This window comes from Actinomadura scrupuli, assembly GCF_050971785.1.
GTDB lineage: Bacteria > Actinomycetota > Actinomycetes > Streptosporangiales > Streptosporangiaceae > Actinomadura_E > Actinomadura_E scrupuli.
Genome location: NZ_JBPCCU010000004.1, coordinates 564,296 through 676,349, shown reverse-complemented (window position 1 = coordinate 676,349; position 112,054 = coordinate 564,296). Strand labels below are relative to the sequence as shown.

The 112,054-nt window shown below is 72.0% G+C and carries 102 protein-coding genes and 1 pseudogene (2 of these 103 cut by a window edge); 40 read left to right on the top strand and 63 right to left on the bottom strand.

Translation table 11 applies throughout. The annotated features are described in order from the left end of the window. The 9 genes from ACRYCC_RS22385 to ACRYCC_RS22345 all read right to left on the bottom strand — a co-directional run. Positions 1–1,483, bottom strand: the 5' portion of a protein-coding gene (locus tag ACRYCC_RS22385; protein ID WP_433814948.1) for a hypothetical protein. 1,244 nt of this gene lie to the left of the window's left edge; only the first 1,483 of its 2,727 coding nucleotides appear in the window; it begins with the start codon at positions 1,481–1,483; the stop codon falls past the left edge of the window. Next, positions 1,480–4,938 carry a DUF6603 domain-containing protein gene (locus ACRYCC_RS22380; RefSeq protein WP_433814947.1) on the bottom strand — a complete coding sequence of 1,153 codons (3,459 nt, stop codon included), beginning with the start codon at positions 4,936–4,938 and terminating at the stop codon, positions 1,480–1,482. The genes ACRYCC_RS22385 and ACRYCC_RS22380 overlap by 4 nt, the downstream gene beginning before the upstream one ends. Further along, positions 4,935–8,087, bottom strand: coding sequence for a hypothetical protein (locus ACRYCC_RS22375; RefSeq protein ID WP_433814945.1), 3,153 nt, complete (start codon positions 8,085–8,087; stop codon positions 4,935–4,937). The genes ACRYCC_RS22380 and ACRYCC_RS22375 overlap by 4 nt, the downstream gene beginning before the upstream one ends. 255 nt (positions 8,088–8,342) lie before the next feature. Then, positions 8,343–10,601 (bottom strand): Orn/Lys/Arg family decarboxylase, encoded by a 2,259-nt coding sequence (locus ACRYCC_RS22370; RefSeq protein ID WP_433814943.1) that lies wholly within the window; start codon positions 10,599–10,601, stop codon positions 8,343–8,345. A 264-nt stretch (positions 10,602–10,865) separates the two neighbouring features. After that, entirely contained in the window at positions 10,866–11,717 is an 852-nt protein-coding gene (locus ACRYCC_RS22365; protein WP_433814941.1) for a hypothetical protein, read from the bottom strand. Positions 11,718–11,813: 96 nt separating this feature from the next. Next, a complete protein-coding gene (locus ACRYCC_RS22360) occupies positions 11,814–13,607 on the bottom strand; it encodes a glycoside hydrolase family 127 protein (protein WP_433814940.1) in 1,794 nt (597 codons plus the stop codon). Next, positions 13,600–14,376: a carbohydrate ABC transporter permease gene (locus ACRYCC_RS22355; RefSeq protein ID WP_433814938.1), complete on the bottom strand. Its 777-nt coding sequence runs from the start codon at positions 14,374–14,376 to the stop codon at positions 13,600–13,602. Before ACRYCC_RS22355 ends, ACRYCC_RS22360 begins: the two co-directional genes overlap by 8 nt. After that, positions 14,373–15,305 carry a carbohydrate ABC transporter permease gene (locus ACRYCC_RS22350; protein WP_433814936.1) on the bottom strand — a complete coding sequence of 311 codons (933 nt, stop codon included), beginning with the start codon at positions 15,303–15,305 and terminating at the stop codon, positions 14,373–14,375. The genes ACRYCC_RS22355 and ACRYCC_RS22350 overlap by 4 nt, the downstream gene beginning before the upstream one ends. A gap of 58 nt (positions 15,306–15,363) precedes the next feature. Beyond that, a complete protein-coding gene (locus ACRYCC_RS22345) occupies positions 15,364–16,635 on the bottom strand; it encodes an ABC transporter substrate-binding protein (RefSeq protein WP_433814935.1) in 1,272 nt (423 codons plus the stop codon). A gap of 202 nt (positions 16,636–16,837) precedes the next feature. Between ACRYCC_RS22345 and ACRYCC_RS22340 the strand changes: the two genes are divergently transcribed. Then, on the top strand, positions 16,838–17,851 hold the full coding sequence (locus ACRYCC_RS22340) for a LacI family DNA-binding transcriptional regulator (protein ID WP_433814933.1): 1,014 nt from the start codon (positions 16,838–16,840) through the stop codon (positions 17,849–17,851). Positions 17,852–17,926: 75 nt separating this feature from the next. On the opposite strand, the gene ACRYCC_RS22335 is transcribed toward ACRYCC_RS22340, so the two are convergent. Then, positions 17,927–18,493, bottom strand: coding sequence for a TetR family transcriptional regulator (locus tag ACRYCC_RS22335; RefSeq protein ID WP_433814931.1), 567 nt, complete (start codon positions 18,491–18,493; stop codon positions 17,927–17,929). A gap of 124 nt (positions 18,494–18,617) precedes the next feature. On the opposite strand from ACRYCC_RS22335, the gene ACRYCC_RS22330 reads away from it, so the two are divergent. Next, positions 18,618–19,550: an SDR family oxidoreductase gene (locus ACRYCC_RS22330; protein WP_433814929.1), complete on the top strand. Its 933-nt coding sequence runs from the start codon at positions 18,618–18,620 to the stop codon at positions 19,548–19,550. A 66-nt stretch (positions 19,551–19,616) separates the two neighbouring features. On the opposite strand, the gene ACRYCC_RS22325 is transcribed toward ACRYCC_RS22330, so the two are convergent. The 5 genes from ACRYCC_RS22325 to ACRYCC_RS22305 all read right to left on the bottom strand — a co-directional run bounded on the left by ACRYCC_RS22325 (position 19,617) and on the right by ACRYCC_RS22305 (position 27,536). Then, on the bottom strand, positions 19,617–20,393 hold the full coding sequence (locus ACRYCC_RS22325; RefSeq protein WP_433814928.1) for an aldo/keto reductase: 777 nt from the start codon (positions 20,391–20,393) through the stop codon (positions 19,617–19,619). Between the two features lie 100 nt (positions 20,394–20,493). Next, a complete protein-coding gene (locus ACRYCC_RS22320) occupies positions 20,494–21,867 on the bottom strand; it encodes a sensor histidine kinase (RefSeq protein ID WP_433814926.1) in 1,374 nt (457 codons plus the stop codon). A gap of 145 nt (positions 21,868–22,012) precedes the next feature. Then, on the bottom strand, positions 22,013–26,329 hold the full coding sequence (locus tag ACRYCC_RS22315) for an nSTAND1 domain-containing NTPase (protein ID WP_433814924.1): 4,317 nt from the start codon (positions 26,327–26,329) through the stop codon (positions 22,013–22,015). Continuing rightward, positions 26,329–26,649, bottom strand: a complete 321-nt coding sequence (locus ACRYCC_RS22310) for a CU044_2847 family protein (RefSeq protein WP_433814922.1) — start codon at positions 26,647–26,649, stop codon at positions 26,329–26,331. Before ACRYCC_RS22310 ends, ACRYCC_RS22315 begins: the two co-directional genes overlap by 1 nt. 137 nt (positions 26,650–26,786) lie before the next feature. Then, the gene (locus tag ACRYCC_RS22305; RefSeq protein ID WP_433814920.1) at positions 26,787–27,536 is read right to left on the bottom strand and encodes a maleylpyruvate isomerase N-terminal domain-containing protein; all 750 of its coding nucleotides are present in this window, start codon (positions 27,534–27,536) and stop codon (positions 26,787–26,789) included. A gap of 548 nt (positions 27,537–28,084) precedes the next feature. On the opposite strand from ACRYCC_RS22305, the gene ACRYCC_RS22300 reads away from it, so the two are divergent. Next, entirely contained in the window at positions 28,085–28,297 is a 213-nt protein-coding gene (locus ACRYCC_RS22300) for a hypothetical protein (RefSeq protein ID WP_433814918.1), read from the top strand. 153 nt (positions 28,298–28,450) lie between these two features. Here ACRYCC_RS22300 and ACRYCC_RS22295 read toward each other — a convergent pair whose 3' ends face one another. Then, on the bottom strand, positions 28,451–29,389 hold the full coding sequence (locus ACRYCC_RS22295; RefSeq protein ID WP_433814916.1) for an aldo/keto reductase: 939 nt from the start codon (positions 29,387–29,389) through the stop codon (positions 28,451–28,453). A 223-nt stretch (positions 29,390–29,612) separates the two neighbouring features. Between ACRYCC_RS22295 and ACRYCC_RS22290 the strand changes: the two genes are divergently transcribed. Beyond that, complete coding sequence (locus ACRYCC_RS22290) at positions 29,613–30,026, top strand: hypothetical protein (RefSeq protein ID WP_433814914.1); 414 nt, start codon at positions 29,613–29,615, stop codon at positions 30,024–30,026. A 16-nt stretch (positions 30,027–30,042) separates the two neighbouring features. Here the strand turns inward: ACRYCC_RS22290 and ACRYCC_RS22285 are convergent, their stop codons facing one another. Further along, on the bottom strand, positions 30,043–30,864 hold the full coding sequence (locus ACRYCC_RS22285) for a GntR family transcriptional regulator (protein WP_433814912.1): 822 nt from the start codon (positions 30,862–30,864) through the stop codon (positions 30,043–30,045). A 149-nt stretch (positions 30,865–31,013) separates the two neighbouring features. Between ACRYCC_RS22285 and ACRYCC_RS22280 the strand changes: the two genes are divergently transcribed. Further along, entirely contained in the window at positions 31,014–31,208 is a 195-nt protein-coding gene (locus ACRYCC_RS22280) for a hypothetical protein (RefSeq protein WP_433814910.1), read from the top strand. Between the two features lie 25 nt (positions 31,209–31,233). Here the strand turns inward: ACRYCC_RS22280 and ACRYCC_RS22275 are convergent, their stop codons facing one another. Beyond that, positions 31,234–31,998 carry an ABC transporter permease gene (locus ACRYCC_RS22275; RefSeq protein ID WP_433814908.1) on the bottom strand — a complete coding sequence of 255 codons (765 nt, stop codon included), beginning with the start codon at positions 31,996–31,998 and terminating at the stop codon, positions 31,234–31,236. Then, on the bottom strand, positions 31,995–32,900 hold the full coding sequence (locus ACRYCC_RS22270; RefSeq protein ID WP_433814906.1) for an ABC transporter ATP-binding protein: 906 nt from the start codon (positions 32,898–32,900) through the stop codon (positions 31,995–31,997). The genes ACRYCC_RS22275 and ACRYCC_RS22270 overlap by 4 nt, the downstream gene beginning before the upstream one ends. 283 nt (positions 32,901–33,183) lie before the next feature. Between ACRYCC_RS22270 and ACRYCC_RS22265 the strand changes: the two genes are divergently transcribed. Continuing rightward, positions 33,184–33,771, top strand: coding sequence for an ArsR/SmtB family transcription factor (locus tag ACRYCC_RS22265; protein WP_433814904.1), 588 nt, complete (start codon positions 33,184–33,186; stop codon positions 33,769–33,771). Further along, positions 33,768–34,499: an SRPBCC family protein gene (locus ACRYCC_RS22260; protein ID WP_433814902.1), complete on the top strand. Its 732-nt coding sequence runs from the start codon at positions 33,768–33,770 to the stop codon at positions 34,497–34,499. Before ACRYCC_RS22265 ends, ACRYCC_RS22260 begins: the two co-directional genes overlap by 4 nt. A gap of 139 nt (positions 34,500–34,638) precedes the next feature. Here the strand turns inward: ACRYCC_RS22260 and ACRYCC_RS22255 are convergent, their stop codons facing one another. Then, on the bottom strand, positions 34,639–34,854 hold the full coding sequence (locus ACRYCC_RS22255) for a hypothetical protein (RefSeq protein WP_433814900.1): 216 nt from the start codon (positions 34,852–34,854) through the stop codon (positions 34,639–34,641). 219 nt (positions 34,855–35,073) lie between these two features. Next, positions 35,074–35,709, bottom strand: a complete 636-nt coding sequence (locus ACRYCC_RS22250; protein WP_433814899.1) for a DUF998 domain-containing protein — start codon at positions 35,707–35,709, stop codon at positions 35,074–35,076. A gap of 425 nt (positions 35,710–36,134) precedes the next feature. Between ACRYCC_RS22250 and ACRYCC_RS22245 the strand changes: the two genes are divergently transcribed. Beyond that, positions 36,135–37,415 (top strand): beta-ketoacyl-[acyl-carrier-protein] synthase family protein, encoded by a 1,281-nt coding sequence (locus ACRYCC_RS22245; RefSeq protein WP_433814898.1) that lies wholly within the window; start codon positions 36,135–36,137, stop codon positions 37,413–37,415. Positions 37,416–37,515: 100 nt separating this feature from the next. Here ACRYCC_RS22245 and ACRYCC_RS22240 read toward each other — a convergent pair whose 3' ends face one another. Both ACRYCC_RS22240 and ACRYCC_RS22235 read right to left on the bottom strand, forming a co-directional pair. Next, positions 37,516–38,205, bottom strand: a complete 690-nt coding sequence (locus tag ACRYCC_RS22240) for a permease-like cell division protein FtsX (RefSeq protein WP_433814896.1) — start codon at positions 38,203–38,205, stop codon at positions 37,516–37,518. Further along, on the bottom strand, positions 38,202–38,723 hold the full coding sequence (locus tag ACRYCC_RS22235; RefSeq protein WP_433814895.1) for a SigE family RNA polymerase sigma factor: 522 nt from the start codon (positions 38,721–38,723) through the stop codon (positions 38,202–38,204). Before ACRYCC_RS22235 ends, ACRYCC_RS22240 begins: the two co-directional genes overlap by 4 nt. A gap of 172 nt (positions 38,724–38,895) precedes the next feature. Here ACRYCC_RS22235 and ACRYCC_RS22230 point away from each other — a divergent pair, with 172 nt between their 5' ends. Further along, positions 38,896–39,948: a sigma-70 family RNA polymerase sigma factor gene (locus tag ACRYCC_RS22230; RefSeq protein ID WP_433814893.1), complete on the top strand. Its 1,053-nt coding sequence runs from the start codon at positions 38,896–38,898 to the stop codon at positions 39,946–39,948. 18 nt (positions 39,949–39,966) lie between these two features. Here ACRYCC_RS22230 and ACRYCC_RS22225 read toward each other — a convergent pair whose 3' ends face one another. Further along, the gene (locus ACRYCC_RS22225; RefSeq protein WP_433814891.1) at positions 39,967–40,554 is read right to left on the bottom strand and encodes a TetR/AcrR family transcriptional regulator; all 588 of its coding nucleotides are present in this window, start codon (positions 40,552–40,554) and stop codon (positions 39,967–39,969) included. 180 nt (positions 40,555–40,734) lie between these two features. Here ACRYCC_RS22225 and ACRYCC_RS22220 point away from each other — a divergent pair, with 180 nt between their 5' ends. After that, entirely contained in the window at positions 40,735–41,994 is a 1,260-nt protein-coding gene (locus ACRYCC_RS22220) for a cytochrome P450 (RefSeq protein ID WP_433814889.1), read from the top strand. Here ACRYCC_RS22220 and ACRYCC_RS22215 read toward each other — a convergent pair. From ACRYCC_RS22215 to ACRYCC_RS22205, 3 genes are read right to left on the bottom strand one after another with little or no spacing between them, the layout of a single operon-like run. Further along, positions 41,991–42,392: a RidA family protein gene (locus ACRYCC_RS22215; RefSeq protein WP_433814888.1), complete on the bottom strand. Its 402-nt coding sequence runs from the start codon at positions 42,390–42,392 to the stop codon at positions 41,991–41,993. The genes ACRYCC_RS22220 and ACRYCC_RS22215 overlap by 4 nt on opposite strands. Continuing rightward, entirely contained in the window at positions 42,385–43,143 is a 759-nt protein-coding gene (locus tag ACRYCC_RS22210) for an IclR family transcriptional regulator (RefSeq protein ID WP_433814886.1), read from the bottom strand. The genes ACRYCC_RS22215 and ACRYCC_RS22210 overlap by 8 nt, the downstream gene beginning before the upstream one ends. Beyond that, complete coding sequence (locus ACRYCC_RS22205; protein ID WP_433814885.1) at positions 43,140–44,120, bottom strand: sugar kinase; 981 nt, start codon at positions 44,118–44,120, stop codon at positions 43,140–43,142. Before ACRYCC_RS22205 ends, ACRYCC_RS22210 begins: the two co-directional genes overlap by 4 nt. Before the next feature lie 131 nt (positions 44,121–44,251). Here ACRYCC_RS22205 and ACRYCC_RS22200 point away from each other — a divergent pair, with 131 nt between their 5' ends. From ACRYCC_RS22200 to ACRYCC_RS22185, 4 genes are all read left to right on the top strand, one after another. Beyond that, on the top strand, positions 44,252–45,505 hold the full coding sequence (locus ACRYCC_RS22200; RefSeq protein ID WP_433814883.1) for an amino acid deaminase: 1,254 nt from the start codon (positions 44,252–44,254) through the stop codon (positions 45,503–45,505). After that, positions 45,505–47,103 (top strand): N-acyl-D-amino-acid deacylase family protein, encoded by a 1,599-nt coding sequence (locus tag ACRYCC_RS22195; protein ID WP_433815046.1) that lies wholly within the window; start codon positions 45,505–45,507, stop codon positions 47,101–47,103. Before ACRYCC_RS22200 ends, ACRYCC_RS22195 begins: the two co-directional genes overlap by 1 nt. A gap of 93 nt (positions 47,104–47,196) precedes the next feature. Further along, positions 47,197–48,579 (top strand): GntP family permease, encoded by a 1,383-nt coding sequence (locus ACRYCC_RS22190; RefSeq protein ID WP_433814881.1) that lies wholly within the window; start codon positions 47,197–47,199, stop codon positions 48,577–48,579. 239 nt (positions 48,580–48,818) lie between these two features. Beyond that, a complete protein-coding gene (locus ACRYCC_RS22185; RefSeq protein WP_433814879.1) occupies positions 48,819–49,925 on the top strand; it encodes a lysylphosphatidylglycerol synthase transmembrane domain-containing protein in 1,107 nt (368 codons plus the stop codon). A gap of 46 nt (positions 49,926–49,971) precedes the next feature. On the opposite strand, the gene ACRYCC_RS22180 is transcribed toward ACRYCC_RS22185, so the two are convergent. Beyond that, positions 49,972–50,418, bottom strand: a complete 447-nt coding sequence (locus ACRYCC_RS22180) for a hypothetical protein (RefSeq protein WP_433814878.1) — start codon at positions 50,416–50,418, stop codon at positions 49,972–49,974. A 146-nt stretch (positions 50,419–50,564) separates the two neighbouring features. Between ACRYCC_RS22180 and ACRYCC_RS22175 the strand changes: the two genes are divergently transcribed. Then, the gene (locus ACRYCC_RS22175) at positions 50,565–51,764 is read left to right on the top strand and encodes a hypothetical protein (RefSeq protein ID WP_433814876.1); all 1,200 of its coding nucleotides are present in this window, start codon (positions 50,565–50,567) and stop codon (positions 51,762–51,764) included. A 20-nt stretch (positions 51,765–51,784) separates the two neighbouring features. Here the strand turns inward: ACRYCC_RS22175 and ACRYCC_RS22170 are convergent, their stop codons facing one another. Continuing rightward, positions 51,785–52,822 carry a cytochrome d ubiquinol oxidase subunit II gene (locus tag ACRYCC_RS22170; protein ID WP_433814874.1) on the bottom strand — a complete coding sequence of 346 codons (1,038 nt, stop codon included), beginning with the start codon at positions 52,820–52,822 and terminating at the stop codon, positions 51,785–51,787. After that, positions 52,819–54,183: a cytochrome ubiquinol oxidase subunit I gene (locus tag ACRYCC_RS22165; protein WP_433814873.1), complete on the bottom strand. Its 1,365-nt coding sequence runs from the start codon at positions 54,181–54,183 to the stop codon at positions 52,819–52,821. The genes ACRYCC_RS22170 and ACRYCC_RS22165 overlap by 4 nt, the downstream gene beginning before the upstream one ends. Before the next feature lie 534 nt (positions 54,184–54,717). On the opposite strand from ACRYCC_RS22165, the gene ACRYCC_RS22160 reads away from it, so the two are divergent. After that, complete coding sequence (locus ACRYCC_RS22160; protein WP_433814871.1) at positions 54,718–55,986, top strand: HEXXH motif domain-containing protein; 1,269 nt, start codon at positions 54,718–54,720, stop codon at positions 55,984–55,986. A gap of 9 nt (positions 55,987–55,995) precedes the next feature. Here the strand turns inward: ACRYCC_RS22160 and fxsT are convergent, their stop codons facing one another. Then, the gene (gene fxsT, locus ACRYCC_RS22155; RefSeq protein ID WP_433814869.1) at positions 55,996–58,500 is read right to left on the bottom strand and encodes an FxSxx-COOH system tetratricopeptide repeat protein; all 2,505 of its coding nucleotides are present in this window, start codon (positions 58,498–58,500) and stop codon (positions 55,996–55,998) included. A 122-nt stretch (positions 58,501–58,622) separates the two neighbouring features. On the opposite strand from fxsT, the gene ACRYCC_RS43990 reads away from it, so the two are divergent. Next, positions 58,623–58,796 carry a hypothetical protein gene (locus ACRYCC_RS43990; protein WP_490885254.1) on the top strand — a complete coding sequence of 58 codons (174 nt, stop codon included), beginning with the start codon at positions 58,623–58,625 and terminating at the stop codon, positions 58,794–58,796. A gap of 151 nt (positions 58,797–58,947) precedes the next feature. After that, positions 58,948–60,549, top strand: a complete 1,602-nt coding sequence (locus ACRYCC_RS22150; protein ID WP_433814867.1) for an nSTAND1 domain-containing NTPase — start codon at positions 58,948–58,950, stop codon at positions 60,547–60,549. 3 nt (positions 60,550–60,552) lie between these two features. Here the strand turns inward: ACRYCC_RS22150 and ACRYCC_RS22145 are convergent, their stop codons facing one another. The 5 genes from ACRYCC_RS22145 to ACRYCC_RS22125 form a co-directional block, all read right to left on the bottom strand. Then, positions 60,553–61,929, bottom strand: coding sequence for a pentapeptide repeat-containing protein (locus tag ACRYCC_RS22145; protein ID WP_433814866.1), 1,377 nt, complete (start codon positions 61,927–61,929; stop codon positions 60,553–60,555). Between the two features lie 145 nt (positions 61,930–62,074). After that, entirely contained in the window at positions 62,075–62,512 is a 438-nt protein-coding gene (locus tag ACRYCC_RS22140; protein WP_433814864.1) for a hypothetical protein, read from the bottom strand. Between the two features lie 212 nt (positions 62,513–62,724). Next, entirely contained in the window at positions 62,725–63,417 is a 693-nt protein-coding gene (locus ACRYCC_RS22135; RefSeq protein WP_433814862.1) for a hypothetical protein, read from the bottom strand. Beyond that, positions 63,414–63,935 (bottom strand): SigE family RNA polymerase sigma factor, encoded by a 522-nt coding sequence (locus ACRYCC_RS22130; RefSeq protein ID WP_433814860.1) that lies wholly within the window; start codon positions 63,933–63,935, stop codon positions 63,414–63,416. Before ACRYCC_RS22130 ends, ACRYCC_RS22135 begins: the two co-directional genes overlap by 4 nt. A 115-nt stretch (positions 63,936–64,050) precedes the next feature. Then, on the bottom strand, positions 64,051–64,506 hold the full coding sequence (locus tag ACRYCC_RS22125) for a PPOX class F420-dependent oxidoreductase (protein ID WP_433814859.1): 456 nt from the start codon (positions 64,504–64,506) through the stop codon (positions 64,051–64,053). 534 nt (positions 64,507–65,040) lie between these two features. Between ACRYCC_RS22125 and ACRYCC_RS22120 the strand changes: the two genes are divergently transcribed. The 7 genes from ACRYCC_RS22120 to ACRYCC_RS22090 are packed head-to-tail and all read left to right on the top strand — an operon-like array spanning position 65,041 to position 73,171. Beyond that, positions 65,041–66,414 carry a M20/M25/M40 family metallo-hydrolase gene (locus ACRYCC_RS22120; RefSeq protein WP_433814857.1) on the top strand — a complete coding sequence of 458 codons (1,374 nt, stop codon included), beginning with the start codon at positions 65,041–65,043 and terminating at the stop codon, positions 66,412–66,414. Beyond that, on the top strand, positions 66,411–68,264 hold the full coding sequence (locus ACRYCC_RS22115; RefSeq protein WP_433814855.1) for an ABC transporter substrate-binding protein: 1,854 nt from the start codon (positions 66,411–66,413) through the stop codon (positions 68,262–68,264). Before ACRYCC_RS22120 ends, ACRYCC_RS22115 begins: the two co-directional genes overlap by 4 nt. Next, positions 68,257–69,315, top strand: coding sequence for an ABC transporter permease (locus ACRYCC_RS22110; protein ID WP_433814853.1), 1,059 nt, complete (start codon positions 68,257–68,259; stop codon positions 69,313–69,315). The genes ACRYCC_RS22115 and ACRYCC_RS22110 overlap by 8 nt, the downstream gene beginning before the upstream one ends. Then, a complete protein-coding gene (locus tag ACRYCC_RS22105; protein ID WP_433814852.1) occupies positions 69,312–70,202 on the top strand; it encodes an ABC transporter permease in 891 nt (296 codons plus the stop codon). The genes ACRYCC_RS22110 and ACRYCC_RS22105 overlap by 4 nt, the downstream gene beginning before the upstream one ends. After that, positions 70,199–71,194, top strand: a complete 996-nt coding sequence (locus tag ACRYCC_RS22100; protein WP_433814850.1) for an ABC transporter ATP-binding protein — start codon at positions 70,199–70,201, stop codon at positions 71,192–71,194. Before ACRYCC_RS22105 ends, ACRYCC_RS22100 begins: the two co-directional genes overlap by 4 nt. Then, positions 71,181–72,230 carry an ABC transporter ATP-binding protein gene (locus ACRYCC_RS22095; RefSeq protein ID WP_433814848.1) on the top strand — a complete coding sequence of 350 codons (1,050 nt, stop codon included), beginning with the start codon at positions 71,181–71,183 and terminating at the stop codon, positions 72,228–72,230. The genes ACRYCC_RS22100 and ACRYCC_RS22095 overlap by 14 nt, the downstream gene beginning before the upstream one ends. 11 nt (positions 72,231–72,241) lie before the next feature. Further along, a complete protein-coding gene (locus tag ACRYCC_RS22090; RefSeq protein ID WP_433814846.1) occupies positions 72,242–73,171 on the top strand; it encodes a S66 peptidase family protein in 930 nt (309 codons plus the stop codon). Positions 73,172–73,230: 59 nt separating this feature from the next. Here ACRYCC_RS22090 and ACRYCC_RS22085 read toward each other — a convergent pair whose 3' ends face one another. Next, on the bottom strand, positions 73,231–74,271 hold the full coding sequence (locus tag ACRYCC_RS22085; protein WP_433814844.1) for a dipeptidase: 1,041 nt from the start codon (positions 74,269–74,271) through the stop codon (positions 73,231–73,233). A gap of 272 nt (positions 74,272–74,543) precedes the next feature. On the opposite strand from ACRYCC_RS22085, the gene ACRYCC_RS22080 reads away from it, so the two are divergent. Continuing rightward, the gene (locus tag ACRYCC_RS22080; protein WP_433814841.1) at positions 74,544–76,127 is read left to right on the top strand and encodes an N-acyl-D-amino-acid deacylase family protein; all 1,584 of its coding nucleotides are present in this window, start codon (positions 74,544–74,546) and stop codon (positions 76,125–76,127) included. Between the two features lie 122 nt (positions 76,128–76,249). Here the strand turns inward: ACRYCC_RS22080 and ACRYCC_RS22075 are convergent, their stop codons facing one another. The 4 genes from ACRYCC_RS22075 to ACRYCC_RS22060 all read right to left on the bottom strand — a co-directional run bounded on the left by ACRYCC_RS22075 (position 76,250) and on the right by ACRYCC_RS22060 (position 79,105). Continuing rightward, entirely contained in the window at positions 76,250–77,005 is a 756-nt protein-coding gene (locus ACRYCC_RS22075) for a hypothetical protein (RefSeq protein ID WP_433814840.1), read from the bottom strand. A 245-nt stretch (positions 77,006–77,250) separates the two neighbouring features. Next, positions 77,251–78,255, bottom strand: a complete 1,005-nt coding sequence (locus ACRYCC_RS22070; RefSeq protein WP_433814838.1) for a hypothetical protein — start codon at positions 78,253–78,255, stop codon at positions 77,251–77,253. Then, positions 78,252–78,614 carry a roadblock/LC7 domain-containing protein gene (locus tag ACRYCC_RS22065; protein ID WP_433814837.1) on the bottom strand — a complete coding sequence of 121 codons (363 nt, stop codon included), beginning with the start codon at positions 78,612–78,614 and terminating at the stop codon, positions 78,252–78,254. The genes ACRYCC_RS22070 and ACRYCC_RS22065 overlap by 4 nt, the downstream gene beginning before the upstream one ends. Positions 78,615–78,739: 125 nt before the next feature. Then, positions 78,740–79,105, bottom strand: coding sequence for a hypothetical protein (locus tag ACRYCC_RS22060; protein WP_433814836.1), 366 nt, complete (start codon positions 79,103–79,105; stop codon positions 78,740–78,742). Between the two features lie 286 nt (positions 79,106–79,391). Between ACRYCC_RS22060 and ACRYCC_RS22055 the strand changes: the two genes are divergently transcribed. Next, the gene (locus ACRYCC_RS22055) at positions 79,392–80,231 is read left to right on the top strand and encodes a hypothetical protein (RefSeq protein WP_433814834.1); all 840 of its coding nucleotides are present in this window, start codon (positions 79,392–79,394) and stop codon (positions 80,229–80,231) included. 13 nt (positions 80,232–80,244) lie between these two features. Here the strand turns inward: ACRYCC_RS22055 and ACRYCC_RS22050 are convergent, their stop codons facing one another. Beyond that, positions 80,245–81,801: a serine/threonine protein kinase gene (locus ACRYCC_RS22050; RefSeq protein WP_433814833.1), complete on the bottom strand. Its 1,557-nt coding sequence runs from the start codon at positions 81,799–81,801 to the stop codon at positions 80,245–80,247. 255 nt (positions 81,802–82,056) lie between these two features. Here ACRYCC_RS22050 and ACRYCC_RS22045 point away from each other — a divergent pair. Further along, a pseudogene (locus ACRYCC_RS22045) lies at positions 82,057–82,303 on the top strand (GTP-binding protein); the annotation flags it as partial. A gap of 23 nt (positions 82,304–82,326) precedes the next feature. Beyond that, positions 82,327–82,914, top strand: coding sequence for a hypothetical protein (locus ACRYCC_RS22040; RefSeq protein WP_433814831.1), 588 nt, complete (start codon positions 82,327–82,329; stop codon positions 82,912–82,914). Positions 82,915–83,040: 126 nt separating this feature from the next. On the opposite strand, the gene ACRYCC_RS22035 is transcribed toward ACRYCC_RS22040, so the two are convergent. Both ACRYCC_RS22035 and ACRYCC_RS22030 read right to left on the bottom strand, forming a co-directional pair. Continuing rightward, on the bottom strand, positions 83,041–84,162 hold the full coding sequence (locus ACRYCC_RS22035; RefSeq protein WP_433814829.1) for a hypothetical protein: 1,122 nt from the start codon (positions 84,160–84,162) through the stop codon (positions 83,041–83,043). Between the two features lie 187 nt (positions 84,163–84,349). Continuing rightward, on the bottom strand, positions 84,350–85,330 hold the full coding sequence (locus ACRYCC_RS22030) for a DUF5954 family protein (RefSeq protein WP_433814828.1): 981 nt from the start codon (positions 85,328–85,330) through the stop codon (positions 84,350–84,352). A gap of 189 nt (positions 85,331–85,519) precedes the next feature. Here ACRYCC_RS22030 and ACRYCC_RS22025 point away from each other — a divergent pair, with 189 nt between their 5' ends. From ACRYCC_RS22025 to ACRYCC_RS22015, 3 genes are read left to right on the top strand one after another with little or no spacing between them, the layout of a single operon-like run. Next, the gene (locus ACRYCC_RS22025; RefSeq protein ID WP_433814827.1) at positions 85,520–85,948 is read left to right on the top strand and encodes a hypothetical protein; all 429 of its coding nucleotides are present in this window, start codon (positions 85,520–85,522) and stop codon (positions 85,946–85,948) included. 20 nt (positions 85,949–85,968) lie between these two features. Next, a complete protein-coding gene (locus ACRYCC_RS22020; RefSeq protein WP_433814825.1) occupies positions 85,969–86,175 on the top strand; it encodes a helix-turn-helix transcriptional regulator in 207 nt (68 codons plus the stop codon). Then, a complete protein-coding gene (locus ACRYCC_RS22015; RefSeq protein ID WP_433814823.1) occupies positions 86,172–87,143 on the top strand; it encodes an NAD(P)-dependent alcohol dehydrogenase in 972 nt (323 codons plus the stop codon). The genes ACRYCC_RS22020 and ACRYCC_RS22015 overlap by 4 nt, the downstream gene beginning before the upstream one ends. 19 nt (positions 87,144–87,162) lie before the next feature. On the opposite strand, the gene ACRYCC_RS22010 is transcribed toward ACRYCC_RS22015, so the two are convergent. Both ACRYCC_RS22010 and ACRYCC_RS22005 read right to left on the bottom strand, forming a co-directional pair. Further along, the gene (locus tag ACRYCC_RS22010) at positions 87,163–87,762 is read right to left on the bottom strand and encodes a cysteine hydrolase family protein (RefSeq protein WP_433814821.1); all 600 of its coding nucleotides are present in this window, start codon (positions 87,760–87,762) and stop codon (positions 87,163–87,165) included. 37 nt (positions 87,763–87,799) lie between these two features. Then, positions 87,800–88,210, bottom strand: coding sequence for an ArsI/CadI family heavy metal resistance metalloenzyme (locus ACRYCC_RS22005; RefSeq protein ID WP_433814819.1), 411 nt, complete (start codon positions 88,208–88,210; stop codon positions 87,800–87,802). 92 nt (positions 88,211–88,302) lie between these two features. On the opposite strand from ACRYCC_RS22005, the gene ACRYCC_RS22000 reads away from it, so the two are divergent. Beyond that, a complete protein-coding gene (locus tag ACRYCC_RS22000; RefSeq protein WP_433814817.1) occupies positions 88,303–88,683 on the top strand; it encodes a metalloregulator ArsR/SmtB family transcription factor in 381 nt (126 codons plus the stop codon). Between the two features lie 18 nt (positions 88,684–88,701). Here ACRYCC_RS22000 and ACRYCC_RS21995 read toward each other — a convergent pair whose 3' ends face one another. From ACRYCC_RS21995 to ACRYCC_RS21985, 3 genes are all read right to left on the bottom strand, one after another. Then, a complete protein-coding gene (locus ACRYCC_RS21995; protein WP_433814816.1) occupies positions 88,702–89,142 on the bottom strand; it encodes an arsenate reductase ArsC in 441 nt (146 codons plus the stop codon). Then, on the bottom strand, positions 89,142–89,981 hold the full coding sequence (locus ACRYCC_RS21990; RefSeq protein ID WP_433814814.1) for an aquaporin: 840 nt from the start codon (positions 89,979–89,981) through the stop codon (positions 89,142–89,144). The genes ACRYCC_RS21995 and ACRYCC_RS21990 overlap by 1 nt, the downstream gene beginning before the upstream one ends. Before the next feature lie 147 nt (positions 89,982–90,128). Next, on the bottom strand, positions 90,129–90,848 hold the full coding sequence (locus ACRYCC_RS21985) for an arsenate reductase/protein-tyrosine-phosphatase family protein (RefSeq protein WP_433814812.1): 720 nt from the start codon (positions 90,846–90,848) through the stop codon (positions 90,129–90,131). Between the two features lie 136 nt (positions 90,849–90,984). Between ACRYCC_RS21985 and chrA the strand changes: the two genes are divergently transcribed. Beyond that, positions 90,985–92,172: a chromate efflux transporter gene (gene chrA, locus ACRYCC_RS21980; RefSeq protein ID WP_433814811.1), complete on the top strand. Its 1,188-nt coding sequence runs from the start codon at positions 90,985–90,987 to the stop codon at positions 92,170–92,172. 106 nt (positions 92,173–92,278) lie between these two features. Here the strand turns inward: chrA and ACRYCC_RS21975 are convergent, their stop codons facing one another. From ACRYCC_RS21975 to ACRYCC_RS21965, 3 genes are all read right to left on the bottom strand, one after another. Then, positions 92,279–93,391 (bottom strand): glycerophosphodiester phosphodiesterase, encoded by a 1,113-nt coding sequence (locus ACRYCC_RS21975; protein WP_433814809.1) that lies wholly within the window; start codon positions 93,389–93,391, stop codon positions 92,279–92,281. A gap of 180 nt (positions 93,392–93,571) precedes the next feature. Then, on the bottom strand, positions 93,572–94,999 hold the full coding sequence (locus ACRYCC_RS21970; protein ID WP_433814807.1) for a hypothetical protein: 1,428 nt from the start codon (positions 94,997–94,999) through the stop codon (positions 93,572–93,574). A gap of 175 nt (positions 95,000–95,174) precedes the next feature. Further along, on the bottom strand, positions 95,175–96,173 hold the full coding sequence (locus ACRYCC_RS21965) for a cation diffusion facilitator family transporter (RefSeq protein ID WP_433814805.1): 999 nt from the start codon (positions 96,171–96,173) through the stop codon (positions 95,175–95,177). Positions 96,174–96,472: 299 nt separating this feature from the next. Here ACRYCC_RS21965 and ACRYCC_RS21960 point away from each other — a divergent pair, with 299 nt between their 5' ends. Further along, the gene (locus ACRYCC_RS21960) at positions 96,473–97,009 is read left to right on the top strand and encodes a DUF4396 domain-containing protein (RefSeq protein ID WP_433814804.1); all 537 of its coding nucleotides are present in this window, start codon (positions 96,473–96,475) and stop codon (positions 97,007–97,009) included. A 98-nt stretch (positions 97,010–97,107) separates the two neighbouring features. On the opposite strand, the gene ACRYCC_RS21955 is transcribed toward ACRYCC_RS21960, so the two are convergent. From ACRYCC_RS21955 to ribA, 3 genes are all read right to left on the bottom strand, one after another. Further along, the gene (locus tag ACRYCC_RS21955; RefSeq protein WP_433814802.1) at positions 97,108–98,064 is read right to left on the bottom strand and encodes a TIGR03885 family FMN-dependent LLM class oxidoreductase; all 957 of its coding nucleotides are present in this window, start codon (positions 98,062–98,064) and stop codon (positions 97,108–97,110) included. A 67-nt stretch (positions 98,065–98,131) separates the two neighbouring features. After that, positions 98,132–99,367 (bottom strand): PucR-like N-terminal domain-containing protein, encoded by a 1,236-nt coding sequence (locus ACRYCC_RS21950; protein ID WP_433814800.1) that lies wholly within the window; start codon positions 99,365–99,367, stop codon positions 98,132–98,134. Positions 99,368–99,715: 348 nt separating this feature from the next. Beyond that, positions 99,716–100,363 carry a GTP cyclohydrolase II gene (gene ribA / locus ACRYCC_RS21945; RefSeq protein ID WP_433815044.1) on the bottom strand — a complete coding sequence of 216 codons (648 nt, stop codon included), beginning with the start codon at positions 100,361–100,363 and terminating at the stop codon, positions 99,716–99,718. Positions 100,364–100,522: 159 nt separating this feature from the next. Here ribA and ACRYCC_RS21940 point away from each other — a divergent pair, with 159 nt between their 5' ends. Continuing rightward, positions 100,523–101,269: a creatininase family protein gene (locus ACRYCC_RS21940; RefSeq protein ID WP_433814798.1), complete on the top strand. Its 747-nt coding sequence runs from the start codon at positions 100,523–100,525 to the stop codon at positions 101,267–101,269. Here ACRYCC_RS21940 and ACRYCC_RS21935 read toward each other — a convergent pair. Genes ACRYCC_RS21935 through ACRYCC_RS21915 form a run of 5 tightly spaced genes read right to left on the bottom strand, consistent with a single transcriptional unit; the run spans position 101,266 to position 105,672 of the window. Next, the gene (locus tag ACRYCC_RS21935) at positions 101,266–102,294 is read right to left on the bottom strand and encodes a lysylphosphatidylglycerol synthase transmembrane domain-containing protein (RefSeq protein WP_433814797.1); all 1,029 of its coding nucleotides are present in this window, start codon (positions 102,292–102,294) and stop codon (positions 101,266–101,268) included. The genes ACRYCC_RS21940 and ACRYCC_RS21935 overlap by 4 nt on opposite strands. Next, complete coding sequence (locus tag ACRYCC_RS21930) at positions 102,291–103,148, bottom strand: SAM-dependent methyltransferase (RefSeq protein ID WP_433814795.1); 858 nt, start codon at positions 103,146–103,148, stop codon at positions 102,291–102,293. The genes ACRYCC_RS21935 and ACRYCC_RS21930 overlap by 4 nt, the downstream gene beginning before the upstream one ends. Next, complete coding sequence (locus ACRYCC_RS21925) at positions 103,145–104,239, bottom strand: glycosyltransferase family 4 protein (RefSeq protein ID WP_433814793.1); 1,095 nt, start codon at positions 104,237–104,239, stop codon at positions 103,145–103,147. Before ACRYCC_RS21925 ends, ACRYCC_RS21930 begins: the two co-directional genes overlap by 4 nt. Before the next feature lie 14 nt (positions 104,240–104,253). Continuing rightward, entirely contained in the window at positions 104,254–104,652 is a 399-nt protein-coding gene (locus ACRYCC_RS21920) for a 6-pyruvoyl trahydropterin synthase family protein (protein ID WP_433814791.1), read from the bottom strand. A 39-nt stretch (positions 104,653–104,691) separates the two neighbouring features. Beyond that, the gene (locus ACRYCC_RS21915) at positions 104,692–105,672 is read right to left on the bottom strand and encodes a zinc-dependent alcohol dehydrogenase (RefSeq protein ID WP_433814790.1); all 981 of its coding nucleotides are present in this window, start codon (positions 105,670–105,672) and stop codon (positions 104,692–104,694) included. Between the two features lie 100 nt (positions 105,673–105,772). On the opposite strand from ACRYCC_RS21915, the gene ACRYCC_RS21910 reads away from it, so the two are divergent. Further along, positions 105,773–106,540 carry a CDP-alcohol phosphatidyltransferase family protein gene (locus tag ACRYCC_RS21910; RefSeq protein WP_433814789.1) on the top strand — a complete coding sequence of 256 codons (768 nt, stop codon included), beginning with the start codon at positions 105,773–105,775 and terminating at the stop codon, positions 106,538–106,540. A gap of 275 nt (positions 106,541–106,815) precedes the next feature. On the opposite strand, the gene ACRYCC_RS21905 is transcribed toward ACRYCC_RS21910, so the two are convergent. The 3 genes from ACRYCC_RS21905 to ACRYCC_RS21895 all read right to left on the bottom strand — a co-directional run bounded on the left by ACRYCC_RS21905 (position 106,816) and on the right by ACRYCC_RS21895 (position 109,694). Beyond that, positions 106,816–107,457, bottom strand: coding sequence for a hypothetical protein (locus ACRYCC_RS21905; protein ID WP_433814787.1), 642 nt, complete (start codon positions 107,455–107,457; stop codon positions 106,816–106,818). A 330-nt stretch (positions 107,458–107,787) separates the two neighbouring features. After that, positions 107,788–108,669, bottom strand: coding sequence for a universal stress protein (locus tag ACRYCC_RS21900; RefSeq protein ID WP_433814786.1), 882 nt, complete (start codon positions 108,667–108,669; stop codon positions 107,788–107,790). Beyond that, complete coding sequence (locus ACRYCC_RS21895) at positions 108,666–109,694, bottom strand: Acg family FMN-binding oxidoreductase (RefSeq protein WP_433814784.1); 1,029 nt, start codon at positions 109,692–109,694, stop codon at positions 108,666–108,668. Before ACRYCC_RS21895 ends, ACRYCC_RS21900 begins: the two co-directional genes overlap by 4 nt. A 189-nt stretch (positions 109,695–109,883) precedes the next feature. Here ACRYCC_RS21895 and ACRYCC_RS21890 point away from each other — a divergent pair, with 189 nt between their 5' ends. From ACRYCC_RS21890 to ACRYCC_RS21880, 3 genes are all read left to right on the top strand, one after another. Then, positions 109,884–110,435: a hypothetical protein gene (locus ACRYCC_RS21890; protein ID WP_433814782.1), complete on the top strand. Its 552-nt coding sequence runs from the start codon at positions 109,884–109,886 to the stop codon at positions 110,433–110,435. A gap of 147 nt (positions 110,436–110,582) precedes the next feature. Continuing rightward, positions 110,583–111,731 carry a site-2 protease family protein gene (locus tag ACRYCC_RS21885; RefSeq protein ID WP_433814780.1) on the top strand — a complete coding sequence of 383 codons (1,149 nt, stop codon included), beginning with the start codon at positions 110,583–110,585 and terminating at the stop codon, positions 111,729–111,731. 112 nt (positions 111,732–111,843) lie between these two features. Continuing rightward, positions 111,844–112,054, top strand: partial view of a hypothetical protein gene (locus tag ACRYCC_RS21880; RefSeq protein WP_433814778.1) — the beginning only. Its footprint extends 233 nt past the window's final position; 211 of the gene's 444 nt are visible here — the first part of the coding sequence; it begins with the start codon at positions 111,844–111,846; the stop codon falls past the right edge of the window.

Genomic DNA, 112,054 nt, shown 5'->3' with positions numbered 1-112,054 from the left:
GCGTGATCGCCGCATGGTCGGCCGCGAGCCGGCCACTGCCGGTGGCGCCCGGGGCGCTCCAGCGGCGCGCCAGCGGGGTGCCCGGCCTGGTCTGGCGCAGGTAGGCCGCGGAGAAGAGGCCGCCCGGCACGGCGCTCGCGGCGAGGGTCGCCCGGACGGTCGTCGATCCGGTGGGCAGGAAGGCGTGCATCGGGGCGGAGAGCTGGAGCAGATCGGGGTCGTCCAGGCGGGCGGCCCGGCGCAGCCAGCTCTCCGCCACCTCGGCACCGAGCCGGGCCTGGTTGAGCGCGGTCGCCGTGGCCCGCAGCTGGCCGGCCTGATCCCAGGCCGCCGCGACCAGCGCCTCCTGGCCGGCCCGCACGACCGCCACCCCCAGCCCCGCCGCGGCGCGCGCGACCGGCCCGTCGTTGACCTCCCGCAGCCATCCGGCGGCCGGCACCTCCATGGCGCCGGTCGGCCCGGAGCCGTAGAACGGCGGCGCGACCACCGGATCCGGGTCGTCGGGATCGTCGGTGGGGCGCGCGGCGGCGGCGTTCAGGAGCACGGTGATCTCTCTCGCGAAGGTCGCGCGGTAGGTCGCGTCCCAGGGGCGCGACCCGGCGCCGGGGGTCTCGAGCGCCCCTGGCATGTCGACCAGCACGTCGCCCGCCGCGGGCGAGATCAGGCCGGGGTCGCCGACCTCCATCGGGTGCCGTCCGACCTCGGCGGCGTCGCCGTCGCGCTTCAGGCGGCGGCACAGTGCCTCGAAGTCGCCCGCGGGCCCGGTGCTGAAGCGCCACGAGTAGTAGACCGGGAGGTCGATCTCCCCCTCGCCGCCCCGCACCCAGGCCGGCTCGAGGACCGTGCCGCGCGCCACCGCCCGGCCGAGGCCGCGCAGCCGTCCGGCGGCGAAGGCCGGCACCACGCACGCCAGCCAGCCGCAGCCGGGCGCCAGCCGGCGCGGGCAGACCAGCCGGGCCACGACCTCGCCCGTACGGTCGCGCAGAGCGGCCTCGATCTCGTCCGGCGGCACGAGCGACTGGACATGCGCCCAGGCCCATGACTCGGCCAGGTCCGGCAGCTCGGCGATCGGGGTGCGCAACACCGGCAGCCCGGCGCCGGGCGGTGTGGAGAGCGACACCGCTTCCTGCTCGCGGACGACCACGAGCACCAGCCACGGGCGGAGCCTGCCCGCGGAGGCACGGGCCGGCGTCAGCATCCACGGCAGGTCCGGGGTGGCGAGCTCGACGAACGGGAAGTAGTTCGGCTCCACACCGGTGCTGTCGGGGCGTGGCTCGGCCCGCAGGATCTGGGACGCGGCAACGGCGGTGACGGACTCGGGCCCCAGCAGCCGGACGGTCATGTCCGCGGTGCGCCCCTCCACGCCGACCGACGCCGTGAGGCCGGGGCCACCGGCCAGCGATCCCGCGGTGTCGTCGAGCGCGCCGATCGCCTGGACGAGGCCGCGCCGCAGGAACGGCAGGAAGGTCAGCGCCTCGCTCATGCCACGGCCTCGGCGGCGTGGGTCGGGGCCAGGCACAACCCGCTGCCGGGATCGGCGCCGCGGGCGGCGCGCAGCGCCAGTTGCGCGGCCCGGTAGGTCTGCGCGGAACCGGCCGTCGCGCCGGCGGCCGGGTCGAAGATCTGCCAGGTGGGCGCCCCCACGGCGAAGGTCGCCGAGGTCACCGTGGGCGCCGCCCGCGGCCGCGCCGGATCGAGCCCGAGCGCGGCGGTCGCGACCGCGAGCGGTGCGCCGGCGGGCGGATCGGCGACCTTCTGCGTCCCGGCGTCGTCGAGGATGCGCACCTCGTAGTCGGGCACGACGGTCGTCGCCTCGGTGGCGTCGAAGCCCAGGCCCCCGGCGCCGAAGCGCACGCCCGTGGTCATCTCCTCGTACGAGGGCGCCGCCAGCTTCTCCGCGCGGGTCAGGTCGTCGTACTGCGCGGGCGCGAACCAGTCGGAGAGCGCCAGCCAGTCGCCCTCCTCGGTGACGCCCTCGATCCCGGCACCGGTCACCGTCAGCGTCGTGGGCCCCTCGATGTCGAACGACCCGTAGTGGTCGAGACCGCGGTCGAGCGGCGCCACCGTCTGCCGGGCCTCGAGCTCGGCGTCGGGCCGTACCCACAGCTGCGCGGGATCCTCGGCCTGGTCGGCCGCGAACACCAGCAGGGTGGTGTCGGCCCACGCAGGCTGGGCGGCGTGCCAGGCGGCGGGCGCGTCCAGCGCGGCGACGACGAGGCCGCACACGTCCTCGCGGGCGGGCGTCTCGGGCTGGGCGGGCCCGCCGAACTCGAAGTCGAACCGGACGTCGATGCCGAGGAACTCGAAGCGCGCGTGGCCGCCGGCGTACCACGGGTCCGGTCCGTCCAGCCGGGCGGCGAGGTCGACCGCCAGCAGCTCCTTGTCGCCGGCCGTGACGCTGACGCCGAGCTGGAAGGCGGCCGAGAACGAGAACGGCGAGAAGACCAGCAGCACGTCGAAGCCGACGCTGCCCCGCGCCGTGTAGGTGGTCAGGAGGTACTCGGCGCTCGCCTCGAGCGCCGCCAGCGCCCCGAACTGCAGCGTGTTGGCCGTGACCGCCACGTAGGCCTCGAGGGTGAAGGACACCTCGTCGCTGATGGCGATCTCGGCCCGCATCCGGTCGAGCGCGAGCACGGCGGCGGGGAGGCCGCAGGGCGGATCGAAGGCCGGGTGGTGGCCGCCGACGGCGAGCAGGAAGTACGGGCCGGCGCCGAGGCTGAGGTAGAACGCCATGTCTCCCGAGAGGTGGATCGTGCTCAGCAGCGCCGAGTCGTACAGGCTCGCCTCCACCATCGCCGTCCGGCCGGGTAGGTCGATGACACCGAGCGAGTCCATGTGCAGCTCGAGCAGGACCTCCTCCTCGGAGGGGAGCAGCATCACGACGCCGCCCATCACCGCGATCTCCAGGTCGGGCAGGACCAGCGCGACGCCGAGCAGGCCCGTGACGATCGGCACGGGCGCGCCCCAGGTGATCTTGGCCGCGACGCCGAACACCGAGCCGCCCTCGGCGGGCGGGAACCACGCGTCGAGCTGCGAGATGATCAACGGCGCGTCGGCGAGCGGGTCGTCGGGAAACAGGATCGCGTCGATGGCGCCGCTCTTGAGACCCGAGGCCAGCGCGTCCGCGTCCAGGGTGCGGTTCAGGCACACCAGCCCGCCGACGCCGGAGAGGAAGAACCCGAAGCCCAGCGGCAGCGAGGGGAAGGTGGCGAAGATGCTCCCGAACAGCGCCCAGCCGGCGGGGTCGCCGGGGAGCCGCGTGTCGATCACGACGATCGCGCCGAGCCCGACGGTCACGAGCTCCAGCGCCAGCGCGCCGGAGTAGCGGCGCAGAACGGGGTCGTACGCGACGAACCCGCCGCCATGGCCGGCGTCCCCGAGGTCGAGCTCGAAGCCCACCCCGGTCGGCGGCTTGAAGGCGATGTCCAGGCCGAGACCGGGGACGCGGGCGTCGTCGGCGCCCGGAACGGCCTTGAGGCTCAGGCCGACGTCCTCCACCCGCACCGAGAACGGGCCGAGTGCGAGCCCGAGCGAGGCCCCGACGGGGACCGTCACCGCGCCGTCCGCCGTGGTGACACCGATGCCGAGCGAGTAGACGGTCAGTGGTCCGATGGTCTTGTCCAGGGGCACGGTGACGTACAGGCCGCCTCCGCTCAGGCTCACCCCGGTGCGCGAGGACCAGCGGAGGGTGAGATCGGCGTCCACCGGCAGCGGTGAGCCGAGGAGCGCGCCCAGGAACGAGTCGGCGTCCCCCGGCTGGACGGTGAGGGTGAGGCCGCCGCGCCCGGGTCCCGGCAGCGAACCGACCTCGACGACGACCTCCGGCTCGTCGGTCACCTCGAAGGCCAGTACGAGCCGGAGCCCGTTGGCGTCGAGCCGGGTCGCTCCGGCCGTGCCGATCAGGTGCCAGGGCTCGGCGGGGGTGCCCTCGACCGCGATCTCGTAGCGCTGGTCGACGCCCTCGGCGACGAGTGCGGCCGATCCCGGTGACAGCCGCATCCCGACGGTGCCGGTGGCGTCCGCCGTGCCGGTCACGGTGACCGTCCATCCCGGCCGGAGCGGGGCGCTCGCGGTGACGGTGCCCCAGGTGAGGTTGCCGACGAAGAGGCTGTCGACGGCGCCGCCGGGGGTCCGCGGCACCGGGGCGAGCACCACGCCCAGCTCGGCGAAGCCCGTCTCGGTGACGCCCTTGAGCACCGGCAGTGCGAGCTCCCGGGCGCCGGCCGGTGTGCCGCCGTAGTGGTCGTCGACCAGCTTGGGACGCACCGCGAGACGCTCGTAGCCCACCCCCAGGGCCGCGCCGATCCGGGCCAGGGCGTCCAGCGCGGCGGCGTGCGCGAACGGCTCGCCGTCGTCCCAGTGGTACAGGCCGGCGACGTGACCGGCCGGGTCGGCGACGAGGGAGCCCAGCCGGTCCCAGACCAGCCTCCGCCGCAGGCTGGGGATCCGGCCGGGCTCGGGGACCGGAGACCCGGCCAGGTCCTCCTCGATCACGCCGGCCGCGAGCAGCAGGGCGAACAGCACACCGTGGTGACGTTCCAGGTAGCGGACGAACAGGTACTCCGGCAGGTCGAGGGCCAGCGCCGCCCAGAACCGCGGGTCGGCCAGCGCGTCCGGCAGGCCGGCGAGCTCCAGGTCGCGCAGCCCGTCGACCAGGTCACGGGTGTCGGCCAGCACGTCCAGGAGCCGCAGGAGCACGGTGCCGTCCTGGTCGTCGCCGAGCTCGCCGAGCAGCCTGCGGCCGGAGGCGAGCAGCGCCGATGCCGCCTCGCCCACCTCGCCGAGCGAGCCCTGGGTGAGCACGGCGTCCTCGATCGTCTTGTCCCAGCCGACGCCACGCGCCAGCAGGCCGAACGCGACGCCGTCGTGCAGGGCGCGCTCCAGCGGCTCGAACGCGTCGAGCAGGCCGGCGAGGATCGGCTGCAGCGGCGAGGTCATGGCAGGTCCTCGTAGTCGAGCAGCAGGCTGTGCCGGCGCCGGCTCAGCCCTTCGGTGGCGGTGCCGGCAGGGGCCGGGTCGGGCTGCGCCGGCGCCGGTCCCACCCGCAGAGTGAACTCGGTGGTGGCGGTGTGTGCGCCGTTGTCGGCGGTGACCGAGATCCGCGTCGCGCCCACCGCGCGGGCGACCGGGGTCGCGGTCAGCCGCCACCCGCCGCCATCGGGGGTGATCCGCAGGTCGGCGCCGCGCACCACGTTCTGGTCGCTGGACGCCGCGGTGGGGGTACGGGGAGCGCCGACGACGTCCTTGGCGTCGACGGTGAAGGGGATCACCGCCGCGGTGTCGACGCCGGTCCGGGTGTTCACCAGGCCGGCCGGGGAGGGTGCGCCCGAGACCAGGCCGGGGTCGAGCGTCCACCCGTTGAGACGTCGCGCCACGTCCCAGGTCGTGGTGGTCGTCCCGCCGCCCCTGGCGGGCACCGTCCAGGCGGTCGTCGTGGTCCAGTGGTAGGCGTGGTCGAGGGATTGGCGCAGCCAGTTCGCCGGATCGGTGGGGCGCCGTTGGTACAACGCCTCGGTCAGCGCGGCCTCCTCGGTGTCGTCCCACCCCACCGGGTCTCCCCAGCCGGCCGCTCCGGCGTCAGCGAAGGCGAGGGTGAGCCGGGAATCGGCGTCGATGGGCAGCAGCTGCCCGGGAGCGTTCACGTGCCAGCGCAGCAGCAGGGCCGCGGCCCGCTCGGAGGTGAAGAGGTCGCCGACCGTGGCCCTCCTCGGTGCGCCGACCTGCGGGTCCATCGTCAGCATCTCCGGCACCCACGGCGTGGCCAGCAGGTCACGCAGCCGGAACCGGGCGTAGTCCCACATCCGGCGCCGGTAGACCGCGTTGGTCCGGGACGCCATCGCGAACCGGTAGCACCAGTGCCACTGCCGGAACCACTCGGCGCGCGTGGCCTGTGCGCCTTCCAGCACCAGCGGCGGGTCGTTCTCCCGGTCGAGGGTGACCCGCGCGACGTATTTCCGCCCGGTCGGGTCCCAGCAGGTGCCGGCGTCCTCGCGTGAGGTGCCGCCCGGCCACTCCCGGTCGATGCCGCAGCCGTACCGGCCGAACACGTCCACGGCGGCCTGGGTCTCCGGGCCGCCCAGCCCGTACAGGTAGGCGAAGTAGGCCGGCAGCTCCGCGAGCTCGTCCAGCCGCTGGTTCCTGACCAGGGCGATCGTCCAGTGGCACGGTCCGAGCGACATCACGCCCCGGTCGTAGGCGTTGAACGAGTCGAAGAAGCCGAGACACTCCACCTCGGCGACCGCTCGCACGGGCCGGAAGGTGGAACGTTGCGCGGCCGTGAGGCGCGCGAACGGCGCACCGAGCAGTGATTCGGGCAGGATCTCGCGCTCGTTCCACACGTGCGTGGGTGGTTTAGCCCACGGTCCGGTCCCGAAACTCGAGCTGGTCCAGGCTCCGAGCACGAACGCGTTCAGGTCGCGGCCGGCTCGGACGCTGTCCGGCTCCAGCGGGTACTGCCCGCTGAGATCCCGTACGTACATCCGCGGGCCCGCGTCGGCCACCTGCTCGCCCCGCCACAGGTTGTCGCTGTCCGGGGCATCGAAGGGGAGGGTGTAGGCACCGGTGGCGTCCTTGCGGCGGGCCTCGATGACGACCGGGCAGCGCAGCCTGCGGTCCAGCCAGGTCCTGATCAGCGCACGGGTCTCGGCGTTGACGACACCGGAGATGCTCCCCGTGTACGGCCACTCGTTGGGCACCTGGGCCAGGTGGTCCGCGTAGAACACCGGCTGGCCCTGCAGGACGTCGGCGGCGACGTTCGGCAGGGTCGCGGCGATCTGGAACTCACGCACCGCGAGCTCCACCTCGATCGGGAACCTCTGCGCCGTGCCCTCGTTCGCGGCGTACGAGAAGGCCGGGCCGAATCCCAGCGCGGCCAGGTCGGCTCGCAGTTGCGCGACGTAGCCCCGTCCGCCCTCCGGAGGGAGGGGGTCGCCGGCCTGGGCGCTGCGGGCCAGGCCGCCGTACACCGGCACGGCCCCGCCGCCGGCCGCCCCGGCGTCGGCATCGTCGACCTGCAGGTCGTAGCCGCCGTACAGGTCCTCGCCGGGTGCGATCAGGCTCAGCACGTCGAGGACACCGCGCTCCTGCCAGCGCATCAGCAGGCGGGTCAAGGAGAGGTTCCCGACGTCGGTGAAGGCGTTCGCCGCGAGGGCCAGGTCGGGTGGAACCGCCTCGAGTGCCCTGGCCGCGATCTCGTCGGCGCAGTCGGAGAGCGCCTGCGCCGCCCCGTCGTCGGTGGCGAACCGCTCGCTCGCCGACGGCGGCCGCACCCCGCCGAGCACCACCGGCCGGCCGTCGTCCGGCACCGGCAGCTCCTCGGCGAGGAAGGCCGCCAGGCTCTCCTCGTCGGCCAGTGCCAGAGCGCGTACGTACTCCCCGAACCGGGCGACGGCGGGCGGCAGCCGAAGCTCGCCTGCCATGGTCCACGTGGCCGGGTCATGGATCGACAGCAGGCCGGCCACGGCCACTGTGGCACCACTCTCCGCGGCCGCTGCGGCGGCGGAGGCGTAGAGCTCGGCCAGCAGCGCTCGGACGACGGCGACGAACCGGTCCGCCCTCGACGCGAGCTCCTCCGCCCAGCCGGCCGCGCCGGCCGTCCACGAGAACACCAGCCATCCCGTGCCGTCGTCCCAGAACAGCAGGTCGATGCCCTGCCCGTCGAGCGGGGTCTGCAGTGTCGACAGGTCCAGGGTGACCCCGTCGGCGGAGGGGCGCTGCGCGGGGTGACGCGGCTCCACCCACAGGGCGAACACGGCGTCGGCCCGTGCCGGGTCGGGGTCGATCCAGTCGAGGGAGGTACCCCGCTGGACCTGCATCGTGTCCAGGTCCACGGACACGAGATCGGCGACCGGCGTCTGCACGGCACCCGCGGGCAGCCCCGTGACCACGCTGCGCACCTGGTAGCCGGCGAGGTTCAGCACCAGGACGGCCGGGTCCACGGTGAGCAGTGCCGCCCGGACGGCGTCGGCGTCCCGGAGCTGCCCGCCCCACCGATCGAGAGCGGGAACGCCCGTGGCCAGAGCCGGGCCGGCCAGCTCGGGGTCGAGGCCGTACCAGACCAGCGAGGGGACGAGGAAGCGCGACATCATGCCGCCCGTGCCCGGGGACGGCGGCGACCGGAGAGTCCATGGTCCGGCTGCGCATCACCCTGGCACGGTGCATATCGCAGCCTTCGACTCACTTTCGCCATTTTGCCGGGCAGAGACACGCGCGCCCGGAACTCGGCTGTCCACAACCGGACGGCTCCGGCACGGCCTACTCCACGCGTGCCGGAGAGCGCCGCAGGGGCGTGATCGCGCCGGCACGTCGGGCGCACGGACGGCGAAGGCCCGGGCCAGAGGCCGCTACGTGGTGACGCATTCGATCCAGTAGCGGCCGGTGTGGTCGCGGTGCGCCCCATGGATGTCGGTGGCCAGGTAGGGGAAGGCGCGGTCGAAGTCCTCCAGGGCACGCAGGTAGCCCATGAGCGGCCCGTCGTCGGGGCCGGTGGACTCACCGGGCATCAGCATCGGGATGCCGGGCGGGGTGACGACGACGGTCCCGGCGGCGGTCCGGCCCGCCAGTTCGCTCAGCGGCACCCGCTCGGTGTTCGAACGGATCAGGGCCTGGTAGCAGTCCGCCGGGGTCAGCACGGGTTCGGGCAGGTCGGTGAAGACCTGGTCGAGCAGAACACCGAGTGCGGAGTCGCGAAGCCTGCCGTGCACCTGCGTACAGAGCGCGCGCAGCGTCACCCCGGCGGGGCCGAACCCCGGCAGGACCTCCGCCAGGGGCAGGTCGCCGTCGTAGGCGTTCTTGAAGTCGATGAGCGCGTCGATCAGGGTGCCCCATTTCCCCTTGGTGATGCCGATCGAGAACAGCACCAGCAGGGTGTGATCGCCGGTCTTCTCCACCACGATCCCCCGTCGCTCCAGGTAGGCGGCCACGATCCGGGCGGGTATCCCCCACTCCGCGGTCCCGCTGCCGGCGCCGGCGCCCGGACAGGTGATCGTCACCTTGATCGGGTCCAGCATGCAGTGGTCGTCGTCCAGGCCGTCGAACCCGTGCCAGGCGGCGCCGGGCTCCAGCGTCCAGCAGCGGGGCTCGGTGGCCAGCAGGTCCAGGCCGGCGTCCTCGAACGGCACCGTGGCACCGGTGCGCGGATCGGTCACGTGCGGGGGCTGCCAGACGCCGAAGAACCAGTCCGGGCGGGTGCCCTCCGCCCGGATGGAGCCGGCCAGCCGCACCAGCGCCTGCCGGAAGCGGACCGCCTCGACGATCGCCTCTCCGGTCAGGAACGGCCCGGACGGCCCGTCCATCATCGCCGCGGCCACGTCCAGTGAGGCGATCATCGGGTAGAGCGGGGAGGTGCTGGCGTGCATCAGGAACGTCTCGTTGAGCCGGTCGTGGTCCACCGGCGCCCGCGGCGACTGGCGTACGTGCAGCATCGAGGACTGCGACAGCGCCGCGAGCAGCTTGTGCGTGGACTGCGTGGCGAACACCGTCGGGCGTGCCGGGCCGGGCAGGGCCCGTTCGTCGACGGCCATGCCGTACCGGCGCGCGTACAGCGGGTTGAACCGGCCGTAGGCGAACCACGCCTCGTCGAAGTGCACTCTCGGGACCGAGGCGCCCAGCAGCTCCGCGACCCGCACCGCGTCGTAGCACAGGCCGTCGTAGGTCGAGTTGGTGATCACGGCGTACGTGGGCTCGGGCGAGGCCGCGCCGGTGGTGAACCGATGGCCCGCCAGCCGGTCGCGTACGGCTCGGCCCGACAGCGACCCGGCCGGGATCGGCCCGGCCAGCCCGAGCCCGTTGCGTTCGGGCACGAGGTAGACCGGGCGAGCGCCGCTGATGACGAGGGCGTGCTGGATGGACTTGTGGCAGTTGCGATCGACCAGCGCCAGCTCGTCGCGGGCGACCGCGTGGTGGCCGACGATGCGGTTGGCGGTCGAGTTGCCGTTGACCACGAAGAAGGTCCGCTCGGCCCCGAAGATGCGGGCGGCGTTGCCTTCGGCGTCGCCGATCGGGCCGGTGTGCTCCAGTGGCGAGCCCAGCTCGGGAACCGAGATGGACAGGTCGGTGCGGAGCAGCCGCTCGCCGTAGTAGTCGAAGAAGGCGCGGCCCACCGGCGACTTCAGGAACGCCACGCCACCGGCGTGGGCGGGGGTGTGCCATGAGTACCGGTGGCTGTCCTCCAGACGCCGCAGTGCCGCGAAGAACGGCGGGAGGATCCGCTCGGCGTACTGCGCGGCCGCGTGCGCGATGCGCCCGGCGATGAAGTCGGGGGTGTCCTCCAGCGGGAAGACGTAGCCCTGGATCACCTCGTACACCCACAGCGGAACGTCGCGTGGCTCATGCTCGGCGGTCAGCAGGAAGACCGGCAGGCGGTGGAACCGTTTGGTCACCGCGCCCATGATCTCCTCGGCGCCGGGAGCGCCCCAATCGGCCAGCACCGCCGTCAGCATCGCGTCGGAGCGGATCACCGCCAGCGCGTCAGCGCTCCGGTGCGTCCAGCGGACCTGCAGCCCATGCGCATCCATCGCGGTGCACAGGCGGCGCAGCTGTTCGGCGATCGCCGAATCCGCGTCGGGCCGCTCGTTCACGGCCAGGAGGGTCATTCGTTCCATGGCAGGACCTCCGCGTCGCCGGGGGGAAGCCGACCGGTGCCGCCGCCCACCGGCCCGCGGGCACTTTGTGTAGTCAAGACAATGCGAACGGTAACAGCAACCGACGGAGGACGTACAGGTCCGGCCAGGAGACCAGGACGAGTTGATGGGAGGCCCAGTGTGGGTGGGGCAGGGCGGTACCCCCAGGGCGGTCGATCACCAGGGCCGGTTCTCTCACCGCGACCTGACGCGGTGAGAGAACCCCTGGGTCATCTCACGGTGACGTCAGTCGGCGCAGACCGCGGTGCTCTTACTCGCCCACGTGTAGCTGTAGTCGTAGTCGACCGGGTCCGGGTACCCCAGGGCGTTCATGCCCTTGAGATCGTCGAAGGAATAGAAGTCGAAGCGGATACGGCCATGGCCGCCCAGGACGGCGCCACCGGCCCCGAAGAGCCGGGTGCCCGCCGGGCAGAAGACCGGGACGCCGTTGTCGCCCCACGTGTCGTACGCCGTGGTCTCGTTGATGACCTTCCAGCCCTTCGGGGCCTTGGCGCAGACGGCATAGGCGGTCACCTGGTAGGAGCCGAGGGAGCGCAGGTGGACATTCGTCCCCGTGGCGTATCCGGCGGTGCCGTGATGGCTCTCGGCCAGGCCGTCCAGCTGGGCTCCGTCGTATCCGCTGATCCGGCCGCCGAAGCCGAGCACCCGCGTCCCGGCGGCGCAGGCCGCGGTCGCGGTTCCGGCGGACGTGACGGAGCTCTTGGTGGCGGTGGCGATCCCGACCCCCGACAGCCCCTTGGCGCAGATCGCGTCCGCGCCGACCGACCACTTGCCCGAGAATCCCTTCACCCGGGCCGTGACGGTGTACCCGTCGCCGCTCTTGGAGTGGTACGGCTGCGCCCGGGTGATGTAGGCGTGGCCCCATGCGTCCCAGGTCAGCGCGGAACCACTGATCACGCGATAGCCCGGCCGGCACTTGGCCGTGATGGTCTTGACGGGCCCGGCGGTCTCGACGTGCGTGTAGTTGCGGACACGTACCAGGGTCGGTTTGCCCGCGGCATCGGCGGGGGCGACCAGGCCGGCCAGCGCCACCCCCGTCACCAGTACAACCGTCGCAGCCGACATGAAGCTCTTCATCGCTCTCCTCAGCCGCAGTTGATCTCGTACGCCTCTCTGATGCGGCAAAGGCTCCGATAGTTGGCGAAAGACTCGGTGGAGAAATGGGCGCGGGGTTCAGGTGTGCCGGGCGGGCAGCCAGACGCGCATGGTGACGGGGCCCCGGTTGCCCCAGCGGTGGTACGGCACGAGCCGCACGGTCAGGCTCTCGCCCGGCCGGTCCTGCCGCTCGCCATAGGGCCAGCCGGTCGGCGGAGGCGGTACGGCGGTCGCCGGGACCTCCAGTTCGACCAGGCCGTCGGTGTCGTGTTCGGCGGGAAGGGCGGCGGTGTCCACCTCGACGAGCTGCTCCTCGGCGGTCTCCGCGCAGTAGACGATCGGCCCGCGCTCGATGGCGGCGCATCCGCGCACGGCGTCGATGCGGGGATCGGGAAACACCCACCGGGGCTCCAGCGGAAGCCCGACCCGGATCCGGTCGCCCGGCTCCCAGGCCTTCTCCACGTGCAGGAGCGCGGGGTCGCGCCGTACCGCCGCCCCGGGGGCGATGACGTCCACCTCCGAGGCCCACGGTGGAAGCCGGACGGAGATCGTACGGGCCGCGGACGGCGCGTGGAGGATCTGGACGCAGACCTCGCCCGACCAGGGATAGCCGGTCTCCACCCGGAGCGCGAGGCCGTCGTGGCGGATCTCGGCGGGGGTGAGGTGATGGATCTGGACGCCCGCCGAGGAGGCGGTGGCGAGGTAGGCGGGAAGGGAGGCGAAGGTGCGGGCGAGGTTGTTGGGGCAGCAGGAGACGGAGAACCAGGGGGCGCGGAGCGCGGATTCCGCTCGCAGGCTGACGCCGTCGGAGAGCCGGCCGGGGACCCGGACCTGGAGGGGGTTGGCGTAGAAGAACGAGCGCCCGTCCAGGGCGGGCGAGGTGGCGATGACGTTGTAGAGGGTGCGTTCGGCGAGGTCGGCATAGCGAGGATCGCCGGTGGCGAGCAGCAGCCGGTGGGACAGCATGAGTGATCCGATGGCCGCGCACGTCTCGGAATAGGCCCGGTCCGGGGGCAGTTCGTGGTCGTCGCCGATCGCCTCCCCCGCGTGCCGGGACCCCATGCCCCCGGTCAGGTAGACGCGCCCCGCGACGGTCCGCTCCCACTGCGCCCGCACCGCCGACAGCAACGCCTCGTCCCCGGTCTCGACGGCCACGTCCACCGCGCCGCAGGCCAGGTACATGGCCCGTACGGCATGGCCCCGGAACACCCGCGCGTCCCGTACGGGCATGTCGTCCTGGAAGTAGGCGCGCCCGAACTCGATGTCGGCGAGCGCGGGCGTTCCGCGCCGCTCGACGAAGCGCCTGGCCATCTCCAGGTAACGCTCGGTCCCGGTGATCCGGTAGAGCTCGACCAGGGCCATCTCCACCTCCGGGTGACCGCAGACCTCGCCGGAGTCCATGAAGCGACGGCAGATGTGGTCGGCCGCTCGGCGGGCGGTGTCGGTCAGCGGCCCCTCCCCCGACCTGCGCCAGCGGGCCACGCCCGCCTGGATGAGATGGCCGAAGCAGTAGAGCTCGTGCCCCCACTCGAAGTCGGTGTAACGGGCGCCCTTCCAGCGGGTGTTGAGGTAGCCGTCGGCCTCCTGCGCCTGGGTGACGATCGACTCGAGGTCCGCGAACCGCGGGTCGTCCGCCCAGGCCATGGCCTCCAGCAGCTTGTACACCTCCGAATCGGCGAACTCCCTGCCGCGGCTGGGCTCACCGCGGAAGTTGCCGATCCAGCCGAGCTTGTCCATCCAGTCGAGGCAGTGACCGATGATCACCTCCTGGTTGAGGGCCCGCCGGTCGCCCCAGAAGCCGGGCGCCAGCTGTACGGCGTCCAGGCCGAGCGGGATCAGCGCTCCTGAGGAAGGGACGACGGGGTCAGCCACGCAGCGCTCCTGACATGAATCCGCGCACGTAGAAGCGCTGGAGGGCGAGGAAGAGGATCAGGCAGGGCACGGCCATGAACACCACGCCGGCCTGCATGGTCGGGTAGTCGACGGCGCCGAAGCTGTGCACCCGCATGTTCACGACCGCGACGGGGAGCGGGAGTTTGTCGCCGGAGCTGATCAGGATCAGGGGGGCGACGTAGTCGTTCCAGGAGGCGAGGAAGGCGAACAAGCCGACCGTGACCAGCCCGGGGGCCACCAGCGGCAGCAGCACCCTGACCAGCGCGCGGAAGCGCCCGCAGCCGTCGATCAGCGCGGCCTCGTCCAGGGTGCGGGGCACCGCCTCGAAGGCGTTGCGCATCATGAACACCGCGAAGGGCAGCTGGAACATGATCATCACCAGGGCGAGGCCGACCAGCGAGTCCTGCAGTCCCAGCTTGCCGAGCAGCACGTACAGCGGAATCAGGATGGTCGGATAGGGCACCATCAAAATGGCCAGGATCAGCACGAACAGCAGCCCGCGCCCGGGGAAGGCGAACCGCGAGAAGGCGTAGCCGGCGAGGGTCGCGACGACGAGCGTTCCCGCGACGGTGAGCACCACGAGCACCACCGTGTTGGCCAGATAGGTGCCCACGCCCTCGCCGTAGGAGGCCAGCTTCCGGTAGTTGTCGAAGGTGAAGGAGTCGCCGAGACGGACCGACGACCACCCGCTCCAGGCGATCGGGTAGACGAAGATCACGGCCAGGACCGCCATGGCGAGCCGTCTCATGGGGTCCTCTTCCTGATGAAGACGAGCTGGAGGGCGTTGAGGGCGACCAGGGCGACCAGGACGAGGACGGACATCGCGGCGGCCGAGCCCAGGTCGAACCGGACGAAGGCCTCGCGGACGATGACCATGACCACCGAGGTCGTGCTGTTGCCGGGCCCGCCCCTGGTGAGGATGTAGAACTGCTCGAACCCCAGCAGCGAACCGGTGATCATCAGGCAGAGCACCAGGGCGATGGTCGGCCGCATGAGCGGGAGCGTGATCCGCCGGAACGCCTGCACCGGCGACGCGCCGTCCATGCGCGCCGCCTCGTACACCTCGGTCGGGATCGCCTGCAGCCCGGTGAGCAGGATCAGCATGTTGAACCCCGCCCACCGCCAGATGACGAGCGTCACCGTGGAGCCGAACGCGACGTTGGGGTCGCCCGCGGTCCACGACACGGGCTCGTCGATCAGGCCGATCGTCTGGAGCATCCCGTTCAGCGGGCCGATCTGGTCGCTGAGCAGGCCGAAGAACAGCAGCGTCGCGGTGGCCCAGCCGACGGCGGCCGGGAGGAAGAACGCGCCCCGGAAGAAGCCCACCCCCCGGCCGCTGTTCTGGATCAGCAGGGCGAGCCCGAAGGAGATCGCGAACAGCAGGACGGTGACGATCGCGGTGTACTTGAGGGTGAACACCACCGCGTCCACCACCAGGGAGTTGTCGGCGATCTTCTGGTAGTTCTCCGGTGCGTTGAACGTCGGGGAGGCCAGCAGCGGCCAGTCGTTCAGCGACATCCAGACGACGAGCCCGAGCGGCAGCAGGAAGAACAGGCCCACCACGGCGGCGGCCGGAGCCGCGTAGGCGAGCCCGGTCAGACCGGCGGAGTGCCTTCGATGACGGGTGCGGGCGACGGCCCTGCGCGCGACCGCGCGGGCTCCGAGCAGATCTGTCATGTTCTCTCCAGCCGGAGCCCGGCCCACTGTCGGCGGGACGGATCCCGGACCCGTTCGTCTACTGCCGGCTGAGCGATGCGGAGATGGCGCCGGCGCCGTCCCTGAGCGCCTTGGCCGGATCGGACCCGAACAACGCGTCCCGCAGCGTCTTCACCCACGGGCTCTGCGAGTCGTTGTAGGACTCGTTGAACTTCAGCGCGTACGGCGTCTTGCCGACGGCCATGATCTCGTTCATCGCCTGGACCCTCGGGTCCGTCGCGGCGATGTCCGTGCGGGCCACCGTGGACTTGCCCTTGGCCTGCAGGTCCGCCTGGACCTTGTCCGAGAGGGTGTAGGCCAGGAAGTCCCAGGCCGCGTCGGCCTTCTTGCTGGTGGCGCTGACACCGATGACGTCGCCGCCGACGAAGGTCGTCTTGCCTCCGTTCACGCCGGGGATCGGCGCCACGCCCACGTCGATGCCCTTGTCCTCCAGCAGCCCGAGCCAGGTCGACGGCCCGGGGGCGATGCCGATGTTTCCGGCCTGCAGCGCGCCGAGCCAGGTCGTGCCGTTCTCATCTTTGGAGCCGGGCGCGGCCACGCCGTCGGCGTAGAGCTTGCGGTAGGTGTCGAACACCGCCGCCATCTGCGGGGCGTCGACGGTGCTCTTGGTCCCGTCGGCGCTCATGACCTCACCGCCGTCGGCCCAGACCGACGGCCACAGCGTGAACACGTTGCAGCCACCGCAGTTGCCGCCGAAGTAGGTGCCGTAGGTCTTGCCGCCGAGCTTCCTGCGGATCGTGGTGGCCTGGTCGGCGAACTCCCTGAGCGTCACCGGGACCTTGTCCGGGTCGAGCCCGGCCTTCTTGTACAGGCCCTTGTTGATGAACATCACGGAGATGTCGACGGTGTGCGGGACCGCGTAGAGCTTGCCGTCCTTGGTCGCCTCCTTGATGTGCGCCGGAGCCACCTTGTCCTTGAACGGCAGCGCGGCGAACCTGCCGGTCACGTCCCGCCACAGCCCCTGGGAGATGTAGTTGGGCGCGAACACCACGTCCGAGGCGAACAGGTCGGGCAGGTTCCTGCCCCCCGCCGCTGTGGCGATCTTCGCGGGGTACTCCTCGTTGGGGAACGCGGTGACCTGCACCTTGTTGGCGTGGGTGGCGTTGTAGGACTGCGCCAGAGCCTTGGTCTGGGACTCCGTCGCGGCCCTGGTCCACACGGTGATGGTGGAGGGGGTCTGTGCCGTCTGCTTCGCCGGCTCCCCGGAACCGCTGCACGAGGCGGCCAGCAGCGCCGCCACCGCCAGAGCCAGAGTCCCCGTGACCCGGCGTCGGGGTGATCGAATTTCCATGACTTCTCCTCTGCATCCCCGAGACGCACTGAAACTGACCTAAAAGGTTTTCGTAACGTAGATGCGGGCCTGGGGGCTGTCAAGGGTCGCGAGTGACCTGCATCACTTGCCGACCGGGCCCTGCCGCGGCTATGTTCAGGAAAAATAGAGCGACGTACGACCACGTAGCGGTTACGTTGAACAGAAAAGGTTTTCTGAAACGATGAGTTCTCAGCGGCGCCGGACCACCACGATCACCGATGTGGCCGAGCTCGCGGGAGTGTCGATCGCGACCGCGTCCAAGGCGCTCAACGGCCGGACCCAGGTCCGGCCCGAGACCATGCAGCGCGTCCTCCAGGCGGCCAAGGAGCTCTCCTACCAGCCGAACGCGCTCGCCCAGAGCCTGATCTCCGGCCAGACCCGCACCGTCGGGCTGCTCACCAGCGACAGCGTCGGCCGGTTCGGCATCCCGGTGCTCCTCGGCGCGGAGGACGCCTTCGGCGCGGGAGAGATGGCGGTGCTGCTCTGCGACGCCCGCGGCGACGCCATCCGCGAGCAGCACTACGTGCGCACCCTGCTGGCCCGCCGGGTCGACGGGATCATCGTGGTCGGCGAGAGCACCAACCCGCGCCCCTCCATCAGCCGCGAGCTGCCGGTGCCCGTCGTCTACGCCTACGCCCCCTCCGACGACCCCGACGACGTGTCGTTCGTGCCCGACGACGTGGCCGGGGCCCGTACCGCCGTCCAGCACCTGCTGACCATCGGCAGGCGGCGCATCGCCCACATCACCGGGCCCACCCACTACCAGGCCGCCCAGGACCGTGCCGCCGGCACCCTCGCGGCCCTGGAGGAGGCCGGTCACGCCCTCTCCGGCGGCCAGGTCCTCTTCGGCGCCTGGTCGCAGCGCTGGGGACGGCAGGCGGCGGAGATCGCGCTCACCGCCGACCCCGAACTCGACGCCGTGGTCTGCGGGAGCGACCAGATCGCCGCCGGGTTCGTCGAGGCGGCCCGCGAGCGGGGCCACCAGGTGCCCGCCGACATCGCCGTCGTCGGATACGACAACTGGGAGGTCCTGTCCACCGAGACCAGGCCCCCGCTGACCACCATCGACATGAACCTGGAGCTCCTGGGCCGCACCGCCGCCCAGCACCTGTTCGCCGCCATCGACGGCCGGGCCACCCGGGGCGTGCACCGCATGCCCTGCCGCCTGACGATCCGCGACTCGACGATGGCCTGATGGTCACGGGTACGGAGAGCCCGACTCGGGAGACCGGCGGCCGGAGCGAGTCCGCGCCCTATCCGCCGCCTGTGATCATTTGCCCGCGGTCACGGCCTTGAGCTCGTCGAGCGAATCCCGGATGAGCTGCGGCAGGTCTCGCTGGTCGGGTGCGTCGATCCAGAGCTCGAACGCGATCTTGAAGACGGCGATCCCCGCCTCGGCGGTCAGACTCGCGGCCGGTTCTGTGACGCCGCGCCCGCGCAACGTGTCGGCGAGCGCCGCGGACAACGAAGCCAGCTTGATCAGCTCGCGTTCTCGCAGCTCCGTGTTGGCGGCGATGACGGCCTGGCGCTGCCGGGCGTAGTCGCGGCGCTCCTGGAGCAGGGCACCGGCGGCCTCGAGGGCCGCGGCCACCGCGTCGATCGGCGCCGCGGAATCAGGCGTGCCGGCGAGGGTGCTCACGAGGAGGTCCTGCAGTGAGCCCGCGCCCGGGAAAAGAACCTCGCGTTTGTCGGCGAAGTGCCGGAAGAACGTCCGCTCCGTCAACCCCGCCCGCGCGGCGATCTCCGCCACGGTGGTCTGCTCGAACCCGCGCTCGCCGTAGAGGGCGAGGGCCGCCTGCTCGAGCCGTCCTCGCGCGTCCGGTTCCCATCGGCCCATGCCCCGATCATAGTCTGATGACAGCTCCTGACATCGCATGCTAGGTTGATGACAGTAACTGACATCGGCCTGTTCCCGGCGCGAGACCCGTGGCGAGGACGGCCGGCCGACCTGGAGGTCTCTCATGCGTGTTTTCGTCACCGGCGCGTCCGGCTGGATCGGCTCGGCCGTCGTTCCCGAGCTCATCGGCGCGGGCCACCAGGTCACCGGGCTCGCCCGGTCGGATGCCTCGGCCGCCGCGCTCACCGCGGCCGGGGCACAGGTGCGTCGCGGCACTCTCGACGACCTCGGCGGCCTGCGGAGTGCGGCTGCCGCCTCGGACGGCGTGATCCACCTCGCGTTCAAGCACGACATCGCCTTCTCGGGGGGCTTCCAGGACGCCGCCGATGCCGATCGCCGCGCCATCGAGACGTTCGGCGAGGCGCTCGCGGGTTCCGGCCGGCCGTTCGTCATCGCCTCCGGGACGCTCGGGCTCGCACCGGGCCGGGTGGGGACCGAGCGGGACGGGCTTGCTCCCGGCTCGGCGGCGCACCTGAGCGGCGGTGCGCAGACCCGGATGGCCAATGCGCAGACGACGCTCGCCCTCGCCTCCCGCGGCGTCCGCTCGTCCGTCGTGCGGCTCCCCCCGACGGTGCACGGCGACGGAGACAACGGCTTCATGGCGGCCCTGGTCGGCATCGCCCGCGACAAGGGCGTCTCCGGCTACGTCGGCGACGGGTCCAGCCGCTGGCCCGCCGCGCACCGGTTCGACGCCGCGCCCCTGTTCCGCCTGGCGCTGGAGCAGGCCCCGGCGGGATCGGTGCTGCACGCGATCGCCGACGAGGGCGTGCCGATCCGCGCCATCGCCGAAGTGATCGGACGGCATCTCGGCCTCCCGGTGGCCGCCGTCCCTCCCGAGGACGCGGGCGAGCACTTCGGCTGGCTGGCCGGCTACCTCGGCATGGACAGCCCGGCCTCGAGCGCGCTGACCCGCGAGCTACTGGGATGGCACCCGACCCACCCCGGGCTCATCGACGACCTCGACAAGGGCCACTACTTCCACGACCCCTCCGCGTGACGGGCCGCGTGACCGGCCGCGCCGCAGGGATCGCCGTCCACCCCTCGAACCGTGGCGAAGAGGCGGTCAGCCGGTTCGGGTGAGGGCGTCGATCGCGATGACGTCTTCGGTCGTGAGGTCGAAGCCCTCCAGGTCGAAGTTGGCGGCGATCCGCTCACGGCGTGCGGACCTGGGAAGGATCACGATGTCGTGTTCCAGGTGCCAGCGGAGCACGACCTGGGCGGGGGTGACTCCGTGCCTTTCGGCGAGCTCGGTGAGGACGGGATCGTGCAGGTCGGTGTTCTTGAGGCCGCTGTAGCCCTCGACGACCACCCCCCGGTCACGGTGCTCCTTCAGCAGGGCCGGGTCGTGCTGCGCCGGGCTCCACGGAATCTGGTTGACCGCCGGCCGCTGTCCGGTGGCCTCGGTCAGCAGATCGATCTGAGCCGGGCTGTAATTGCTGACCCCGACGTTGCGCACCAGTCCCGCCTCCTTGGCGGACAGGAGTTCCTGCCACGTCGAGACGAGCTCGTTCCGGCCGGTCGGCCAGTGGATCAGCCAGAGATCCACGTAGCCGGTGCCGAGCAGCCTAAGACTCGACTCCAGGGTGCGACGAGCATGCCGCGCGTCCTGCGGGCGAAGCTTGGTGGTGACGAAGACCTGCTCCCGGTCCAGGCCGCTGTCCTTCACGGCTCTGCCGACGTCCGACTCGTTCTGGTACAGCGTCGCGGTGTCGACATGCCGATAACCGATCTCAAGCGCCGCACGCACCGATTCGTACGCCGTCTCGGGCCCCAGTTGCCAGGTCCCAAAACCGATCAACGGCAGCGGGGTACCACCGGGCAGGTTCACAGTCTTAGACATGCGTAACATTCTGCCCCCAAAACGGACCGTGCCTTGAAGGAGAGGCACGCCGACGCGCCGGGTGAGGCCAGCCATCCCACGGCCGCGGCCGCCGGGAACGTCACAGGGGCTTGCCCGCAAGAGGCCGCGTGCTCCGGTCGGGGTCACCGGCCGGGACTCTCATGACGAAGCGGGCGCCTTGTTTCGACTCTTCGATGGTCAGCGTTCCGCCGTGCTGTGCGGCGATCTCTCTGGCGATGGGCAGGCCGAGCCCGGTGCCGCCGGTGTCCTTGTTGCGTGCGGTGTCCAGCCGGGTGAAGCGGTCGAACACCGCCTCCCTCTGGTCGGGCGGGATTCCGGGACCATCGTCTGCGACTTCGAGTGCCGCCTGATCACCTTCACGGTGGGCCGAGATCGTCACCGTGGAGGCGGCGTGCCGCTCGGCGTTGTCCAGGAGGTTGGTCAGCAGGCGGCTCAGCTGGAGCCGGTTCCCGTTGATCTTCAGCCCTGGACCGAGATCGGTGACGATCCGCCGCCTGACGGCGCGGCATCGGAGCTCGTCAGTGACCAGCTCCCCCAGATCCACCTGCTCCTTGGCGGCGGTGCGGCAGGAGTCCAGGCGGGCCAGGGTGAGCAGGTCGATGACGATCGCCTCGAGCCGGTCGAGGCTGGTCTCCTGGGCTTTCATCAGTGCGAGGCAGTCGGTCTCGCCGGGGTGCAGTTGCGCCTCCTCGAGCTGGAGACGCATGGCGGTGATCGGACTGCGCAGGTCGTGTGAGGCGTCGGAGGCGAAGCGCCGCTGCTTCTCGACCGCCGCCTCCAGCCGGTCCAGCGTCTGGTTGACGGTCTCTGCCAGTCCCCGCATCTCATAGTGCTGTTCCGGTACGGGCACCCGGCGGCCCAGATCGGTCGCCGTGATCTCGGCGAGTTCGTGCACGACGCCGTCGACGGGCTTGAGGGCCTTGCCGACGGTGCGGTACGCGCCGATCGCCGCGGCCGCGGCCAGCAAGGCCGACCCGCCCAGGAACGTGCTCAGCAGCGAAGGGCTGACATACCAGGGCACCACGGGCTGGGCACCATAGACGATCTCCGGCCGCATCACGAAGCTCATGGCCACAACGATCATGCAGTCGTGCGGGAACGCGGGCGAGGAACAGGTGACGCGGACCGCCCGCATGCTCTGCCCGGCAGGGCCGAAGGAGGCCATCCGCGGCTTCCCGACCAGCTGCTCGCTCGCCGCCACCACCCGGCCTTTGCCGTCGATCACCTCGATGGCCGTTCCCGGCTCGCGGATCACGGGGGGAAGCTTGTCGCGCGCGAGGAGATGGGCCACCCGCATCTCCGTCAGCAGGATCTGGTCGGCCCGGCTGTTCGTGGTGTGGCGGTGCACCCCCAGCAGGATCAGCCAGCAGAAGCCCAGGCTCAACAGGCCGATCGCGACTCCGGACAACAGTGCCATCCGGGCCCGTAGCGACCAGTCGCGCCTCAGCCTCACCGTGCCTCTCCGTCCGCGCGGCGAACGCCCCCACGATCGACCATACCCGCTTCCACCAGGTGGAATGCGGCCGGTCGTGCTTGATCACGAGGTATGCCTCGGCCCGGACGCCGCGGCCGGCCGGCGGGGCGTCACCGGACCCGTCTCACCGGCAGGTCTTCGGCGGCTTGATCCCTTGCGGCAGGGTCGCCTGTTCCTGCCGGGTGAGGGTGGAGTGCCCGGAGATCCGGCACAGGTGCGCGCGCCAGGTCCGTGGATCGAGCGGCAGTACGGCGAGTCCGGCGTACCTGCCCTGTTCGTACAGACGCTGCTCGCCGAAGCCGGTGGAGACGACGAGGGCGCTGCGGTCGGGGAAGACCCCGCTGACGGACGCTTCGGTAGGGATGCTCTGCTCCCGGGTGCGTCGGATGACGTCCCAGAAGTCGATGCGCGAGCCGGTGCTGTGGACGAGGTACCGGCCGGTGAGCACTCCCGCCGAGTCCACGCGGAACTCGGCCGGCCGGCGGGAGGTCTCCGCCAGATCCCACGTGACGACCCCTCCCGAGTCGTCGGCCGCGGTGAGGAAGCGTCCGGTCCGGTCGAACGCCAGCTGGGCCATCGCGCCGGAGGTCGCCGGTGGGGTGAGTCTCCTGGCAACCTGCCAGGTCGCCGTGTCGCGAAGGTCGATCCCGGCGCCGGCCCGGACGGCTGCCTGGCCGTGGCCCGGGCGAGCGGCCACGAGCACGTTCGCGGGCGTTCCACCGCCGGCGCCCACCGCGCTCTCCTTGCCGGAGAGGCTCAGGTCAGGGGATGCCCGGGTGCCGGTGAGCAGGTCCCAGCTGCTCAGCACTCCTCCGAGCGCCGTGAGCAGGTGCCCGTGCTCGTCCACGCTGACGGCCACGGGGTCGGCGGTCCCACGCGCCTGCGCGGCTCCCGGGAGCGTCAGGGTCCGCTCCGGGGTCAGTCCGGGAAGGGCCCACACCGTGGCGCGGCCTCCCTCGACCGTGACGAGTCTTCGCTCGTCCGGGGTGAAGACCATGCTCTCGGGGGCGGTGGACTCGCCCTGCCGGGGAGGCAGCCGGCGGCCGTTGATGATCTGCCTTCCGGTCCGGTCCCAAAGCCGCAGCGCGGTGCGGGCCTCCCCTTCCAGCGGTACGGATGCCGAGGCGAGGAACCCGCTCTTCGGGCTCACGACGACCCGGGTGAGCCGGTGCGGCATGGATTCCAGGGTGTCGAGCCGGATGTCCAGCAGCGCGAGGGAACCTCCGACGGCGACGGCCACCAGCAGTTCACCGTCCCGTACGACGGCGGACTCCGCCGGCCAGAACCCTCGCGGAGGCATGACGTGCACGGCGGCGATCCGTCCGCCGGCAAGGTCCCACACGGTCAGATTCGTGCGCGCCCGCGAGCCGACGATCCTGCCCACGGAGGGCGTGCCGACGAGCAGGTACCGTCCCTCGGCGTCGAGCAGCGCGCCGTGCCGTTCGGTGCAGTCGAAGTCACTGGCGATGGTCCGGAGCCGGCGGCCGCCGGTGACGTCCCAGACCACGGCGTGCAGTCCAGGTGGCCTGGCCGAGCGGTCGTGACAGCTCACGTCGACGAGAACGCGACCGTCACGGCTGAACAGCTGCTCGTCGCCCGTCATGGGCAGCCGGTGGCGGGCCCGGCCGGTGCCCACCACGCTGATCGTGGGATCGCGCGTCTCCGGTGCCCTGAGCAGGTGCACCGCCGTTCCCGCCCGGATCCCGGACTGCCAGTCTCCCGCCTGTTTCATCGGGGTCGTCAGAAGCGCTCCCTCGGCGCTGACGCCCACCACATCGGGCCCGATCTCGGCCGGCCGCGGCGTGGTGGACCGCAGCCGGGAGAGCTGGTCGGAGGTCACCAGGATCTGATGGCCGGGCAGGAGCGGGCCGCCGAGACGGATCAGCAGCCCGCCGTCCGGGGTGAACTGCAGCCCGATGATCCGCGGCGACCGCGGGCCGAGCGGGACGGTGAAGGTGCCGACGCCGGTGCGCCGGGGCAGGTCCCACAGCGTCACCTGCCCCTGGGGGCCCGCTGCCGCCAGCCGGTCGCCACCGAGGTTCCACGCGGCCATGAGCGGCTGGTATCCCAGGTTCACCGTCTGCCGGGCGACCGGGCGGGTGGACATGTCCCAGATCTCGATGCCCTGGCCGCCTAGCGTCATCGCCCGTCGCCCATCGCCGCTGAGCACGGCGGGTTCGTCGCGGTCGATGCCGAGGTTCGCCTCCAGGATCAGGTCGAGGCCCCGGGTCTCGAGATAGCGGCCGGCGAGGTTTCCGTAGGTCTCCGTTGTCGGCTTCGCCGCGTAGGCGGCCGCACTGAGCAGGTTCGCGGCGGTCGGCTGCGACCAGCCCCGCCGCTCGGCATCGGCGGCGAGCGCCTCGGCCTGCGCTGCGGCCCGCTGCTCGGCGGCCACCTCCCGCTGGTAGACGAAGAGCAGGCTGAGCGCGAGCGCGCCGGCGAGCAGTACGGCGAGCGAGGAGATCGTCATGCGTCGGATCCGCAGGGCCCGGTGCTGCCGATCGGCGCCGGCGCGGATGAAGCCCTGCTCGTCGCCGGTCAGATCCCCGGCCCGGGCGGCCAGCCACTGCAGTGCCTCCCGCAGTGGCGTTCCCCGCAGGAGGGCACCGGTGTCCTCGCCCGACCGCCTCCACTGGTTGAGGGCCTCGCGCAGCCGCTCGCGCCAGATGAGAAAGTCGAGATCGTCGGAGACCCACGTGCGTAACCGTTTCCACTGAGTGATCAGTGCCTCATGAGTGAGCTCGGCGGTCTCCTCACCCTCCGCGGTACGTCCCGACACGACCAGGCGGGTCATCGCCAGCTGCTGGGCGACGGCCCACTGCTCGTCCGGCAGATCCCGGCGCCGGACGATCTGCCGGGTGTGCCGGCCGTCCGGGCCGGGGCGCACCAGGCGCCCGAACAGACGCCGGGCGGCCTCGTGCCGGCCGGGGGCCAGGTTCTCGATCCACACCCGCTCGGCGTAGGTGGCCAGCGCACCCGCGACACCACCCAGCGCGTCATAGGCCCGATGGGAGAGCTGCCCCTCGGACTGGGTCTCCCACAACAGCGTGAGGGCGAACTCCAGGAGCGGCAGGGCTCCCGGCTCCGTGCCGACGTCGGCCAGGATGCGATCGACCAGACCGGGCTGGTAGGTCACGCTCGCGATGTCCTCCATCGGGCCCTCCACGGCCCGGCGCAGATCCTCCGCCCGCATCGGCCCGAGCGGCACGAGACCGTCCTGGAGCAGTTCCCCGACGCCCAGCCGGCGGAGGACCTGGTCCAGGAAGTCGGAGCGGAGGGTGAGCAGGATCCGGATCTGCGCGCGCGACGGCCGTGACGGCGTCGCCAGGGCGTGCAAACCGGTCACGAAATCCGCGGCCGCGCCCGGCTCCTCGGCCAGCAGCTCCTCGAACTGATCCACCACCAGCATCAGCCGCCGCGCATCGGTGCGGGCCAGGACACGCTCGACGACGTCGACGAGCCCTCCGCCGGCGAGGACGCCGGCGAGTTTGGGAACCTCGGCGAGCCGCTCCGACTCGGTCATGTCCGGCTCGAGCAGGGGCAGGAACGCCGAGGCGCAGGCCGCCGCCGGAGTGGACCCCGCCGCCGGCCTCACCCACACGATCTCCTGCCCGGGCTCCCGCCTGACCCGGGGTAGCAGACCGGCCGCGACCAGGGACGACTTCCCGCTGCCGGAGGGCCCCAGCACCGTCGTGAGCGGGCTCCTCGCCACCGTCGCGGCCAGCCGGTCGACCGCGTCCTCTCGCCCGAAGAAGTACGGGGCATCCTCCTCGCGGAAGGCCGACAACCCGCGGTACGGACACGGGGGCAACGCGTGCCGCTCGAGCGCCGGCCAGGAGCCGACCAGAGTGGTGCTCGGAATGACGTAGGCGGTGCCGAGCGCGGCCCTCTTCTCCGCGGCGACGACGATGCCGACCACGCCCTGCAGCTCGTCGTCCCAGACGGGGGTGCCGCTGAACCCGGGCTGGATGACGAAGCCGGTGCTCTCCACGTGCTGGACCTGCAGCCAGCCGGCGGCGGTGCGCTCGCGCAGCAGACCCGCTGCCCACACTCCGTCGTCACGCCGTGCCGGAAACCCGAACGCCCGGAAGGAGTGGTTCCACAGCTCCCTTCCCATCACCAGCCTGGCCATACGGGCGCCTGCCGGCGGTGGGGCCAGCAGCCGCAGGCCGGCGATGTCGCCCGCCCCGCCGGGCCCCGGCGGCTCCCACACCAGGACCTCGGCCTCCCGGCGGTCGCCCCCGGGCACGAGCGGGAAGTCCACCGTCACCGGTCGGCGCGGAAGCTCACGGCTCCCGGCGTCCACGCCCAGCGCCTGGGCCACGACATGAGCACAGGTCACGATCAGATCAGGACCGACGAGCACACCCGCCCCGACCGGCAGGCCGTCGCCACGGCGGATGCAGCTGATCGCCGCACCCAGGGCGGCGCCCGCCAACATCAGGAGCGGTTCCAGGTGAAGCTCACCTTGAAATTCGCCTCACTGGTCGCCTTCGCCACCACGAAGCCCGCCTCTCCGGCGAGCTTGAATCCGAACTCCACGGAAACCTGATCGGGACTACCGGGCAGCTCGTCGTCGATTTGCTCGGCGAAGGACCGCGCCATCGGACCGATCCGCGCCCAGGCGGACTGCAGGGTCTCCGTGGCCTTTCCCACCACCTCTCCCGGCCGAGCGGCCCGGACGATCCCGTCGTCTTCCTCGTCGACCTCGACGATCACCGGGTTGGCGCCCTCGACCGGCACCTCGAACAAGTACGACACTTAATCCCCTTAGTGGTCCACCACAATCAATATCGAGACCGGCCTCCCCGTGCATCCGAACAATACTAAGAGGATTTCTTGATCAGGGAAACAATTGCCTCCGGCTACGGAATTCCGGCATGGTGTGCGACCTGCGTTCAGAGCGGAGTGCGGTTCAGCCAGTTCGCCCAGACCTCCTGAGCGCCGATTATCTGCACGCCGGCGTCTGCGGCCGGGCGCCGGCGGACCAGGGCCAGCAGCAGATCCACCGCGCGTCCGCGGACCGCCGCCGTGCCCTTCCCGTGCCCGTGTTCCCACGACACACCGTCATGGCCACCTCGGATCATCCATTCACCGGCCGAGTCCAGGTCATCGGTGGCGTGCACATGCAGGGTGACTCCGGAGTCAAGCGGGGCCGGGCTCCCGTTCCACTGCTCCGCGGCGAGCCTGTCGAGCCATTCCGAGATGGCGTCCGCGGCCAGCGGGGCCGCCAGGTCGTACCCCACCCCCAGAGCCAGTGCGGCGTCCGCCCGGTGCACCGTCGCCTCGTGCAGTCTTCGCCGCACCCACCAGGCCGCCGGTCGCGGACCCAGGAAGGTCCACACCGGGGTGTCCTCGCCGACGTGCGCCACCGCCTCGACGACGGCGCGAGCGCTACCGTGCAGCCACTCGATGGCACCGTCCGGATCGGCGGGCGGCTTGCCGTCACGAACCGTGCGTGGATCAAGATAATCCTCGACCCGGTCGCTCACGATCTGGGCCGCCCAGCGGTCGCCCCGGCCGACGTGCCGGAACAGCTGCTGGATCGTCCACCCCGGACAGGTCGGCACCGGGGTCGACGGGTCGGCGTCACGGATGAGCTCACCGAACAACTCGTTCTGCTCGAGCAGGGCTGCGACATAGTCCATAACGGGATCATCGCCTCCCCCATCGATCTGCTCAAGGCGGGTGGCGTGCCCACGTCCTCACGGCGCGTGGCGCCGGGCGGATCAGCGCAGGGCTCCGTGGGGCCGGCCTTCCACCGGATTCCGCACGAGGAACGCGTCTTCCAAGGCGCCGATTCGACAGGCCGATACCTCTGCCAGGCGGCCCCGGGGCGCCGGCGGCGCTCGCGAGCGGAAATCCCGCACCGTCCTCCTCACTCCGAAAGGCTCACCGTCCGCGCGTCCCCGCGGCGACCGCACCGCGTTCCTTCGCGGTCGGCGAGTCGCTACCCCCTCCGGGTAACGGTCGAGCTCGGACACGGCGCAAGCCCCAGGAAAGGTGGCTCGGGAAATGTCAAGACACAGCAAAACCGAACATTTTCCGGTTTCCGGAGGTCACCTCAGGGCACTAAGCTTTGAAGTACGGATACGTACTGACAAATCGCAAAAATGGCTGCATCTATCGTCTCGCCCAAAAATAGCGTGCACAAATTGTGCGCATCTTCACGGCTATTTCACAAGGAGGTAGATCAATGCATATCCCGACTCCTCTCGCACTGACCGTGACCGGCCTGGCCTTCGCGGCCGGGAACGTCTTCGCCGTGGGCGCGGCCATCACCCAGGCCAACGCGGCCACCGGGACCACCGCACCTCAGACTCAGACGACGGCGGTGGCCGGCCACAGCTGCGACGACTTCTGGGGCGACTGCGATGGCTGGGGCGACTGGGACGACTGGGACGACTGATCTCCCACGGTGCGGAGTCCTGAGTGAGCAGGTGCTCGCGGCTGCGCACCCGTCCGATCCGGTCCCGTAGGAACGGAGGCGACGCCGGTCACAGTGAGTCGTGACCGACCACAGCGGGTGATACCTGACCCTGGAGCCACCAGGGCCAGGTGATCACCTCCAGGGAAGCGCCGCCCTCCGGTTCCAGTACACCCTGGGCGGCATCGCGAGATCCTCGAACTCGGCGAGTTCGTGCTCGCCGAGGACGACGGCCGAGGCCGCGAGATTGCCGTGCAGCTGCGTGCTGCTCACCGCGCCGGAGAGCACGGTGTCCGCCCATGGCTGCGCGAGTACGGCCGCCAGCGCGATCGCGTCCGGACCGACCCCGTGCCTTTCCGCGGCGCGGCGTACGGACGGCGGCGGATCGACCGCGAGACCGCCGTTGGCCAGCGCCTCCTTGACCAGGACATGGGCGCCTGAGGCCTGCGCCGCACGGAGCGCGTCGCCGGCGGACCGCTCGAGCAGGTTCCAGGTCGACTGCACCGCGGTGAAAAGCCTCTGGCCGTCGATCTCCAGGTCCAGTGCCCGGCGTACCGTCTCGGCCTGGGAGGGGCCGGAGGTCGAGAACCCGACGCGTACTCCCCCGGCGGCCAGCCCGGCGAGAGCGCGCAAGAGGGCCGCGTCGCCGAAGAGCGGACTGTCCGCGGTCAGGGAGTGCACCTGGTACACCGCGACGCGCTCGCCGAGCAGCTGCCCGGTCTGCGCCAGCTGCTCCTGGAACCGGGACAGGGAGTGTTCCTTGAGCTCGTGCACCTCCGCGTCGAGACGCCAGCCGCCGACATAGGAGTATCCCCACTTGCTGGACACGGTGAGCTCGGGATGCCCGCGCGCCTCCAGCCAGCTCGCGAGGAACTCCTCGGCCAGCCCGTACGAGCGCGCCACGTCCACCCAGCGGATTCCCGCCGCGTACGCGGCGTCCAGGACCCGCCAGGTCGCGGCACGCATCGCCTCGACCGTCCGCTCGGCGGGCAGCTCACCGTCCCGTCCGAGGTTGATGTACGCCGGCCGCCCCAGCGCCGCCAGGCCCAGGCCCATTCGCCGGATCGGCGTCATGCTCCCCACTCGTGCACCCGCACCCCCCGAAGACCACTCACCCGCACCACACGTCAACCGTACGCTCGCAGGACCGGAGACTCCGCGACCGCTCACCGGCCGCCGCGGGTAGCGCAGTGCGCCGGTCCGCGACGCGCCATCACCCGGCGGAACGTGCGGTGCGGCGGCCCGGCTGAGACAGTGCACTCGACCTTTCACTTCAGGTGATATCCGGGGGGATCACATGAAGCACGTTCGGGCGACCTGCGTCGCGGTCCTGATGGCCACGATGACGTTGACCGGCTGCGGCGGTAAGTCCGCCAAGGTGTCCGGCTCGCAGACCGGCCTGTCGGCCTCGGCGAGCAGGCCCGGCGCCGCCGCTTCGGGGGCGACCACCGTGCCGGGCACGGTCCGGACCGGCGCGTACTGCTCGGTGCCGAACGCGGTGGGGAGGACCACCGACGGCACGATGGCGCGGTGCGTCGCCAAGCGCGGGCAGACCCGCAGGCACTGGGTCGTGGTGCCGGGTTCGGCCACCGGCGCCAGGGCGGGGGAATTCTGCAAGCCGCAGGGCGGCACCGCCAAGGCACCGGACGGCCGCACCCTCACCTGCACGAAGAAGCACGGCGAACACCAGGCCCGCTGGAGGAGGAAGTAGGGCCGGAGCCCGTTCGTCAACTCTCCGGGCCGCGCGGTGCCAGGTCGATGGCGTAGTCGAGGATCACTCGATCGGCCGGGATGACGATGTCACGGCATACCTCCATGACGGTGGCGGCCGAGAGCATCCGCCGGGTGATGGTCAGGACGGGGACGCCGGTCGGCATCCTCAGGATCCTGGCCTCTTCGGAGGTCGGCATGCGGGACCGGACCGATTCCTCGACGCGGGTCAGCGGGTGCCCCAGGAAGGCGCATTGAGCGGCGGTGCCGCCGGGCCAGGGTTCCCTGGCGGGATCGGCCACCGGCGTTCCTCCGACGATGTCCCAGGGCAGGTAGTTGACGGAGATCTGCGACGGCACGTCGGCGGCGTAGAAGATGAAGTGACGTCGTAGCAGTTCGGTGCCGGGTTCCCGGCCGAGCAGCCCGGCGATCTCGGGGCTCGCGGTCACCCTGCTGAACTCCTTGTCCAGCCGGTACTGCGACCAGGTGATCTGGTGGTCGCGGGTGAAGGCGGTCGCCTGCTCGGCGGGTTCGGGAGCGGTCGCGCTCACCGGGTTGGTGTAGCGGCTCATCGCCACACGTCGTGCCCTGGGCGCCTCCCGAACCCGGATGCCGCCGCGGCCGTGCGTCTCGACCAGGCCTTCGGACTTCAGCGTCGCTATCGACCGGCGGATCACGATGTCCGACACCTCGTACTCCGCCGCCAGCCGCGCCATCGTGGGCAGCCGGGCATCGGCCGGGTAGACGCCTTCGCGGATCTGGGTTCGCAGGTCGTCGGCGATGAGCTCATAGGCCGGCCGTCGCCGTGCAGCCGGTTCCGGCACGCCCTTATCGCTCAAGGTCGATTCTCACCCGTACCTTTCACATCCCGCGTCACCATCCGCCCGGATCCCCTTGACAGTGAACCCAATGCAGAAGAACTTGTATACATCAATCTTCGCGTATACGTTAAATGCGGAGTGATCAGCGGCTGAGTTCGGGAGCTGAAGTGCCCAGGAACACACAGCGTGGAGTCCTCATCACCTGGAACGCCCTGGCGGTCGCCGGCATCATCCTCGCCGGAGTCACCGTCGGCGTCCTGGTCTTCCTCGCCCCGGCGATCGGGGTTCCGCTGGGAGCGGGCGTCGCGGTGAGCGGCCTGCTCTACACCTTGTTCGTCACCTGGCCGGACCGCGACGCCTGAACGCCCCCCTCGGGCGGCGCGGACCTCAGTCGTAGTCGCGGATGAGCTTCACGTTGAGGACGACCATCAGCACTCCGAGCACCGCAACCACTCCGAATCCGCGCGCCAGCGCGGCCCACGCGAAGTCCTGCAGGATGAGTGCGCGCAGCGCCTCCATCACGTACGTGACCGGGTTGAGGGTTGCCGCGATCTCCATGGGCCGGGTCAGCAGGTCGCGGGGCACGAAGTTCGGGGTGAGGAACAGCAGCGGGAAGAACACGAGCCCCCCGGAGTTGGTGGCCGCCGCGCTGCGCGTCTTGAGCGCGATGAGCTGCATGAACCCGGCGTAGACCACGGCCCACATCGAGGCCAGCACGAGCAGCAGCAAGAATCCGAGCGGCCCGCTCGCGACCGAGATGCCGAACGGCAGTGCCAGGAGCACCAGGACCGCGGTGATGACCGCGCTCTTCGCCGCCTCGGCGAGCAGGCGCCCGGTCACGAGGGCGCTGCGCGAGATGGGAGCAGCGCGCAGCTTGTCGAAGTATCCGCCCTCGATGTCCTCGACGAGGAACAGCGCCGCGCTGCCGAACGAGGCCGCGAGCAGCAGCGAGCTCGGCAGCTGGAAGGCGGCGTAGCTCTGTCCGTGCAGGAACGACGTCGAGCTCGACGGGAAGATCTTGCCGGCCTGCCCGAAGTTGACCACGAGGAAGAAAATGGGGATGAACAGCGTCGGAACCATGGATTCGGGCGTGCGCAGCGCCTCCCGCATGGCCCGCCCGCCGAGGACACCCGCCTGCTGGACGCCGCTCATGCCGACACCTCCTGGACCTCGCCGGCGAGGCGCTCACGGGTGCGGCCGGTGGCATCGAGGAAGACCTCGTCGAGCGTGGGGTCGGCATCCAGACCGCGGCGTTGCCGCAGGTCGGCCTTCAGCTGTTGCGGTGTCCCCTCGCGCACGATCAGGCCTCCGTCGATGATGGCGAGCCGGTCGCAGAGCTGGTCGGCCTCCTCGAGGTACTGGGTCGTGAGGAAGACGGTGGTCCCGTGTGCGTTGATGCGCCGCACCTCGTCCCACACCGTGAGCCTGCTCGCCGGGTCGAGGCCGGTCGTCGGTTCGTCGAGGAAGAGCACGTCGGGCTCGTGGACGAGCGCCGACGCGAGGTCGAGGCGGCGCTTCATCCCCCCGGAGTAACCCTTGATCCGCCGGTCACCCGCCTCGACGAGCCCGACCAGTTCGAGCAGCTCCGCCGCCCGGTCCGCGGCCTGCGCCTTCGAACCGCCGAACAACCTCGCCTGCAGGACGAGCAGCTCACGCCCCGTCTGGCGCTGGTCCAACCCCGCCTCCTGGAGCGCCACGCCGATGCGCCGGCGCACGGCCTCCGGGTCGGCCATCACATCGATGCCCGCGACGCGCGCCGTGCCCGAGGTGATGGACATCAGCGTCGTGAGCATCCGGATCGTCGTGGACTTGCCCGCGCCGTTCGGGCCGAGGAAGCCGAAGACCTCGCCGGCGACGACGCTCAGGTCCACGCCACGCACGGCGTCGACCGTCCCGCCCCGGCCGCGGTACTGCTTGACGAGGCGCTCGGCCTCCACTGCGAGCTTCATGTCCGGGACCGTAGCGCGGCCCTCCGACAGTTCCCGCTCCGTCTGGGTCACGCCGCGCCCGCCGTCCTCACCGGGGATCACGCGGATCCTGCTCTCGTCGTTCATGGTGTCCTCTGCTCGTCGGGTTCTCCCACTAAGACCGGTGGACGCGGCGGAACTCATCGGTCATCCGGCACGCGGCCGAATCCGTGCCGCGGCGGGCACGGCGGACGGCCGGCCCAGACGGTCCGCGAGTGCACCCGGCGCACGGTGGAGCTGTTCGCCCACCGGCTGCCGGCGGCCCCTCCAAGCCGATCCGCGCCTCGGCCGTCCGTCCCGGAAAAGCGCGACATGTCTGGCAAAACAAAGCTTCCTTGACAGACTAATTTGTCGGAAGTACCCTGCAGTCATGCAAGACATCGCCGTGATCGAGGACCCGGCCGCCGCCGAGGTCTCGCTGGACCCCATCCGGGCCCGGCTGCTGGCAGAGCTGAGCGAGCCCGGCTCCGCGACCATGCTGGCCGCCAAGGTCGGCCTGGCCCGGCAGAAGGTCAACTACCACCTGAAGACGCTAGAGGCTCACGGGCTCGTCGAGATGATCGAGGAGCGGCGCAAGGGCAACGTCAACGAGCGCATCATGCGCGCGACCGCGGCATCCTACGTGATCTCCCCGACCGCGCTGGCCTCGGTCGAGCCCGATCCGGCCCGCTCCCCCGATCAGCTGTCGGCGAGCTGGCTGCTGGCCGTCGCGGCCCGGCTGGTCCGTGACGTCGGAGCGCTCATCACCGGGGCCGCCAAGGCGCACAAGCGCCTCGCGACCTTCGCGATCGACGGCGAGGTGCGCTTCGCCTCGGCCGCCGACCGCGCCGCGTTCGCCGAGGAGCTCGCGGGGGCCGTCACGGCCCTGGTGTCCAAGTACCACGACGAGTCCGCTGAGCGCGGTCGCGACCACCGGATCGTCGTGGCCGTCCACCCGAGTACGAAGGAAACCCGATGACACATCCGTTCGAGCTGAGCCAGGAGATCGAGCTCGGCGCCACCCCCGAGCAGGTCTGGGACGCGATCGCGACCGGGCCGGGCGTCGACTCCTGGTTCATGGGGCACACCCGGCTCGGCACGTCCGCCGGCGGTTCCGCCGACCTCACGATGATGGGCCAGACCCAGCAGGCCACGATCACGGCATACGAGCCGGGCACCCGCCTCGCGACCCGCGGCGCGGAGGCTCCCGACGGCCGGTTCATGGCGTTCGAGTACCTCATCGAGGGGCGCGGCGGCGGCACGACCGTGCTGCGGCTCGTGCAGAGCGGCATGCTGGGCGACGACTGGGAGACCGAGTTCGAGGCGATGAAGGCCGGCTGGCCCATCTACCTGGAGACCCTCAAGCAGTACGTCACGTACTTCACCGGCCGCACCCCGTCGGTCACGACGGTCTTCCGGCCCGGAGCGGGCGACCCGGACGCCGTCTGGAAGATCGTCACGGAGGCGCTGGGCGTCACGCCGGAGGTCGCCGAGGGCGGAGCCGTCCGGCTCCCGGACGGCTCCGCCGGGGTCGTCTACTACGCGAACCTGCCCGTCAACCTGGGCGTCCGCACGGACGAGGGCCTGTACCGGTTCATCCATTCGGGTACCGCCCGCGGGAACGCCCTCGTGCTCGGCCACCAGAACTTCGCGGGCCGCGACGAGCAGACCGCGTGGGACGCCTGGACGGCCGAGCACTTCGGCTGACCGGCCGGTGCCGGCACCGCGGCACCCCCGCGCCGGCGGGGGTGCCGCGGCCGACGACCGCCTTGGACCGTGTCCTACGTGGTGATCTGTGCCGGCCCGAACGCCGACTGTTGCGATCACCCATCGTCACTGCCGGCTCCTACTCGCCGCAGCTGCCACAGCCACCGCTGCAGGAATCTTCGTCAAGATCATCTCCGGTTACCGGCACTTCCTCGCCGCCCAGCCACGCCCCGACGATCACCAAGACGCCGAAGACACCGAAGACACCGATCGCACTGAGCCAGGCCGGGATTCCCAAGGCGGCAGCCACCGCAAACGCGATGATGAAAAAGCCGAAGAAGAAGATCTGTCTCAAGGCGAGACCCTCCTCTATCGCTGTCCTCGCGCCCAGCCTGCCACTCACGTCCTGGACGATCCAGACTCAAGTACCGCCTACTGTGCTCCGCGCGCCGGGAGGTGACGCTGTTCGGCGCGCGTTACCAGGGGATCGGCCAGGGCGCGGACGCCGCCGGCCGGCTAGCGGACCTGCTGGGCGGCGCGGACGCTGCTGCTCGGCGTGAACGCCGGCTCGTGTTCACGCCCCGCTCGCCCGGCGGATGTGCCCGGCGAGGACGATCAGCCACACGGCGTAGGTCAGGAAGAGGAAGCGGGGCGGCCAGCCCTCCGGCGGTATCGCCAGGGACAGGGCCCAGTGCAGGACCAGGCCGGCCAGGGGCAGCCCCGCCGTCCACCGCAGCACCGGTGCCGTGGCCGCGTCTCCGCGGGCCAGGTCCAGGTTGAGGAGCAGCGCCGCGAACGGCAGGAGCACCAGGGCTCCGAACCCGCAGACGACGTGCAGGGTGCCGATGACCGTCAGCCCGGTCAGCGGCGTCACCACCGGATCGGCGACGAACACGCCCACCCCGGCCGTGCCGGCCACGCAGACGCCGAGGACGCCGAGCCCGATGCGGCCGGCGACGCCGCGTACCGCCGGCCGGACGGCCACGAACAGGCAACCGTAGGCGGCGGCCGCGGTGAGGAACGCCGACACCATGACCCATCCGTGGCGCCCGATCGCGTATTCGCTGATGGGTTTGCGCGCCGGGTCCAGCTCCGGCCTGATGAAGATCACCGCCAGCAGCAGTATCTGGTACACGATGATGGCCGCGCTCGACAGCTTGGCCGCTGTGGCGGAGGCAGGTGGGGTGGTCACGGTGGTGTTCGCCGTCATCGGTGTCTCCCTGGTGAGTGGGTCTGCACCGGAGACGTCGGAGCCGCCGTGGCCCGGCGGACATCCCGCGGATTCGGCCTGTACGCCTCGGCTGAGCGCGCACGGACCATGGGAGGAGACCCGCCGATTGTCACGGAGATGAGGCCAGGCCCTTCGTAAATGTGGTGCCGACGCAAAGCACGGCGGGTGACCCCGACCGTAGACTTCCCGGCAGGCCGACCGGCGGAGAGCCCGGGAAGTCGACAGCCGCTTTTCTTCATACACCGACAACGGACTCTCATTGCCGTATCCGTGACCGGACACCGCCGGTCCGAACCTCATATCGAGCAACTTCCCATTTGCCGGAACGCCGGTCAGCGCCATGACCTCCGCTGCTTGTCCACTTTTCAACGCCTGGCGCGCGGTGCCGAGCACGAGGTGGTCAGATGACAGTCGCAAGCAGTTTCTCGCGCTCTGCGGACAGCGGCGTTTCGCGGGTCGTGGTCACCGGGATGGGTGTCAAGAGCCCCGCCGGAAACACCCTCGAAGACGCCTATGCCACCGTGCTCTCGGGCAAGCCGCAAGCCGTTCATCTCCCCGAGCTGCTCGACGCGGGGGTCCCCGTCACCTTCGGCTGCCCGGTGCAGGGATTCGATCCGGAGGGCTACTTCTCCACGGTGGAGCGCCGGCATCTGGACCGGGCCACGCAACTCGGGGTGGCGGCCGCCGTCGACGCAGTGACCGACTCCGGCTCCGGCTTCGCCGGGTTGGCCGATCGGTGCGGCGTCTACGTGGGAAGCGGCGGCGTCAACCTCGTGTCCGCCGTCGCGTTCGCGGCCCACGAGCACGCCGGGACACTGCCCAGGGTGCCGGTCATCACCGTACCGATGATCATGCCGAACTCCACCGCCGCTCGTATCTCCATCCGATACGGCATCCAGGGCCCCTGCCTGACGATCACGACGGCCTGCGCGAGCGGGGCGACGGCCATCGGCGAGGCCGTCCAGGCGATCCGCGCCGGCCGGATCGACCGGGCCGTCGCGGGCGGGGTCGACTCCCTCCTCACGCCGTTCTTCATCGCGGGTTTCGCCCGGCTGGGGGCGCTGTCGCGGCGCAACCACGCGCCGGCCGAGGCCTGCCGGCCGTTCGACCGGGAACGGGACGGCTTCGTCATGGGCGAGGGCGCGGCGTTCCTCGTACTGGAGCGGGCGGAGGACGCCGCGCGGCGCGGGGCCCGGATCTACGGTGAGATCGCGGGCTACGCGGCCACCACCGACGCCTCGCACATCGTGCGGCCGAGCGAGGAGGGCGCCGTGATCGCGCGTACGATGACGGCCGCTCTGGCCGACGCCCGTCTCAGTCCGCACGACATCGGGCACGTGAACACGCATGGCAGTTCCACGCAGATCAACGACCAGGCCGAGGCCGCCGCCCTCCGCGCCTGTTTCGCCGGTGCGGCGAACGGCGTGCCGCCCATCACCGCGACCAAGGGCGTGACCGGCTACCTGCTCGGAGCCGGCGGCGCGTTCGAGGCGGCCATCGCGTTGCTCTGCGCACGCGACGGGCTCGTTCCGCCGGTCCCCCACTACCGCGGCGGCCCGGGCGCCGAGGGACTGGACGTCGTGACCGGCGGCCCGCTGTGCATCGAGCCGGCTCCGGTGCTGTCCAACTCCATCGGTTTCGGCGGCCACAACGCCGTCCTCGTGCTCAGCCCGGAGAGCTCCTGACAGTCCCGCACGAACCATCGGGCACCGGTCGGGCATGGCGGAGAGTCCTGCGCCGAGCGGGGGCGGGACCACCGTTTCGGCGGTCCCGCCCTGATCTGGTCTACGCGCGGGCCACCGGACGATCGGGCAGTACCCGAACCGGCGGTACACGGGGCACCGCGAGCGGTCGCCCGGCGCGGTCGCGCACATCCGTCTCGATCTTCGTGGCCGAGGGGTCGGCGACGAGCCTCTTGCGGTGGTCGTGGGGCTCGGTGATGACGACCTGGTCGACTCCGGGGAGGGCGCGGACGGCTCTGGCGATCCTGAGGGGCTCGGCGGGAGCCTGGAGCCGCACGCGATAGGAGTCGGGGATGGCCCCGGGAGGCGTACCGGCCAGCAACCCGGGCCTGTCCTTGAACTTGGCGCGGAACACCGCCAGGGCCTGCGCCTTCGATTCGTACGCCACCGTCCTCACCCCGGGGAAACCGCGGAGGGCGGCGAGGATCGCGGCCTTCTGCCGTTGCGTGGCGTCGGTGTGGTGGCAGCCGGGGTTGGAGCTGGGCGGCACGCAGAGGAAGACCGAGAGGTTCGCGTAGGCCGACGGATCCGGCCGGGAGGCGACCGGGGAGCCGCCGAGGGGACCGAGCGCCACGGCGACGGCGAGGCCGGCGGCGGCCGCGCCGAAGACCAGCCATCGCGGGCCGGGCAGCCGGCGCCGAGCCGGAAGGGCCAGCTCGCGAACGTCGCCGGGGCCGACGATCTCACCGACAGCGGCCAGGGCGTCCTGCAAGCGGGTCTCCGTGCTGTTCATCGCTCCTCCTCCAAGAGCCGGCCCAGCGCTGCCAGCGCCCGGGACGTGGTCGACTTGATGGTGCCGCGGCTGACCTTCATCGCCTCGGCGATCTCCTCCTCGGAGAGCTCGCAGAAATAGCGGAGCACCAGGGCCTCGCGCTGCCGGATGGGCAGCCGTTGCAGGGCGGCCATCACCTCACGCCGGTCTTCGCCGACCATTGCCTCGGACTCCGCCGACCAGACCGGGGGCAGATGCTCGCCGCGCAGCCTCCATTTCTGCCGGCGCGACGCGGAACGGCAGCCGTTGAGCACGGCCGACCGTACGTAGGTCAGCGCCTTGTCCCGATCCCGCAGGTGCGCCCACCGCCGGTAGAGCCCGAGGAACGCCTCCTGGACGACGTCCTCGGCGGTCTGCCGGTCGCCGGTCATCACCAGGGCCAGCCGCATCAGGCCGAGCGAATGCCCTCGATACAGCCGGGTGACCCCGGCCGTGGCCTCGCCCGTACCGGTTCCGGTGCGGGTGACTGGTAGATCCACCGCATCAACATTCATGTACAAGAGACTCACTCACCCCCTTCTGGTTGCTTGTGCGGCAAAGAAACCTCCCGCCGGCGCGGAGCCGGGGATGCACGGTGATCCGCCCTCGCCGGTGTCCGCGCCGGACGCGTGGCGAGCCGGTCAGCCTCACCGTGGGGCAGAATCACCGCTCGTGAGCGAAATTTCATCGCAGACCGTGGACACGTCGGCGGAGCGCGCCGAGGATGCCGACCTGGCCCGGGCGCGCGACGGGGACGACGACGCGTTCACCCACCTCGTGCGGCCACTGCGGGCCGAGCTGCACGCCCACTGCTACCGCATGCTCGGCTCGGCCCACGACGCCGACGACGCCCTGCAGGACGCCCTGCTGCGGGCCTGGCGAGGGCTCGCGCGCTTCGAGGGGCGCGGTTCGCTGCGCTCGTGGCTCTACACCGTGGCCACCCGCACCTGCCTGGACATCGTCCAGACCCGCGGCAGGCGAGCCATGCCCGTCGACCTCGGCCCGGCCAGCGACCACGCCATGGTCGGGGACGCACCGCACACCGACATCGCCTGGCTGGGCCCGTACCCCGACGGGGGCCTCCGCCACGGTCCGGCCGCCCCGGACGCCCGCTACGAGCAGCGCGAAGCCATCGAGCTCGCCTTCGTCGCCGCCCTGCAGCACCTGCCGGGCAACCAGCGGGCGGCGCTGCTGCTCTTCGAGGTCCTCGGCTTCTCCGCCGCCGAGATCGCCGCCATGATGGACACCACCACCGCGTCGGTGAACAGCGCCCTGCAGCGGGCCCGCCGGATCGCCGCCGAGAGGATCCCCTCCCCCACCCAGCAGCGGACGCTGCGGGAGATCGACGACGCGCGGGTGCGGGAGATCGTCGCCGGGTACTCCGCGGCGCTGGAGCGCGGCGACGCCGACGCCCTGGTCGCGCTGCTGACCGAGGACGTCACCTGGTCGATGCCGCCGCTGGCGCACTGGTACCACGGCCTCGACGCCGTCACCGACTTCGCCGTGCAACTCCCGCTGACCCGATGCGGAGCCTGGCGGCACCTCCCGGCCAGTGCCATCGCCCAGCCCGCCGTGGGCGGCTACCGCTGGGACGACGACGCCGGCGCCTACCTCGGCTGGTCGATCAACGTGTTGACCCTGCGCGGCGAGCGGATCGCCGAGATCACCTCGTTCGTCGGCCGCGGCCATTTCGCGCGCTTCGGGCTGCCCACCGTGCTGCCCTGACCCGGGCGCGGGGGTCGCTCAGCCCGGAGGGGTCCCGCGGACGCTCTCCAGGCCGAGGTTGCGGTGGGCCAGGCGGGTGAGCCGGCGGATGGTGAGCTCCGGGTCGTCCAGCGGCTGGAGCAGATGACTGACGGTCAGGCGGGCCAGGGCGTCGGCCGTGGCGACGGTGTCCTCGGTCTCCAGGCCCGGGGCACGGCGGGCGATGTACTCGCTGAGCACCTGTCCGGCCATCGCGATCAGCGGCTGAGCGTCGGTGGTGACCAGCGGCAGCAGCGTGTCGCCGTCCTCGTGGCTGCCAGCCAGGATGGCCAGGAGCAGCGGATTCGCCGCGCCGTGCTCGAAGGTGAACCGGATCGCGGCCTCGATCGCGCCGGACAGCTCCTCGTGCTGCTGGAGATGAAGGGTCACACCGGCGATGAACTGCTCGGCCTCGCGGATCACCAGCGCCTCGCCGATCTCCTGCTTGGATCCGAACTCCTTGTAGAGGGTCTGCCGGCTGACGCCCACGGCGGCGGCGATCGCGGTCATCCGCACCGCGGCCCACCCCTGCTCGATCATGATCGTGTAGGCCGCGTCCATCGCGTCCTGCCGAAGCTGATGCCGCACGCGCGCATGGAAGTCAGCCGGTGCCGGAGCGTTCACGTTCTCGACAGTAGCAACGCCGACGATCAGCCGGGAAAGGAACATCCACGACACTCATCGGCTGTATGTTCCTTTCCTTGACAAAATTAGAGGCACTGTCACCATGGGGGCGCACGGCAGTAGAACCCCAGGAAGGGGTACACGATGGGACGTGACCTACCTGCGGCCCCCGCCGCCCGTACCGACGCCGCCGCCGAACGGCTCTTCTTCGAGATCATGCTCGACTCCGCGAGCGACGATCCCTACACCGGTTACCGGCGGCTGCGCGAGGCGGCTCCCGTGCTGCTCACCGCCGACGGCACCCTGGTGCTCAGCGGCCATGCCGAGTGCGACGCGGCACTGCGGCACCGATCGCTCGGCAAGGGCGCGGAGATGCTCGGGTTCCAGGTCACCGAGATCCCCGACGACCGGCTCCGCCCGATGATGGACCAGGTGCGCGGCAGCATGGTGCTGGTCAACCCGCCCGACCACACCCGGCTGCGCAGGCTGGTCAGCTCCGCGTTCACCGGCCGCCACGTCGAGGCGCTGCGCCAGGCCGTCACCGCCCGCACCGACCGGCTTCTCGACCGGCTGGCCGCCGAGCCCGGCGCCGACTTCATGACCCTGGTCGCGTTGCCGCTGCCCCTCAACGTGATCGCCGACCTGCTCGGGGTCCCCGAGGCCGACCGGGCCGCGCTCGTGCCCTGGGCGCGCACCTTCGGCGTCATGCTGTCCGCGGACAACGACGCCGAGGCACTGACCCGGGCCGGCACCGCCGTGGCGGAGTTCACCGGCTACCTCTCCGACCTGCTCGCCCACAAGCGCCGCGTCCCCGGCGACGATCTGCTCAGCCGCCTGGCCGCCTCACACGCCGCGGACGCCCTGGACGAGGAGGAGACCATCTCGACCGCGATCCTGCTGTTCGGAGCCGGCTTCGAGACCACCACCAACCTGCTCGGCAACGGCCTGCACGCCCTGATCCGCCACCCCGAACAGCTCGCCCTGCTCCGCCGGGAGCCCGGGCTGATCCCCACGGCCGTCGAGGAACTGCTGCGCTACGACACGCCCGTGCAGCTCGACGCCCGTACCGTCATGGAACCCGCCGTGCTGGCCGGCACCGAACTGGTGCCCGGCCAGATGGTCATCACCCTGCTCGGCGCGGCCAACCACGACCCCGCGCGGTTCGCCGACCCCTGCCGCCTGGACGTCACCCGGGCCGACAACCCGCACCTGGCCTTCGCCTCCGGCATCCACTTCTGCCTGGGCGCCCATCTCGCCCGGCTCGAAGCGCACGTCGTCCTGCAACGGCTGGTCACCCGCTTCACCACGCTCGCCCTCGACGGCGCACCCCGGCGACGCCCCGGCCTGGCACTGCGCGGCTACGCCCACCTGCCCATCACCACGGGCGCCACCGGCCGTGGCTAGACGGAGGCGAGCGCGTCGATCTCCACCAGCATGGCGTCATGGGGAAGCCCGGCGAACACGGTGGTCCGGCAGGGCAGCACCCCGCCGGGGCAGTTGTCCTTGACGAACTCCCCGTACGCCTCGTTCATCGCGGCGAAGTCCTCCCGCCTGACCAGGTAGACGCGGAACATCACCACGTCCTCGACGCTCGCCCCGCCCGCGGTCAGGATCGCCTTGACGTTCTCCAGCGTGCGCCGGGTCTGTGCCCTGACGTCTCCGCCGTACAGGTACTCGCCGGAGACGGGATCCTGGGGGCCCTGGCCGGACACCTGGAGCAGCGGCCCCTTGCGCACGCCCTGGGAGAACACCCAGGCCGGTGCGGGCGCTCCGGCGGTACGGATCTCGGTCTTGTCAGTCATGGAGCTTCCCTTCGGCGAAACCGCAGGCGGTGGAGATGGCGCGCGTGGTCCTGAGCAGATCGGGCAGCAGTTCCAGCACCTGGGCGCGGTTCAGCAGTACGTCCGGCACGGAGATCGAGGCAGCGGCGGCGACCCTGCCGCTCGCGTCGCGGATCGGCCCGGCGATGCAGGTGATGAACGTCTCGTGTTCGGCGTCGTCGAGCGCGTAGCCCTGGTCCGCCACCCGGGCGAGTTCGGCGAGCAGCAGTCCCGGGCTCGTGATCGTGTTCTCGGTGAACGAGGTGTACTCGATCCTCTCGGCGATCCGCCTGCGCTCGGTCTCGGGCAGGTCGGCCAGCAGCACCTTCGCGATCGCGGTGCAGTGCAGCGGCATCCGCAGCCCCACCTTGGAGTACATCCGGATCGGCTGCAGCGAGTCGTACTTGTCCAGGTAGAAGACCTCTCCGCCCTCGTAGACGCCCAGGTGGACGGTCTGCCCGGTGGCCTGGTTGAGCCGGGACAGGTGCGGTGCGGCGGCGCCACGGATCTCGCGCTGCCCGAGCGCCGAACCGGCCAGGGCGAACATCCGCGCGCCGAGGTGGTAGCGGTGGCCGTCGTCGCGGTAGACGAAGCGCTCCTCCTCGAGGGTGCGCAGCAGACGGAGGACGGTGGTCTTGTGCACGCCGACCTTGCCGGCGAGCTCGTCCAGCGACCGCGGGCCCTCCCCGAGGTCGATGAGGATCTGCAGCGCGCGGCCCACGCTCTGGCTCATTCCGCCTCCCGTTCACCGGCCCGGTGCACGCCCGTCACGCTCACCGTGGTCGCCGCCCACTCCCCGGGCGAGGACGCCAGCAGTGCCTCGACGAGGTGGGCCGGCGGCGGGGCGCCGTGGTCACCGTGCACCACCAGTGTGGTGGCCGCCATCAGGTGGCCGAGGCGCAACCGGCGACGCTGGTCGTATCCCCGTAACGTACCGGCGAGGTATCCCGCGGCGAACGCGTCTCCGGCCCCGACCGGCTCGACGACCTCGACGGCCGGCGGCGGTTCTGCCGTGACGCCGGACCGGTCGATCGCGGTGGCCAGATGCGCGTCATCCTTGATCACCAGGGTGTCCGGCCCGGGCAGCAGGGTGCGCAGTGCCTGCGGGTCTCCGGTGCCGAGCACCTGGACGGCCTCGTCGGCGCCGAGCAGCGCGATGTCGGCGGCGTTCAGCAGCGAGCGGAGCACGGACGGGTCCTTGCCGCGCCACAACGCGGGCCGCCAGTTCAGGTCGAAGCTCACCAGCTGCCCGGGACGGCGGCGCCGCATGATGGCCCGCAGCAGGTCCAGCGAACCGCCGGACAGCGCGGCGGTGATGCCCGACAGGTGGATCAGGCCCGCGTCCGCGAACATCCGGCCGGCCGTGTCGTCCTCGAGCAGTTCGGGACCGAGCGCGGAGGCGGCCGAGCCCGCCCGGTAGTAGTGGAGGACGCTGCCCGCGCGGCCGATCTCCTTGACGTAGAGCCCCGTCGGGCGGGAGGGGTCGACGATCACAGCGCTCGTGTCGACCCCCTGGGCGGTGAGCCGGCGGATGATGCGGCGGCCGAACCCGTCGGCGCCGACCCGGCCGACCCACGCGGCACCCACCCCGAGTGCGGCCAGGCCACAGGCGACGTTGGACTCCGCGCCACCGATCGACTGGTGGAACGTGGCGACGTCCTCGAGCGGGCCGGCCTGATCGGGCACCAGGGCCGCCATCGACTCACCCACGCATATCGCCGTCGGCGACCGCCCCATATCTACCTTTCCCCGACCATTGACCATCGTGCTGCGGCGATGCTACAACCCTCATACACGTTACGCAACGAGCGTTGCGCTATATGCAACACGGGAGGTCGCCAATGTCGAGCGGCATCGACGGCGAGCGCGTCGCCGCATCGCGCGACCAGCGTCTCGACTGGCGATTCAAGGCGATCCCGGCCGCCGCACATGGCGCCACCGCCGCGGAGTACGCCGCGGCACGCCCGTCCCTGGAGGAGTTCGGCACTCCTCTGCTGACGCTCGACGCCGGGGCCCTGGACCACAACATCGCCTCGATGGCCGGCTGGGCCGCCGCCGCCGGCGTACGGCTCGCACCGCACGGCAAGACCACGATGGCGCCCGCGCTGTGGCAACGGCAGCTCGACGCCGGAGCCTGGGGCATCACGCTGGCCAACCTCCCGCAGCTCCGGGTGGCACGGGCGTTCGGGGTGCGCCGGCTGCTGCTGGCGAACACGCTGATCGACCCTGCCGGGCTGGCCTGGGTGTCGGCCGAGCTCGACCGCGACCCGGACTTCGAGTTCACGTCCTGGGTGGACTCGGCCCGCTCGGTGGAGCTCATGGGCACGGCACTGCGCGCCGCCGGGGCGCGGCGCCCCGTCGACGTCTGCGTCGAGCTGGGCGGCCCGCACGGGCGCACCGGAGTACGCGACGACGACGAGGCCCTGGCGATCGGCGAAGCCGTGCGGCAGGACCCCGCGCTCCGCCTCACCGGTGCCGGCGGGTACGAGGGCGCCCTCGCCCATGACGCCTCGCCGGACGGGCTGGCGGCCGTCGCGGCCTTCCTCCGGCGGCTGGCCCGGCTGCACACCCGGCTTCGGTACGAGACCGCCGAGCCGATCGTGACCGCGGGCGGCAGCGCCTACTTCGACCAGGTCGCCGACCTGCTCGGCGGGCTGGACGCGACGGTGGTGCTGCGCTCGGGCGCGTACGTCGTCCACGACGACGGGTTCTACCGCGCGATCTCGCCCTTCGCCCGGGGAGCGGGCACCAGGGCGCCGCTGCGGCCGGCCATGCACGGCTGGGCGCGGGTGGTGTCCCGCCCGGAGCCGGGGCTGGCGCTGCTGGACGCGGGCAAACGGGACCTGTCCTTCGACGAGGGGCTTCCCAAGCCGCAGCGGATCCGTGGCGGCCGGTCGCTGTCCGGTGCCCGGGTCACCGCGCTGAACGACCAGCACGCCTTCCTCGAAGGCGGCGACGTCCAGGTCGGCGACGTGGTCAGGCTCGGGCTCTCCCATCCCTGCACGGCACTGGACAAATGGACGCTCATCCCCGTGGTCGACGATGCCGAGGCCGAACGGCCCGTGGTGGTCGACCTGATCCGGACGTGGTTCTGATGCCGGACCTCGCCATCCGGGGGGCGACCGTCATCGACGGCACGGGAGCGCCGGGACGGGTCGCCGACGTGGCCGTCACCGGCGGGCGGATCGAGGCCATCGGGACCGGCCTGACCGGGCGCCGGGTCATCGACGCCGCGGGGCTGGCGCTGGCCCCCGGGTTCATCGACATGCACGCCCACTCCGACCTGCGGCTGCTCGCCGAGCCCGACCACCTCGCCAAGGTCGGCCAGGGCGTCACCTGCGAGGTCCTCGGTCAGGACGGGCTGTCCTACGCCCCGGCCGACGACACCACGCTCGCGCAGATCCGCCAGGTCATCGCGGGGTGGAACGGCGACCCGGCCGGGTTCGACTGGAACTGGCGCAGCGTCGGCGAGTACCTCGACCGCCTCGACCAGGGCATCGCCGTCAACGCCTGCTATCTCGTGCCGCACGGCTCGGTGCGGATGCTCGCCGTCGGCTGGGAGGCACGGCCGTCCACCGATGCCGAGCTGGCCCGGCAGCGGGACCTGGTCGCCACCGGGATGCGCGAGGGCGCGGTGGGCATGTCCAGCGGTCTCACCTACGTCCCCGGCATGTACGCCGACGACGCCGAACTGGTCGAGCTGTGCCGGGTCGTCGCCTCGCTGGGCGGCTTCCACGCGCCCCACCACCGGTCGTACGGCGCCGGCGCGCTGGAGGCGTACGCCGAGATGGTCGAGGTCTCCCGGCGCTCGGGCTGCCCGCTGCACCTGGCGCACGCGACGATGAACTTCGGCGTCAACGCCGGCCGCGCGCCCGAGCTCCTGAGCCTGCTCGACACCGCGATCGCCGACGGCTGCGACATCACCCTCGACACCTATCCCTACCTGCCCGGCTCGACCACCCTCGCCGCCCTGCTGCCGAGCTGGGCGGCCGAGGGCGGGCCGGCCGCAACGCTGGCCCGGCTGCGCGACCCGGGTGCGTGCGCGCGCATCCGGCACACGATGGAGGTCGAGGGCTCCGACGGCTGCCACGGCGTGCCGGTGGACTGGACGACCATCGAGATCTCCGGGACCCGCGACCCCGCGCTGGGCGCGCTCGTCGGCAGGAGCATGGCCCGGCTGGCGGAGGAGACCGGCCGCGAGCCCTTCGAGCTGTACCGCGAACAGCTGCTCGCCGACGAGCTCGGCACCACGATCCTGCAGCATGTCGGCCACGAGGACAACGTTCAGGCGATCATGCGGCACCCCGCCCACACCGGGGGCAGCGACGGGTTGCTCGCCGCGGCGAAACCGCATCCCCGCGCGTGGGGCACGTTCCCCCGCTACCTGAGCCGGTACGTCCGCGAGCTGGGCGTTCTCAGCCTGGAAGAGTGCGTCGCGCATCTGACCGGCCGCCCGGCGCGCCGGCTCAAGCTGGACCGGCGAGGGCTGGTACGGCCCGGCCACCACGCCGATCTCGTGCTGTTCGACCCGCGCACCGTGCGGGACACCGCCACCTTCGAGGAGCCCCGGCAGCAGCCGGCCGGGATTCCGTACGTCTTCGTCGGCGGGGTCGCGGTCATCGCCGGCGGCCACCACACCGGTGCGCTGCCGGGCCGGTCGCTGCGCCGCGGCCCGGAAGGCCTCACCCGGTGAGCCCGGGCGTCCGGCCGCCGTGAGCGGGCGGAGCTCACCTCCCTGCGCGCGAGATTCCATCACCCCCCTGAAAGGTCACGCATGATCCACTGGTTGCAACACGAGACGGGTGGTCTGCTGCTTCTGTGCGCGGCGGCCATCGCGGTACTGCTCCTGCTCATCATCAGGGTCAAGCTGGAGCCGTTCATCGCGCTGCTGGTCTCCGGCCTGCTCCTCGCGCTGGCCGCGGGACTGCCGGTCAACCAGATCGTCGGCACCGCGCTGAGCTCGAAGACGTCGATCCTGGAGACCGGGTTCGGCGGCATCCTCGGGCACATAGCACCCATCATCGGGCTGGGCACGATCCTCGGCGCGATCCTCGAGGCCTCGGGCGGCGCCGACGTGCTGACCCGCAAGCTGCTGGGCCTGTTCGGTGAGCGGGGCGCGCCGCTGGCGATGGGCCTGGCCGGGCTGATCTTCGGCATCCCGGTCTTCTTCGACATCGGCATCTTCGTGCTCGCGCCCCTGGTCTACATCGCCGCCAAGCGTGGCGGCCGGTCGCTGGTGCTGTACGCGCTGCCGCTGCTGGCCGGCCTGTCGATGACTCACGCCTTCCTTCCCCCGCACCCGGGCCCGGTGGCCGCCTCCGGCCTGCTCGGCGTCGACCTCGGCTGGCTCATCGTGATGGGCGTGGCCTGTGGCATCCCGGCCTTCCTCGTCGCGGGCGTGGCGTGGGGCGCCTGGATCGGCAAGCGGGTACAGATCGAGGTCCCGGCCGAGTTCATCGTGGCGGAGGAGGAGAAGGACCAGGCGGCAGGTGAGCGCCCAGCCCCGTCCCTGGCGCTGGTCGGCATCATCATCGCGGTGCCGCTCGTGCTGATCCTGCTCGCGACGTTCGGCACGGTCTGGTGGAAGACGAGCTCGGTGCTGCCGGTGCTGACCTTCTTCGGCAACCCCGTGGTGGCCCTCACCATCGCCGTACTGCTCGCGATGTGGCTGCTCGGCACGCGCCGCGGCATCCCCGGCCGGGAACTGGCCGACCTGGCCACCAAGTCCCTGCGCCCGGTCGGCATGATCCTGCTGGTGGTGGGCGCCGGCGCGTTCTTCGGCGCGGTCATCTCCGCGACCGGGGTCGGCAAGGCGCTCGCCACCACCCTGTCCGACGCCGGCCTGCCACTGATCGTGCTCGCCTATCTGATCAGCTGCGGGCTGCGGCTCGCCCAGGGCTCGGCGACCGTCGCCATCGTCACCGCGAGCGGCATCATCGCTCCCCTGCTCCAGGAGCACCATTACAGCCAGGCGCATCTGGCGCTGGTCGCGATCGCGATCTCCGCTGGTTCGATCATCGCCTCGCACGTCAACGACGGAGGATTCTGGATCGTCTCCCGCTACTTCAACATGTCGGTCAGGGACACGCTGAAGACCTGGACCGTGCTCGAGACGATCCTGTCCGTGGTCGGGTTCACCATGGCCGGCCTGCTCAGCCTCGTCATCTGAGCTCCCCTCCCGACCACCTCCGCACCGGGAGATCCACGCTGACCTGGGCACCGTCCGATGACACGGAGGTGCCCAGGTCGCGGGCAGGCCGCGGCCGGCCCGGCGCCGTCCGGTCGTGGTGGTGCTGGCCCTACCCCCGATTGGCAAGGTCGCCCCACTGATCTACGCGCTCCGGACGGGTTGGCTGAAACCAGGCAAGAACGAGGCCCTCGAGGGTCCCCGTCGCACTGGAGGAAGCCATGTACGCCGTCCCGGCCGACCGTCCGGCCCCAGCCGCCTGGGGGCCCGCCCTGCTCCGCGCCGTGCGGGCATGGCCGGTCCGGTGGCGTACCCTCGCCTCGGCGCTGGCCGGAGTCGTCTTCGTCGTGGGCTCGGGCCTCCTGCTGACCAGCGGCGAGGCGTCCGCCACGGTGTCCGGGGCGGTACGGGCACTCGGCGGCGTGCACTGGGCGGTGGTCCCCGCCCTGGCCGGGCTCATGGTCGCGCACTTCTGGTGCTCCGCCGTCGCCCTGCGCGGCGCGGCCGGCCGGCGCCTGCCGCTGCTGCACGCGACGATGGCGCAGTTCACCGCGGCGACCGCGAACAGGGTCACCGGCGGTGGCCTGGGCACCGTCGCGGTCAACGCACGCTACCTGTCCAGCCGGGGGACCCCCGCGGCCCCGGCGGCGGCCGCGGCGGGCGTCCTGCAGATCGGCGGCGCGGTCGCCGACCTCCTCCTCTTCGTAGTGATCATCCCGGTCGCGCTGGCCACCGGCGGCGGTGTCCTGCTGTCGCAGCTCGGGACGTACTTCAGCGGCCTGGCCGGTCCGCTGACCATCGTGGCCGCCGCGGCCGCCGTCGTCGCCGGGGCGGCGGTGTGGTTGCTGCGCGACAGGCTGCGGGACCCGATCGCGGCCTGCGCGCAGATCATGCGACGGCCCGGCGACCTGCTCCTCATGATGGCCGCCTCCGCCGCCACCACACTGATCATGGGCATCGCCTTCGCAGTCAGCATGCTGGCGATCCCCGCCGCCGCCACTCCGGGGCAGATCGGCACCCTGATCGCCGTCTACATGATCGCCGCCGCCGCCGGAGGCGTCGTCCCCGGCCCCGGCGGACTCGGCTCCACCGAGGCGGCCCTCGTCGCACTGCTCAGCGTCACCGGCATCGAGACCGCCAGCGCGCTGTCGGGAGTCCTGATCTTCCGCGCCGTCACCCACTGGGCCCCCGTGCCCATCGGCCTCCTCAGCGCCGGCACCCTGCGGACCGGCGCATCGGCCGCCGGCCGCCCCGGCGGGCCCCGGCGGCAGCGGGCGGCGGGCACGACCCTCACCATCGACGGCGGCATATCCTCCGGCGCCCTGTGACCGGGGTGGCCGGTGGCGGCCCGTACCCGCCGAGGGGCGGGGCGGTTCAGCCCGCCAGCCGCAGGCCCTCCTGGCACGCCTCCATGAAGGCGTACCTGCCCAGCGGGAACTTGCCGCCCCCGTCGACGCCCTGCTGGTAGGACTGGGCGCAGAAGTCGGCGGGCAGGCCCTTCTTGCCGGAGGCCGCGGCCATCCCCGCCGCCAGCTCGATCATCAGCTTGCGGGTGTACTTCTTGCCGCTGGGATCGATCATGATCACCTGGGAGCCGGTCACCTTGGGACGCGAGGTCGGCGCCGACGGCGGGCTCACGCCGGGCGACGAGACGCCCGGGGAGGCGGGCGCCGCGCTGGTGGCACCCCCGATCGCGGCCGGCGCCGTGGCGGACGGAGCCGGCGATCCGGCGGCGGTGCCGTCATCGTCGCAGGCCACCGCTCCCAGGGAGACGATCCCCAGGCATGCGGAGGCCAGCAGAGTGGTGATGTTCTTGATCACTATCCCCTTTTAGTGCAGGGCAGAAACTCGGGCAGATGACCATAACAGAACACCCGTGGCCGTCCGGGCGTTACGCCACTGGCCGGAAGTTGACAGCGAGTACCCCTGCTCTGGTCAGCGGCGCCGTACAGGTGGAACCTCGGAGCGTGACGAGCGAGCCGAGCGTGCCGAACGGGACGGCGGGCGACTTCCGTCCGGTGAACTTCACCTCCTCCTGGCGGGAGGAGTCGCTGGCCAGGATCTGTGAGCTGCGCGCCCTCATCGGTTCCCTGCGATCGCGCGCGGGACCGGACGCCGAGGCCGGAAGGCTCCTGGCGGACGCCGAGACCGAACTCGCGCACGCGCACCAAGCCGCGCGACGGCGCCGGATCGGCGGTGCGCTGACCGGGGCCGCGGTGCAGCGGGTGCACGCTCATCTCGACGCGGCGGAGATTCTCGTGCTGCGTGCGGCGCCGTTGGACTACGTCCGTGGCCAGACCGCGGCTCTGGTCGTCTACGTACGGCGTCACCTGCTGCCCAGCGACCCGCGCTGCCAATGCGCGGAACAGGCGCTCGAGGCCGAGGGCATCGGCCCGCGAGCCGCCGGGGCCGCCGCGCGCGGGACGGCGGCCCCGGCCGGCCGGCTCGCCAGGGCCACCCGCCGCCGAGGCGGTTCCCCGACCGGCGCCCGGCAGCTGTCGCCGATCGACCGGGAGCGGCTGGTCGTCGCGGTCCAGGGCGCGATGGCCGAGTCCCGCAACGAGCACATGCGGGTACGCAGCTTCCGCAATCTGCTGCTGGTCTTCGCGGGCGTGCTCGTCGCACTGGCGATCGGCGTCTGCGTCTTCGGGGCGGCGATGCCGGACAAGCTACCGGTGTGCTTCCAGCCGGTGCAGGTGGCGACGGCCCAGGCCCGCACCTGGCGGATCGTCTGCCCCACCCGGGAGTCCGAGCTACCGGCACAGGCGGACGTCGACACGGTGGTCGCGGCCACCGTGGACGCCTGGGACATCCCCCTGATCGAGGTCCTCGGTCTCATCGCCGCGGCCGTCGCCACCGCCACCGCGCTCCGCAAGGTCCGCGGCACGAGCACCCCCTACAGCCTGCCCGCCGCACTCGCCCTGCTGAAACTGCCGCTCGGAGCGCTGACCGCGCTGCTCGGCCTGATCCTGATGCGCGGCAACTTCGTGCCCGGGCTGAGCGCGCTGGACAGCTCAGCGCAGATCCTCAGCTGGGCGGTGGTCCTCGGGTACGCGCAGCAGGCGTTCACGCAGGTCGTCGACCGGAAGGCACAGGATCTGCTGGAGGACGTCGGCGGCGCCGAGCAGCGCGAGAAGCCGACGGCCGGCTCGCCGCCACGGCCGTGACCCGGCCGGGCCGTGAGGGCTCATTCCCCGCCGGGGAGGGAGGTGCCTCCGGCCGGCCGCGGCGGGTGGCGGGCGGCACGCTGGAAGAGCAGGAACAGCCAGCCCAGAGAGGGGATGAGCAACAGCATTCCCACGAGCGCCACGGCGAGGGTCGCGTGCAGGACGGCGGGCACCGCGGCGGCCTCGTCGACGGTGACCCCCGGCAGCAGCCGGGGGTAGGCCGCCAGGCCCCAGCCCCAGATGACGGCGGCGGCGGCGAGGCCCGCGGTGAGGCGTACGGCCAGGTAACGGCGGGTGCCCAGCAGGACCAGTGAGACGACGCCGGCGAGGACCGACAGGCCGACGAGCACGGCGGCCGGCGCGGAGCGGAGCCCGTCCGCCAGGCCGGGGGCGTCGGCCGCGACGACGAAGAGGCCCACGACGGCCAGCGCCCCGACGCCCAGGCCTGCGACCAGCGCCTGGCGGCGGAGACCGTCGACCAGGTCCGGAGCGTCGCGCTGCGCGTCCCAGGTGAGGAAGACGGCGGCGAGGTAGGCGCCGGTCCCCACCGCGAGCAGGCCGGCGATCACCGAGGTGGGATTGAACCACGAGGTGATCGGGTCGCCTGCCGCCAGGCCGGGAGGGACGCGCCCGGAGGCGATCCCGCCCGCCGCGGCGCCCAGGAAGAACGGGGTGACCAGCGAGGAGAGCGCGAAGTCCGCACCGAACAGCCGCTGCCGTCCCAGCGTGGTGCTGACCTTGCGGAAGGCGAATCCGGCCCCGCGCCCGATGATGCCCAGTGCCGCGAGGGTGAGCGGGATGTAGAGCGTCGAGGCGACGGCGGCGAAGACCGAGGGGAAGCCGGTCCACGTCAGCACCAGCACGAAGATCAGCCATACGTGGTTGGCCTCCCACACCGGCCCGATGGAGTGCTCGATCAGCGAGCGCCGGCGGTGGCCGCGCCGAGCGCCGCCGGCGAACAGATCCCAGAACCCGCCGCCGAAGTCCGCCCCGCCCAGCAACGCGTAGCCGGTCACCGCGGCCCAGATAAGCACCAGCAGTGCGTCGGCGGCGCTCATACGACCGGATACCCCTCGACGTCGGACTCCTGCGGAGCCACGGGCACCGGTATGTCCCGGGAGAGAAGCCGCAGGACGTAGATCGTCCCTACGGTCAGGAACGCGTACACCACGCACACCGCCAGCAGGCCGAGCCAGAGCCCGGGGCCCGGATTCACGGCGTCCCGGGTGCGCATCAGCCCGTAGGCGACCCACGGCTGCCGCCCCACCTCGGTGGTCACCCAGCCGGCCTCCAGCGCCAACGGCGCGGCCACTCCCGCCACGGCCGCCGCGCGCAGGAACCATCGGCCGGCGGGAAGGTCACGCCTTCGCCACCACACCAGCGCCAGCCAGCACACCAGGGCCAGCAGGGCGAACCCGATCCCCACCATGATCTGGAAGGCGGGATGGACCACGTTGACGGGAGGGCGGTCCGCCGGGGGCACCTCGTTCAGGCCCAGGATGCGTGCTCGCGGATTCCAGTGCGCCAGCAGGGACAGCCCGTCGGGGATCTCCACCGCGTACCGCAGGCGGCCGCCGGTCTCGATGCCGCCGACGTGCAGCGGTACGCCGCGTTCGGTGACGAAGACGCCCTCCATCGCGGCCAGCTTGACCGGCTGGTAGTGGGCGACGAAGTGCGCCGCCCAGTCGCCCACCCCGATCTGTACCGGCGTGATGAGGGCGGCGACGCTGAACGGCAGCAGGAACCCCAGCCGGTGGTAATGGTCGCGGCGCCCGCGCAGCATCGCCACCGCGTACACGGCGGCGGTGCCGAAGCCCGTCACCATGAACGCCGCGAGGATCATGTGCACCGTCTGCGGAGGGGTCGCCGGATTGAACATCGCAGCCCAGGGATCCACCCCGGTCACCCGGCCGGCCACCAGGTCGACCCCGCGGGGCTGGTTCATCCACGCGTTCGCGGTGACCACGAAGAACGCGCTCGCCACCCCCGCCGCCACCACGGGCAGCCCGGACAGCAGATGAGCGCGGGGCGACAACCGGTCCCAGGCGTACAGATAGATGCCCAGGAAGATCGCCTCGATGAAGAACGCGAAGCCCTCCAGGGTGAACGGCAGGCCGATGACCTGCCCGAAGCGGCCCATCAGACCCGGCCAGAGCAGGCCCATCTCGAAACTCAAGATCGTCCCGGACACGGCGCCGACCGCGAACAGCACGCCCATCGCCCGTGCCCACCGGCGGGCCAGCAGCCGGTAGTGCACGTCCCCGGTACGCACCCCCCGCCACTCGGCCAGCAGCGTCAGCACCGGCATCCCCACCCCGTAACAGGCGATGACGATGTGCCACCCGAGCGACAGCGCCATCTGGCCGCGCGCCGCCGCCAGATCGGCCGGTGTCGCGGCCTCGGCCAGCAGACCTCCCATAGGACTCCCCCAGACTCGGCGGCGCCCATCTCGCTCGCGCGGCGGCCCGCCACCCTCGGTACCCGCCTCCTGCCCAGGTTCGCCCGGCCCAAAAAGTCGCGCCGGGCGAGCCGGGACCCGTCCGCGGTCTCGTTCACGCTTTCGCGTACGACCGGCGAATCGCTCTCCGGACGGAATCCGCCGACCCGGCCGGACTTTCCTCTCACCCGTACGGCAATGGCCGGGCATCGAACATTTCTGATATCCGATGCGCGCCGCCCGAGAAACGGGGTTAGCGCCCTGCGCTTCGGCCGGCGTCCCAAGCGGAACGGCGCATGCCCGGGCGCTTCCGGAGAAATAGGAGGGTCCGCCGCCGGAACGGGCCAGGCCCCTGTTTCACCAGGTGAAAGTCCGGACGTCCGGCCCGCCGGCAGGTTGCCGCTCTCCCCGGCGCTGAGTCCGGGCCGGCCGGATTCTGGTCGACGAAGTGTGGCGTAGTAAACAGTTTCATGGCGGGCGGAAGGCTATGCATATATTGTGCGTACGTTCCGCTAGATGGGTGACAGTGTGGGAGAACCAGGTCGACTCGTCGTACCTCAGTCGGTCTTCGACAGCCTCGCGGAGGGTCACCCCTCGGCCCTGACAGGACGGTTCCTGGCCGGAACGGCCCGGGACGTCAGTCTGCTCCTCCTCAAAGCGGTCGCCGAGGAGTCCGGCACGGGGCCCGGCGCCTGGGGGTTCGACGTCCTGACGAAGCTGCACTCGGCATCCCCCGCCCGCGTCGATCGCGTGCTGCGGTATCCGGCGGTCGGAGCATGGGCGAGAGAGACGCTGCGGGCTCTGCGCCGGGGAGAGCCAGGCCGTCCCGGGCTCATGCTCACCGTCGCGGCCGCGGCGGCGCTGCGCGCCGGGCTGGACTTCGAGGCCACGGTCGAGCCCGCCGACGGTCTGGTCATGTTGCCGTCCGTCGGTCAGGCGGCGCTCGACGGCACGTCTTGCGGGATCTCCGTGTCACAGGGCCGCGCGGAATTGTCCGGCCGGGGTTCGAGGGTCCGCGTTCCCGCCGCACCTCACGACGACGGGGCGGGCTGGCAGGGACTGCGCCCGGTCGCCGCCGCGGCCGACGGTCTCCACCTGCGGCTGATGATCGACGACCTCGACCCGTACCGCTTCCCCATCGCGGTCGCCCCCCGGCTCGCCGCCGCCGACGTGAGGTGCTGGCGGTCTCTGCTCCAGGAGGCCTGGCGGCTGCTGTGCCGTCATCACCGTCCGCTCGCCACCGAGCTGCGGGCGACGATATCGGTCCTGACCCCGTTGAACGCCGGAGCGGCCGGCCCGGTCAGCGGCACCTCGCAGACCACGTTCGGGTCGGTCGCGCTCGCGCCCCCGCACGACCCGCTCCTGCTGGCCGAGACGCTGGCACACGAGGTACAGCACGCCAAACTGGCGGCGCTGCTCCAGCTCGTCGATCTCGTACGGCCCGAGCGCGGGGAGCGTTACTACGCGCCCTGGCGGCCGGACCACCGGCCGATCGGGGGGCTGCTCCACGGGGCCTACGCCCATCTGGGAGTGGCCGCCTTCTGGCGGCGCCAGCGGTTCCACGAGGAGGACGACTTCGCCCATGCCGAGTTCGTGCGCTGGCGGAACGCCGCGGACGAGGCCGCCGAAGTCATCGAGGACAGCGGCGCGCTGACTCCGCTCGGGCGCCGCTTCGTCCAGGGCATGCGCCGGACCCTGCGGAGCTTCCACCGGGATCGGGTCTCGGCGGCGGCGGTCGCTCACGCCCACCGGGCCGCGGACGTCCACCGTGCACGCTACGGCTGAGCCCCGGCCTCACAACGGGATGGGGTCGAAGTCGAACTCGAGCCGTTCCCCGGCCATGACCTTCCGGACCCAGGGATGGTCGGATCCCAGCCGGTCACGAAGGTTTCCGAGCGCCTCGTTGCGCAGCCGTGCCGCCTCGTCGGCGTGGCCCAGCGACTCGAGGTCGAGGGCGAGGTTGGCGGCGGCACCGAAAGTCGGCGGCTGGTCGGGGCCGAGCAGCCCGGTGACCTGACTGAGCGTGCTCCTGCCGAGCTCCACGGCGGAGGTGTGGTCGCCCAGCGCCGAATGGTCGCTGGCCAGCCCGACGGCGCAGATGAGAGCGAGATGGTGGTCGGCGCCGAGTGAATCGATCAACGCTCTGAGCGAGGCCTCGTTCAGCATCCGCGCCTTGTCCGGGTCGCCGGCGTGCCGGAAGAGCAGAGCGAGGTTGCTCCGGCACGCGTGCTCGTACGGATGGTCGGCGCGGTACATGTCGGCGTACGCCTCCAGCGCGTGCTCGGTAAGCGGAATGGCCTCGTGCACCCTGCCCGCGTCGCGCAGCATGTTGGCCATCATGATCTCCGCGGCGAGGGTGTCGGGGTGCTGTTCGCCCAGCAGCCGCTGGAACCGCTTCAGCAGATCCTCCGTGAAGGCCACCGCGCCGGCCGAACCGCCCTCCACCATCCGGGTGGCGATGGCGAGGTCCTTCGCCCCGCGCAGGGTGGTGGGGTGATCGGCACCGAGCAGTTCGATGTTCGCGGCGTGCAGGTCCTCGCCGAGTTCCCTGGCGCTCTCGAAGTCGCCGCTCAGCCGGATCACCCGGATGAGGTTGTTCATCGCTCTCTGCACCGAGGGGTGGCTGGTGCCGAAGACCGCGCGCATGGTGCTGTGCACCTTGGTCAGCAGCTCTTTCGCCTCGTCGTAACTGCTGGTGAGCGTGTAGTCCAGGGCCAGGTTGTTCTGTGCCCGGAGCGTGCGGCCGTCGGACTCGCCGAACGCCTCGACGTGCCGGGCGACCAAGCGCCGTGACATCTCGAGCGCCTCGGCGAAGTGGCCGGCGGCGCGCAGGTCGATGCAGTAGTTGTTGGTGATCCGCAGAACCTCGTCGTGGTCCGGCGGCAGGAGGGCCGTGGCGTCGGCGAGAGCCTGCCTGTTGACCTCGAGGGCCTCGCGGAAGTGGCCCGCGCTCCGCAGCGCGAACCCCAGATGGCGATTGATCGCGCAGATGTCGAGCGGGTCCGAGTCGGGATCGCTCGTCCAGTTCTGCTGGCACTCCCGGGCGAGTTTCAAAGCCGCCGTCGCGTTTCCCGACTGATAGAGGTAACGGATGATGCCTCGCATCAGGAATCGCACGCTGCGGTCCGGGCAGGTCGCGACGCTCGCCGGGCCGATGTGCGGCAACAGCCGCGCATAGCCCGGCCAGCTCTGCGTGTCGTCGGGATTCGACGGATCCGCGGCGGCCAGCAGCAGATCGACGCAATGCCGGAAATACTCGGACTGTTCTTCGCTGAGGCTGTCCCTCAGCAGTTTCTGAACGAGCCGGTGCACTTCGACGGTCCGGCGCTCACGGTCGATCTGCACCAGGGAGTACCGGCCGAGTGCGCCGATGGCCTTGCTGAACCGCAGCGGGTCTCCGAGAATCTGTGCGAGCTGAGCGTCGAGTTCGGGGTGACTGCCGCTGAGCACGTCCCGGGGAATGGGGTCGGGCCCGAAAAAGGCCGTCAGGTTAAGCAGGTCGACGGCGTCCGGATGGTCCTCTCTGAGCTGACGGACGGAGACCGACCAGGTAGCGGTCAGCGGAACCACGCTGTAGTCGGACGGCCGGCCCTCGGCGAGCAGTTTGCTCGTCTGGTTCTCCAGCAGCTCGAGATAGTCGTCGACCGGCATACCGGTCGCGGACTGCAGCGCTCCGGCCTGGACGAGCGCGAGCGGCAGGTCTCCCAATGCGTCGGCGAGAGAGTCGGCTTCTTCCGCGGCAATGCCGGGCACCTTCCGGTCAAGGAAATCCCGGCTCTCCTCGCGACCGAAAACTCCGACCTTGAGAGTTCTCGCCGCACCGCTCCATTCGGAATTGCGCGAGGTGATAATCACATGGCCCGGACCGTCGGGGACGAAATGGATGACTTCTTCGGGCTTCTGCGCGTTATCGAAGATCAAAAGCCAGCGCGCGACGGGATCACCTCGCCGCAAGGCGTCCACGACCGCCTCGGCGGCCTCGGTGGAGCCGGTGGCGTTGGCCGCGGGGAGGTCCAGATGCGGGGCGAGCCTGGCCAGTGTGCTCGCGATGAGCATCGGCTGATCGGAGGGGACCCACCACACGAGGTCGTATTCACTCTGGTAGCGATGGGCGTACTCCACCGCCAGTTGTGTCTTCCCCACTCCGCCGAGCCCCTGCAGCGCGGTCACCAGCGTGACCCCCTGCGGCGACTCGGGGTGCAACTGCGCGAGCAGTTCCGAGCGTCCGGTGAAGTCCCTATTACGTGGTGGGACACGGCCCCAGATCTTCGGGCGCCCGGCCGGATCTGTCGATGTCATATCTGCTCCTCAGCGGATCAGCACATCACCATCTTAGTCATGAAGTGAGGAGACCAGAGGTGGTCAGGTCACCGTTCGTACGCGATGATGGGCCAGGGAGCATGAGATGGGAGTAAGCCGCTATGGCGGAATGTCCGCATGATGTCGAGACAGAGATGTTCGACCTCTCGGGCCTTGACCTGGCTGAGCTGTCTCACCTCGGGGCAGCGGCGACATCCCATGTCCTGAGCCGAATTCTGGGGAATGAGGCCGATATCCCCGACCCGCTCCTCGGGGGCCCGGACGGCAGTCGTTAGCGGGGCCGGTCGGCTCGCCGAGTAAGGGTGGTGAAGAGTTGGTTTCCCTGGGCCACACGGCCGCCGCCGGCGGGTCCCGGCGTATTCGGCTCGCCGGAGCACTCCTTTCCCCTAGGGTCTGTGCAGTGACTCCGCGTTCGAGGAATCAGCCGTGACCGCCTCCAGAATGACGGCGCAGCGGAATCAATCGCCGTTTCCCGGTGCGCGTTCCTATCGATCCGATGAGGATCTGCTCTTCTTCGGCCGGTCGGCGGAGTCCGAACGTCTCACCGAAACCTGGCAGCGCCATCGGGTGACGGTCCTGCACGGGCCGGCCGGTATCGGCAAGACCTCACTGCTGGCAGCCGGCGTCCTCCCACGGCTGCGCAGGAGCGGGCGCACCGTCCCGCCGCTGGGCGGCGTGGCCCCGGACCCACGCTTTCCCACCGCCGCCCTTCCCTCCCACAACGCCGCGGCCCAGGCCCTGCTGCGCAGCTGGGCACCGGCCGAACGGCCGACCGCGATGGTGCACACCTCGGTGGCGGCCTATCTGCATCAGCTGTGCACCGGCTCGGGCGGTGCGCTGGTGGCCGTCGACCAGGCCGAGAACCTCTTCCGCACGGTCGAGCCGGAACAGCGACGGCGGCTCCTGTCCGAGCTGAACGTCGCGGTGCGCAGCGACTCCACGGTCAACGTGCTCTTCAGCGTGCGCAACGACCATCTGCCGCGCCTGCTGGCGGAGCTGCCGTTCCCCGAGATCACCCGGGTATCGCTGGACGGGCTCGACGACGCGGCGGCCACCTCGGCCATCCGCGATGCCATCGGCGGCCGGGTGGGCGGCCGGGAGCTGGCGGCCGGCACAGCCGAAGCACTCGTCACCGACCTGATGACGGTGCGCCTGGTCGGTGGATCCGGCGATCGCACGACGTACCGCGAGGACAGGACCAGCCCTACCCTGGTCCAGCAGGCCGGGGCCGCGCTGTGGCGGCGCTGGCGTGAGCGCGGCCAGGTCACTCGTGACCAGGTGTCCCGGCGAGCGGTGGACCGGTGGCTCGCCGATTCGCTCTGGGACGCCGTCTGCTGGGCCGCCGAGGCGTTCGACCGGGATCCGGCGCACCTGTGCCGCAGACTGGCCGACGTCTTCGTGACCCCGGCCGGGCACGGCCGCACCGCCTCGCCGGACGAGGCCGGATTGCCGGAGGGCCTCCTGCGGGCGCTGCAGGACCGTCATCTCCTGGACGGGCGCCCCGGCGATCCGTCCGTGAGCTTCTCGGTGGGAGACGGGCGGCTGCTGGAACCGCTGACCGAGCTCGCCCGGCAGGCCGCGACGCGCGAGCCGCGGCTCCTCAGCGTCTCCGATCGCTTCCGGTTCGCCGTCCGAGCGCTCATCGACGCCGACGGACAATCTGCCGAACGGCACGCGGTGATCGCCGCGGAGTCCGCCGAGGAGCCCACGGTCCGGGCGGGGGCGGAGATCCTGCTGGGCAATCTCGCCTTCGAACGCCAGGACTACCCGACCGCCGAGAAGCACTACCGCCAGGCGGCCGTGCTCGCCGAGACCGTCCAGGATCAGGAGATGGTCGGCGCCCTGCTCGCGGCGATCGGCCGGATGCACCGGCTGAGCGGCGACTCCACCGGCGCGCTCGCCCTGCTCCAGTCGGCGTCGGCGCGGCTGCCCGGCGACCGTACCGTCCGCAACGAGCTGGCGCGGGCCTTCGCCGAATCCGGAGAGCCCCGGGCGGCCGCCGCCGTGCTGGCGCAGGAGCCCGGTTAGCGCTCAGCGCCCGGGCCGTCTCAGCCCGACGCGTCCGCCTTCCTCGCGCCGCCAGCGGTTCGGCAGCGTGGTCCCGGCGGCGACGATCGCGCCGGTCAGCTCCAGCCCGGCCTGACTCACCCTGGTGAGATCGACCCCCGACAGGGTCGCGCCGGTCAGATCCGCCCCGGACAGATTCGCCTCACGCAGATCCGCGCCGGTCAGGTCGGCGTCTCGCAGCACCGCCTCGCTGAGCACCGCGAAGGACAGATCCGCCCCGGTCAGGTCCGCTCCGGTCAGATCCGCTCCGCCGAGCTTCGCCGACCGCAGTGCCGCCCTTCTCAGCGAGGTGTGGCGGAGCCGGCCCTCGGTCAGATCCGCTCCGCCCAGCTTGGCCCCGGTCAGGTCCGCGCCGTCGAGATTCGCCGTGCGGAACTCGCAGGAGGCGGCGGACACCCACGCCAGATCGGCGTCCCGGAGGTCGGACCGGCACAGATTCGCGCGCTCCAGTACGGCTGCCCTGAGCGTCGCGGCCGGCAGCTCCGCCGCGACGAGCTTCGCCCCGGTGAGATCCGCACCGCCCAGCCGGGCCTCGTTCAGCGTCGCCGCGCCGAGGTCGGCGCCCCGCAGATTCGCCTCCGTGAGCTCGGCGCCGGTCAGATGCGCCCCGGCGAGCCGTACCTGGGTGAGGTCGGCCCGGGACAGGCGAGCGGCCGTGAGGTCCATGGCGCTGAAGTCCGCCCGGGCGAGCGTCACGATGGCCTTGTCATGCCGGGTGTCCCGTCGGCCGATCACGGTCACCGCGGCCTGCAGATCCTGGGGCGCGACGGTTCCCCGGTCGGTCAGCGACTTCCGCTGCGCGAACGCGGCGAGGACCTCCATCACGCTGGGATGGTCGCGCTCCGAATCCCAGGCGACCCGTTCGAGCGAATAGATGGCACCGAGCCGCGCGTCGATCGCCTCGGAGGTGAGCTGTTCGATCGCCCGGGCGAACCGGTCGGTGATCTGCACCGCCTCGCTCTGCTCCATCGCGCGGTTGCTCGCCTCCGTCTGCCGGTCGGCCTGGCGAATCGTCAGCTGCAGGGTCTGGCGGTTGAGCTCGCTCTGCTGCCGGGCCAGCGCGAAGTTCCTGGCGGTGAAGACGAACGCCCCCACGCCCAGGAGGCCGACCACGATCTGGAGGAGCCGCCCCCGTGCCGCGTCGCGGGCTTTGATGAGCTGCTCGGCGCGCTCCTTCCCCTTGACGGGGTGCACATCGTGCGCGGCCATCAGATCGGCCACCGGCCAGAACAACACGACGAGCAGGACGAGCCCGGCGACGGTGAGCCCGGCGAACGCCGCCGCCCGACGGGCCCGGCTCTGGCGCATGACGGCAGGCTGCTGCTCCTGCGATTCGCTCACATCGAAGACACTACGAGTCTCATGCCACATCTGTACCTCTGCGCACCGGTAACAGAGTGGGGGCCTGATCTCACCGGGTGTGGTGCACGTCGCCGGCCGGGTCGGAGCCCCGCCGGCGGGCCCGGTGCGCGGATCCGCCTCCTCGTCACGCCGGGTCGTCGTTCCCGAGGGAGGAGAAGGCGGCGCGGTTTCGCCAGAGCTCCGCGGCCAGCGCCCCGGTCGCTTCGACGGTCACGCCGTTCGGATAGGTGATCTTCAGGGAATCCTGGGCGTAGCGCTTCACCCCGCTGAACCGGAACGGCCCCACGCCGACCTCGAAACTGGTCTCGGTCGTCGTCACACCGGTCACCGCCACGGCCGGCGCGGCCTGCGGCCTGGCGAGGGGCCGTACGACGGCGGGACGCGCGAACGCGGTGGGCCGGGCGATGGCGGTGGGCCTGATGGCCGGAGGCTCGACGGCGGCCGGCCGGGCGAGAGGCTTCCGCGGCTGCGCACGCCAGGCGGAGGCGATCGGGGTGACCGGTGCCAGCGCTCCCCCACCGCTGTTCTGCTGCGCCGTGTTCGCCGCATGGAACCCGTGCACGAGCGCTGGGGAGATCCTGGCCGATCGCCTTGGGAACGTGGTCTTGCCGGTGCATGAGAGACATGTGCAGGGTGAATTGGCGGTCACGCGGCTTTCCCCTCCGACTCGACCCGGCCCCCGCCGGGGCCGGTCTCGCTCTCTTGGACGCGCGACCGGCGTCCCCGGTTCGCTCACATCCGCGCTTCCTGGACCGCATGAAGACCGGGAGCGCGTCAGCTGATCCATGCCGGGCCGGAGGTGCCGCTCACTTCCCAGCGCCCGCCACGCCGGGTCAGCCGATACGTCATCCCCCTGCCGTCCAGAGGTCCGCGCCGCATGGACAGCGGCACCACGGCGGTGGTCGCATCGAACCGGGCGGACCCGAGGGTGATCACCACCCCGTCGTCGACGACCCCTGCCTTGATGTCCCCGGTCACCGTCACCGTCCGGCCATCGGCGATGAAGATGACGGGAGCGTACGGCTTCAGCACGAGCGCGAGGTCGGATCGGAGCCTCTCGCCCAGCGGGGAGCCCTCGCAACGCATCGGGGGCGGTGCGGCGGCCGGATCCCGGCACAGCCGGTCCATGACGTAGAGCACCTTCACCGGCGACCCCGTGCCCCCGCGCCCCTCGCCGGCCACCGCCCTGATCGCCGCCGCGTACGCCAGGGCCCGGTCAGAGGGCACCGGCACGCTGGTCGCCGGGGTCACGACCGGTTCGGCGGGAGCGGAACCGGGACCGGCCGGTGCCAGCGAGGCGATCAGGCAGACCACCGCGGCGGCCGCGCCGGCCACCCCCGCGAGGGCACGGCGCCGGGATCTGGCCCGCCGGGCTCTGCGCAGGAGGTGATCCGCGTAGCCGGCGGACGGAGCGGGAGCCCGCTCGGCAAGCAGCTCCAGCAGCTCCTTCTCGGTCAGCTCGGTCACCTCGGGCTTCCCTTCCCCTCGGCCGCCTCTTCCTCCTGGGCGGCGTAGACCGTGCGGAGCTTGTCCAGGCCCCGCGTCGTCTGGCTCCGTACGGTGCCGGCCGAGCAACCGAGCACCGCAGCCGACTCCTCCGCCGTCAGGCCGACCCAGTGCCGCAGGACCACGGCCACCCGCTGACGTGGGGGCAGCGCACGCAAGGCGGCCGCCAAGCGATCTCGCAGATCGACTCCCAGCAGCGGATCACCGGCCTGGGGTGCGTCGGGGACCTGCGCCGAGACGAGCTCGCGGCGCCGGAACGGGCGGCGGCGCTCGTCGGCGGCGGCCGTCACCAGGACGCGGCGGACGTACGCCTCCGGGTTCGTGGTGATGTGCCGCCACCGCTGGTAGGCACGGAGCAACGCGGTCTGCAGGACGTCCTCCGCCTGGGCCCGGTCGCCGCAGAGCAGGAACGCCAGCCGCAGCAGCGCAGGTGAACGCTCGGCGACGAACCGCCGGAACTCCTCATCGCGAGCCGACAATCGGCACCTCCCGTACCTAAGACGGTCGCCGGCGGGTCATCCGCTGCACGGACGGGAGAGTTTCGTCTTCGCACCCGGCCGGTGACCACCGCCGGTCTCCCTCCGGCCGCCGGCGCTAGGTGCCGGGTGGAGCCTGATGGACGGTCCGCCGGGACTCGTACCAGGTGTCACCGACGGGGTCGCCCGCCAGGTTCCAGCTCCAGGAGACGGCGGGGGTGATGCGCAGGTAGAAGCCCGGCCCGACCATCCCCACCCGTTCGAACGGCCCCTCGGCATGGCCGTAGACGCGCACGCCTCGCGCGATGAAGGGATCGAAGGACACCATGTCGTCGACGACGAGGGCGACCTTGTCGTTGCCGGCACCGACGTTGCGGAACTTGCGGGTGGCGAGCACGGCCGGGCCCGAACCCCCGACCCAGAAGAACGTCCCGTCGAACTCGAAGGAGAGCGGGACCACATCGGGCCATCCGTCGGCGGAAAGGGTCGAGAGGCGGGCGAGCGGCTGTGCCCGCAGGTAGGCGATCTCTTCCTCGGTGAACGACACGGGAGGCTCCAGGAGGTGCTCAGGCACGAATCGGCGCACCACCCGGATGCCGCCAGGGGAAGGGCGGACGCGGGCGATGCTCATGCCGGTCCCCCGAAAATACGCCTCCGGCCCCGGGGTGCGAGGCGCCGACCCGCCAGCGCCTTGTGTTCCTCGACCGGCTGGTCCCGGAGCGGCGTCCAGGACTCCGCCGCAGCCTACGTCCACCCTGACCTGGTCATACAAAGTTTTTGTCTGGTTTGTCCAAGTTAGATTTTTAGGATAGTTTGCGGCAAGTGTCTGCTTTCGGGCAGGACACCGCGAACGATCTCGTTCACCTGGCCGGGTAACGGCCGCACCCTCGGGCGACGATGCCCGTGGCCCGGAGTCTCCGCTCGGAACGTTCCCGCGCGGCCTGACGCATCGAAGACGTCGGCCCGCAGGCCTCCATCAAGCTTCCATCAAGCCTCCATGACATCTCCATGGACACCCGGGCCGTCCCGCAGCCCTACCTCGATCCTCCACATCTGAGCCCTCGGAAAAGGAGAGTGCCGTGCACCCGAACTCCCCGCGAGCAGCCCGTTGACCGGAACGCGCACGTCACCGGCGACGCGGCCGGAGCTCACCGAGCCCGCGCTGATGGCCGCCGACGCGGCGGAGTTCTGCTCCCGGCTGATCCGGTTCGACACCAGCAACTTCGGTGGCGGGCGGTCCCGGGGCGAGCGCGCGGCGGCCGAGTGGGTCGCCGGGCTGCTCACCGACACGGGCCTGTCGCCGGTGGTGCTGGAGTCGGCGCCCGGCCGGGCGAGCACCGTGGTCCGCGTCCCCGGCACCGACCCCGCCGCCCCGGCCCTCCTGGTGCACGGGCACCTGGACGTGATACCCGCCGAGGCCGCCGACTGGAGCTTCGACCCGTTCTGCGGGGACATCAGGGACGGCGCCGTCTGGGGCCGGGGAGCCCTGGACATGAAGGACATGGACGCGATGATGCTCGCGGCCGTACGGTCCTTCGCCCGGACCGGCAGGCGGCCCGTGCGCGACCTCGTCCTGGCGTTCGTGGCGGACGAGGAGGACACCGGCGCGTACGGCGCGGGCTTCCTGACCGCCGAGCACCCGGAGCTCTTCGAGGGCGTCACCACCGCGATCGGCGAGTCCGGGGCGTACGCGGTCCACCTGCCCGACGGGACGCGGCTCTACCCCATCGCGACCGCCGAGCGGGGCAGCGCGTGGCTGACCGTCACCGCACGGGGCGCGGCCGGGCACGGCTCGCGCAAGCGGCCCGACAACGCCGTGGCGAAGCTGGTCCGGGTGCTGCACGACCTGGCCGCGCACCGGTGGCCAGTGGTGATCACTCCGGCGGTCGGGGCACTCCTCGACGGGCTGGCCGCCCATCTGGGCATCGAGCTGGACCCGGCCGACCCGGCGAGCCTGGCCCGGCTGGGCGAGGCGGCACGGCTGGTCGAGGCGACCGTCTCGAACACCCTCAACCCGACCATGCTGACCGCCGGCCACAAGCACAACGTGATCCCGGGCGAGGCCACGGCCGGGCTGGACGGCCGGCTGCTGCCGGGCACCGAAGACGACTTCTTCCAGGTCGTGGACGCGATCCTGGGTACGGACGCGACCCGGGACGCGGGCGGCTTCGCCGCGCCGGTCTCCGCCCCGCACGACGGCCCCGAGTTCGCGGCGATGGCCGCCGCGGTCCGGGCGCACGACCCCGCCGGGCTGGTCCTGCCCTACTGCATGTCGGGCGGCACGGACGCCAAGGCGTTCTCGGCGCTCGGCATCGACTGTTACGGCTTCGCCCCCGGCACCACCCCGCCGGGCTTCGACCACTGGAAGCACGTCCACGGCGTCGACGAGCACGTCCCGCTGGAGAGCCTCGGGTTCGGCGTACAGGTCCTGGCGGCCTACCTGCTGTCGGATCCCCGCGCGAGCAAGGAGACCGGCACATGAGGCTCGGCCTGAGCAGGAACGGCCGGCGCCGCGCGAACATCGCGGCCGCGCTGGCCCTGAGCGGCACGCTGCTCGCGGGGACGGCGGCGCTCGGCGCGGCGGCCACCCCGGCCGGCGCCGCGACCGGCGGCAGGACCCTGCGGGTGATGATGTCCTCCGCCGGGGTGGACACCCTCAACCCCTTCCTGGCGTTCTTCAACGGCGCGCTGGACCTCTTCGGCTCGATCTATCCCACGCTGAACTCGCTGGACCAGACCGGCCAGCCGGGTCCCTACCTGGCGACCTCGTGGACGACCTCCCCGGACAGGCTGACCTGGACCTTCAAGATCCGCGACGGCCTGAAGTGGAGCGACGGCACGCCCCTCACCGCCGAGGACGCCGCCTGGACGTTCAACCTGATCAGGACCGACGCCGTCGCCGGCACCGCCAACGGCTCCCTGGTCGGCAACTTCCAGGCGGTGACCGCACCGGACGCCACCACGCTGGTGATCAGGACCAGGAAGCCGCAGGCCAACCTCCCCTACGTGAGCATCCCGGTCAGCGGCATCCCGATCGTGCCCAAGCACATCTGGGCGTCGCACGTGGCCGGGCTGAAGGACTACCGGAACGATGCCTTCCCGGTGGTCGGCTACGGCCCGTGGACCCTGACCGGCTACAAGCCCGAGCAGTACGCGAAGCTCGACGCCAACAAGGGCTTCGTCCTGGGCGCGCCGAAGTACGACCATCTGATCGAGCAGTCCTTCAAGGAGACCGACGCCGCAGTCGCGGCGCTGCGCAGCGGGCAGCTCGACTACATCGGTTCCCTGCAGCCCACGCAGTTCAAGGCCCTGCGGGGCCAGAAGAACATGCGGACGATCAGGGAGGTCGGCAACGGCTGGCGCTCTCTGGAGGTCAACTCGGGCGCCCGGACACGTTCCGGCAAGGCGATCGGCACCGGCAACCCGCTGCTGGCCGACCCGGTCGTGCGCAGGGCGATCGCGCTGTCGATCGACAAGCAGACCCTGGTCACCAAGGTGCTCGACGGCATGGGCCAGGCCGCCGAGGGCTACCTGCCGCCCGCGTGGCCGCAGTGGAAGTGGGTCCCCTCCCCCGCCGACCGGCAGAGGTTCGACCCGGCCGCGGCCGGCAAGCTGCTGGACGACGCCGGTTACGCCAAGGGCCCCGACGGCGTCAGGGTGGACGCCAGGACCGGCCGGCGGCTCTCGTTCCGCCTGGGCACCCACTCCGACGAGGCCAAGGACTCACAGATCTCCGGCTATCTGGTCGGCTGGCTGAAGCAGGTCGGGATCAAGGCCACCATCCAGCCGCTGAGCATGAGCGCCCTCAACAGCGACCTCTCGAAGGGAAACTGGGACCTGCTGATGGACTCCTGGAGCACCGGTCCGGACCCGACGTACCTGCTGGGCATCCAGACCTGCGCCACCCTGCCCAAGGACGACGGCACCGGCGGCAACACCGACGCGTTCTTCTGCGACAAGCACTTCGACGCGCTGTTCGACGAGCAGCTCACCACCTTCGACCCGGCGCGGCGGGCCCTGGTGATCGGCCGGATGCAGGACCTCTTCTACAAGGCGAACGTCAACGACATCTTCATGTACGCCGACACCCTGGACGTGGTGCGCACCGACACCGTACGCGGCGGCATGATCGCCGGCAGCGCGGACGCGACCGGCCACCATCCGGCGCAGAGCTCGTTCTGGAACTACCTGAGGGCCACTCCGGCGGCCGCCGAGGCCTCCGCCGGCGGCGGCACGGCGCTCGCGGCCGGCGCCGGGGTCGTGGTGGTCGTGCTCGTCGCCGGGGGCGCGGCCGTGCTGCGCCACCGAGCCACCGCGGACGACCGTGAATAGCGTCACCGCCGCGCCGGCGGCCGCCGACGAGGCACCGGTACGCGTCTCCCGGCCCCGCGCGGGCCGCTACGCCCTGCTGTCCTACCTGGGCTCCAAGCTGGCCGCCGCGGTGGTGAGCTTCGTGATCGCGCTGGTCATCGGGTTCGTCATCTTCAACCTGATGCCCTCGGACCCGGTCCGCACCCTCACCCAGGGCCGGCCGACCAGCGAGGCGCAGCTGGCCCAGCTCCGCGTCCAGCTCGGCCTGGACAAGCCGGTCTGGGAGCGATTCCTGAACTTCCTCAACGACACCGCGCACGGGCACCTGGGCTACTCGTGGCAGTTCCAGCAGTCGGTGTCCTCGCTGGTCGCCGAGCGGCTCTGGCCGACACTGCTGCTCACCGGCACCGCCATGGCCATCGCCGTCGCGCTGGGCCTGTGGCTGGGCGTCCACAGCGGCTGGCGGCAGGGGAGCCTGTTCGACCGGATCGCCTCCGGCACCTCGCTGACCCTGTGGTCGGTGCCGACGTTCTGGCTGGCCATGATCCTGCTGGTGGTGTTCAGCGTGGGGTTCGGCCCGATCCCCAGCCTGTTCCCGGCGGGCGGGATGAGCGACCCGGCGGCGGCCGGCGGCGGCCTCGGGCACGTCGCCGACGTGGCCCGGCACCTGGTGCTGCCGTGCCTCACCATGGTGCTGGTGGTCTTCGCGCAGTATGTGACGATCATGCGTTCGTCGATCATCGACGAGATGGGCGCGCCATACCTGCTCACCGCCCGGGCGAAGGGGCTCACCAACGCCGTCGTACGGCGCACGCACGCGGTGCCGAACGCCCTGCTCCCCTCCGTGACGATGATCTTCATGCACCTCGGCACGCTGGTGACCGGGGCGATCACGGTGGAGGCCGTCTACTCCTGGCCCGGGCTGGGCTACCTGACCTACCAGGCACTCAAGATCCCCGACCTGCCCCTCCTCCAGGGCACCTTCATCGTCTTCAGCGCGAGTGTGATCATCATGAACCTCCTGGCGGACGTGGTCTACCGCTTCCTCGACCCGCGGGTGCGTGCGCAGTGACGGCCCTCGACACGCCGCTGTCACCGCCGCGCATGCACGCGCTGCGCCGGTTCGGCCGCGGCTTCGCGGGCCGGCCGGCGGGGCTGGCCGGGCTCGGGGTGCTGGTCGCCTTCGGGGTGCTGGCCCTGGCCGCCCCGCTGTTCATCGGCCCCGGCCAGCTCGACGTGACCAGGGTGGACGGGCCGCAGCTCGCCGCGCCGAGCGCGCACTACCCGCTCGGCACCGACCAGGCGGGCCGGTCGATCCTGCTCCTGGTCATCTGGGGCGCCCGCGAGTCGCTGAGCATCGGCATCATCGCGACCGTGCTGACCGTGCTGCTCGGCACCGCGGTCGGGCTGTCGGCCGGGCACTACGCCGGCTGGATCGGCCGGTCGCTGATGCACGTCACCGACTGGTTCATCGCGCTGCCGAGCCTGCCGCTGGCCATCTCGCTGTCGGCGGTGCTCGGCCAGGGCGCGACCTCGATCACCGTGGCGATCGCCGTCACCTCCTGGACCGCCACCGCGCGCCTGGTACGGGCCCAGACGCTGGCCGTGGAGGCCCGGCCGTTCATCGAGCGTGCCCGGGTCCTGGGCGCCGGCGACGTCCAGGTCATGATCCGGCAGGTGCTGCCGAACGTGCTGCCGCTGATCCTGGTCTCCAGCACCCTGACGGTCGCCTCGGCGATCCTGTCCGAGGCCACCCTGACCTTCCTCGGCCTCGGCGACCCGACCAGCGTGACCTGGGGCTCGATGCTCCAGAGCGCGTTCTCGGGCGGTGCGGTGACCGCCGGCGCCTGGTGGTACCTCCTGCCGCCGGGCCTGGCGATCCTGGTGGTGGTGCTCGGCTTCACCCTCACCGGCCGCGCCGTGGAGCACGTCCTCGACCCGCGGACGGTGGCGCGATGACCATGCTGGAGGTCAGCGACCTGGAGGTCACCTACCGGCAGGGCGCCCGGGTGGTGCCCGCGGTGCGCGGCGTCGGCTTCACCCTCGACGGCGGCCAGACGCTCGGCATCGCCGGGGAGTCCGGATCGGGCAAGTCGACGATGGCGCTGAGCCTGCTGCGCCTGCTGGGCGCCACCGCGGAGGTCACCGGGCAGGTGCGGTTCGGCGGCAAGGACCTGCTGACCGCCAGGTGGTCCGAGATCCGGGCGGTCCGCTGGGCCGAGGCGTCGGTGGTGTTCCAGGGCGCGATGAGCGCGCTGAACCCGGTCCGCACCATCGGCGACCAGATCTGCGAGCCGATCCTGCTGCACGAGCGGTGCGGCGCGAAGGCGGCCCGCAGGCGCGTGGCCGAGTTGCTGGACAATGTCGGCATCCCGGCCCGGCGGGCCGGCGGCTACCCGCACGAGTTCTCCGGCGGGCAGCGGCAGCGCATCATGATCGCGATGGCGCTCGCCTGCCGGCCGGAACTGATCATCGCCGACGAGCCGACCACCGCGCTGGACGTGATGGTGCAGGCACAGATCCTCAACCTGCTCACCGACCTGGTCCGCGACGCGGGGATCGGCGTCATCATGATCAGTCACGACCTGTCGGTGCTGGCCCAGACCTGCGAGCGGCTCGCGGTGATGTACGCGGGGCGGATCGTGGAGATCGGCCCTTCCCGGCAGCTCATCGACGACCCCCGGCACCCCTACACCAGGGCGCTGGCGCGGGCCTTCCCGACGATCGGCGACCCGGCCGCCCGGCTGGCGCCGTCCGGGCTGCCCGGCGATCCGCCGGGCGCCGCGGACCTCGGTGCCGGGTGCGCCTTCGCGCCCCGGTGCGCGCTGGCGGACAAGGCGTGCCGCACCCACTCCATCGAACTGTGGCCGAGCGGTCCGGGCCGCGAGTCCGCGTGCCTGCGGGTGCTGCCCGGCATGGCCGAACAGGGAGGCTCGCATGAGCACCGGTGAACCGCCCGGCGGGAACGCGCCCGCACTGGAGGTGCGGGATCTGTCGATCACCTACCCGGCCCGGCGCGGCCGCGGTCCGGCCCGCGCCGTGGACGGCGTCGACCTCCAGGTGGGCCAGGGCGAGATCGTCGCGCTGATCGGCGAGTCGGGCTGCGGCAAGAGCACCCTGGCCCGCGCATTGGTCGGCCTGGTCCGGCCGACCAGCGGCCAGGTGCTCTACCACGGCACCCCGCTCGGCTACTCGGCGGCGGCGCTGAAGAAGTACCGCCGGCACACCCAGCTCGTCCTGCAGGACCCCGGCGGGGCGCTGAACCCACGGCAGAACGTCTTCGACGCCGTCGCCGAGGGGCCGCGGCTGCACCGGCTCACCGACCGGCTGGCCGAGCGGGTGCACGCCTCGCTGACCCGGGCGGGCCTGCGCCCGCCGGAGGAGTTCACCGCCCGGTTCCCGCACGAGATGTCGGGCGGCCAGCAGCAGCGCGTGGTGATCGCGGGGGCGCTGGCCCTGGAGCCGTCGGTGATCGTGGCCGACGAGCCGGTCGCGTCGCTGGACGCGTCGGTCCGCGGTGAGATCCTCAAGCTGCTCCTGTCGCTTCGCGACGACCTCGGGCTGTCGGCCCTGGTGGTCAGCCACGACCTGGGCCTGGCCTGGAACATCGCCGACCGGGTGGCCGTGATGTACCTCGGCCGGATCGTCGAGACCGGGACGGTCGAGGAGGTGCTGCTGCGTCCGCAGCACCCCTACACCCAGGCACTGCTGTCGGTGCTGCCCGAGGCGGGCAGGACCGGGCGGCCGGCCCCGCTGACCGGCGAGCCGCCCGACCCGACCGCGATCCCGGCGGGCTGCCGCTTCCACCCGCGCTGCCCCCGCTGGGCCGCCCTCGACGGCGACGGCCGGGCGGCCGCGCGCTGCGACACCCGGGACCTGCCGGTCCTGGCCGGTCTCCCGGCCGCCCGGAGCCTGACGGCATGCCACCTGGCCGGCGACCCGGCCGGCCGGGAACTCGCCCCCGGCCCGTCCGCGGGCCGGGGATGAAGGGAACAGCGTTGAGCCTGCTCCGCCCGAGGGCGTTGCGGCCCGGTGACCGGGTCGCGGTGATCGCCGCCAGCAGCCCCGCCGCGCAGGACAAACTGGACCGCGGGCTGGCCGCCATCGACGGCCTCGGGCTCAAGGCCGACGTCTTCGGCTCGGCGCGGGACACCGGCAGCATGTACGACTACCTGGCGGGCGACGACGCGCTGCGCGGCGCCGACCTGACCAGGGCGCTCGCCGACCCGGCGTACGCGGCGGTGTTCTGCGCCTCCGGCGGCTACGGCATGCAGCGCACCCTGGAACGCGTCGACTGGGCCGCGATCGACGCCTCGGCGCCCAAGGCGGTGGTCGGCTACTCCGACGTCACCGCGCTGCTGGAGGCGGTCGCGGTCAAGCTCGGCTGGGTGTCGCTGTTCGGCCCGATGCCCGCCTGCGACGGCTTCCACCAGGGCCCGGGGCACTACGCCTTCGACACCCTCGCCCGGCTGCTGTTCCGCCCGGACAGCGTGGGCGAGCTCACCTTCCCCGGGTTCCGGACCGTCGTGCCGGGCGTCGCCGAGGGCATGACCCTGGGCGGCACGGCGAGCCTCCTGGCCGCCTCCCTCGGCACCGACACCAGCCTGCCCGCGCGCGGCGGGATCCTGTTCCTCGAGGACGTGGACGAGCTGCCGTACCGGCTGGACCGGATCATCACCCAGCTCCGCCGGTCCGGTCACACCGACGGGGTGGCGGGCGTGCTGCTGGGCACCTTCACCGAGTGCGGAGACCCGGTGCACGTCCGGCGGATGCTCGACGAGCGGCTCGGCGACCTGGGCGTGCCGGTGCTGGCCGGCGCCGACATCGGGCACGGGATCGACATGCAGACCTACCCGATCGGCGTCCGGGCCCGGCTGGACGCGACCGCCGGGACCCTGACCCTCCTCGACCCGGCGCTCACGGCGTGAGACGGTACGGCCGCCTCCCCGGGGGCCGGGCCGCGGCGGGCCGCGCGGGGAGCGGACGGCTACGCGGGCCTGCCCAGCACCTTCTGGAAGAGCCGGTGCACGTTGCCTCCGACGATCTTGAGGATGTCGTCCTCCGGAAGCCCCCGCGCGACCAGCTCCGCGGTCACCAGCGGCAGGCCGCGCGGGCCGTCGATGCCGGGAATGGCGGCCTTGATGTCGAAGCCCGCGAGGGACCCGATGTCCTCACAGCACGGCGGGGTGAGCTCCTGCGCCACCTCGCGCATGAAGTCGGGGCCGAAGCCCACATGGTCGATGCCCGCGACGGAGGCGACGTGCTCGATGTGGTCGGCCAGCCGCTCCACGGTGTACTGCGCGGGGTCCTCGGAGAGGAACCCCGGCAGGAAGTTCACGCAGACCACCCCGCCGGTCTCCGCGACGCCCCTGAGCTGGTCGTCGGTCAGGTTGCGGTGGTGGTCGCGCAGCGCGCGGGCCGCCGAGTGGGTGGCCATCACCGGCCGGGTGGCCAGCTCCAGCACGTGGGCGACCCCCGAGGCGCCCAGGTGGGAGACGTCGAAGACGATGCCGAGCCGCTCGATCTCCCGGAAGGCCGCCACGCCCGCGCCGGTGAGCCTGCTCCCGGTGGCGTCCTCGCCGCTCCCGTCGGCCAGCGGCGTCCGGCCCCAGTGCGCGATCGACGCCACCCGTACGCCCAGGCGGTGCAGGGTGGACAGCAGTTCGACGTTCGCGTCGATGCCCGGCGCGCTCTCCAGCGCGAGGACCAGGGCGATCTTCCCCTCGGCCAGGGCCTGGTCGATGTCGGTCCCGTCGCGGCAGAGCCGTACCTCGTCGGCGTTGCCCTCCGCCAGCACGTGGGCGGCCTCGATCATGCGCAGGGTCTCCCGGAGCGCGCCCTCGGGCCGGAACTGCTCGTCGATGAAGACGGGCAGTACCTGCAGGTCGACGCCGCCGTCGCGCAGCTGCGGCAGCCAGCGCTCGCGGAAGAACTCCGCCCAGCGCGCGGGCGGCCGGGCGGTGACGGCCATGAGCAGGTCGTTGTGCGTGTCGGCGACGACGGCTCGGTGGTGCAGCTCGGTGGACACCTGGCGGTCCTCCTCGACGATGGGCCGGCCGGACCGCACCTCGGGCTCGAGGTCCGGACACGGCCGCGGGAGGGTGTGATGTCCCTCCTGACCACGATTGTCGCTGCATCCTCGCGGACGGTGACGACCGGGGGCACGGCACGGGGCCGCCGTCGCCCGCCACCCGCCGCCGGCGGGCCGCCCGGGCGGGGAACGCCCGCAGACCACCGGCGCCCGGCGGGTGCCCCGCACCGGTCCCGGCGAGGAGGACACATGCGTGAGCGGATGCCGTCGTGAGCTTCGATCTGGTACTGCGCGGCGGCGCCGTCGCGGACGGGACGGGTGCTCCGCTGCGGGCCGCGGACGTCGCGGTGGCCGGGGACTCCCTGACCCTGCTGGCCCCGGGCGCCCCCGCGGACGCCGCCGAGACCGCCGACGTGACCGGCGCGGTCGTCGCCCCCGGCTTCATCGACGTCCACACGCACTCCGACATCGCGACCATGCTGGGCGAGGGCACCGAGGCGCTGGCGCACGCCGCCGTCCGGCAGGGGGTCACTGTGGAGATCTGCGGCAACTGCGGGTCCGCCATGTTCCCCGCCCCGCCGCACCCCTCCCCGGCACCGGACCGGGAGCCCCCCGTCGCCGGCGGCGCCCGGATCTTCGCCGGCTTCGAGGCGTTCGCGGCGGCGCACGCGGCGGTGCCGCGCGCCAACCATCTCGCGTCCCTCGCCGGGCACGGCACGCTCCGCGCCGCGGTGCTCGGCCACGCCGACCGGGCCGCCACGCCCGGCGAGCTGGCCACCATGTGCGCGCTGCTCGACGCCGACCTGCGCGCCGGGGCCGCCGGGCTGTCCACGGGCCTGATCTACACCCCCGGCACCTACGCCGGCACCGAGGAGGTCATCGCGCTCGCGGCGGTCGCCGCCCGGCACGGCAAGCCGTACGTCACGCACCTGCGCGACGAGATGTCGCGGGTCGAGGAGGCGCTCGAGGAGGCGGTGCTGATCGCCCGGCGCAGCGGCGCGGCCCTGCACGTCTCGCACCACAAGACCGCCGGGAAGTACGGCTGGGGCCGTACCGAACGGACGCTGCCCAGGCTCGCCGGGCTGCGGGCCGCCGGCCTGGACGTCACCTGCGACGTCTACCCCTACACGGCGGGCAGCACGTCGCTGTCGGCGCTGCTGCCGCCCTGGGCCAACGCCGGCGGCCTGTACGCCCTCCTGCGGCGGCTCGCGGACGCCGGGCAGCGCGAGCGGATGCGCCGCGCCATCGCCGACGGCGTGCCGGGCTGGGAGAACACCGTCGGCAACGGCGGCTGGGACCGGATCTCGGTGGCGGGCGCCTCCGCCCATCCCGGGCTGCAGGGCCGGACGATCGCGGAGATCGCCGCCGGGCGCGGCCTGGACCCGGTCGATCTGGCCGCCGAGCTGCTGATCGCCGAGGCCGGCCAGGTGACGATCATCAGCCACTCCATGCGGGAGGACGACGTACGGCGCGTGCTGGCCGACCCGTTCACCATGATCGGCTCGGACGGGGTGCCCAAGCCGGGCCTGCCGCATCCCCGCTGGGCGGGCACCTTCGCCAGGGTCCTCGGCCACTACGCGAGGGATCTGGGCCTGATGAGCGTCGAGACGGCGGTGCACCGGATGACGGGGCTGGCCGCGGCCCGGTTCGGGCTGATTGGCAGGGGCGTGCTGGCCGACGGCGCCCACGCCGACCTGGTGGTCTTCGACCCGGCGACGGTCGGGGACCGCGCGACCTACGCCGAGCCGCTGCTGCCGCCGGCCGGTGTCCACCGGGTGGTGGTCGCCGGGCGGACCGTGGTCCGCGACGGCGCCGTCACCGGCGCGCGGCCGGGACGGGTGCTCCGGCCCTGACCGGCACCTGCGCCACCCCGCCGCGCGGGGCCGGCGCCACCGTACCGGTCACGGCCCTCGGCGGCCCGGCGCGCCGTGCCGTCAACGACGGCGTCCCCGCCGGTGCCGGATGGCCCGGGCCGTCACTCGTCGCCCGGCCAGGTCCGCGTGGCGCGGCGCCGGCGGAGCCACGCCAGCGCCAGCAGGATCGCGGTGGCGAGGGCGGCACCCTGCACCCGCGGCCTGGTGTCGGGGGCGGCGGCGGCCCGGCGGGCTCCGGCGGCGACCTGCGCGGCGGCGTCCTGGCCGCGCGCCGCCGCCTGAGCGGCGAGGTCACTGCCGGCGACCGCGGTCCCCAGCTCGGCGGCCCGGTCGACCACCTTGCCCCGTACCTGATCCCGGATCTGGGTGCCCGCCTGCTGCGCGGTGCGTGCCGCCGACTGCCAGCGGGTCAGCCGGCGAGCCTGACGACGCCGCCGCACCCACACCGCCACGGCGGCCGTACCGGCGGCGGCAGCGGCGGCCGCACCGCCGCGGCGCGCGGTCACCGGACCGTCGTGCGACGCGGTGAGCTGCCGGGCCTTGCCTGCGAACTCCGTGGCGCGGGCCTGCGTCTGCCGCGCGAACGGACCGGAGCCGGCCGCGACGGCCTGCGCCCCCTGCTGTACCCGGGCCGCGAGCCTGCCCACCGCCCGCCCGAAGGCGTCCTGGCCGGCGGACCGGGGCCTGTCGTCGGCCGTGACACGGGTCGGCGCCGCCTGCACCGTCACGCCCGCGGCCGCGTGGTTGCGGGTGAGGTCCTCCTTCAGGTCCAGGGGCGTCGGCCGCTCCTCGCCCGGTGCGGGCTTGCGCCCCTGGTTCTCGTTACGGCGCCCACTGGGTGTCTGCTCGGTGCTCATCGATATGCCCCTCTCGCTGATCTGCACGATGTCCTGATCTCGGGAGCCGGCGGCACCGCCTGCCGCGCCTGCGGCCGACCGCCCCGTCCGAAGTCCGGCTCCCTCACCATGGGGATGCCATTCCCCTCACCACCGCCATAAACAGCAAGCCGAGTACCGGACCCGGCGAATTCCCCCCAGACGGTCACACTTCGGGGAGCAGACGACGCCGGCCCAAGGCCGGCGCCGGCGGCGTCCCCGCCCGTTCAGCCTGTGGGGAAGTCCCCGGGACCGACGGGTTCGGTGCGGGCGTTACCGCCGTCGACCGGCTGCAGGATGATCTTCCACCGGGAGTAGCCGGTCCCGGTGGCGGTGCGGGCGGTCCCGAAGGTCAGCGGCTTCTCGAAGCGCTGGAACTCGCATCCCGTGGAGAACGCCTTCGCCGCCGCGTCCCAGCCGGATCCGGTGCTGTAGAAGACGGTGTAGGTGCCGTCCTTCACCCTGGGCACCGCGTACTTCCCGCCCTTGCGCACATAGACCGAGTAGAGCGGGCGCCTGCCGATGGCGAGAGTGATCACGGCGTCCGCGGAGCCGTCGTTGTCGACGGAGAGCTCGCTGAGCCCGCTCCGGTCGCCGGGCCGCACCCGGCTTCCGTTCGGCGGCCGCCGGCCGAGTGCCCTCCCGGCCGCGGGGACCGACAGCCGGATCGCGCCGGGAGGTTCCTTGGCCGCGAGTGCCTTCACGGCGTCCCGTACGGCGGCAGCGCCGGCGGCCCGGGACAGCTGGGCGCGCACGGCGGAGGCGGTGCACAGCCGCCTTCCGCTCACGGTCTGGCCCAGGTAGTGGAGGTCGTCGACGAGCCGTCCGACCGCGGTGACCAGCGCGACGTGCTCAGTGCCGACGGCCGTCGGCGGCGTCATCCCGCGCAGCTCGGAGAGGGTCCTGGGGGCCGCCTGCTCGGCGGTGGTCATGCGGTCGGTCAGCACACCGTAGGCCGCGGCCTTCTCGAAAGCCGCCAGCGCCGCGTCGAGCGGCTTGACGGCGGCGCTCAACGCCTTGCGGTACGCCTCAGGAGTGCTCGGCGGAGCCGAAGGACTCCCGCCGCCGGCGGCCGCGCCGGTCCCGCCGGCAGGACCCGCGCAGGCGCTGAGCGCGAGCACGGCCGTCATCGCCACGGAGAACCCGAGGGCGCCTGTGCGCCGGCTCGTCGTCCGGCCGCCGGGGCCGCGCCACCTGGTCCGATGCTCCCGGTCCGAGAGGTGCCGTGTCATGCGTCCAGCAGGCCGGCCAGCCGCTCGACCGTCGGCCGGGACTGCAGATGCAGGCGGACGATGTCGAGCCCCTCGTCGCCCAGGACCACCAGCAGGGACTTCTTGCCGACCGCGTAGACCACGATGTGACCGAACTGGCAGCGGGTGACGACCTCGCGCAGCTCCCCCATCCCGACCTCGTGGCCGGTGCTCTTGCCCAGCCCCAGGGCCGCCGCGGCGAGTGCGGCCAGAACGTCGGGGCGCACCTCGTCGGTGTCGGCCGCGACCAGCATCCCGTCCGCCGTGGCCACGGCCGTGTTCGTGACTCCGGTCACCTGGTCGCGCAGTGCGTACAGCTCCGCGAGCACCGCTTCCTTCATACCTTCGTCATCCCCCTCGAAGATGGTCGTGTTCGGACGCCCCCCGGAGCGCCGTGGTCGACGACCGGACCACCCCGCCGATCCCCCGGACGCGACCGGCGACCCGCCGGCCGGCGGCGACCGCGTCAGACGCTGAGCTCGGCCTCGATACGCCGCAGGTTGTGCCGCGCCAGGGCCAGGTTGGCGCGTTCCCGGTCCAGCGCCAGGTACAGGAACAGCCTGCTGCCGTCCCGGTCGAGCAGCCTGATCAGGTGGTACTGCCTGGTGAGGGTGATCAGGATGTCCTCGATCGAATCGCTGATCTTCAACGTCGCCAGCGTTCGCATCTTGGCCCGCACGACCTCGGTATTGCCCGCCGAGGCGATCTCGAGATCGAGCTCGCGGCCGCCGCCGAGAGTGCCCAGCGACATGCCGCTCTCGTAGTCGACGAGCGCGACACCCAACGCCCCTTCAATGGCCATGGCTTCCTTGAGCGCGGTCTCGATGTTCATCGACGTCCCCTCCAGCAAAAAAGGCTGCCCAAAGCGCATACGCGGACGAATCAATACCGCGAGGGGCCTTGAGCAGCAATATCACCTACATCGTGATCAAAATACTCCTCCCCGCCGCTCGGCAAGAGCAACTTCCCATTCCCCGGTCACGTTGCTTTCCGCCCTGACGGACCCCTGGCGGTGAGAGATATCCACTGCCCGGGCGAATTCCGTACCCGGGCCCGGGGACCTGGCATGATGTCATCGCTCGACCGGTAACTCGCTGCCTTCCGCTGGACGTGACGACGTGTCCTCTCCCTCCGCCTCCGAACCTCTCGCCAAGACGCCGGACGTTCCCGGCCGGGCCAGCATCCTCGTGACCGCGCTGAACCGCCGCGGCCAGGAGCGCTTCTCGGGGACGCTCAGTCTGGCCGGAGATCCGGGGGGCACGGTGACCATGCGCGACGGCCTGGTGGTGGCCGCCGCCACCCCGGCGGCACCCGGGCCCGAGGCGCTGCTGCTCCGGTCGGGCCGGGTCACGGAGGCCGACTGGTCCGAGGCCTTCGCCGCGGCCGCCCCGTACGGCAGGCTGTCGGCCGAACTGGTCGACCGGGAGCTGCTGGGGGCCGCGGGAGTCGAGGTGGTCGCCCAGGTGGCCCTCGTCGACGCGATCTTCGCCATGGCCCTGTGCGGCGTGCACACCTGCACCGCCGCCACCGCCGGATCCGACGACCTGGCGCCGCTGCTGCCGGTGGTCCCGGGCATGGAGATCGACAGGCTCATCCGCGAGACCGTCCGCCGGCTCACCACGGCCGTCGTCTGGCAGGGCCTCGGGCTGACGGTCCGCAGCAGGCCGCACGCGATCGGCACCGACCCGGCGCGCAGGGAGATACTCGAGCGCGCGAACGGCCGCCGGACCGCCCGCGACCTCGCCTTCGCGCTGGGCCGCGGGCTGTACTCGGTGATGACCGACCTGGCCGCGCTGATCGAGGACGGGCTGGTCGAGGTCACCGGACCGCCGGCCGGCACCCGCGCCCCCCGCGCCGTCCCGGCCACGGGCGGCGATCCCGCCCCGGCCCAGGAACTGCCCCGCCGGCATCGCGGCGCCGCCCTGATCGACGGCGTGTTCCCGGGGCGGACCGACTAGGCTCCGCCCCCGCCTAGCGTGAGAGCGTGCCGTGGCCCGCGGGACTCCGGAAGGAGTAGTCGAGCTTCCCGCCGGACAGGGACTTGAGGGTGAGGACGGTGTCGATGCAGCCCCCCACGCCCGTCGTGATGTGCTCGGCCAGGACGAGCCGGTCCTCCGAGGCCGCGCTCAGGGTGAGCTTCCCCCCGCAGTTGAGGGTCGGATAGGACGAGCGCCCGACGACCTCGCCGAGCCGGCCCTTGGTGATGGTGATGACGGTGGGATAAGGGCTGTTGGACGAGCTCGGCTGGTCGATCGAGCCGCGCCAGGTCCCGCGGAACTTGCCGGGCACGTCGACCACGCTCTGCGGCGCCGCGCTCTTCCGGGCGGGACTCCTCGTGGCGCTCCCACCCGCCTCGGAGGCCGACGAGTCCCGGCCGGGCGAGCCGCGTCCGGCCAGGAACACGACGACGCCGACGACGATCAGCAGGGTCAGGACCCCCAGGAGTACGGCGAGCACCCTTCCGGGAGCGGATGCCCTCGAGCGCGGCCGGTAGTAGCCCTGCCCCGGCCCGTACGGGAAGGGCGGCTGGACGGGCGGAAAGCGCGGCGGGACATGTTGCGGTTGCGGAAAGGCGTGCGGCTGCGGCTGCTTGAGGGTGTGCGGCTGCGGCTGCGGGAGGGTGTGCGGCTGCGGACCGGCACCAGGAGACCGGCCGGGCGGGAGGTCACCGGGCAGGGTCGCCGCCCTGGTCGGGTCGGCCCAGTGCGGTCGCTCGTCGGGCCGGCGCCCGGTCAGCCGGCTCAGCAGCGCCGGGACGGTGGGCCGGTCCTGCGGCTCCTTGGCCAGCGCCGCCTCCACGAGCTCGCGCAGGCCCGGGTCGAGGCCGCTCAGATCGGGCGGCTCGTAGGCCACCCGATGCAGGATCTCGGGAATGGTGCTGCCTTCGAAGGGACCCCGGCCGCTGCCGGCGAACATCACGACGCAGCCCCAGGAGAACACGTCGGCGGCGGTGCTCACCTCACCGCCGGTCACGAGTTCGGGAGCCAGATACGCCGGAGTCCCCACGATCTGCCCGGTCCGGGTCATTCCCGTCCGCGCGTCCAGTGCGCGGGCGATCCCGAAGTCGATGACCCGCGGGCCGTACGGGGACAGCAGGACGTTGGCGGGCTTCAAGTCCCGGTGGACCAGGTCGGCGTCATGGATGGCCGACAACGCGGTCGCCACCCCGACGGCCAGTCCCTCCAGGTCCGATCCGCGCAGCGGGCCGGAGGCCAGGACCGCGTCCTGCAACGTGAGGCCGTCGATGTACTCGGTGACGATGTACCAGGGAGGGCTCTCCAGCGCGGCGTCGAGCACCGGAGCCGTACAGAACCGGCGGACCCGCCTGGCCGCCGCCACCTCGTGCCGGAACCGGTCGGCGAACTGGGGATCTCCGGCGAACTCCTGGTTGATCACCTTGATGGCGACCTTCTGGCCGCTCTCGTCCGCACCGAGGTAGACGGTGCCCATGCCGCCGCGCCCGAGCCGGGCCAGCACACGGTATTGACCGAATTGCCGAGGATCGTCCGACTGTAGACCTTCTGGCATGCCTGCCCTACTCCTGGGGATTGATAATACGAACGACCCTACGAGCCGCACTCCGCGGGCGGAGCGGTTTCCTCATCACCGTCCTGTGCCGGCCGCCGATCGCCGCTGAGCCTGCCAACAAATCGGTTGCCCCGCGAGCCGGCCCTCTGCTGTACTCCCGGCAACGGCCGAGCGATCAGGGGGGACGGGTAATGCGCACGACGTTCATGTCCATTCAGAAGGGAATTGCCACCTATCTCGAGGACATGACACTTCGTGCGAACGTTGAACTTGGGGATTCTGGCGCATGTCGACGCCGGTAAGACCAGCCTGACCGAGCGGCTGCTGCACGCCGCCGGGGTCCTCGACGAGCTCGGCAGCGTCGATGACGGCAGCACCCAGACCGACTCCCTGGCGCTGGAACGGCAGCGCGGCATCACGATCAAGTCCGCCGTCGTGTCGTTCGCCATCGGCGACCTCACGGTCAACCTGATCGACACCCCCCGGCCACCCCGACTTCATCGGCAGGACGGCATCAGGGGCGAAGTGTCCGTCTCGCTCTACGGCGAGGTCCAGAAAGAGGTCATCCAGGCGACGCTGGCCGGCGACTTCGGCATCGACGTCACCTTCCTCAAGACGACGACCCTCTGCGTCGAACGGCCCCTCGGCACGGGTGCGGCGGTCGAGATCATCGGCCGGGAGCCCAATCCGTTCCTCGCGACCGTCGGGCTCCGCATCGAGCCGGCCCCGCTCGGCACCGGGGTGGAGTTCCGGCTGGGGGTCGAGCCCGGGTCGATGCCGCTCACGTTCCTCAGGGCGGTCGAGGAGACCGTGAAACAGACCCTCGGGCAGGGGCTCCACGGCTGGCAGGTCATCGACTGCACCGTCACCATGACGCATTCCGGCTACTGGGCGCGGCAGAGCCACTCCCACGGCGTCTTCGACAAGAGCATGTCGAGCACCGCCGCGGACTTCCGCAACCTGACGCCGCTGGTCGTCATGGACGCGCTCAAGCGGGTCGTGGTCCGCGGCCCGGCCCCGGCCCGGCCGAGATCGGACCACGACCCGCTCGACCGCAAGGAGTACCTGCTGCACGTCGCGCGGCGGATCGGCGGGCGCCGGGAGGGCACGTGACGGCGAGGCGCCCCGGGCCCACGGCGAACCCGCGGTGGACGCCCGCCGGGTGGCCACGTCGCGGGAGACCTTCCCGGGGAGGGCGGGGCCGCCCCGGGAAGGTCTCAGGATGGGTCTCAGGATCGGTCAGGTATGCGAGAGAAGGCCGGGCGTGCCCGCGTTGGTGGCCCAGACGACGTGCCCGCCGATGGTCGTGGCGATGCCCCGCACGGAGTTGTAGGTGCCGGTGGTCGGCGCCGTATCCCTCGTCCACCTGGTGCCGTCCCAGTGGATGAGGAGTGCCTGGTGGACGCCTGCCGCGTCGCCGTCGGTGAAGGTGAAGGACTCACCCGCGGCCCAGACGTCGTTCGACGCCCGTGCCGTCACCGCGACCAGCGTCCCGCTGCTGATCGACGTGGAGGAGCCCGCGTCGTGATCGAACGGACTGGGCACGATGGTCCACCTGGCGCCGTCCCAGTGCTCGGTCAGCGTGATCGGGGTGCCGAAGTTGCTCTGCTCGCCGACCATCCACAGGTCGTCGGCGCCGGCGGCCACCAGCGCGTTCGGGACCGGGGCGTTGCTGTTGGTCTGGCTGCCGGTCTGCGCCATCGGCACGACCCGCCACGAGGCGCCGTCGTAGTGCAGCGCGTACAGCGAGTCCGGCTCGGCCGACAGGTGGCTGAAGGTGCCGACGGCCCAGACGTCGCCCGCGGACCTGGCGGTGACCGCGGTGAGCTTGGAACCGTAGAACTCGCCCGTCGTCGGCGGGGGGACCGTGACCCGGCTCCAGGCGGTTCCGTTCCAGTGCTCGACGAGGGCTTGGCGGCCGTCGTCGCCGACCGCCCAGGCGTCGGCGGGTCCGGTGGCGGCCACGCCCCGCAGCCCGGCCCGCCGTCCCGAGATGGCCGGGCTCGGCGAGATGCTCCAGGCGCTCCCGTCCCAGTGCGAGATCTGCGGGCTGGAGATGCGGTAACCGGTGGCGACCTGGCCGACCGCCCAGGCGTCCGCCGGTCCGCGGGCGGCGATCGCCCCGACCGTGCCGCGCCCGGCCGGCGCCTGCACCTGCTGCCAGGTGCTGCCGTTCCAGTGCGCGAACCCGGCCGAGCCCAGCGCCCAGGCGTCGGTGTCGCTGGAACTGCTCACCGGGCCGGAGACCCCGGTGACGGACGAGGCGGTCCAGCCCTGCCCGGCCTGCGCCGCGGCGACCGGAAGTACGAGCATCGCGGCGACGGCCGCGAAGCCGAGCCGTCGTGCCCACTGCTGTGTCATCGTGCGATCCCTCCAAGCGCTCGGGCGATCTCACGGTGAGCACGGTCACCGTTCCGGCCCGGTTCATCCGCCCGGTGGCGCATTCCGGCCACGCCCGCACGGCCGCGGGGTACACGTCCCCGCCGCCGTACCGACCCCGCACCTCACCGGCCGAGTCCGCGTCGCCGGGTGACCGGCCCGAGAGCGGTCAGAACTGTGGCCCGGTGGTCGCGGCGGGGCCGTAGCGTTCCTCATCGGAGGGGCGCGGGCCCTCGGGGCCGTCGCGGCCGAGCCGGAGGAACCTGGAGATGCGTACTATCCGGAACCGCCGCCCCATCGCGGTGAACTCGGGTTCGGTCGTCGCCTCGATCCGCTCGGCGGCGCTGGCCCACTCGGCGAGCTCGGCGGGGCTCGCGGGATCGCCCTGGAACTCGCGGAGCCGGGGCAGGATCTGGCTGAAGTAACCGGCCAGGTGGGCCCGGGCCTCGCCGGGGCTGTCACCACCGGTGAGAGGTGCCCAGGAGGTCCCGTCGATCTCCACCACGGTGAAGGTGGGCGGGAGAAGGACCACACCGGCGTGGGTGCGGATCGCATGCCTGGCCTCGAGCTGGACCGTCTCCGGGACGGTGCCGGGGATGGGCAGGTAGCCGACTAAGTTCAGTCTCAGCTGCGCCTCCCACGTCCCGGCCGGTGCCCTCGGATCGATGAGGTGGCCGTGCAGGGAGGCGGCCTGGTCCTGGCCGGAGGGGCCGGTGTCGCTGATGCGCGGCGGCTCCATCACGCCGCCACCGATCAGCGTGAACTTCTCGATCCGGATCACCCGGTAGCGGCGGTCGCCGATCTCCCACTCGTCCTTGGGAAGCTGCTCGCCCTCTTCGGGGTCCAGCCGGTCGGCCGTGGCCAGCAGCATCCTCACGGCGTCGGGATCGCTCTCCTGCTCCGCCGCGCTCCGGCGGAGATGGGCGGCCAGGGCATACCGGGCCGAGGCGGGATCGGACGCGCCGTCGGTGCCGATGCGCCACTGGGTGCCGGTCTGCACCGCGTACCCGAAGTCGGGCGACCCCGCCGGGAGGAGCTTCGGGTGAGCCCGCATCCGCTCACCGAGCTCCGCGTCCCGTACCGCCGCGACCGGATCCAGGCCGGCGACCACGTTGATGTGGTCGTATCCAGGCATTAACGAGAAGGTCATGGCCACCATCCTCAGCCATACCGGCCCCGGTACGCAGGGGAAACGGCCCATCGGAGGCCGAGGGAGCAGCCGCCGCCCACCGGGCACCGCAGCGGCGTCCGCCGCAGGGCGAAGTAAAGAAACTTTGACATCATGTCAGTGGTGTTTTACATTGCTGAATGTCAGGTTTGTTTTACACGAGGAGCAGGCGTGGCCTTCGAGGAAAAGCGCGCGTGGATCATGGTGGTGGTCACGGTCGTCGCCTACGCGACGTACGTCGCCGTCATCCTGGGGCGAGCGGACCACACACCTCTCGCCGAGGTGTCGTACGTGCCGACGCTGCTGTGGAGCATCGGAGCCGCGATCGCGACGACGATCGTGCTCTCCATCGTGGTCTCCATCGCCTCCCCCGAGGGCGCCGGCAAGAAGGACCAGCGCGACAAGGAGATCGGCCGGTTCGGGGAGTACATCGGCCACTCGTTCGTCATCATCGGCGGAGTCGCGGCCCTGGCCATGTCGATGGCCGAGCTGAACCACTTCTGGATCTCCAACGCGATCTACCTGGCGTTCGCCCTGTCGGCGGTGCTCGGGTCCGTGGCCAAGCTCGCCGCCTACCGCTGGGGCTTTCGGCCGTGGTGAGACCGACCAGGGTCACCAACGTGATCCGGTCCCTGCGGTTCGCGCACGGGGAGATGACGCAGGCGGATCTGGCCGACCGCATAGGCGTGACCCGCCAGACCGTCATCGCCATCGAGCAGGGCCGCTACTCGCCCTCCCTGGAAATGGCGTTTCAGATCGCCAAGGTGTTCGACGTCCCGCTGGACGACGTGTTCCAGTACCCCGACAAGGAAGAAGGAGCACCATGAAGGCCATCGTCCAGGACACCTACGGCTCATCCGACGTCCTGGAACTCAGGGACGTCGACCGGCCGGTGGCCGGCGACGACGAGGTGCTCGTGCGGGTGCACGCGGCCGCCGTCGACCCGGGCGTCTGGCACCTGATGACGGGCCTGCCCTACCTCGTCCGCGCCTTCGGCTACGGTCTCCGCGCGCCGAAGGTCCGGGTGCGGGGCCGGGATCTCGCGGGCCGCGTCGAGGCGGTCGGCAGGAACGTGACGCGGTTCCGGCCGGGCGACGAGGTGTTCGGCACCTGTGAGGGGTCCTTCGCCGAGTACGCGATTGCCCGGGAGGACAGAGTGGCGCCGAAGCCGTCGAACCTCACGTTCGAGCAGGCCGCGGCGCTCCCCATCTCCGCCACGACCGCCCTGCAGGGCCTGCGCGACGCGGCCCGGGTACAGCCGGGACAGAAGGTCCTGATCATCGGCGCGGGGGGCGGAGTGGGCACCTTCGCCGTGCAGCTGGCCAAGGCGTTCGGAGCGGAGGTGACCGGGGTGTGCGGCACGGCGAAGGTGGAGCTGGTCCGGTCGATCGGCGCGGACGACGTCGTCGACTACACCCGCGAGGACTTCGCGGACGGTTCCCGGCGCTACGACGTCATCCTCGACACGGCGGGCAATCGCCCGCTCTCCCAGCTCCGGCGCGCCCTCGCCGCCAAGGGGGCCCTCGTCATCGTCGGGGGCGAAGGGGGAGGACGGTGGCTCGGCGGCTTCCAGCGCTCCCTCCAGGCGACCGTGCTGTCACCGTTCACCGGCCAGCGGCTGCGCGGCCTGATCGCGACCGACGACGGCGCGGACCTCCGCGCCCTGGGCGGCTACGTCGACGCCGGCGAGCTCACGCCGGTCATCGACAGGACGTACCCGCTGAGCGAGGCGCCCGAGGCCATCAGGTACGTGAACCAGGGACACGCACGCGGCAAGGTCGTCATCACCGTGTGAGGCGGCCGGGTCCGGCCGCTCAGGCGAACAGGGCGAGTGCCCGCTCCGACGTCAGGCAGCCCGCCGTCGCCAGGTCGAGGTTGGCCAGCGACGCCCGGTGGGCCTCCTCGGTCGCGGCCGTGACGCAGTCGCTGACCGTGTGGACGGTCAGGCCGAGGTCGGTGCCGTGCCTGGCGGTCTGCTCGACGGTGAGGTTGGTGGCAACTCCGGTCACCAGCAGCGTGTCGATCCCCCGCTCGGCCAGCCACTGGGCGAGGTGGTTGCCGGCCAGGCCGGACAGCTTCTGGTTGTCGACGACCTGGTCGGCCTCGGCCCCCATCTCCGGGATCAACTGGGCCCCCGGGGCGTCCGGCCGGAAGGCCTCCTGCGCGTCGCCGACCGCGTTCATGAACCCCGTGTTGCGGACCAGGCCACCGCCTCCCACCGGCACGGTGAACCGGGTGAAGACCACGGGCACTCCCGCGGCCCGCATCGAGCGGTGGAACCGGCCGGCCCGCTCCACCACTCCGCTGCGCGCGACCGGCTCGCCGAGCATCGCTCCGAAGAACCCCTCGGGCTTGATGACGTTCACCTGCCAGTGCAGCGCGAGCACTGCGGCAGTACGCGGGTCATAGGTCATGCGACGATCCTGCCGCAACCTCCCCCTCGGCGGAGGCTCAGGGAGCGCAGCAGGTGGAGTCCGCGGCCTTCTCCAGTACGTCGGCGTCGCCCTTGACGACGTACACCTCCCACGGCTCCGCGCCTGGCCCGTGCACCCACACCTTGTCCTGGACGGCGTAGCAGCAGGCGGAGTCCTCCTCCACCGCGGTGTCCAGGCCCTCCCCGGCCAGGCGCGAGGTCGCCGCGCCGACCTGGGCGGCGGAGTCCACCTCGACGCCGAGGTGGTCCATGCGGGTCGCCGCACCGCTCTCCCCCTGGAGCAGGACGAGCTTGAGCGGCGGTTCGGTGATGGCGAAGTTGGCGTAGCCGGGGCGGAGCTTGGCGGGCTGAGTGCCGAACAGCTTGGTGTAGAAGGCGATGGAGGCCTCCAGGTCTGCGACGCGGAGGGCGAGCTGGACACGGGACATGACGGATTCCCTTCGATCGACCCTGATTCGACGGATGTCTAAGCAGTGGCCTCAGTTTGCGCTTCCACTTAGATGGATGTCAAATTAGAGACATGTCGAAGCAGAAGAGCCTGCCGGTGGTGGACCTGACCGCGGGGAGGTGCTGCGCGCCGCTGGTGCGCGCGCCGCTGGGTGAGGACGAGGCGGCGGAGCTCGCGCGAGTGCTGAAGGCGCTTGCCGATCCCGTCCGGCTGCGGCTGGTCGGCCTGATCGGGGCGCGCGGAGCCGGCGAGACGTGCGTCTGTGATCTGACGGCGGCGTTCGAGCTGACCGCGCCGACCATCTCCCACCACTTGAAGGTCCTGCGGGAGGCGGGCCTGATCTCCTCGCAGCGGCGCGGCACCTGGGTCTACTACCGGCTGGTTCCGGGCGCCCTGGAACGGCTGGCGGTCCTGTTCACCCCGGTGACCGCCGCGAGCCCGGTGCCCGCGTGAGCGGCCGGCGCAGCCCGGTCACCCGGAGCCGATCGCGCCGGTGAGCTCGGCGGCGAGTCCTTCGACGCGGGTACGGATCTCGTCGCGGATGGGCCGGACGGCCTCGACACCCTGACCGGCCGGGTCGTCGAGCGTCCAGTCGAGATACCGCTTGCCGGGGAAGACGGGGCAGACGTCTCCGCAGCCCATGGTGATCACCACGTCGGAGGACCGTACGGCGTCGGCGGTGAGGACCTTGGGGATCTCGGCGGCGATGTCGATGCCCTCCTCGGCCATCGCCGCCACCACGGCGGGGTTGACCTGGCCGGCGGGCGCGGACCCGGCGGAACGGACCTCGACCGCGCCCTGGGTGAGGTGGGTGAGGTAGGCGGCGGCCATCTGGGAGCGGCCGGCGTTGTGCACGCAGACGAACAGCACGCTCGGCCTGGCGGAGACCTCGGGTCCAAGGGAGTCGGCCATCAGTGGCCCCTTTCGAGAGGGTGCTGCTCGAGGATCTGCTCGTTCCGGCCGGAGGGCGGGTGAGCCGCCTCCCCGGCGCCGGCAGCGGCGGGCACGGCCGCCGGGTAGAGGGCGGTGACCAGCAGCAGCCCGGCTCCCCCGCCCAGCAGTTGCGCGGCGGCGAAGGCGGGCACGCTCGCGGGGGCGATGCCGGCGAAGGTGTCGGAGAAGGCCCGCCCCACGGTCACCGCCGGGTTGGCGAAGCTGGTGGAGGAGGTGAACCAGTACGCCGCTCCGATGTAGGAGGCCACCCCGGCCGGGATCGCCGACGCCCGCCCGTTGCGTACCAGCGCGAAGATCACCACGAGCAGGCCCGCCGTGGCGACCAGCTCGCCCAGCCACAGATGCGGCGCCGACCGGTCATGCCGCGACCAGGACACCAGCGCGCCGCCGAACATCGCGTTCGCCAGCACCGCCCCGGCGACCGCCCCCACGACCTGGGCGCACGTGTAGGCGCCGACCTCGGCCGGCCGCAGGCCGGTGCCGGTGCGGCGGCCCGCCCACCAGTCGGCCAGCGACACCACCGGGTTGAAATGCGCTCCCGACACGGGCCCGAGCGCCGCGATCAGCACCCCGAGACCGAGCACCGTGGCCAGCGAGTTCTCCAGCAACTGCAGGCCGGCGTCGTGCGGTGACAGGGTCTGCGCGGCGATCCCCGAGCCGACCACCACCGCCACCAGAGCCGCCGTCCCCACCAGCTCGGCCAGCAACCGGCGAGACAGCGGGCCGCTCATCCGGTCCCCATGGCCGGCCTCGCCGGCGGGCACGGCGTCGTCCGGCCGCCGGCCCACGTCGCGCACCGGCGCGAGCTCACCATCACGGTCTCCTTCGGTCTTACGGTCTTCGGTCTTCGGTCTTCGGTCTTCGGTGGTCCGGGTTCGGGCGGCCGCATCGAGTCCGCCGGCGGCGGGGCTTAGCGGGGTCCGGACGTTCAGGGGTCCGGATGTTCAGGGTTGGATGGTGACCTCGGCGCCGGAAGGGCCGTCGCGGGTGCCCAGGTCCAGGGCGAGCTGGAGCCGGTCGACGCGGGACCGGATCTCGGTGAAGGCGCTCTCGAACGCCTCGTCGGTGTCGACGCGGACGGGATCGGGCACCGACCAGTGCAGCGCGGGCCGCCGCCCCAGCTCCTCGTAGGCGTTGTCGCAGACGGCCACGACCAGGTCATCGGGCCGTACCACCTGTGCCACGTGCCGGGTGCCGCGCCGGTCCAGCACCAGCCCGTGGCGGCGGGCGACGGCGATCGCGCGCCGGTGCACCCCGGGACCGGGATCGGTGCCCGCCGAGGCCGCCGGGACCCGGCTGCGCCGCCCCCACCACGCCGCCGCCAGCTGGGAACGGGCCGAGTTGCGGGTACAGACGAACACCACCCGGGCCGCCGACACCCGCCGCGCCCAGGCGGCGGGTTCCAGCATCGTCAGCGCCCCCGGGACCAGCCGTACATAGGAGCGCCGCCGGTCGGCCTCGGAGCGGGCGCGCTGGACCACTCCCGCCTCCTGCAGCACCCGCAGATGGTGAGCGAGCAGATTCGACGGCAGCCCGAGATCGTCGCCCAGCTCACCGGGTGAGGCGTCGCCCAGCATCAGGGCGTCCACGATCGCCAGCCGGGCGGGCTCGCCCAGCGCGGCGTGCACCGCCGCACGCCGCTCGACCTCAGTTTCCTCAGTCATGATTGAGGCAATAATGGTTGAGGCATTCGGCCACGTCAAGGTCGGATGCCAGGGAGGGCAAATCCATCAAAATACGTTGATGTATTGTCGTCGCCGTGGAGCGACCTGCGGACGCCGCCGACCCCCGGCACCTCTCGTGAACCAGGACGGCCTCGCGCCGCGACCGGCCCTGGGCACGATCGCCCGCGAATGGGGCCGCATCGGCTGCATCGGCTTCGGCGGCCCGCCCACCCACATCGCGCTGCTGCGCAAGCTGTGCGTGCAGGAGCGCCGGTGGCTGACCGAGACCGAGTTCGAGGACGGGATCGCCGCCACCAACCTGCTGCCCGGCCCGGCCTCCACCCAGCTGGCCATCCTGTGCGCCTGGCGGCTGCGCGGCGCCCGCGGCGCCCTGATCGGCGGGATCTGCTTCATCGTCCCCGGCTTGGTCGTCATCCTCGCCCTGGCCTCGCTGTTCCTGGCGGCACATCCGCCGAAGTGGGTGATGGGCGCCGCCGCCGGAGCCGGAGCGGCGGTCCCCGCGGTCGCCGCGCACGCCGCCGCCGGGCTGGTCCCGGGCAGCCGGCGACGCGCCGGAGCGTCCCGGGCCTCCCGGGCCCGATGGGCGTGCTACCTGATCGCGGGCGGGACGGCCGCCGCCTTGGTCGGGCCCTGGCTGGTGCTGGTGCTGGCCGGCTGCGGCCTGCTCGAGGCCACCGTGCACAGCCGGCCACCGGCACGCCCACCGGACCCGGCGAAGCGCCGAGCCGCGGCGCTGCTGGGTCTCGCCCCGCCGGCGGTCGCCGCGGGCGGGCTGGCCGCGGTGGCGTGGGTGGCGGCCAAGGTCGGTGCCCTGTCCTACGGCGGCGGCTTCGTCATCATCCCGCTGATGCAGCACGACGCCGTCCACACCTACCACTGGATGACCGACGCCCAGTTCCTCGACGCGGTCGCGCTCGGGCAGATCACGCCAGGCCCGGTCGTGCAGACCGTCGCCGTCGTCGGCTACGCCGCCGCGGGCCTCGGCGGAGGGCTCCTGGCGGCACTGGTCGCCTTCGCCCCCTCCTTCGCCTTCGTGCTCCTCGGCGGCCGCCACTTCGACCGGCTCCGCGACGCTCCCCGCGCGCAGGGGTTCCTGACCGGCGCCGGAGCGGCCGCCATCGGGGCGATCGCGGGCTCCACGATCCCGCTCGCCCTGGCGCTGAGCCATCTGTGGCAGTACGGGCTCCTCGCCCTGGCCGCAGGCTGGCTGCTCGTACTGCGCCGTGGCGTGGTGACCGCCCTCGTCGGCGCCGCCGTGGCCGGCGCGCTGTGCGTCCTCGCCGGGGCCCCGCTCACCGGATGAGCCGTCATGCTCCGGCCGTTTCCGGACGGCGGCCTCCGGCCGGTGGTCCTCGCCGAGACGGAGCCGGGCGCGTTCCCCCCGTCGCGGGGGAACGCGCCCGGGAGGGTCAGCGCGAGCGGGACTCGGTACGGGTGGCGACGGCGAGGGCCGAATCGTCGGTGAAGACACCGTCGATGCCCTGCTTGAGCAGCAGGCTCAGCCAGCCGGTCGCGTCTCCCTGGGCGCGCAGGTACACCGGGGAGGCGGGATTGCCCCTGCGGAAGTCCACGGGCAGGAAGTTGTTCTCCGCACGGACCGCCCAGGGGTGCACCACCAGGCCGTCCCGGTGCGCGTCCTTCACCAGCGTCGTCGGCGTGCCGGTCCTGCCCGACGCGTCCACCGGGATGATCCAGTTGGTCGCGGGGCCGATGCCGTTGACGAACCCGGACAGCCAGCGCAGCCCGTCCGGCTTGACCAGGTCGGCGTACGTGCGCGGGTCGTGCGCGACGGCGAAGTCGTACGGCTGCCCCGAGGAGTTGATCAGCTGGACCAGGTTGACCTTGGTCCTGGGCCGCAGCCGCTCCAGAATGCCCGGCTCGAAGGACTGGATGAACACCTTGGAGTCGTGCCGGTCCAGGCCGTGCCGCTTCAGCACGGTCAGCAGCCGCGTCTCGAACGGCAGCCCGATGGAGGCGAAGTAGGTCGGATGCTTGGTCTCCGGGTAGACACCGACGTTGTTGCGCTGTGCCAGATCGATGACCTCGTCGAGCGTGGGGATCTGGTCCTGCCCGTCGAAGGCGGTGTTCTCGGGCCGGAGGTCGGGGAGGCGTTCTTTGGCCCGGAGGGTGCGCAGCTCGGCGAAGGTGAAGTCCTCACTGAACCAATCGGTGCTGGTGACGCCGTCGATGGCCTTGGTCTTCTTGCGGTCGGCGAACTCGGGGTGGGCCGACACGTCGGTGGTGCCGCCGAGGGCGTTCTCGTGCCGTGCGACCAGCACGCCGTCCTTGGTCTGCACCAGGTCCGGCTCGATGTAGTCCGCCCCCATGTCGATGGCCTGCTTGTAGGCACCGAGCGTGTGCTCGGGACGGTAGGCGCTCGCACCCCGGTGCGCGATGACGAGCGGTTTGGCCTGGTCGGAGGGGCCCGCGAGCGCGGCACCTCCGCCGGTCAGGCCCGCGGTGACGGCGGCGGTCGCGATGATCGCGAGGCCGCCCGCCAGGGCGTGTTTCAAGTGGAACATCCAGAGCCTCCAGAGCCGGTCGAGTCGAGAGGAAGCTACGACGATGCTCCAGAATTTCTGGTGTGTTCGGCTGGCCGAGGGCCGAACATCATCTGTACAGAACGAACGGCGTGACCGGCTCACCGCCCCTCCGCGCGGCTCCGCGGGCCGCGCGCGGGCGGGTTCCTCCGAGGCCGGCCGTCAGGCGGTCACCGGCGGCAGGTAGATGACCCAGTGCCGCCGGTCGGAGGCGGTATAGGCGTACCGGCGCCAGCCCGCCAGGTAGGCGGGCCGGGACTCCCTCCGGGTCAGCACGGCGAACGACCGCGCGCGCCGGGCGGCCGCCAGTACGGTCCGCGGGGTGGCCGCCGGGTTGTCGTGGCTCACCGCCGCCGACTCGCACCCCGCGTAGTAGGCGACGTACGGATTCTGGTCGCCGGCGAGGACGCAGGGGCTACGGACCCCCAGCCGGTTGAGATGCGCGGCCAGCTGGCGGATCGCGGCCCGGCTCGTCCGCTGATCGGCCACCCGATGCCGCAGCACGACGTTCTGGCCGCCGAAGTGCGCGGTCAGGACCAGCGCCGAAAGGGCGATCGCCCAGGACCTCCGGTGGCCTTCGGCCCTCGCCACCGCCCTGTCGATGAGGGCCGCGACGGGGAGTGCCCACAGCGCGTACGTCGGCATCAGGAATCTCGGCGCCGCGAACCGGATCAGGAACAGGTACGGGACGGCCAGCACGGCTCCGCACAGCACCGCCATGGCCAGGACGTTCCGGGCCGTACGGGCCACGGCCAGGCCGCCCGCGACCAGGAACGGCAGGGCCAGCCACCACACCGACAGCACCGGATGGCGCCAGGCCACCTCACAGGGCCGGCAGAGCGTCGGCCCGTTGAGGGAGCGCAGCTCCATCCCGATCGCGACGTACCATCCCATGCCGCCTTCGGTGACGTTCGCGGCCCGCAGCCTGCCCAGCGGCCCGCCGAACCGCAGGTACGCCTCGGCCAGCCAGGGGACGGCTCCCAGGAACGAGCTCGCCACCACCACCGCGAGCAGCCGGACCCGGCGGGCGGCCAGCGCGGAGACGGCCAGCACGAGGACGAGGAAGGCGGCGTCGGTGGGCCGCATCGTCATCATGAACGCGAGGCTCGCGCCGAGGGCCGCGAGCGTGCCGCCGCCGCCGTCCCGCCGGGCGCGCAGGAACCAGCCGGTCGCGGCGACGGCCCCGTACGCGAGGTAGAGGTTCGGCATCACCTCGTTGCCGTAGAACTCCGCCACCCACAGACCCGCGAACAGCAGGGCGGCCAGCGCGACGACGTGCCGTCGCAGCAGACCGAGCCAGGGCCAGAACGCCACCACCAGTCCGAGGGCCGACAACGCCGTCATGTAGAGACGCAGCGCGGGCACCGAGGTGGTCAGGGCGACCAGCGGGGCGGGCAGCAGCGTGATCCCGCGGGACCGCGGGGCGCTGAAGTACTCCGTCGGGACATGCGGGCTGACCTGACTGACGTAGACCGTCTCATCCCAGCCGAGCCCCGCCTTCGCGGACCCGAAGACGACCTGCGCGACGGCATAGGCGACGGCGACCATGACCAGCGCGGCGGCCGGGCTCCGGAGTCTCTGAGCGGACACTCGCGCAGGTTAGGAACCCGGGAGGCGCGATCCGCCGCGGGAGGGACCGCCATGCGGAAGCTTTGCCGGGCTCCGGCCGGCTCTTTCTCACCGCGTGCCCCGCACGCCCTTCGCCCACCTCATGGCCCTGAGCGGTCGTGCCCGGCCGGGCGTCCCGGGGATCGTGGGTACGCGGTCAGCGATGGGAGGCCAGGGCGGCATGGTGGTCGGTGCCGTCGTGGGAACGGGGATCGGCGTGCACGAGGGCGGCGGTCAGCCGCGGGATGGCGTGGATGAGAGCGTGTTCGGCGTCGACGGCGACCTGGTGGGCCTGCACGGCGGTGGCCTGGGCACCGACGACGACGTCGCATTCGGCGCGGAGCCGGTGCCCGATCCAGCGCATCCTCACCTGCCCGACGTCCAGCACCCCGGCCGTGGTCCGCAGGGTGGCCTCGGCGCTGTCGGTCAGGGCGGGGTCGACGGCGTCCATGAGCCGCCGGTAGACCTCCACGGCGGCCTGCCGGAGGACGGCCAGGATCGCCACGGTGATGAGCAGCCCGACGACGGGATCGGCCCAGTGCCAGCCCAGTGCGACCCCGCCCGCACCGGCCAGCACGGCCAGCGAGGTGAATCCGTCGGTACGGGCGTGCAGCCCGTCGGCGACGAGCGCGGCGGAGCCGATCCGGCGCCCGGTGCGGATGCGGTAACGGGCGACCAGCTCGTTGCCGGTGAACCCGGCGAGTGCGGCGACGGCCACGGCGACCAGGTGGGAGACCGGCTGGGGATGCAGCAGCCGCTGGATCGCGGTGTAGCCCGCGGCCGCCGAGGACGCCGCGATGGTGAGCACGATGACGACCCCGGCGAGGTCTTCGGCGCGGCCGTACCCGTAGGTGTAGCGGCGGGTCGGCGGCCGCCGGCCGAGCAGGAAGGCCAGTCCCAGCGGTACGGCGGTGAGGGCGTCGGCGGCGTTGTGCAGCGTGTCGCCCAGCAGCGCCACCGACCCCGACAGGGCGACCACCACCGCCTGCACCGCGGTGGTGGCTCCCAGGACCGCCAGAGAGATCCACAGTGCCCGCATGCCCTGCGCGGAGGACTCCATCGCCGCGTCGACCTTGCCGGCCGCCTCATGCGTGTGCGGCCGGACCAGATGCGCGACGCGCCGCCGTACTCCGGCCGGCGCTTCATGATTGGTCATGAGTCCACCATCTCCCAAGAAACCCGCTGCAGCATCTCGATACCTGCGCAGGTCACGCTCGTGCGCCGGGGTCGTACTCGCGAGCCCGCCGCACCTGCCGTGATCTCGCGGACCGGGCCCCCGGCCGTCGCCCGATCCGCGATCTCGGGCGGCGGCCCGCACTCTCGGAATAAAGTACCCCGGGGGGGTATTGAACGGATAGCGGGCCGGACGACCGCAGGGCCAGGCCGAAGGGATGATCCACTGGTCACGCGGGTCGTCGCCCGGCGCCGTACCTACGACGATCAGCGGAGATCACCATGACGGAGCACGGCCACCACCTTTCCCACCAGCAGCCCGGGACGCGGCCCGGAACGGGGCCCGCGGGCCACGGGCATGAGGCGGGACCGCCCGTCGGCCCGGTGACCTGGTCCGCCGCGGCGCAGGCGACCTTGCACTGCCTGACCGGGTGCGCGATCGGCGAGGTGCTGGGCATGGTGATCGGCACGGCCCTGGGGCTGCACAACGCCACGACCGTGGTGCTCTCGGTCTTCCTGGCGTTCGTGTTCGGGTACGCCCTGACGATGCGCGGCGTACTGCGGGCCGGCCTGACCCCGCGAGCGGCGTTCAGAGTGGCGCTGGCCGCCGACACGGTGTCGATCGCGTTCATGGAGCTGTTCGACAACGCCGTCGTGATCGCCGTTCCCGGCGCCATGGACGCGGGGCTCACCAGCGTCCTGTTCTGGACCGCGCTGGCGTCCTCGCTCCTCCTGGCCTTCCTGCTGACCACTCCCGTCAACAGGTGGATGATCGGCCGTGGCAGGGGCCACGCCGTCGTCCACCGGTACCACCATTGATCCGCCGTGGAGCCGGGCGGCCGGTCCCCGGCGCCCTGACCTGATCGAAGATCTTGGACTTGCTGCCGAGCCGGCCGACGGCGTCATCGCCGAGACGCTCAGCCCAACTGCGGGAGCACCTTGGCACCGAAGGCGTCGACGAACGCGTCCAGGTCCTGGCCCACGTGGTGGAGGTAGATCCCGTCGAAGCCCAGCCGCGCGTACTCGTCCAGCCAGGCGGCGTGCCGGCCGAGGTCGGCGGAGACGCGCACCACCTCCGCGACCCGTTCGGGGGTGATGTGCCTGGCCGCCTCGTCGAAGTGGTCCACGAGTTCGAGATCCCAGCAGACCGGCGGGGCGAAGACGTTGGTGCGCCACTGCTCGTGCGCGATGTGGGCCGCCTCGTCCTCGTCGGGTGCCCAGCTCAGGTGCACCTGCAGGTTGACCGGGCCGCGGCCGCCCGCGTCGCGGTACGCGCCGATGATCTGGCGGAGGGTCTCGGCCGGGGCGCCCACCGTGATGAGGCCGTCCGCCCACTCCGCGCACCAGCGCGCGGTCTCGACGCTGACCGCCGCGCCCACGAGTGCGGGGGCGATCTCCGGCCGCGTCCACAGCCGGGCCCGGTCCACCGTGACCAGGCCGTCGTGGCTGACCTCCTCACCGGCCAGCAGCGCTCTGATGATGCCGACGCATTCGCGCAGCCGCGCGCTGCGCACGTCCTTGCGCGGCCAGCGCCCGCCGGTGATGTGCTCGTTGCTGGCCTCGCCGGTGCCCAGCGCGGCCCAGAAGCGCCCCGGGAACATCGAGCCGAGCGTGCCGATCGCCTGCGCGATGATCGCCGGGTGATAGCGCTGGCCGGGCGCGTTGACCACCCCGAACGGGAGGCCGGTCGCCTGGAGCGCCGCGCCCAGCCAGGACCAGGCGAACCCCGACTGCCCCTGCCGGGCACTCCAGGGGGAGAAGTGGTCGGAGCACATCGCCGCCGTGAAGCCCGCCTGCTCGGCGCGGATCACAGCGGAGAGGAGCTCGCCGGGGGGAATCTGTTCGTGGGAGGCGTGCAGCCCGTACACCGTCATGGACGCGCCCGTACCCACAACGGCACGGTGAACTCAAGGCGGCCGCGACATTCTGCCGCTTCCGAGCTCAGGCGGTCATGCCGGGAGACGGGTCCGGGGAGTGCTCGGCCGACAGCAGCAGGTCGGCGCGGAGCGCGAGCTCCATCTCGACCCTCCAGTCGGGGTCGTGCAGCCGGTCCCCGAAGAGGTCCTCCACCTGGTGCATGCGATACCGCACGGTCTGCGGGTGGATCTTCAGCCGGGCGGCGATCTCCGGGGCGCCGGTCCTGGACTCCAGCCAGCATCGCAGGGTCTCGGTCAGGCGGCCGCGCAGGCTGGGCCGCAGCGCGGTGAGCGGGGCGAGCCGCTGGGCGGCCAGCAGCCGGATCACGTCCTCGTCGGCGAGCAGCGCCAGGGTGGCCAGATGCCGTTCGCAGTCGATCGGCTCATCGCCGTTGATGACTCCGCGTCCGGCCAGGGCCAGGGCCCGGGCGGCCAGCCGGAGCGAGACCGGCGCCTCGCTCAACGCCACGCTCGGGCCGATCGCCGCGGGCATGCCCCGCAACGCGTGACGTATCGTCTCCAGCCGGCCCGGGCCGTCGGCGTCCGGCACGAGCAGGCGCGGATCCGGCCGGTCCAGGTCCATCAGCACCTCGGGCCCCAGCGAAGGCGGGAGCCGGTGCTCGTCCTGCCGGCCGGGGCCGACCGCCACGGCCGCGACGCTCGACGGCAGCCGCCACCGCGCGTCCCGGGCCAGGTTGACGACCGTCTCGCGCGAGGACGCCGGCTCCTCGCCGACCAGCAGGGCGAGCAGCCGGCGGCGGCGCTGCTGGTCGGTGCCCGCCGCCCGCGCCTGGGCGTCGGCGTAACCTTCGACCGAGTGCGCGGCGATCTCCTCGACATAGGCGAACACCGCCTCGGCGAGCACGTGCATCGTCGCGGGCGGCACGTCGGCCTCCTCACCGATGCGCGCGAAACGACGCCACGCGGTCCGCGCGCCGATCCGGTACGCCGCCTGCAGCGCGTCCAGGCTGCGGCCCTCGCGGTGCTCGCCGCGCCCCAGCCCGCGGTAGACCTTGGCGCCCTGCTCCTGCGGCGCCCGAGGGTCGGCGATCTGGTCCACGAACTGGCGCAGACCCTGCTCCACCCCGAGAAGAAGGCCCACCCCGAACTGGCCGTGCAACGGGCGCCCGAACTCCGGTACCCCCTCCTGGATCTCGGCGACGACGGCCGTGGCCAGGGCCGGGAGCTCGGGTCTCAGCAGAGCCGCCAGGCCGGCCGGCAGGGCGTCCCATGGCCGGGCGCCGGGCCGTCGGCCGGTCACGGCCGCCTTCCGGTGCCGGTGAACCGCCCTGCCGCCGCCCCTCCCCCGCCGGCGCGCCACCGGAGGTCCGGATGGCCGGCGGCGTGGTGCGCGCCACCCGTGGCGACGACCAGGCCGCCTGGCGAGCCCGGCCGTCGTCTCGCTGCTCCAGGTGAATGCGCTGACATGCCGGCTCCTCAGGATCACTAGCCACCTATGCCGATTTATCACGCCGTTTCTACCACTGCGCCGGACTCCGTGACCGTCGTACGTGATCGCCGCACGGCGCGGGCTGGGGAGGGGACGCGCCCGCGCACGCCGGCGACCCGGGCCCGGCCGCCGTACCAGTTCACCCGGGGAGCGGGAGGCTCACCACGCCTTCCTGCCGGCCGGCACATAGGGAGCGAGGTGAGGCAGGTCGTGGCCGAGCCGGTCACGCTTCGCGGTGAGGTATCCGATGTTGTCGTCGTTCGCCGGCACGAGCAGCGGGACCCGTGCGGTCACCTTGATCCCATGCTCTTCGAGCGAACGGGACTTGTCCGGGTTGTTCGACATCAGCCGCACCGACCGCACCCCCAGATACTTCAGCACCCGGGCCGCGGGACCGTAGTCACGGACGTCGACCGGCAGCCCGAGCGTCGTGGCGGAGTCGACGGTGTCCAGCCCCTGCTCGTCCTGCAGGACATGGGTGCGGACCTTCGCCACCAGGCCTATCCCGCGTCCCTCGTGCCCGCGGAGGTAGACCAGGACCCCGCAGCCCTCGCGGACGATCGTCCCGAGCGCGGCGTCGAGTTGCTCCCCGCAGTCACAGCGCATCGCGCCGAAGATGTCGCCCGTCAGGCATTCCGAATGCACCCGGACGAGCACGCCCTCGTGCAGGCTCGGCTCTCCCCGGACGAGGGCGAAGTGCTCGTGCCCGTCGAACCGGTCCCGGAACGCGACGGCCCGGAAGCTCCCGCGGCGAGTCACCAGGTCGGACTCTGAGATGTCGTCGCGATCGATGGTCTGGTCGCGCATCCGCCCGCCCTCGTCACCGTCAGTCATGAACCGTCCTCACGTTAGACTCACTGGTTGCTTCGCCCACTATGGCCGTTCACTCCGGTCCGGACCAGCGGGTAACACCCCGAGCCCGTGCGAGCGGGCTCGGGTCACACGATCACGAGAGGCTGGCAGGGCATGGACGATCCGGCGACCTACCTCCTGCCGATGGGCACCACGGTCGACGAACGAGACCGGAAGGCCACGGTGGCACTGCTGCCCATCGGCAGCTTCGAGCAGCACGGCCCCTATCTGCCCTTGGCGACCGACACCGTCATCGCCTGCACGATCGCCCGGGAACTCGCCGCCGCCTATCCGGTCTGCCTGCTCCCACCGGTGACGATCTCGTGTTCGCACGAGCACGCGGCCTGGGCCGGCACGGTGAGCATCTCGGCGAGCACGCTCTACGCGATCGTGCGGGACGTGGCGGACTCGCTGCGCCGGTCCGGCATCACCAGCCTGGTCCTGGTCAACGGCCATGGCGGCAACTACGTGCTGGGCAACGTCGTGCAGGAGGCCAGCAGAGGCGAGCAGCGCATGGCGCTCTTCCCGGGCCTGCAGGACTGGGCGGTGGCGGAGGCCGCCGCCGGGATACAGACCCCGGCCGACAGCGACATGCACGCCGGAGAGTTCGAGACCTCCGTACTGCTCCATGCTCACCCCCAATTGGTGAAACCTGGTTACGAGTCGGGCGACCGCCTTGCCGACGATCGCAAGCATCTGCTGACACTCGGCCTGGACGCCTACACCGAGTCGGGTGTGGTCGGCCGGCCGTCGCTGGCCTCCTCCTCGAAAGGAGCGCAGGTCCTGGCCAGCCTGGTCGCCTCGTTCGGTGAATATCTCTCCATCCTCGATTCGCAGGGCGGCGAACGGCACCGCCCCTAGGACGTCACGCTCTCGGCGCGGATGGGCTCCATCCCACGGCCGAACCGGCGCTTGCTCACGGCGGCGGGCCGCGGCAGCCGCACCTTGCGCCCGCTGTACCGGAAGATCAGCACCCCGGCGCCGGGAAGGCTCGCGACCAGGGTGAGGATCCCGTACACGACGGCGGCGGTGAGTCCTTGCGAGGCTCCCAGCCCCGCCGCGCCGAACGCCAGCGCCGAGACGGCCTCCCGCGGCCCCCAGCCGCCGACGTTCACCGGCAGTCCCATCACCAGCAGCGCCAGGACCATCAACGGCACCAGGCGGACGATCGGCGCCGGCGAGCCCGCGACGCGCGCCGCGACCACGAAGAGCGCGACGTGTCCCAGCAGGGCCGCCGCGGACAGCAGGACCACTCCCGGCCAGGTGCCCCGGGAGAGCAGGCCGAGCCGCGCGTCGGCCGAGGCCGTCGCGAGGGCTCGGCGCCACCGCGTGGTGCCGGGCCGCCACCGGCCCCGGCCGGCGAGCACGAGGACGACGGCCGTGAGGACGGCGAGCCCGCCCAGCGCCGCGTACACGACGCCGCGGCCCGGGACGAGCGCGTGGGTCACCTCCGACACCAGCGCGGACTGCGTCAGCAGCACGGGCACGCCGACGGCGAGGAGCACCACCTGGCCCGCGATCCGTTCCAGGGCCACCGCGCGGACGCCGCGTCCGACGTCGCCGGCGTCCCGGCCGTGGCTCACCGCCCGGTGGACGTCGCCGAGCACGCCCGTGGGCAGGACCGCGTTGAGCAGCAGCGCCCGGTAGTAGTCCGCGACGGCCGTCGGCAGCGGGAGCCGCAGGCCGAGGCCGCGCGCCACGAGGCACCATCGCCAGGCGCTGAACACCGTGGTCAGCAGGCCGATGGCGAGTGCGGCGAGCAGCGCCCGGCCATCGATCATGCGCAGGCCGTTCACGAACGCGTCGGTGCCGAGCCGCCACACGAGTGCCGCCAGGATGCCCGCACCGGCGAGCACCCGCAGCCGGGGCCAGAGCGCGCGGATCATGAGGCACCGCCGGTTGCTCCCGGCAGGGCGAGCAGGTCACGGTGATGGACCAGGACGGTCAGCTCACCGGCCCGGCCGGCGTCGAGCCGGTCGCGCAGGTAGGTCTCGGCCCGGTGCGCGAGGTCCGGGCGCTGCTCGAAGGCCGCGGCCATCCAGCCCTGCAGCCAGCGCGCCGTCAGCGCGGCCTGCTCCGCGCCGAGCCGCCACGGGCTGGGCCGGCTCCGCACCACCGCGCCGCGGCGTTCGAACGCCTCGGTGGCGGCGGTGACGGCGTCCGGCCCGAGCAGGCGCCGGCCGCCCACGTCGCGCCGCTGGTGGGCGTCGAAGGCGGCGGCGACCTCGGTGTCGAGCGGGTCGGCCGGGACGATCTCGACCCTTCCCACGACGGAGAGGGTCAGCAGCGCGGGACACCCGGCTTTTACGCACATCTCGGCGAGCCCGTCCACCTCCTCGGCGGTCAGCAGGTCCAGCAGCGCCGAGGCGGTCACCAGCGAGGTGCCCGCGAGGTCCGCGGCGCGGAGGCCGGCGAGGTCGCCCTCCCGGGTCTCGACGGTGACGGGACCGCCGTCGGCGGCCGTGCCCGTCATCCCCGCACCGGAGCGGGCCAGCAGTTCGGGGTCACGGTCGTGCAGGATCCAGTGCTGCGGGCCGGGCAGCCGTCCGGCGAGCCACCGTCCCAGGGAGCCGGTACCGCAGCCGAGATCATGGATGACCAGTGGCTCCGTACTCCGCGGCACGGTCGCCAGGTGGGCGCGCAGCGGCTCCAGGAGCTCGGGTGCGCGGGCGGCGGCATCGGCGCTCTCCCGCAACGCCAGCCAGGCCGGGGTGAACCGGGCCGTTCCGGGGCTGCTCACGCGGACCTCCCCGGGATCCGGGCCAGCACGGCGGCCATGCGCCGTGCGGTCTCCTCCCACGGTTCGAGCGTCCGGCGGCGGTACCGCGCGGAGGCCCTGAGCCGCCACCGCAGGTCGTGCTCACCGAGCCAGCGGCGCAGCGCCGCCGCGAGCGCGGCCGGCTCCTCCGGGGGCACCAGGATTCCCGGTACGCCGCCGTCGGCGTCCTTGCCGAGGGTCTCCGGCACCCCGTCCACGGCCGTCGCCAGCACGGGGATCCCGCGGGCCAGCGCCTCGGTCACCACCATGCCGTACGTCTCGGCGCGGGACGCGAGCACCACCAGGTCGGCGGTGGCGTACGTGGTGGCCAGCCGCTCGCCTGTCTGCGGGCCGGCGAGCCGTATCCGGTCGCCGAGGTCCCGCTGCCCGATCAGCCGCCGCAGCCGCTCGACGTGTGCGGGATCGCGGCGGAGCGGCCCGACGCACACGCAGGTCCAGGGCAGGTCGGCGACGGCCGAAAGAGCCTCGACGAGCAGATCCTGTCCCTTGCGCGGAGTCACCGAGGCCACGCAGAGCAGCTGCGAGGCGCCGTCGGTGCCGGTCGCGAGCGGCGCGGGATCCGTACCCGGGGTGACGACGTGGACCCGGCTCTCGAGGAGCCCGTGGTGGCTGATCAGCCGGCGCGCGGCCCAGGGACTGGTCGCCACGACCGCGCTGGCGGCGCGCAGCGTCTCGCGTTCCAGCGCGTCCAGCTCCGCGGCGAGCGCGGGTGCGAGCCCCGTCTCGTCCGCCAGCGGCAGGTGCACCAGGACCGCCAGGCACAGCCGGTCCGCCTGCGGGACGACGATCTCCGGGACGCCGCACGCCACCAGCCCGTCGAGGAGGACGAGGGAGCCGTCGGGCAGGGCGGACAGCGACCGGGCCAGCTCGGCGCGCGCGGCGGCGCCCGGCCGGGGCCAGTCCCCCGGGACGGCGATCTCGCGCACCGGCCGGCCCGCGGCGGCCAGGCCCTGGCACACGCGGCGGTCGTAGGCGTTGCCCCCGCTGGGTACGGTGGCGTCGTCGATGTCGCCCGGCAGGACGATGTGCACCGGGCTCACGTCGGTCGTCATGGTGCCGGCCGCGCTCACAGGGTGCGCTCGTAACTCGCCCAGGCGACGTCGGACTCGTGCAGCGTGACCGTGATCCCGGTCAGCCCGCGAGCCTGCTCGCCGAGCGCGCCCGCGGCCACCCGGTCGGCGAGCCGGTCGGCGACGACCTTGGCCAGGAACTCCGTCGACGTGTTGACCCCGGTGAAGCCGGGCTCGTCGTCCAGGTTGCGATAGTTGAAGGCGCCGAGCACGGTGCCGAGCTCAGCCGTGGCCAGCCCGATGTCGACGACGATGTTGTCCGCGTCGAGCTCGGCGCGGCGGAATGTCGCGTCCACGACGAAGGTCGCGCCGTGCAGCCGCTGCGCGGGGCCGAACACCTCGCCGCGGAAGCTGTGGGCGACCATGAATCGATCGCGAACGGTGACGCTGAACAAGGAATGCCCCTCCGGGGTGAGTCGGCTCGTGCTGCCCGGTTATACGTTCTTGTAGGCAATACGGTGGCAGAGCGCCGGAAGTTCACCGCCGGCGAGACGAGTCATCACCTGCGGCAACTCCTCGAAGTCGCTCTCGCCTGTGATCAGGGCGTCGAACGCCGGATCGGCGAGCAGCCGCAGGGCCAGCGACACCCGGTCCGCGAAGCTGCGGCGCGCGCTCCGGGCCGGGGACACCGAGCCCACCTGGCTGCCGCGGATGGTCAGCCGCCGCGAGTGGAAGAACTCGCCCAGCGGCAGGCTGACGCGCCGGTCGCCGTACCAGCTCAGTTCGACGACGACCCCGTCCCGCGCCAGCAACTCCAGGGAACGCGTGAGCCCGGCCTCGGTCGCGCTGGCGTGCACGACGAGGTCGCACTCCCCCGCGGCCTGCTCGGGCAGCGCGAAGTCCACGCCGAGCGCTTCGGCGACACCGGCGCGCGCGGGATCGGCGTCGACCAGCTGCACGCTGACGCCGGGAAATCCGGCCAGCACCCCGGCGACGCCGCAGCCGACCATGCCGGCGCCGACGACGGCGATCCGGTCACCGACCAGCGGCGCCGCGTCCCACAACGCGTTGACCGCGGTCTCGACGGTGCCCGCCAGCACCGCCCGCGCCGGCGGCACCCCGTCCGGCACGGGGGTCACCGCGCTCTCCGGGACCACGTACCGGGTCTGGTGCGGGTAGAGGCAGAAGACGTCCCGGCCGAGCAGCGCCGGCGGCCCGTGCTCGACGACCCCCACGTTGAGGTAGCCGTACTTCACCGGCCCGGGGAAGTCGCCGTCCTGGAAGGGTGCGCGCATCACCTCGTACTGGCTGGTGGGCACCCCGCCGCGGAACACCAGGGTCTCGGTGCCCCGGCTCACCCCGGACCAGCGGGTACGGACCAGCACCTCACCGGGGCCGGGCTCCGGCAGGACCACGGACCGGATCTCGCCCTGCCCGGGGGATCGGAGCCAGAACGCGCGCGCTACGCGTTCCATCGGCATCCTCCCCCACGGCTGGGCGGCAAATTCCTGGCTATATGACTGATCCGTACGATACGGGGCGCACGTGTAACAGGGCATGGGGACACAGGAGTTGATGATCACAGAGGTTCGGCCGGAAACGGAATCGACCCGCCAGATACGCCAGGACCATCAGGCCCACAGGTCACAGGAGGCGCACCACGTACCGGCCATGGGGGTGGCCGGCCAGTTCGTCCTGCTGGCCTTGCTGTGGGCGGGAGTGGGCCTGGGGCCCGCGGGCTGGCTGGCCGGAACCGCGTGCGCCGTGTTCACCTGCGCCGTTCTCACCGCCGCGCTTCGCCGTTCGGGCCGCCGGCTGGGACCGGCCGACCATGTCACGCTGGTCCGGGCGGTGCTCGTCGGAGGGGTGACGGCGCTGGTGACGGACCGCTTCGGGGAGGGCGCCCCCGTCGGGGTCCTCGTCACGCTCGCCTCGGTGGCGCTGCTCCTGGACGCGGTCGACGGTCAGGTCGCCCGGCGCACCGGGACGGCGTCCGCCATGGGCGCGCGGTTCGACATGGAGGTCGACGCCTTCCTCATCCTGGTGCTCAGCGCCAATGTCGCCACCTCCCTGGGCGCGTGGGTGCTGGCGATCGGCGGCATGCGGTACGTCTTCGTCATGGCCGGCCGGGTGGCGCCCTGGCTGCGACCGGGCCTGCCGCCGAGCATCGCCCGCAAGACCGTGGCCGCGCTGCAGGGGATCGTCCTCGTCGTGGCGGCCGCCGGCGTCCTCCCGCCCCCGGTCGCGACCGTCTTCGTCGCCCTGGCACTGATGTCGCTCGTATGGTCCTTCGGGCGCGACATCTTCTGGCTGCGGCGGGCTTTTCGGTATGCGAGCATCTGAAACGGACCGTCATTCGATTACACGAAGGTCCAGACCCGCAGGGCATTCGAACGATCGCCGGCCACGATCCCGTCTGGCACCGATTTCCGATTCTCGAATGGCCATTCATAGTAATTCGCCTCTTCAGCAGCCCATGAAAAGGCTCCCCGAAGAGGGAATCACTCACTCATCTCCTCGAGAGGCAGATGAGCTCCGGCGGGGACCGCGCCGGGCTGCGCCGCCGGCCGCCGGTGCCGGCGGCGCAGGCCTCGTCACCTCACCTGGTCAGCGCCGGGTCAGGGGCTCGTGATCTGAACCGTCGGGGTGACGACGAACGTGGCGGCGAGGGTGGCCTTGTCGCCGTTCCTGATCAGCCCGGCACACCCGCTGCCGCTGACGTTGCCGATGGTCAGGCTGGGGGTGGCGTCGACTGCGATCTTCAGTTCTCCGGTGGCGTTGTCGTAGGTGACCGAGTCGACCTCACCGGTCACCTCGGCGTTGCACGACCCGAAGAGGCTCGACCCGGTCACGAGCGCGTCGATCCCGGTGATCGTCCCGCTCGTCACGCCACCGGAGTACGAGACCGCGTTGAGCGACCAGGTCGTCCCCGGCTTGAGCGCCGAGGTGAACGAGCTGAAGAACGGGCCGGAGCACTTGTTGCTCGAGGTGCCGAAGGTGGCCGAGGTGATGCCGGCGATGCCGGTACCGGACAGGCCGGTGCCGTCCGCGATGGTGCCACCGGCGCTCGCGACCCCGCAGGTGATGTTCTGGCCGGTGGTGGTGTCCCGCAGCACCGCGTTCACGCCCGGCTTGAGGCTGCCCGAGATGGTGCCGCCGCCGCTGACCGACCAGGTGTCGGCGAAGGCGGGGGATGCGACGGCCAGGGAGCCGGCCGTCGCCGCGGCGACGACGAAGACCGATGCCGAATATTTCCGCATGGGGATTGTGCCCTTTCAGGGGTGGGAGCGGACTCAGTCATGCGGCGCGCGGCCCGAACCACTGGACGGCAGTTCGCTGATGCCGCGCGCGGTGGGCACTTTCCGTACGGCCGCCCTCCTTTCACACCGTTGTGATCACGGAAGTGCCACCTACGGGCAGGCTAGGCGGGCGCCATTCCGGTAACAAGGGCGGTCAGTACGAATTAATTGGTCGAACGGCGTCGAACGAAGAGAGTTCTTGTCACTCAATAACAGAACACGCCTTGTACGCACAGGGTCGCGGATCGCGATAGCCGAGTCGCATATCGGGCGACGGAGGCGAAGGCCCAGCTAGGGAGACGGCACCACGGCCATGGGGCAGTGCGCGTGGTGCAGCAGCGCCTGGCTCACCGAGCCGAGCAGCAGGCCGGTGAAGCCACCACGGCCTCGGGTGCCGACCACGAGAAGATCCGCGCGTGCGGAGGACCCGGCCAGGATCCGCACCGGACGGCCGTGCACGACCTCGGAGACCACCTCGACGTCGGGGAACTTCTCCCGCCACGCGGCCAGTGACGCCGCGAACTCCTTCTCCGCGAAGTCCTGCGGGTCGTACACCAGTGGCTTCTGCCGCCCCGGCCAGCTCGATGCGGGGCTGGACCAGACGTGCACGGCGCGCAGCCGCGCCTTGCGCATGGCGGCCTCCTCGAACGCGAACCCGAGGGCGGGCTCCCCCGCCCTGGATCCGTCCACGCCCACCACGACCTCGCGCCGCACCGCGGGCTCCACATGCCGCACGACCACGACGGGTACGCGCGCATGCGTGACCACCTGCAATGCCGTGGAACCGAACACCAGGCTCCCCACCGTCCCGGTCCCGTGACCGCCCACGACGACCATGGCGGCCTCATTCGCCTGCTCAAGCAGCACCCGGGACGGTGCTCCGGGAACGGCCTCGCCCTCCACGGTCACCCGGGGGTCGCGTTCACGGGCGGCCGAGACGGCCTGTTCCAGCAGTTCCCGGCCGCAGGCCAGCAGCCACTCGCGGATCGCACTGACCCGCGGGTCGACCGGCGTGTCGGCCAGCCACGGGGTCTCGGCGTGCACGATCCGCAGGCCGAGGCCCCGCCGCGCCGCCTCCTCGGTCGCCCACTCGACGGCGCGCAGGCTCTGCCCCGATCCGTCGGCTCCGGCCACGATCCAGGCGGCCGTCGTCTCCCGTTCGGCAGGGTTCACGAAAGCTCCTCGCGGATCATGTGGTCGGTGGGTCGTCGTACGGTCTCCAGATCGCCGTCGGCCACGCCGAGACGCATCAGCATCTGCGGATAACAACCCCCGCAGAACCGGGTACGGATGAACTCCCGCAACTCGGGCACCTCCAGCGCCTGAGTATGAAACGCCGCCGACAGACCCCCCGCCGACGCCCGCAACAACACCCGCTGCAACGCCTGCCCAGCAGCCAACCAATCCTCCCGCTCATCACCCCGCGTGGTCAGCAACGCCACCACCCCCGTCACCCCAGGCACACCCGACCCGCCACCCGCCACGACAGCCCCCCAACCCCGCCCCCGAGCGAAATCACGCATCGCGAAATGCGGATCAGTACGCTCCGGCACCCGCGGATACGCACCCTCATGCACCCCGTCCCGCCGCGCGCTCCCCGGAACCGGCGCCCACCGCGCCGCCTCCGCCACAAAAGCAGGATTCATCCGCTGCACCTGCTCCGCCGCCTCCGTCAACGCCCCCAACGCCACCCCCTCACGCGGCGCCGCCACCTCCAACCGAGCCCCCTCCGCAACCGCCTGAGCCGAGACCGCCGACTGCACCTCCCCACCCACCACAACATCCCGGAAGGCACCCCGATGACTACGACGCCGCCGCACCTGCTCATACCAACCCCGCACCTCCTCGGTCACCTCCGCCCGCGACCCGAAACGCACCTCCGCCAACAAAGCCGGCCGATCCGGATCAGGCAACACCCGCGCCCGCGGCGCCCACCCCAAAAACTGCATCGCCACCCGCAACGTGTACAACGCACAACCACCACTGATCAGCAACTCCCTGCCCTCCGGATCAGCCACAACCAACCGCCGCTCCGTATCGGCATACAAACTCACCACCGGACCGCCACCAGTGACACGACAACCGAACCGCCACGGCTGAGTGTTATGCACCGACGGCGCCCACACAGCCGCCTCAATCGCAAACCGGGCATCCTTCTCCCACACCTCGGAGCGTTCGCTCGTCTGCTCACGGCTCATGGCGACCACCGACCTTTCTCCGACCCGCCCAGACCATCACCGCCGGGGCCCGGCGCGGCAGAGGCGTATAGGCCTCGCGGTAAGGGCGAAGGTCCCGTCGTGGTCGTGCTGTAGGACTCTGCTGCCGTGCCGGCCACCGGAGTTGACTCAGTGCCATCGGAGCCCCCCGGACTTACGAGGTGACAGAGCATGACCACCACCGCAGCCCACGAACCCGCCCACCGATTCCACCTGCCGACGCTGCGCAGCGGCTCCGGCACCGCGGTCACCTACGTCTGGGCCACCGCCCGCATCGCGCTGGGCTGGGTCTTCCTGTGGGCCTTCCTCGACAAGACCTTCGGACTCGGCCACGAGACCGCCTCCAAGCAGGCCTGGATCAACGGCGGCCACCCCACCCAGGGCTTCCTCAAGATGGGCACCAAAGGCCCCTTCGCCGACTTCTACCACTCCATCGCCGGCGACACCTGGGCCGACTGGCTGTTCATGCTCGGCCTCGCCGGCATCGGCACCGCCCTCATCCTCGGCATCGGCCTCCGCATCGCCGCCACCACCGGCACCCTCCTGCTCGTCATGATGTGGACCGCCGTCCTACCCCCCGAGAACAACCCCTTCATGGACGACCACCTCATCTACGCCCTCGTCCTCATCGGCCTCGCCCTCACCGGCGCCGGCCACGCCCTCGGCCTCGGCCGCTGGTGGAACTCCACCGCACTGGTCCGCCGCTTCCCCGCCCTCAAGTGACATGACCCGCCGCCAGGAGGGCGCCCCGCCCTGGGTGCCCTCCTTCGCATGCCGTCCCACCCCTGCCACCCCGGGACCGACCAAGGTCCCCCGGGCCGGGGCCGACCGGCCCTGCCCGCGTTCCCTCCCCGGACGGAGCATCGAAACATGAGGCAGAACGTGCGACTCGGCCGCGTGGCCGGCATCCCGATCGGGCTCCAGTGGTCGGCGCTGGCGATCATCGCGCTGATCGCCCTCACGCTCGCCACGGCGGTGCTGCCGTCGGCGGTCCCCGGCCGTACCGCCTTCGTGTACTGGGCCGCCGCCCTGCCGGGCGCCGCCGCCTTCCTGGCCTGCCTGCTCGCCCACGAACTCGCCCATTCCCTCGTCGCGCAGCGCAACGGCGTGCCGGTGCGCTCCATCACGCTGTGGATGCTGGGCGGGGTCTCCGAGCTCGAGGACGAGGCCCCGGATCCCAAGACCGACCTGGCCATCGCCGCCGCCGGGCCGCTCACCAGCCTGGCGCTGGGCGCGGTGTTCATCACCGCCTTCCCCATCGCCGGAGCGCTCGGCGCGCCTCCCTTGCTCACCCAGACGCTGGGATGGCTGGGCCTGATCAACCTCATGCTGGCGGTGTTCAACCTGCTGCCGGGCGCTCCCCTGGACGGCGGCCGGGTCCTGCGGGCCGTCCTGTGGCGCCGTTACCACGACCGGACCCGGGCCGACCTGGCCGCCGCGCACGCCGGTCGTACGCTCGGCCTGACGCTGGTCTTCGTCGGCCTGGGCGAACTGCTCTTCCTCAGCGCCGGCGCCGGGCTGTGGCTGATGCTCATCGGCTGGTTCCTGACCTGCGCCGCGAAGGCCGAGGCGGCCTCCCGGCTGGTCCACGACGCCCTCGCGGGCGTACGGGTCGGCGACATCATGACCCCGCAGCCCGACTGCGCCCAGGCCTGGCACGACGTCGAGACGTTCGTCCAGCAGACGATCGCGTCCTCGCGGCAGGACGTCTTCCCCGTGCTGGGTCTCGACGGCAGGCCCACGGGCGTCGTCACCGCCGGCCGGCTCACCCGGATACCGGCCCAGCAGCGCGGAAACCTGCTGGTCAGCGACATCTCCGCACCGCTCCCCGAGCAGAACGTCTGCGCGCCGGACGACCTCGCGGCCGACCTGTCCGGCAGGCCGGCGGTCGCCGGGCGGCTGCTGGCGGTCGTGGTGGACGGCGGCCGCGTCGTAGGCATGATCACCAGCGCGGACTTCACCCGCATCGTCCGGCGCGGCCTCCTGCTCCACCCCGCCTCGACCCGCTCCTCTGCCTGAGCGACCCCCGGCACCGGCGTCGCCATGCCGGACCGATCGCCGCGCGTTCCGCTCATCACCTTTGATGCTCAAATACTCTACGTGGTCGATTGATTACCGATAGTTTCCCCGCATGCCCACGATCGACCACGAGTTGCCGCTGGAGCTCTTCCGTAACCGGCCGCAGCTCGCCGCCGAACTTCTCCACGCGGTCTTCGGGATCAAGGTTCCCGACCATGACCAGGTGAGCCTGGGATCGGAGACCTATGCAGAGTGCAATCTCGCCGAGCTGCGCGGGCTCATGGAGGAGATCATGAAGACCGGCACCTACGAGTGGAAGAGCG

What these genes read in the sequence shown, in the direction of transcription:
- ACRYCC_RS22380 (WP_433814947.1), bottom strand. Translation starts at nt 4,938, where the DNA reads ATGACCTCGCCGCTGCAGCCGATCCTCGCCGGCCTGCTCGACGCGTTC.
- ACRYCC_RS22375 (WP_433814945.1), bottom strand. Translation starts at nt 8,087, where the DNA reads ATGATGTCGCGCTTCCTCGTCCCCTCGCTGGTCTGGTACGGCCTCGAC.
- ACRYCC_RS22370 (WP_433814943.1), bottom strand. Translation starts at nt 10,601, where the DNA reads ATGGAACGAATGACCCTCCTGGCCGTGAACGAGCGGCCCGACGCGGAT.
- ACRYCC_RS22365 (WP_433814941.1), bottom strand. Translation starts at nt 11,717, where the DNA reads ATGAAGAGCTTCATGTCGGCTGCGACGGTTGTACTGGTGACGGGGGTG.
- ACRYCC_RS22355 (WP_433814938.1), bottom strand. Translation starts at nt 14,376, where the DNA reads ATGAGACGGCTCGCCATGGCGGTCCTGGCCGTGATCTTCGTCTACCCG.
- ACRYCC_RS22350 (WP_433814936.1), bottom strand. Translation starts at nt 15,305, where the DNA reads ATGACAGATCTGCTCGGAGCCCGCGCGGTCGCGCGCAGGGCCGTCGCC.
- ACRYCC_RS22345 (WP_433814935.1), bottom strand. Translation starts at nt 16,635, where the DNA reads ATGGAAATTCGATCACCCCGACGCCGGGTCACGGGGACTCTGGCTCTG.
- ACRYCC_RS22340 (WP_433814933.1), top strand. Translation starts at nt 16,838, where the DNA reads ATGAGTTCTCAGCGGCGCCGGACCACCACGATCACCGATGTGGCCGAG.
- ACRYCC_RS22335 (WP_433814931.1), bottom strand. Translation starts at nt 18,493, where the DNA reads ATGGGCCGATGGGAACCGGACGCGCGAGGACGGCTCGAGCAGGCGGCC.
- ACRYCC_RS22330 (WP_433814929.1), top strand. Translation starts at nt 18,618, where the DNA reads ATGCGTGTTTTCGTCACCGGCGCGTCCGGCTGGATCGGCTCGGCCGTC.
- ACRYCC_RS22325 (WP_433814928.1), bottom strand. Translation starts at nt 20,393, where the DNA reads ATGTCTAAGACTGTGAACCTGCCCGGTGGTACCCCGCTGCCGTTGATC.
- ACRYCC_RS22315 (WP_433814924.1), bottom strand. Translation starts at nt 26,329, where the DNA reads ATGTTGGCGGGCGCCGCCCTGGGTGCGGCGATCAGCTGCATCCGCCGT.
- ACRYCC_RS22305 (WP_433814920.1), bottom strand. Translation starts at nt 27,536, where the DNA reads ATGGACTATGTCGCAGCCCTGCTCGAGCAGAACGAGTTGTTCGGTGAG.
- ACRYCC_RS22300 (WP_433814918.1), top strand. Translation starts at nt 28,085, where the DNA reads ATGCATATCCCGACTCCTCTCGCACTGACCGTGACCGGCCTGGCCTTC.
- ACRYCC_RS22295 (WP_433814916.1), bottom strand. Translation starts at nt 29,389, where the DNA reads ATGACGCCGATCCGGCGAATGGGCCTGGGCCTGGCGGCGCTGGGGCGG.
- ACRYCC_RS22290 (WP_433814914.1), top strand. Translation starts at nt 29,613, where the DNA reads ATGAAGCACGTTCGGGCGACCTGCGTCGCGGTCCTGATGGCCACGATG.
- ACRYCC_RS22275 (WP_433814908.1), bottom strand. Translation starts at nt 31,998, where the DNA reads ATGAGCGGCGTCCAGCAGGCGGGTGTCCTCGGCGGGCGGGCCATGCGG.
- ACRYCC_RS22270 (WP_433814906.1), bottom strand. Translation starts at nt 32,900, where the DNA reads ATGAACGACGAGAGCAGGATCCGCGTGATCCCCGGTGAGGACGGCGGG.
- ACRYCC_RS22265 (WP_433814904.1), top strand. Translation starts at nt 33,184, where the DNA reads ATGCAAGACATCGCCGTGATCGAGGACCCGGCCGCCGCCGAGGTCTCG.
- ACRYCC_RS22260 (WP_433814902.1), top strand. Translation starts at nt 33,768, where the DNA reads ATGACACATCCGTTCGAGCTGAGCCAGGAGATCGAGCTCGGCGCCACC.
- ACRYCC_RS22250 (WP_433814899.1), bottom strand. Translation starts at nt 35,709, where the DNA reads ATGACGGCGAACACCACCGTGACCACCCCACCTGCCTCCGCCACAGCG.
- ACRYCC_RS22245 (WP_433814898.1), top strand. Translation starts at nt 36,135, where the DNA reads ATGACAGTCGCAAGCAGTTTCTCGCGCTCTGCGGACAGCGGCGTTTCG.
- ACRYCC_RS22240 (WP_433814896.1), bottom strand. Translation starts at nt 38,205, where the DNA reads ATGAACAGCACGGAGACCCGCTTGCAGGACGCCCTGGCCGCTGTCGGT.
- ACRYCC_RS22220 (WP_433814889.1), top strand. Translation starts at nt 40,735, where the DNA reads ATGGGACGTGACCTACCTGCGGCCCCCGCCGCCCGTACCGACGCCGCC.
- ACRYCC_RS22215 (WP_433814888.1), bottom strand. Translation starts at nt 42,392, where the DNA reads ATGACTGACAAGACCGAGATCCGTACCGCCGGAGCGCCCGCACCGGCC.
- ACRYCC_RS22210 (WP_433814886.1), bottom strand. Translation starts at nt 43,143, where the DNA reads ATGAGCCAGAGCGTGGGCCGCGCGCTGCAGATCCTCATCGACCTCGGG.
- ACRYCC_RS22200 (WP_433814883.1), top strand. Translation starts at nt 44,252, where the DNA reads ATGTCGAGCGGCATCGACGGCGAGCGCGTCGCCGCATCGCGCGACCAG.
- ACRYCC_RS22195 (WP_433815046.1), top strand. Translation starts at nt 45,505, where the DNA reads ATGCCGGACCTCGCCATCCGGGGGGCGACCGTCATCGACGGCACGGGA.
- ACRYCC_RS22185 (WP_433814879.1), top strand. Translation starts at nt 48,819, where the DNA reads ATGTACGCCGTCCCGGCCGACCGTCCGGCCCCAGCCGCCTGGGGGCCC.
- ACRYCC_RS22170 (WP_433814874.1), bottom strand. Translation starts at nt 52,822, where the DNA reads ATGAGCGCCGCCGACGCACTGCTGGTGCTTATCTGGGCCGCGGTGACC.
- ACRYCC_RS22165 (WP_433814873.1), bottom strand. Translation starts at nt 54,183, where the DNA reads ATGGGAGGTCTGCTGGCCGAGGCCGCGACACCGGCCGATCTGGCGGCG.
- ACRYCC_RS22160 (WP_433814871.1), top strand. Translation starts at nt 54,718, where the DNA reads ATGGGTGACAGTGTGGGAGAACCAGGTCGACTCGTCGTACCTCAGTCG.
- fxsT (WP_433814869.1), bottom strand. Translation starts at nt 58,500, where the DNA reads ATGACATCGACAGATCCGGCCGGGCGCCCGAAGATCTGGGGCCGTGTC.
- ACRYCC_RS43990 (WP_490885254.1), top strand. Translation starts at nt 58,623, where the DNA reads ATGGCGGAATGTCCGCATGATGTCGAGACAGAGATGTTCGACCTCTCG.
- ACRYCC_RS22115 (WP_433814855.1), top strand. Translation starts at nt 66,411, where the DNA reads ATGAGGCTCGGCCTGAGCAGGAACGGCCGGCGCCGCGCGAACATCGCG.
- ACRYCC_RS22100 (WP_433814850.1), top strand. Translation starts at nt 70,199, where the DNA reads ATGACCATGCTGGAGGTCAGCGACCTGGAGGTCACCTACCGGCAGGGC.
- ACRYCC_RS22095 (WP_433814848.1), top strand. Translation starts at nt 71,181, where the DNA reads ATGAGCACCGGTGAACCGCCCGGCGGGAACGCGCCCGCACTGGAGGTG.
- ACRYCC_RS22075 (WP_433814840.1), bottom strand. Translation starts at nt 77,005, where the DNA reads ATGAGCACCGAGCAGACACCCAGTGGGCGCCGTAACGAGAACCAGGGG.
- ACRYCC_RS22070 (WP_433814838.1), bottom strand. Translation starts at nt 78,255, where the DNA reads ATGACACGGCACCTCTCGGACCGGGAGCATCGGACCAGGTGGCGCGGC.
- ACRYCC_RS22065 (WP_433814837.1), bottom strand. Translation starts at nt 78,614, where the DNA reads ATGAAGGAAGCGGTGCTCGCGGAGCTGTACGCACTGCGCGACCAGGTG.
- ACRYCC_RS22060 (WP_433814836.1), bottom strand. Translation starts at nt 79,105, where the DNA reads ATGAACATCGAGACCGCGCTCAAGGAAGCCATGGCCATTGAAGGGGCG.
- ACRYCC_RS22050 (WP_433814833.1), bottom strand. Translation starts at nt 81,801, where the DNA reads ATGCCAGAAGGTCTACAGTCGGACGATCCTCGGCAATTCGGTCAATAC.
- ACRYCC_RS22035 (WP_433814829.1), bottom strand. Translation starts at nt 84,162, where the DNA reads ATGACACAGCAGTGGGCACGACGGCTCGGCTTCGCGGCCGTCGCCGCG.
- ACRYCC_RS22030 (WP_433814828.1), bottom strand. Translation starts at nt 85,330, where the DNA reads ATGACCTTCTCGTTAATGCCTGGATACGACCACATCAACGTGGTCGCC.
- ACRYCC_RS22015 (WP_433814823.1), top strand. Translation starts at nt 86,172, where the DNA reads ATGAAGGCCATCGTCCAGGACACCTACGGCTCATCCGACGTCCTGGAA.
- ACRYCC_RS22010 (WP_433814821.1), bottom strand. Translation starts at nt 87,762, where the DNA reads ATGACCTATGACCCGCGTACTGCCGCAGTGCTCGCGCTGCACTGGCAG.
- ACRYCC_RS22005 (WP_433814819.1), bottom strand. Translation starts at nt 88,210, where the DNA reads ATGTCCCGTGTCCAGCTCGCCCTCCGCGTCGCAGACCTGGAGGCCTCC.
- ACRYCC_RS22000 (WP_433814817.1), top strand. Translation starts at nt 88,303, where the DNA reads ATGTCGAAGCAGAAGAGCCTGCCGGTGGTGGACCTGACCGCGGGGAGG.
- ACRYCC_RS21995 (WP_433814816.1), bottom strand. Translation starts at nt 89,142, where the DNA reads ATGGCCGACTCCCTTGGACCCGAGGTCTCCGCCAGGCCGAGCGTGCTG.
- ACRYCC_RS21985 (WP_433814812.1), bottom strand. Translation starts at nt 90,848, where the DNA reads ATGACTGAGGAAACTGAGGTCGAGCGGCGTGCGGCGGTGCACGCCGCG.
- ACRYCC_RS21975 (WP_433814809.1), bottom strand. Translation starts at nt 93,391, where the DNA reads ATGTTCCACTTGAAACACGCCCTGGCGGGCGGCCTCGCGATCATCGCG.
- ACRYCC_RS21965 (WP_433814805.1), bottom strand. Translation starts at nt 96,173, where the DNA reads ATGACCAATCATGAAGCGCCGGCCGGAGTACGGCGGCGCGTCGCGCAT.
- ACRYCC_RS21960 (WP_433814804.1), top strand. Translation starts at nt 96,473, where the DNA reads ATGACGGAGCACGGCCACCACCTTTCCCACCAGCAGCCCGGGACGCGG.
- ACRYCC_RS21955 (WP_433814802.1), bottom strand. Translation starts at nt 98,064, where the DNA reads ATGACGGTGTACGGGCTGCACGCCTCCCACGAACAGATTCCCCCCGGC.
- ribA (WP_433815044.1), bottom strand. Translation starts at nt 100,363, where the DNA reads ATGCGCGACCAGACCATCGATCGCGACGACATCTCAGAGTCCGACCTG.
- ACRYCC_RS21940 (WP_433814798.1), top strand. Translation starts at nt 100,523, where the DNA reads ATGGACGATCCGGCGACCTACCTCCTGCCGATGGGCACCACGGTCGAC.
- ACRYCC_RS21935 (WP_433814797.1), bottom strand. Translation starts at nt 102,294, where the DNA reads ATGATCCGCGCGCTCTGGCCCCGGCTGCGGGTGCTCGCCGGTGCGGGC.
- ACRYCC_RS21925 (WP_433814793.1), bottom strand. Translation starts at nt 104,239, where the DNA reads ATGACGACCGACGTGAGCCCGGTGCACATCGTCCTGCCGGGCGACATC.
- ACRYCC_RS21915 (WP_433814790.1), bottom strand. Translation starts at nt 105,672, where the DNA reads ATGGAACGCGTAGCGCGCGCGTTCTGGCTCCGATCCCCCGGGCAGGGC.
- ACRYCC_RS21910 (WP_433814789.1), top strand. Translation starts at nt 105,773, where the DNA reads ATGATCACAGAGGTTCGGCCGGAAACGGAATCGACCCGCCAGATACGC.
- ACRYCC_RS21905 (WP_433814787.1), bottom strand. Translation starts at nt 107,457, where the DNA reads ATGCGGAAATATTCGGCATCGGTCTTCGTCGTCGCCGCGGCGACGGCC.
- ACRYCC_RS21895 (WP_433814784.1), bottom strand. Translation starts at nt 109,694, where the DNA reads ATGAGCCGTGAGCAGACGAGCGAACGCTCCGAGGTGTGGGAGAAGGAT.
- ACRYCC_RS21890 (WP_433814782.1), top strand. Translation starts at nt 109,884, where the DNA reads ATGACCACCACCGCAGCCCACGAACCCGCCCACCGATTCCACCTGCCG.
- ACRYCC_RS21885 (WP_433814780.1), top strand. Translation starts at nt 110,583, where the DNA reads ATGAGGCAGAACGTGCGACTCGGCCGCGTGGCCGGCATCCCGATCGGG.